A 110792-nucleotide genomic window follows, 5' to 3' on the forward strand; every position below is an offset into this window, starting at 1 on the left:
TTAGCGATTGCAGCGTCGCCGTGGTGCGGTCCAGCAACTCCTGGAACCCACTCATGTCCTGCTGCTTTGGCGGCAGCGCTATGGCGTATTGCAACGGCTTCACGTTGGTCCAGGTCGTAAAAATCTCTTTTCGGGTTTGTTGGGCGGAGCACTTGATCACGTGAGCTTGAGGCACCCCCGTGGAGGTGAAGGACGCCACCGCGAGCACGGTGAGCTCGTCAGGCTGCGGCAACTTGGATACAACGTCCCAGACGCGGTCGATCAGCGGCACCGCACTGTCCCGCTCGATGTCCTTCAGCACCTCTTCGAAATAGTCGTCGACCACGTTTGGCTGCCCCGCCAGCGCGAGGGCGCCCAGCGTCCCGAAATCACGGACCTTGGTCACATCGGTCGCGACCCTGGTGCGCCGGTTGAATGACTTGCGCTCGACCGCCATGAACACCGACGGGCCATCGCGGCGCAGCAGAATGTAGGTCATTTCTCTCCTCGACCGGCGACATCAACACGGCCGCGACCGTAAACGTAGCCGTTGGCGGCGTCATCCCTTCTTGCCTGATGCGGGTCAAGAATCCATCCAGGGACGCGGCTCCTCGGGACGGGCCACCCGGGTTCTGAAAAGCGCCGTGGACACCGTCCGGCGCGAACCGCCGCAGCAGGCGGTCGACTATGACATCTCCTGCCTCCCAACCCCTGAGGCCCGCAGCGCGTTCATGGAGCCCATCTTCACCACGGCGCTCGAGCGGCACCTGCCTAAGGGCTTTAAGCTGCACAGCGTCCCGCCCTTCGCACCGGGCCAGATGGGCAACGGCGGCGTGCGCGGCCATGGAGATGGAATCCACCGACAAGGTCTGGGAGTGCTCGATCGACCTCGCTTGGCACTCGCAGAGAGGCCTCAGCCAGTTGCCCGCCCCACCCCGTCCGTCAAGCCGCTCTGGACAACGGCGGAGCCGCTTCCGGGCACCCCGGTCCTCCAGATCCCCGGTGCGGCCGTGCAGGTGGCGCAAAGGCCATGACGCCGCGGTCCGCTGAGATGAAAGCAGTCCCCGACCAGGAATGGTCGATCCCCGTTGGTCGTCGGGATGGCCGCATCGGGACCGGGGTGCGCACGCACGGGCCGTGGCGGGCGGCGCCGGATCCGCGCGCCCGCGGTGGCCATCCGCACACCCGGGGCGTCGCTTGCTTTCGCTCGGCACGCCGGTGGGCGACCATGCTCCGAACCTTCGGCCAATATGCACAATTAGAGTTCATATTCGCCGCGCCATGGGATGGAGGCTGGTCGGTCAGGGGCCCGGCGTGCCCCCGGGCGATGATGCGGCGGCGCCCCGACGGCGCCCACCGTTCCGACAGCGTGTCGGCGTGCCACGTGGCACGCCACGGCAGCGGAGCTGTCCAAAGCCGCCGACGGCGCGGCGTCATGGTGACGGCGCCAGCGTGCGCGGCGGCGGGCGTGGTGGTCTCGGGCCCCGCCGGAGCGGCCGTTTCCATGGTGCCGATGTCCTCGACGCTGCCGACGCTCCCGATCGCGCCGCCACACCTGGTGGCGTCTTCGGCCGCGCCGTCCACGACGGCCGACATCGTGGCTTCGGAGGGCGCGGTCGTCCTGGCGGGCTTCGCCTTTGCGGCGGCGGCTCGTCCGTCAATATCCAGCGAGTACCCGCGAGCCCAGACGGTGGTGATCAGGTTGCCGAGCCCCGCCGCCTTCAGCTTCTTGCGCAGCTTGCAGACAAAGACATCGACGATCTTCAGGTCCTCACCCTCTCGGTCATCGTCCAGGCGCGGATCGCCGTACAGGCACGAGATGGCGTAGGCCTTCATGATCGGAGCCCCCGCGTGGCGGGCCAGGAGCTCCAGCAGTGCGAACTCGCGCGCTGACAGGTCCAGCGACTGGCCGTTGGCGAGGACCCGCTTGGCGTCGTAGTCGACGGTGAGGGGGCCGATCTCGAGCAGATGGTCGGGCGCGCCCGCGACGCGGCGGCACACCGCCAGCACCGTGGCCTCGATCTCGTCGAGCTCGGCCGACGCCGACAGGACCGCCGCCGCGCCATCCTCAAGCAGGCGGGCGGTCTCGCCGACGCTGCCCAGCACAATCAGCGCGCCCGCACCGTCGTGGCGGCTTAGGGCCTTCACGCCCTCGCACGCCTTCTCGGGGGCGAGCAGGACAGTGACGTCGTACCGGTAGGCGCGCACCCGGGCGCGCAGATCGTCTAGGTCGCACTGGCCGTACTCCCCGGTCGCCGTTTCGACGATGTGATCGCGGCCGCGCAAGGCGGAGGCCAGCGCATTAACGGCCCGGTTGGCTCGGAGGGGAGCGGTGCTGGCGACGAGAATCTTCATGGTGGCGCCCTCCCCTATCAGGCGGCCTTAGCCGCCAAGGCGGCCGAGGTGTTGTCCAAGGCGATGCGGTACCCGACGCCACCATCACCGACGCTGTCCGTGATCAGCACGGCTTCGCCGCTGACACCAGCGGCTCCGAGCTTCTGGCGGATCTTGAAGACGTAGACATCGAGGACCTTGCAGCCCTCGGGCGCGCTGTTCGGGCGGCCGACATACACCTCGTTGTGCAGAGCCCGCTTGCGCAGCGCGCGTCCGCCCGCCTTGATGAGTGCGGCGACGACCGCGCATTCCGTGGCGGTCAGCCCGATCTCCTCGCCGTCAACCAGAAAGCCGCGCCCGGGCAGGAACTCGATCCCAAACGCCAAGCGGACGTTGCGGATGCGCGGGCGCATGCGACGGCTCAGCGCCGTCAGCAGCGCGGGCAGGTCGGCCGAGGAACGCGCGATGCCGTCGGCTCCCGCGCGCAATAGCTGCGCCGAGGCGGCGCTGGTGATGACGCCGCCGGTGGGAAGCGCCAGCGCCCCGACTTGGCGGGTGGCCGCGGTCGTGCGCAACACCCGTATGGCTTCCAGGGATTCGGTGGCGGACATGGCGAGCACGACGGCGTAGGCCTCGGCCGCCCGCGCGGTCATCGTCTTCTTCGTCGCGGTCTTGACCGCGTGGCCAGCCCCGCCCAACGCGGCGCGGATAGCCTCTACGGGGGCGGCGGCCGCGCCCGTTATCACCGTGATGTCCATAGCGAACCCCAGAAAAACGACCAGACCCAGAAACCACCGAGCGGTCCCCACCGCTCGAGCGCGATCCCCATCGCACAAGGATAAGTTACCTTGGCAAAGCGTAAAAAGCAAGGAGTTAGAATTAATCTCGTCGTTCTATTTCTTCAGCACCAAGGATTAAGACGTTCATTTGTCAACGTTTTCCATGGCATCAGGGCTCGTTAACTTTATCAATGCGTCTTGCTTGTCAATGTTGATGCGTTTCGTTTGTCAACTTACTTGGATGCCGAAAACGCCGCCTCGTCGCGCGTCTCGGCCGCCCCGCGATCGGCGGGCGCGTCGCCGTCCTCCCAGAGCGCGGCCGCAGACCAGCGCCGCCGCGCCGCCGTGAACGGAACGACGCAGGCCGCGCGATCCGGGCTGTTGTCGCGGGCGGGTGCGGCGGCGCGGCGCGCTTTCTCGTTGGCCACCGCGCTCAGGTCGACGATGGCGGTCGGCGCCGACGGCCGCTGCGCAGTCCGGTGCACGGCCGCCGTGTCGGCGTCGGCGGCCGCGCGGGGCACCAGGGCGATCAGGTCCTCCGCACGGATGACCAGATCCACCACCACGCCTTCAGGCACGACGTCGCCGACGATCCATGCCAGGGACGTGGCCTCGCGGCGCAGCGGGCGCGTGCGGCCGAGCGCCTGGAGCATCTCGTTCTCGCGGTATTGGCGTTGACAAAGCGCCTCCCAGGCGTCGCACCGCACCGAAACCCTGCTGGTCAGTGTCGCCCCGTCGCGCATTTCCAGCGCGCGCGGCTCGGTGGTGTATGGGAAGCTGTTGCCGCCCGGGCGCGGCGCGTCGAGCTCGGAAAGGTCGTGCGTCCACGCGCGGGCGTAGGCGCGGTAGGCGCTCTGCGGCAGCTCCGGGCGGCCGATCAGGACCACGCCAGCGGCGGTGCGGTGCGCGTCGCAGCCCCGCTGGCCACCGTACCAGCGGCAGTCCCACCGTGCGCCGTCGAACGCCTCGGCCAACGTCTCCTGCACGACCGCCTTCGCTCCCACGGCTAGCAGACGCTGTCCCTCCGCCAGGTGCGGCGCCATGAGCGCGTCGATGGACGCCAGCGCGTCGGCAACCAGCGCCTTCATCGCCGCCGCCTTGGCGCGCTCATCGTCGGAGGCGTCCACCTGCGGGATGAGGGAGCTCTTGGTCAGCCCCCCGATGTGAACCCACACGACCGCTTGGTTGCCGATGAGGCGGCGGTCGGGAGTCAGCAGCTGGATGTCGTGGGTGCCGCCGAAATGGCGGTCGTACTCGTCGAGATCGGCGGTCGCGTCCAGCACCAGCGTCGGCGTCTCGGCCCACGTGTACCCCTCGCGCCACGCTAGCTCGACATGCGTGCCGTCCAGGGTGACCGACAGGCATTCATGACGCGCGTCACCCCGCTCCAAGCGGGCAATGCGCCCCTGAAGCAGCGTCCACAGTCGCCGCTCCTCGGCCGCAGCACCCGTCGCCTGCCGCTTGGCCGCGGACAGGATCTGCTCGTCGGTGGCGTTCGGACCGAAGGACGGCTTAGGCGCACAGTGGGCCCGCAGCGCGTGGCACGCTGCCTGGGCACTGCGGGCGTCGCCGAAGGCGCGTACAAGCGCGCGGGCGGGATCGTCGCCGCAGCCGAGCGCGGCGTCCACCGCCGCCGCGGCGCGCCGCCGCAGGGCCTCGGTATCGGCGTGTTCGGGCCTCGACGAGCGCGGCCGCAGGAGCACGGCCCGATCCAGGCGGGCGATGCCGACCAGCTGAGCCAGCGGCCGCTCGTCGAGCACGGTCAGCAGGGGCCGCTTGAGGGCATCGGGCAGCTCCCCGCCGTCGCCGCGCGCGAACCGGTGCACCATAAAGACGACGTCGGGGGCCCGCTCGGCAAGTCGCTCGCGCGACGCCCGCAGAGGGCATTGCGCCGCGTGGCGGCAGGTGACGGGCGCGCCCTCGGCGTCGCGGCCCGTGCACAGTCCGCTGGCCGACTGCCCCAGGGCGGCCACCCGCTCAATCAGGTCGCCGCGCAGGCAGCCACCGCGCGCCAGCCCGGTCCAGCGGCCGGTGGTCAGCGGCGCCACCCCCATGGCGTTGTAAAGGCCATCGGCCTCAATGGCGGCGAACACCGCTTCCAACTCCGACATGCGCGCATAGCTGTCGACGAGGTACACGACCGGGCGACCAGTCGCCCGGATCTCGCCGACGAGACGGGCCAGGGCGCGCGCGGTCATCGTGGTCTTCCCGAGACCTGTGTCGAGCGCGGCCAGCAGCAGCGACGGCAGCTCGGCGGCGGCCTTTTTCCGCGGTGGCCGGGAGCGTCCAGTGGCGCCCACGATCACGTCGCGCAGCCAAGCGTTCAGCGCGCCCTGCGCCGCGGTCACGGCCTGGCGCAGATCGGCATCGGAGGTCGGCGCCAGAACCCGAGCGCGATTACTCCGCCGCGCCGACATCGTCCGCGGGAGCATCCCGCGACTCTCAGACAGGAAATGTAAAATCTGTTCAACGCTGTCCGACGCGCGCCATCCGCGATTGACGGCAGCCGTTTGGGCGCAATACTGTGACCTTACCACGTTGACCTCCCCGAGGTGTCAGCCTCGGTATCGAAGATGCCCTCTGGCGAACTCCCCAGAACACCAAGAGGGCAGTGGACAAAGCGCCAGCAGAAACCCCAGACGCTGGCGCGTGGAACTGAAGACCGAGACTTCCGGTCCTTTCCCCAAGGACCGCCCCCGATGGTAGGCGCCGCGGTCCCTAACGCGGCGCCTACCGTTTTTTCCGGGGAAACCACTTCAAGGTACGGTCACCCCGAGGAAATCGTCAAGAAAGCCGGGCGGATTCTGCTCGAATTTTCCTTGACAACATATTTGATTTTTGGGGTGGTCGGACGATTCGCGGCAAGGCGGCGACCATCCAGTGGGTTGGCCGCGACCACTCCAGGCAGTTGGCGCCTGTGCCAAGGGCGTCCCCCGATCGTCCCCGCACGGTCCGGACCGCGCCGTCCCCTACCCCTCCCCTGCACGCCGAACAGAAGAAGCGCTGGTTTCACCGGACGTCACACCACCCGCAACACAGCGGCAATCAGGACCGCAACGGCGACCGCAGTGGCCGCCCTGCCCTAGGCGCCGCCGGAGGCGGTCTGGCGGCGGACGATGCCCAACATCCCGTCCGCGGGCGAGCCATATCTCAGGTGCGGGGCCAGCACGATGCAGCTGTAGGCTCCACTGCTGGCGGCGGACGGACGCCGACGACGCGCCTGATCGCCGTCTCGTGCACGCTGTCGGCGGCGTAGGCCATTTCGTCGGGGGAGGCGGGGGCGCTTCAATCCGCGAGCGCGGCGACAGGCCCTGGATGGCACCTTCCCTTGCCAAGCGCCCTACCCCCTCGTACACCGTCTCCTCCTGGCCACGAGGCGCCTGCGCAACGCCGACGAGCCGCGGGGGGCCGTCTACAGCGGTGCAGGGAGCCTGATAAAGATTGGGCATCGTGCCCTCCCCTCTTCCTCTCGGCCGCTGCCTCAACGTGGCCAGTGCTGGCTCTGCGCCATGTCCTTGATGCGGCACTCGAGCGGCGTCTCGACGATGCGGCTGTAGATCCCTTTGATGAACCGTCACCTGAAGCGACGTCCATGCCGTAGCGGCCGATCCACTTCTCCGGCACGACGCCTGCGGCTTCGGCGTTGGCGCAGGTCCGCGCTCAGGGCTCCGCTTCCGGTCGCCACACGGCCTCCCGGAGGCTCCCCTAGGTCCTTCTTCGCGGCGTCCGGCACGACTTGGCCGACCACCGAGTTGATGAGACGGCCGTACAACGAAGCGGGCGACACGGCGAACAGCGGGTATGAGCGTTCGAGCGCCATGAGGTGAGAAAGGACCACACCGGACGGCGGCCCACGGGTCGATGCCCGCGCCGCCACGTCCACGGCCGCTTCCGCGCGTTCGGCGTATGCGACCTCGGCGCCGAGGCGCACGGCTTCTTGCGCCAGCAGGACCTCGGCCTCCCGGTCGCTCAGGTCGGCCCGCCAGGTCGGCAGGTGCCCACCATCCTGTTCGAGACCCCCCAATGCGGTGTCCGCGTCTGTGTGCGTGGCATGGCCTCCCTCGTGTGCGCTTTCAGCTGTGTGGCGTCCGCACCGGTCAGGGAAGCGTGACGCCCGGAGGGTCCGGAACGTCGTCAGGGCCATCGCTGTCCGACCAGATCTCCATGACAGCTGTGAGGTGCGGCGTCATGTTGGGTCGGGCCGCAGGACGCCCCGTCGGAGCCGTGCCCGAGCTCGGCCTTGCCCCCGTGGCGAAGGCGGTGCACCCGACCGGAGCGAGCGGCTGCCGTGTGCTGGCTGGGCTGGGCGCCGATGGCTTGGCGGGCACGGGCTTGGGACTGACAGCGCAGTGCTCGCGCAGCTTCGCCAGCACGCTGGACAGGTCTTTCGGAGCCGACACCATGCCCACCCCGCCCCCTGCCCTGTGGGCGCACAGCGCGACACGGCCGTCGGCCGAGCGGCACGCGACCAGACGCAGCGCTGGCCGGTCGCCGTCCGGGCTCGTAAGCGGAAGCGCTTGGAGGCTGACGCGGACTCGCTTGGCCAGGAACTCTTCAAGACGGCTCAGGTCGGACCGCCCTCCCCCCTTGGCGTTGCACGCGGATAAGCCACCGGATCCGGGAACACGGTCAGCCTGTCGCGGTGCTCCAGATCCTGCGTCGCGGTCACGAACGCCGCCGTGATGGTCTGGAGCGTGTTGAACCAAGCGGTATCCACCGGCCGCTGACGCTCGGCCGCGCTCGGTGCGGGCGGCGCGGCGGCACCGGACGCGGGGATCGGTTGGCCTGGTCGGCTTCCAACAGAGGACAGTGCGGGTAGTGCGCGGCGAAGCCGCTCTTGCTCGCCCCCGGAGAGCGCAGGCTGCGGCCGCCACCGAGGTCGTACTCGCAGCCGAGGAGCAGGTGCGGGAGCACCGCAGTGAACCGCTGACGGTCAAAGCCGAAAACCTCGCCGCCAATCGCCAGCGTGCTGCCGTTGAAGCTGAGCATGCGCGGATCCACCGACGTCAGAGTCGCGGCCAGCCTGACGTGCCGCGAGAGATCGTGCTCACCTCGGGCCGCGTGGCGGTCAAAGGAAACCGACGGCGATCAGTCCGCCACGACGAACGCGGTAGACGGGGTGCAGATTGAGATCTGCCGACAGTGTACCGCCGACCTACCATCGGCAAAGAGCGCGAGCCTGCCGTCGCTTACGGTCAACTCCAGGCGCCCCGCCGCGCCGTTGGTCAGGGCCTTCCCGGACGTGGGGCGGCAGGTCGCCTGGCAGCGCCGCGGCAGCGGGCGCCGTCCCGTCCAACGCGGTTGCGGACACCATATTGGGGACGCCACCAAATTGGCAGCCCAGGCGACCAGTCCCTCCAGCAAGCCGCCAGTGGATGCGGCCGGGTCGGACCGTCTGGACGCGCGACCGGAAGATGGCGCCGCCACAGCGGCGGGTCCTGTGGGCGTGGTCCTGTTGCCCGTGAGCTTCTTGGCCGCCTCACTTCCTGTCGCGCCGGTGTTCGGCGAAGGCCTGGATCGAGGCCTTCGCGGCCCACGAACTGCCCATTGCCAGAGCCGTAATGCACTCGATCTCGAGCGCCCCGATGTTGCCCAGCGCGGTGGTGCTGACACGGCGGTCGCGCGGGTCGGTCTTGGTGTTGGCCGCGACCCCCGCCTCGAGCTCATGGTCGGCCCACTGCTGGAGGCTGATGCATCCCCCGTTCTCTACCGCCGCCCCGACGATGTCAAAGCCCTGAGGCGCCCCCTCTGTGTCCTCCCGGTGAGCGCAACGGCGCCGTCGGCGTGCTGATGCAAGCTGGCGTGCTCGCCCGCCCAGGGCGTCTGCAAGAGCTCCTCGACGGTCGCGTCAGGTTGCACCTCTGCCCGGAGGCGGGGTTGCGCGCCAATGGCGTCGCAGATGGCAACCAACGCGAACTTGGGCGCGAGGGCGAAGAACGGCATCGCGCGCTCAAGCGCCACGACTTGGCGCGCGACGTCCTCGACCGAGCGGGTGTCCCCCGTCTGAACGTCCGACACGGCCGCCCAGAAGCCCCGGTCCTTCGCGCTGGCCCACGGTGCGTCACAACGCGCGCAGGACGCGCTTGGCCCGGGCGTGCGCCGCGGGCTTCGCGCCGACGCCCTCCGCGGAGGCTTTGAACAAGGCCGCCGTCTTGTTGTCCCGCTCGGCGGCGACAGCGCCCAGGTACTCGGGACAGCCGCGCAGCATCATGCCCAGGGCGGCAACGTCGGCTTCGTGAGCCTGCCACTCGGGGGCTGCGGCGCGCCGCGCTTCGGCGACGACCATATCGAACGGCGGCCGAACCGCTCTGACGGCTCAGGACCGTGCGCAGCACGATGGTGGCGGCCGCCCCGAGTGGTTCCCCTTGGTGACACGGAGCATCCTGTGGGACGAAGATGCGGTGATCGCGCGTCGGTCCCGATCTCGACGCGGTGGTCGATGCCCAGGCCAAGATCGAGGGCGACCGCCTGCTGGGACGGGGAGGGCGGCGGCATGACGGCGATGCCTGGCCGGTACCGAGCCTGCCGCTTCATTGAACTCAGCACAAAGGCACTACGCACCACGGCTGGCTCGGGAGGAACCATGCTGTAGGAGCAACTGATCCGCTCCGTCACCGCTTGGTACGAGAGTGGCTCGCGGGGTGGAGGACGCACCGCCGACCAACGCGGCCGCCCGGCCGCTGAAGCCCGACACGCCGCCCGCATGGCACGGCGAATCATCTGCCTGGTGTCGGCAGCCTCTACGCTGGTGCAGGGCAGGCTGGATGGGGAGGACACGCGCTGTGATAGACGAGGTTGAAACACTAACGGCTGTGTGGCCCTTGGTGCCCGAGCCCCCGTTGCGTCACGGCGTTCCTGCCTGACGGGCTGGCGGCCGACCGCACGAGCCTGCGGCGCGCAACGTGGCGCATGACCGCCGCGGTTCCCGAAGGGGAGATGGCGGTGGCGCGCCAAACGGCCGCGGACGTGGTCCGGGCGGGCGCCCCGCTTGATTCAGCCTCGCCACGCGCGGCATCATGTAGAGCAAGACTGCGCCCATCGCGGAAGCGCTGCTGAGGGTCTTGGAGCGGGCGGGGCGGGCCAGCATCGCCTGCGACAGCGCCCGGATCCGGACGCGGCCGCGACGGGTTTCGACGACTGGTGGCAGGGCCACGGCGGCGATCTGCGCGCCCAGTATGCCCGCCACTACGTTCGCCCTCGTTGCTTGGCTTCTGGTCACTGGCCAGCGTGGCGCAAAAGTCCTGCATTGCCGGACTTATCCTCCTCGACACGGCCGTTGGAGCGGGTTTCCCCACACCCGAAAACGGTCCCGCGCCCTTCTACGGCACTCTCCGTTTCTCGACGCTGCTGCAAAGGTCCTGCAATGCAGGACTTTTGTGGCGCGGTTGCCACCACCTGTGAATCATGCCGACAAGTCCCGTAGATACCCCGTTCCCCTGGTTTACGATCTCGCGTACACATGCCTTGTTGAGGCGTTCAATGGGGGTATATTGCATGGTCGACGTGTTGGAGGCACCGGTCACCGACGGTGAACCGCGCACTTTCGCCAAGAGGCGAATCTTGATTGCCTCGGGAAAGGGTGGCAGCACCAAAACCACAACTGCTCGCCATTTTTCAGCCGCGGCAGCACACGCGGGGCTTGCGGTTCTTACGCTCGACCTTGATGAAAGCCCGACACTCTCCGAGTGGTGGACGAAACGCCCGGACACTCTGCCGAGCATTGAGCACATCCGGGCCCCCATCCATGAGCTTGTCGCCGTCGAAGGCACCGACGTGGAGGGCGAGGACGAGGGCGCCGTCATTGGTGCCAAGGTCGAGGAGGCCATCCTCGGCATTGACGGCTACGACCTGTTGATCATCGACACGCCTGCCTCGCTGGCAGCTTACCCTCATCACGCCCGTGCCCTCATCAGGGTGTCAGACCTGGTTGTTGTGCCGACTCGCCAATACGACGACGACATCAACTCGGTCACCAAGTGGATGAAGCTGGTCACCGACCTCGGCGGCGACGGCATGTTCCTGTTGAGCGACACCCAGCGCCGAGAGAGCGCCTTCGAGGACGCCAAGCGGAAACTGGTGAAGCACGGACCGTTGTGCGCCATTGACATCCCGCACTTCGCCGACATCCCCAAAACGCTCGCCAAGGGGACGAGTGTCATCGACATGCGGAAGGGACGAGGCGCCGAAGACTATGCGGCTGCCTTCGACGTTGTCCGTCGCAAGCTGGGGGTGTGAGATGGCTGGGCTACAGCGCGCGGTGAAGACCGATCTGGCTCAGGAGGTCACGGACCCGAACGGGCGTTTCGACGACGTCCGCCGATCGGTCGGCAAGCTCTCGAGCAAGGACAAGTACGTCGAGACCATCGGCCGCCTGTGGAAGGAGGCCACCGCCCGGTTCATCGACATCGGCAAGTACCTCGTTTATGCCAAGGACAGCCTGCCGCATGGCGAATACGAGGCGATGATCGAGAGCGAGCTTCCGTTCTCCAAGTCGGTGGCACACGCCCTAAAGACGGTGGCTGACGCCGTAATGCAGCGAAAGGTCACCGAAGCCGATCTGCCGCCCGACTATTCGACGAGCTACCTGCTGGTCAGCTTGAAGGACGACAAGTTTGCCATGGCGCGCGAGCATGGCCTGGTACGGCCCTCGTTGAAGCGCCATGAGATCCTGGAGTTCCGTCGCACCCTGCGGACGACACGCCCGGTGTCTCAGCGTGCGGCCGCGCGCCGTCTGGCCCGCGAGCGCGAGCGCATCCTGGCCGACATGGCGGCGCTCCAGCAGCGTTTGACCGAGGTCGAAGCCCAGATGAAGACGATCGACGCCGAGGCCGCCACGATCATCGACGTGACACCCGAAGCGGTTGACGGCTGACCGGCCGTCAAGCGATCAAGGCTTCAGAGACGGGAAGGGCTCGTCAGCCCTTCCGCAATACGCGATGCACTGAGCCCCGCCAGAACACCCTCGTCTTGGCGGGGCTCTACCGTTTTCGGTCCGCTTCGCCCATAGGGCCGCAGGGCTGCGCGCAAGGCCCGATGCCGCTGCCGGAGGCCCCAACGGCGCCGCCGGTCACGCAGGCTGGAGCGGTTGGGAAGCCGCATCACTTCGGACCAAGCCCGCCTACGGGCGCCACCTCCGCAGCGCACTCGGGTGACGGCCACGGTGCCCTGGCCAAGCGCGTCACCATGAAGTCGGGGACGGGCTCCTGAGCACGGCTAACGGGCGCGGCGGTGAGTCCTTCGGGCTCGAACGCCTTGCCGATGATCAGCGGCATGTTCTGGAAGAGGCGGGGCCCCCCGCAGCGGGCGTCAGCACCCGGTGGAGCATGGCCCCGACGTGCGCTTGGTGCTCCGCAGGCACGGCGGCGCCGACGGCAACGAACGGCGCGCCTTCACGTGGTGATGGGCCGTGGTCGGGGGCATCGTGGTTTGGTCCGGTGTTCGAGCGGGGAGGGGAGGCCGGTCCTTCTGACCGGCGTCCTTGGTGTGTGCAAATCCTCGGTTCAGCCGCGGACCAGCGACAGGCCGCAGCCCAGCTGCGCCCGCGCGGTGGCCGCACTGTCGCTGGCGGTTTGGAAGCTGGTTGGCTCGACCAGGATCTGGAGCATCTGGCCCGCGACGCTGTTGGTGCGCACTGATGCGATGCCGAGGTCGCCCCACACCGCCGCCGGGACGCCGAGCGCTTGGCTGACGATGGCTTGGACCGCAGCCGCCCGGTGACCGCGGATCGCCTGCTGGTGGCGTCCCGCTGGGTCCGCATCGCGCAGACGCCGTCCGGCTACCGATGGCAGTCCTGGAGCGCGCATGGGCTTCTCGAGTTCGGCGCCGAGCGCATTAGCATTGAGCGCCCCCGCTGTCCGGCAGCTTCAGCTCGTCCCGTGTGCGCCCCTCGGCTTCGGCGATGATCGAGCGGGCCAGAGCCACGTCATCGAGGGCTTCGCGACCGCCCGAGAGCGTGCTCGTCGGGGTTGACCTTGATGTCGTCGAGAAGGTCCACCCGGTCGTCCCAATCCTCCCCACCTTTACCGAGGAAGCGCATCACGACGACGTCGAAGCCGCCGAAATGGTCCTCTTCGTAGCCGAGCAGCAAGTGGCGCTCGCTCAATTGGCGGCGTCGTCAAGGTCTGCATCCGGAACGGACCGTCGCGCAGTGTCTGAATGTCCCGCGTCTCCATAACGCTGACCATGACCTTGTCCTGGTCGTTGCAGAGCGCCACCAGCGGCTCCCCCTTCCAGCCCCCTGGTGCAGGCTGCACGCAGGTTCCGCACCGACGGCCGTGAGGCTGACACGGCAAACTGCGACATGGGGGACGGTGCTGACCCGGATGGGGCTCGCCGCCTGACACCGCTTGCGATGGTCGCGCAAAAGACGGAGCCGACGCTCCGAACGCGCGGATGGCCGGTAGCCAGGTTGGGCAAAGGACACCGATTCGCACTCACGGCGACTCGGCGTCTTGATTCTCCAGGCCGAATCGGCGACGGCGCGTCGCTTGGGCGACCAACATCGTCGCTTGCGTGACCTGGCTTTGGCGTTTGCGTGACCTTCGCCCGTCGCTTGCGCGACCTCATGGCACCACGCTGGACGGCCGAGCGTTTCTGATCGAAGCTAACGCGGCTCATGTTGTAGAGGGTGACGGTCGATGGCCCGGAAGGCGGACACGGCGCTTGCGGTGGTTCCAGAAAACAAGGAAGTCGTCCTTGACGAGAGAGGCTCCCAGCTGGAACTCCTGTTCGATAGCCCGCTCATCGGCAAAATCAAAAACGACCGGACCCTGATGGTTTGGTCGTTTTTTGCGCTCGATCGAAAGAAGGTCGATAGCATGACCTACGACGACGGGCGCACGCGCATTGCTGTTACTGGCCTTCAGTACGGCATCGCGAACATGTGGGATAAGGAAATCCTGATTTACTTAATTTCCATTATGCAGGATAAAATCAACCGTGGTGAGGCCGTTGGTCCGACGATGACGTTCACAGCGGCGGATTTGTTCCGTGTCATCGGCCGCGAGGCGGGTGGATCCGCGTACGATCGCCTTGAGGAAAGCCTGAAGCGGTTGAAGAACACCAGCATCGAGACGAACATTGAAACCGGCGGTGAAGGGGAAAGCGGCGGCTTCAGTTGGCTCTCTGAATACAAGTTGCGCTACCGACGTAACAGTGCGGGCGACAAGGTCCTGCGCGGCGTCGAAGTGACGCTCTGCAATTGGCTGTACCGTGCGGTCACCCTCGATAAGAAGATACTGACCTACCACGCCAAATACTTCGAGCTTGGCCCGCTGGAGAAGAGGTTGTACGAGATGGCTCGGGCCCACTGCGGCCAGCAGGCGGGCATTAGAATGAATTTGGAGAAGCTCCGGTTGCGGGTCGGCTTCACCGACGAGCTCAAGCAATTCAAATACAAACTGACGCAGATCGCGAAGAAGAGGATGCCTCTGCCAGAGTTCGGCTTCATGCTCGTGGATCCGCGCGACCCAAAGCGCTTCGGGGTGATGTCCGACCCCGCATTGCCGAAGCCGCGCGGCCGCACGCCGCTCAAGGCTTACCAGGTCTTCTTTTTCCGGACGGACAATCTCGCGCGGATGCCGACGCCCTTCCAAGTTCCGGACGTTGACGGTGAGGGCGGTGAACTGCTCTACGACGAGGCTTCCTGAGAGGACTTCTTTCCAAAGGGCGGGATTTGCCCAACCGACCTGTAAAGCCCTCTGGCCGCCGTTTTCCTCTGAGACGGCGGCCTTGGTGTTTCTGGGCCTCAGAGGATCTGGTTCGCAGGCGGGATTCGAGGGGCTGGATGCCAGTGAAGGAGTTTATAGGTTTTCAGGTTATAGAGTTTTACCGTTACCGTGTCGAATCTCGCAATGGCGCCAACATCTTATGGGGTTTTTGGTTGGGCAAACGGCGAAGAACGGTCGCGCTGCCGTCGAGTCTCGGTCACGCAACCGACGAGACAGGGTCGCGCAAACGACGGGTCTGGGTTGGGCAAACAATCCACATCAATTTTAGTCATCCAAACGACGATGCCGGATTCCTTGGATTGTCGCGCAAACGACGGGCGCGGTTGGGCAAACTCGGCACCAGGTCGCGCAAACGACGCCATCGGGACGCCAATGGCACGATCAGGGGCTCGGCCGTGCTGGTCAAGCGGCTCCGTGATACTGAGATGGCAGGGTAGGGGGGCGAGAAGGTTGCGCAAAAGCCGCGTCTGGACGGTTGTCGGGCGCTCGGGCTGCGGTTTTCCTAGGGCTGGAGCCGTTGCCGTGCGCTGATTCCTTGGAGTCTCGTCGTTTGCCCAACCTTTTCCTTGGCGCCGCCGTCGTCCTTTGGGCAACCAGCACCGGCCCCCAGCTTGGATGACAAGGAGTCGTCCTTTGCGCGACCTTCCGCAGGCCCTCTTCAAAGGAATTCTGTGCGTTCCAGCCACCGTCCACGTGGAACAACGAGATCATCGGCGGACGGGCCTGCGCCGCTTTGGTGCTGGACGCCGTGGGGGCCGGGGTAGGGGAGGGAGATGGCGTCACGGCCAGGATACCGCCCGAGGGGGCTGTGGCGGGCTCCGTCTGGAGGAGGGCAGGGGGGCGGTGAGGCAGGTTAAGTGCCCAGTTTGGGACCGGGGCGTCGAGCGTGACGGTCACCCCGACGGCACCGACGGTCAGCGTCTCCGCGACCTCCGCCGTGGCGATTTCGATGGCGCCGATCGCAGCGGGTTTCTTGACGTTGGTGTAGGCGCCGTAGAGCGACAGCAGCGCCGTCAGCGGTTCTAGGATTACGCGCTCGGCTCGCGCGATGGCCGTCTTGATGGCCACCCGCAACGCTTCGAGTTCTTGCACCTAGAAAGCGGGGTGGCGCGCCGAGATGAGGGGCTTCGGCGCCGTCTCAAAGCTGGCGGGCAGGGCAGGGGAGGGCTCTGCGGTCGACGCCCCGCCCTGCCCTTCCGGGAGTGGCACGGCCGCGGACGATGCATCCTGCGGCGCGTCGCACCGGGCTGCGGAGAGGGCGGGGGGAGGCCGCGCGCATTGCTGGCGGTGATGGCGTGTGCCACGGTCGGGTTTGTCAGGGTTCATGGGCGTCGGGTCTCCGCAACGAAGCGGCCGGGCGGCGGGACCCGGTACTCCGACGGTGCCCTGACGGCGGGCAACGAAGTGAGACGGAGCCGCCCGCCGTTTGACGACGCCCGCGGGTGCGACGGTGGGAGGCTGGAGCTGATGACGACCTTCGACGCGGACCCCGAGGACGCACGGCCAGTGATGGCGATCGATTTCGAAGCCAGCTGCCTGCCTGGGCTTGGCCCAGGTCCGCGCGAGCATCGGGGAGGAGGTCGCCGACCTGCGCCAGCGCGCCCAGCGAGCCGAACGCCTGCTCGAGGAGGTTCCGGCCCGTGCGACCGCGCAGGCGGTTCCGAGCGGTGCTGCGGCCCACGCCAGCTCGGCCGTCCCGACGGGTGAGACGGCACCGGCGGCCGCGCTGGCCGTGGCGCAGCAGGGCCGCAGGCAGGGCAGGCAGTTGCGCGCCAGAACCTAATCGACGGGCGCGCGTCGGTCGGTGCGCGTACTGCGTGCATTCCTGGGTTCAATCCTGTACCGTGCGGCGCCACCGCACCGCTGCGCGGAGCGACACGAGTTCATCCCAGCCGTCGAAGCCCGACATGGACGCCGCCCGTTTGGCTTGGCACCCGACCTACCGCGCCGATGGTCGCCGATCAGGAGGGCTTTGCTTTCTCGACGGCGCCTGGCGGGCCGAGATCGTCGCCCCGTCGGTGTCGTTGTGGCCCGAGCGCGGCGTCGCTTGGCTGGTCGAGCACAAGCATCGGGAGCTGGCGCGTGGGGTCAGTTCCTCTGTGGAAGACGCCAAGGCGGACGCGCTGTCGGCGATCGGCTCACTGCGCTCGGCGCGCGGTCGCCCTCGAACTCGGTCGCGGTGCGTGTCACGCCAGGCGAGGGATGCCGCCGACCGCTTCGCATCCTGCAACCGGATCGGTCCCAATGGCGCCGAGGCCGCTCCGGTCTAGCCGCCGTTTCGGTTCGGTTCCTGGGGAAGTCTGGCTGCAAGTTCACCCTTTGAACCTGTTTGCGCAAGCCTACACGTGGCACACTCTGGCGGTCCGCTTGATGCGAAGACAGGGGACGGTGTTGCTGCACGGACGGAAAGCGCGATGACCAGGCTTTACGACCTCGTCGGACAGACATTTGGGCGTTTGACCGTTCTCGAGCGCTCACGCAACGAGAAGGGGTTGTCGACGTGGCGCTGCCAGTGTTCGTGCGGCCGCATCACCGAAGTGGAAACCGCGCGGCTGCGCAGCCAGCACACGCGCTCGTGCGGCTGCCTGAAGGCCGATCCCACCGAGTTCAAGCGCCCGGTTGGCCGCCCGCCGCTCTACAACATCGACAACTACATCGGCCAGGAGTTCGGCTTCTGGACGGTGATCGGCTTCTCGCACCGGGACGAGCGGTCCCGCAACCAGCATTGGGTGTGCCGCTGTCGGTGCGGCGCCGAGAAGCCCGTCAACTCGACCAACCTGCTGCGCGGCATCAGCACCAAGTGCGCGGACTGCGCTGACATCGAGAGCAGGGGAGCGCAGAACGCTCAATGGAAGGGCAGCACGCACGTGCCCGGGACCTATGTCACCTCGCTCAGGCACAGCGCAAGGGAGCGGGGGATCGAATTCACCATCACCGTTGATGACCTCGAGGCGCAGTGGGTGGCGCAGGAAGGATGCTGCGCGTACACCGGGGAGCTGCTTGGCTTTCCCGAGGTCATGAACGCCAGGGGCATGATCCGAACCGACTTTACGGCCTCGGTCGACCGCAGGGACAGCGCGGTCGGTTATGTCCCCGGCAACATCCAATGGGTCCATAAGATCGTCAACATCATGAAAATGGACCTGCCCGAGACCGTTTTCATCGAATTCTGCGTGAAGGTGGCCAAGGGGGCGAGGGCGGCCAACGCCTAAGCGCTCGCTCTACCCCGCCATCCCCCGGTGGGCGTGGATGACGTTCATGCAGCTTTCCACCTTGCCCTCATCGAACGCGGCGGGGAGCGGGGTCTCGTCGCCGCGCAGCTCCTCCTCGCTGTAGAAGGTGACCCACATGCCCGCTTCCCCGCGCGGTGCCAGCCCGGGATACCGCTTGGGCAGGACGGCCCCGAAATGGGCCTGATACCCGTCGATCAAGAAAATTCCCGCCGCATCGAAGACCCAGTCGGACGTGTCGTCCTCGCAGCAGAAGTGCAGCGGTCGCCCGCGCTGGTCGGCCGCCTCGACGGCTTGGATCGGCCACTGGGTCAGGCGCGACAGCGCGACGGCGAAGTGCAGGCCGCCGTCGGCTTCGCATGCGGCGACGGACGTGGAATCGATGCGCCCGGCACCTCGCGTGGTGATGACGGTCGGGTTCCACTTGCTCGCGCTCCTCTGATGCTCCTGCCCGGTCGCTGGTGCAGACCTCAGGAAACCCTGGCGCGGACAACGAAGGGGGACGGGAACCTGGAAAGCCGGTTTGGGAAACCCTTTTCCACGTATGGGCTGTCGTGTTACGCGATCCGGGTCCATTCCTGCGAGCGTGACCATGGCCATTCCGCTGTCCACCGAGCTGCTCACCGCCGTCGACGCGCGGCTTGCCGCGACCGCGCCGTTCCGGAGCGTCGCGCATGCCGATCTGGCGCGCGCGGTGGCCGCGGGGCTGCTCTGCCTATCGCGTGACCAGCTTGACCTTCGGGCCGCTGAAGGCGTCGTGGTGGATGGTGCCGACGACGGAAACTTCAGCGAACGCCTGATCGTGGATGGCTGGTGGTGCCCGCCCGGGGAAGTGACGGCGCGCCTGCGGCCTCTGTCCGCGGCCATCCAGGGCGTTCTCGGCGCCACGCCCATTCCGGAGCCTTCCGAGGCGGACCTTCGCCTGGACCGGATCAACGCCCTGCTGGCGAGCGCCCGCGTCAAGCTCGCGGGCGTGACGCGGAGCAAGCGGTTTCAGCGCGCGCGCGGTCTGACGCCGCGGGAAACGGTCGCGGTGATGATGTCCGACCTGCTCAGGGTCGCCTTCTGCCAAGGCACGCATCTCTACTGTCTCGACCAGTACGGCGACGATTCAACACATGATTACGGAGATTCGCGCAGCGTAAGCGAGGCGCTGCTGGTTTTGGCCCGCGCGCACCGCTCGCTCGACCCGGACTCCGCGGCATACCTGTGCAGGCTGGCCGCCGTGGTGCACGAGACCCACATCGGCGAACCGGGCGGCGTGTTCGACGAGTTGGATGCGGTCTTCCGCGCGCGCATCAACCACGTCTTCGCGTACATGTCGGCGCTGATCGACACCAGCAGTGCCGACATCGACCCGTTCGAACTGGCCGATGAGTGGCTGGTGCACGAAGCGCTACTGGAGTTCGCCTGACGCTCCGGGCCCGTTGGCGACGGCGTTAAGGTCAGGCGGCGAGGTCAGGCCTCGCCGCCGTCGGACGCCTTGTCTGCTGAAGAGCGCCATCCTTTCGTGCGGTGCTCCGTGGCTGTCGCCTCCATCAACAACACGGCTTTTTGCACCGCGTCGGCTGTCGTCGTATGTTCCAGCGGACCGGGGTCGGGGAGATCATGGCCAAGCACCGTGAGCTCGACCATCTCGCACCAGGCAATGTGGAAACGGCGGCCCCACTGTTGCCACCATGACACCGCCTCGTCAAAGGTCGTCCGCCGTTCAGCGATGTCATTCAGAAGCCAGTTCGGGACGCCCGTCGCGACGTTGATGACCTCGGTGCCGTTGACACCGGGGGCTTCATAACGGTCCTGGAAGTACGGCATGTCGTACTTTGGGTCGAAGGTCTTGTCGCCGAACGCGAGGCGCATGGCCTGCCAGCGGCTGGGCCAATCGCTGGCACGGGTGTCCTCAAGGAATTCCAACACGGCAACCAGGCAGACGGCGTCTCCTGAAACCTCTGTTTCCAGAGCATACGCGAGCTTCTCGCGCCACTTCGGTCCGAGCACCTTCTCAAAGCGTTCGGGCAGGTCGATGTCGTCGTTGATGGTCATGATGGGCCGCAGAAGGATTGGAAGGCGTCGCTGGTCGCGCCGATGCCGAACCTTACAGGGATAAAGCGCAATGTCCAGCCTATGGACGATCGGCTGATGCGCCGCCGGATGTCGACGCTGTGCGCGTGCTCAGATGTCCACCACGAGCGGCCTGAAGAGCGCGGCCGCGGGCTCGTCGGGATAGCCGCGCTGGTTGCTGAGGACCCGCGTTGCACCGACCATGTAGTCGCAGCTGGTATGAGTATGCCCATGCACCCACAACACTGGCTCGTGTTCGCGGACCAGATCCTCCAGGTCACTCACGAACGCTGGCGACAGGCCGCTGGCTTGGTGGGGCGGCAGGTCCGAACCGCGCGCGGGGGCGTGGTGCGTGGCGATGATCACGGCGTCATCGGACCCGGAGCGCCGCAGCTCGTCATCGAGCCAGTCGACCGTCGTCTGGTGCAACGCCAGCGCATCGCGCCCGCGGAAGGGCCTTCTCACCAAGGATTCGCGAATCTCAATCAGGCGGTGGTCGTTGAGCTTTTCCTCCGCCGTCATCATCGCCTCATCCACCGCGCGCAAGCGCTGCACGGCGTTGAAGTCGGGGGGCGCGTTGAGTTCGTAGTCGGTCCACAACGTCGCGCCCAGCACCCGGACGGGTCGGCCGTCCAACTGGAACGTCCTTGCCGAGCGTTCAAGGAAGGCAACGTTGCTGGTCTTCGCGGCGGCCGCGCGCAGATCCTCGAGACCGCTGTGGAGTTCGCCGCCATAGAACTCGTGATTCCCCGCGACGTACACCGTGGGGATGCCTTCAAATTCCTGGGCGGCCCAGGCGATCCCCTCGGCGCCCCGGTGGATGTCGCCCGCCAACACGACCAAATCCACACCGGCGCGTCCCACCTCGAAGCCCCAGCCTGGGGTGGGTGGCGGCAGCCATTCCGCGGGTCCGACGAGGCGGCGCATCGTCCCCTGGACCTTGATCGCCGACCGGCCGCAGTGGCACCGGGCGCCTTCTCGGGCATGGCGGCTGGACAGCGTGGAGCCACAGGCCGTGCAGTGGGCCCATCGAAATGTTTCGTGTTCCAGGTGTGTGTCGCTCATGACGGCGATGCGCGCCATGTCGCCCTCTACCAACGCCGATAGGCACCCAAAAAAAGGTCTCCGACCGCGCGCCGCAGCATGATCGTTATCCAATACTGCTTACGGTGATACTCGCGGTCATGGAACAAATGGCAGCGCTGGCACAGCGCTTTCAAGTTGTTTGGATGATTGTCGGTGGGGTCGTGGTTGAGGTGGCATGCCGCCAGGATCACCCGCGACCTCTTGACCGCGCACGCCTCCACGATGTCAGGCCATGCCGCGGGCTGGCCGCGGTGGTCTCGCCAGGTTCCGCCGTCGGTGTCGTACCAGCGGCCATCGGGCAAGCACCTCACCTCACGGCCGTGCGGCCGCCCGCAGCCTTCACACCGGCCTTGCGCCCGCGCAAAGCGAACTTGCTGGCTGATGAGTGGCCAGTCGATGGGGTAGTGATACCGAGATTCACGGCGGATTGGCATGGCTCCGCAGTATGCCGATCGCGGAATCCGACCACCACATTATTTTGATTTTGAGGAGTATGCTTAGAGAACTAGCCCGGTTGGACTTATTCAGCCGGTCGACGTGCAGCGGCCACTCGCCAGCCCTTTCACCACATGCGCCCCCAGCGATCAACCGGTGCAGGACCCTGCCCTGCGCAAGGGTGTCTGGGTCACAGTCGTCGGCGGCGTCAACTCGACGTATCGCAGTAGCTGTCCTGAACCGCCTCGGCTGCGGCTATGGCTGCCACCGTGTGCGTGGCGCACGCCGCGCGGATCCGGGCAGCCGTCACCGGGTCGATGCGTCCCCTGCCCTGCTCCCAGCTGACGACCGTCCGCAACCCCTTCCCCACCGCTGCGGCCAGCTGCGCTTGCGTCAGGCCAGCCTTTTTGCGCAGGCCGCGCAACTCGTCCGGCGCCAGCGCTCCCCAGACGCCGCGCTGCGTCCAGCCAGCCACCGCCTGAGCCAGTCCGAGCGCCAGAGGCGTCCGCCTGCCCTTGTACAGCGCGGCGACGACGTGACGAGCCGCGTGCGCGGCGTCCTGGTCGTCGACAAAAACGACCGTTGCGACCACGTCCTCGACGCCGATCCCGCTCGTGTCGAAGCCCAACTTAGTCAGCTTGTCCAGCACACCGTCGGCGGCCGCGCCGACCTCCGTCGCCAGGGATTCCATGCGAGCCCGTTCCGCGTCCTCGCCTGCGAGCAGCGCGAAGTCCTGGTCAAGGTCATCGGTCAGCGCGTGCCATGTGATCTCCGACGCGAGGATGCTCACCACGTCGTCGCGGTCGGCGTGGCCACGCGGCAGCGGCGCCCCGTTCAGCGCGGCGGCGCCCAGGGAGTCGGGGTCGGCCTCGATGAGTGCGATCGCGAGCGCCTGGACCAGCGGCGTTGCCCCGTTCCACAGTTCGCGGCAGGCTTCGATGGCGCGGGCGACCGATGGCGGCGGAGCGGGATGTGTCACAGCGCCACGCACTGGGACGCGGGCGTACGCCTGCACAAGTCCCTTCGCTTGCACGACATCATCCGCCATCACATTCGTCAGCACCGCACATGCTCCCTGCCCACATAGACTTACTATGGCGCATAAAACGCCTCAACTGCATGTGAGCACGATAAGGCACGAGCCGACAAGATGCTATGTGCAGGGAGCAGCGCACAAGACGTTCAATGCGCATGTGTGTTGAACGACACACATGTCTCGGAAAATGCCGGTGGAGCCCCCTGCCCCGTTGACGCTTGTCAGCGTCTGGGCAAACCATCCATAAAACGCACCAGCGCCTACGTCCGTAGGCTCTCAAGCGTTTTTGTTGACAAGTCGCCTTATGGGAGTGCCTCGAGTGACGTTCGCTACCGAAACGGGCAAGGCTCCGAAGTTCGTGGCGTATTACCGCGTCTCGACGGACAAACAGGGAAAGTCCGGGCTCGGTCTCGAGGCGCAGCAGGCGACCGCCGAGCGCTACGTCGCGTCCGTCGGCGGCAGGCTGGTCGACAGCTACACCGAGGTGGAATCGGGCAAGAGGGCCGACCGCCCGCAGCTCGCGGCCGCGCTGCGGGCCTGCCGCATCCACCGCGCGACGCTGGTCATCGCGAAGCTCGATCGCCTGAGCCGCAACGTGGCGTTCATCTCGGCCCTGATGGACTCCGGTGCCGAGTTCTTCGCCTGCGACGTGCCCGCTGCCAACAAGATGGTCATTCACATCATGGCGGCGCTGGCCGAGCACGAGCGCGACATCATCTCGCAGCGGACGAAGGCGGCGCTCGGCGCCCTGAAGGAGCGCGGCAAGCGGCTGGGGTTCGCCAACACGGCCGTGCGCGGTGCTGAGGCGGCGATCGTCGCGGGCAATAAGGGCAGGCCGACCGCCGTCAAGCGGTCGGCCGAGGCGCGTCGCGAGCGGTTCGCCGCGCAGGTGGCCGACCTGCGGGACCTCATCGAGCACCTACGCACCGACAAGGGCATCACCACGCAAAAGGCGCTGGCTGACGAGCTCAACAGCCGCGACATCCCGACTCCGCGCGGCAAGCGCTGGCACCAAGGCAGCGTGCGGCGGCTGCTCATCGCCATGGCTGCCGAAACTCGGGCCAAGGAAAGGGCCGCCGCATGAACGAGCCCCGGAAGCATATGGTGGTGACTGTCAGCGGCCATCCGTTGCAACGTGGCGTGGGCGAACCCGTCGTGACGGCTTCGAAGCTCCCGGCCGCCATCGCCGCGAGCGGGAAGGGTAGGGGGCCGAAGACCGTCCAGGCCATGAAGTTCCGGGAGTTCGGCGACCTCGCCAATCCGGGCGTCGACCTCGTCGACGCCGCCGACGAAGCCGCCGCCAAACGCCATCACAGCCGCCTCAAGGCCGCTGACACGCGCCGCCGAAACACGCTCGAGCGCGTGCGCGCGCTCAAGCCCGTTGTTGCTCAGATGTGCGCCGACGGCATCGACGGGCCCGCCGCGCTGGCCGCCGAGTTCAACGTGCGGGGCATCCCGAGCGAGCGTGGCGGCTCCTGGTCCGGGGCGGACATTCGCCGTCTCCTCGATTGGATCGCCGAAGCCGACGGGGTCAAAACGGTGAGTGTGCCTTGGAACCGGAGGGGCTGGGTCGAGGGGTTGAAGCCGATCCTCACTGAGCTGCGCGCCACGGGGCTGGCGACACCCGAAGAGATCGCCGCCGTGCTCAACGCCCGCCTCATCCCGAACGGCAGCGGCCGCGCGTGGTGGCCCGAAGACGTCGCCCGCGTCCTCGTCTGGGCGGACGCGCTCTGAGGCAATAAATATGGCTCTGTTGGCGCTAGGTATTGAAGGGTGCTTGGATGCCAGTTGATCGCTACACTTACAGTGTCGCTTGGACTTCCGAGGCCAACGAGCACGTCGCCACCTGCTTGGAGTTCCCCAGCCTCTCTTGGCTCGGCGAGGACGAGATCGAGGCGCTGCGTGGCATTCGCTCGCTCGTCGCAGAGACGGTCGAAGACATGCGCGCGAACGGTGAGGCTGTCCCGGCCCCTTCTTCGGCACGGGACAGCGGTCAGCGCCCCACCGAGTAAGCGCGGGCGTTCAACGACGAACCCCAACAGAGCCATAAATAAATAGAACGCGCGCTCACGCGCGTACCCTCACACCCCGGAAGGGTGGCGCGGGCAGGGGCGCGCCGCCCTGGTTGGCGAGTATGCACAATATCAGTTCATAGCCGCCAGCCGCCAGCCGCGAGCGGCAGGCGCCGCTGGCGGCACCATTCCGTGCCTGCGCCGTATCGACCATCTGCACAAAAGTGAACTCGCACAATCAGTGGGAACTGAACTGCGAGATGATATGAACAAATAATGTGCATCGAACGGCATATACACATGGGGTAGCATTGCCAATGAACTGCTGTTGTGCATAATGGCTTGGCGAGCTTGATGGAGGGGAACATGGACACGTCGCGCTGCCCGACCCGTTCGGAAGTCCAGTCGGCCACGAAGCTGGTCGAGGCCTACCGGAGGCTGCCGCGGCGCGGCGCTGCGGCGAGCCGGTCGGCCGACAAGGCGGCCATCGACAGAAAGGTCTACGCGGCCGAGCTCGACGTGTGGCGCCGTGCGTCCGAGGCGCAGCGCTCCATTGCCCGGACCGTCATCGAGCTGGAGAAGTTCCCTGGGGACCTGCCGTTCGCATTGCCCGCGGCGGTCGAAATCAAGCGCTCGGAGGTGCCGCGGCTCGAGCGCGACGCCGCGCTCGCCGTGGCCAGCGGTCTGCGCGACTGGCTGTCGTACGGCGGCAGGCCTGAAGAGGCGGAACTCGAAGCGGACCGGGTGCTGGATCAGCTGCGCCAAGCGGGCTACGAACTCGACAGCCTCACCGAAGAGGACGCCATCGCCGCGTCGCTGCCCGATGGCAAGGAGCACGCGGCCTACGCGATGCGTGCGGCCATCCTGCTGATGGACGGTGGCCAGCCGACTACCTGGTCGAAGGGTGTCGCCAGGGCACTGTACCGGGCTGCGTACCGCGAAGCTCACGGGGCCATGGACGCCGCCGAAGTGCGCCGTCTGCGCGCGGCTGCTGGCCTGACGCAGGGCAAGCTCGCCGCCAAAGTCGGTCTCAGTCTGCGCCAGATCGCCTACCTGGAAGCGGGTGAGCGCCGTGTAGAGGATGACGTCGCCGAACGCATCCGGACCGTCTGCACCGAGGCGGCGGCCCGGAAAGCCATGAGCTCGGCGGCCTGACCATGCCCATCAACCGCCACAGCCATTCCGCTATCGAATGGCCATCGGCAGCGGGGATCTGACGCACCCGCTCTACGAGCCTCGGGCTGACGCCGTGACGAATCTCGGCTGCCTGCGCCCTGCGCTCAATGGATCTCAAGCGGGACGATGCGCTTGGCTTCGACCACGCGCTGAGCGTCTCCGTACGCATGCACGCGCATGGCTGTACTCAGCTTCCGGTACGTGGCGGTGTCGATATTAATGACCTTGCGGATCACGTTGTTGTTGCGGTCGATGATGGTGTAGCGGACGGCCCGCGGCCAAACCTCGACGCCGACACCGTTGTAATAGACGCCGCTGTCGTAGCTCGGGTCGCCTTGGATATTCTGCTGCTCTGGCGACACGTAGTTGGCAATCCAATCCGTGTCGAAGTTGTCCACCACGTGGTTCAGCTCAGCCAAGTCTCCGTTCAGGAAAGCCAGCGCCTCCTCGGCATTGTTCTCGATCCAGATGGTACGGTTATAGTCCGCGAATTCGGAAACGGTGCAGTCGAAGTCATGGCCGCCAAGATGCTCGAGGTCGAGCGCGATGCCGTGCACCTCGCCGTTGTCGTACGCCCACTTGCGGCCACGAAGGCGGTCGACCTCCAGGGCCACAGCGACCAGGATCCCTTCGTCCTCGGTCTCGGCCACAAGCACCTCGGGTGCCGCGACGATGATGGCTTGCAGCAGAGTCCAATCCGGCAGCTTGACCCCCGTGATCGCTGCGATGTGATGGGCAAATGCCTTCCCTTTGAACGGGCGCTCGATCTCGATGTCATCCCGCAAAGCCACGTGCATGTCCTCAGCGGTTGCCCAGCCAAGGCTCATGGCCATAGCCATCTCCAGATGAAACTTCTTCAGCGTCTGAGTGGTCGCGCAACAGACGTCAGTCGGCTGCTCCAGAATGCTCATGATGACGTCGACGGCGTCGCAGGCGGCGAGGATGCGCATGGGGGTTCTCCCTAACTGGATGGTTGGAACCGGAAACCCGCCTGCTCGGCGTCGCCTGAATGACCACGGGCCGTGGCATACGCTCAAGATATACGGCGGCGAGAATACAACCGCAAGCGATTTATTTAATAAAAAATCATTGCCACTGACCGCTGGCAGATCAATCTTGGATTCAGGCCATCTATTGCAGGAGGAACGCCATGAGCAGCACGCCAGACAAGCCGAAGCGCCCCCGTGGTCGCCCTCGCAAACTCCCAAAGGACAACCAAGGGGTGGTGAGCTTCAACCTGACCGCCGAAGCGTTGGCGAGTATCGACGCTCGCAACCGGAGCGGCCGTTCGGACGCCCTGCGCGATGTGCTGGCGCGCTACGAGGTGCTGGTCGAGGAGGCTCTTCCGAGCATGACCCGCTGGCAATGGATGCTGGCGCTGACCGCCCTCCAAGGCGAGATGCCCGACTTCGACGATTGGGACGGCGAGACGATGCCGATCTGTTACTCGCCAGACCCGCAGGCGATGCGGACGACGATCTGGTACACGGCCGAAGGGACGGTCAGCCCGACCGACATGGGCAAGGTGAAGACGTGGCTGTCGAGCCTGACCGCGGAGCAGATGCTGGCGATCGCCGATGTCGCCCAGCGGTACTGGGCCAAGGAGGATAAAGACCCGTCCGATCCGCTGCGCGGCATTCTGCGTCCCGAGCACATCCTGAACTGAACCGAACGGTATCCCTTCGTAACCGAGCGTGCCATTACCCGCTTGCTCGCCGACCTGCCCAACGCCGATCAGGCCCCAACACACCGTAGGCCACCATGCACCTGCTCAACGCCATCGCCGACACCGTGCAGCGCCACGCCGCCCTCATGCGTGAACGCCGCCGCCGGGGCCCCATGTTGCCGCTGAACAGCGCGGTGGGTTTCATGACGGGGCGAGCGCGATCCGTTCCAGCTGGGCAACGGCATCCATAGCGGCGGGTCCTCGGGTGGCGGGTCTTCTCCGCGGGCAGGCCATTCCCGGAAAACGGACGGTGACGTCCGCGCAGCGGCGCTCCCCCTTGTGCGCAGCAGAAGGCCCGAGGGGTGCGTGCCGTGTCTCGGCCGACCTCCCCGCCAAGCCGGAACGCCCATCAAGGCTCGGCAAATTGACAACCGTAACGCATTGAAAAAGATCGCACTTTCGCGCAAATCGCCCTTGTGTGTGTTGTTTTCAACGTGCATATTTGAGGCAACACTGCTCTTCGAACAGAGACCCACGCCATGCACAGTCTGACCGATGCTCCCCGTCCAACCCATCGCATCACCTTCAGCCAGGAAGGGGTGCTGATCGGCGCTATCGAGCTCGGCGCCGACGTCGAGACACGCCTGGAGGATGCGGTTGTTGCCGAATCCGTGCGGGCTGGTGTCGGTATCGCCGAGTGGGGGCAGATTGCCTGCTACGATGTCTGGTTCGTGGCTGAGAGCGACGGTGAGGCGCTGCCCGAAGGCCTGCGCGAGGTCGCCACCAACCGGGATGGATCCCTGCCAAACGGTGCCGTAGCGGCCATCGGCACCGGTAAGAAAGTCCTGGCCATCGACGGTCCAGATCTGGCCGTCCGCACCCGGGTCGCCGCCATCAAGGGTTGGGACGGGCAAGACGCGGGACGTCTGCTCAGCCTGCTGAAGGACCTAAAGGCCGAGGTCGAGCACACGGATGAGCACATCGATCTGGGCAACATGCTGTTCAGCCATCAGGTCCCGGACGACATCGCTGGCTTTCCGGTGTGGGCTGTGGATGCCAAAGGCCGCTGCATCGCGGGCGATGCAATCGACGACTTCCATGTGACGACCGTCGAGGAGGTCCGTGACGCCATCGCCGAAATCCGGGCGCACCAAGTTGCCACCCACCGCGCCGCCGGGTGATTTTCGCCAGCGGACCGATGAGAGCCGGTCAGCCCGCTTCCACCTGATGCAGAACCCGCCAATGCCGAAGTCGACCATCAACCCTTGGGCCGCTTGGGAGCTCTGGAAGGGCAAGGCGCTCCCGCAGGACAACGCCGTCATGCTCGCCGCCGCCTTCGTCTACGCGGCCGAGCGCGGCTGGATCCTGGACGGGCCTTTGATCCAGGGGGAAGGCATCCCGATCGACACCAAGGACGGCGTCGAGAAGCTCAGAGCCCGTTCAGCCTTCCTGTTCCTGACCGCGGCGATGCCACCCGAAGCCGATGATGCGCCTGGCCGCGCCGTCGTCCTGCGCGCTATCACCCTGGCGCCGCGGGAATGGCGTTACCGGGCAGCCAACCTGCTGCGCAACATGAGCGAGGTGCCACCGGTGCGGATGCGGATCGGGACCCGCATGCTCGACACCGAGACGGCCGAGCCCGTCGCAGAGCATCGGAGCTCGTGGGGCATGCGGCGGCTGTACCGGGCGCCGCGTGGCGGCTTCTTCGAGGCGGTCTCCGACCGCATGGTGCTGACGCCCTGGGACACGCTGGCGGCTTGGCGTGCCAGCCTGCCCTATGACGGCGAGGTGACGTGCTTCGAGCAGGCCGACGGCACGCTGGGGGTCCGTTTGCATCCCGACTTGGCCGAGCAGGCCAAGCAGGCCGCCAAAGCTGCGGGGAAGCCGTTGAACCGCTGGCTGGCCGACATCGTCGCCGACGGCGACGTCGAGGCCGCCGAGGCTCCTGTGGCTCCGCGGACCGCACCGGTCATCCGGGTTCCAATCGCCGCCGCCCGCAAGCAGGCGCTGGCCGATCGCGCGGCCGCCGCCGGTGTCGCCGTGACCCCCTTCGTCGCTGGACTTGTCGCTGCGACCCTCGACAAGGCCTGACGAACGCGCACGGGCTCAGCGGAGCACGGGGGTCAGCCCCAGTCCGTCGTAGTGCTCAAGATATCGGTGGGCCTCGATGTGCTCCCCGACTGTTGGGCAGGTCGCGTTCCGGCCGCTGCCCTGTGGACGCTTGTCCAGTGAAAGATGGTAGGACGGGGAATTCGGGAACTTCCCCGAAAAGAAGTAGCGCATTCCCTGCGCAACGACGGTGCATGGGAAAATGTACACGTCGGGCTCACGTTGCCCGGTGACCAAATCAACGCAGCAGATGAACCGCCTGGACGTGTCGATGGCGTCACGTTCCGGAGTAGCGTACTTGCTCTGGAGAATCCACGCGCGTTTGTAGCTGGCCGAGGACTTCACCTCGATGAAGGCGACGTTGCCGCTCTTGTCGAAGGCCAGAATGTCGTACCCGATGGTCGTCCCCCATTGCAGGCTGACCATGTAACCACGCTGCGTCAGACGCGAGGCGACGAGGAACTCGCCTGCCAGCCGATTCAGGTTCTTCCGCTCGTTCGACACCTTGTCGTTGGTGCCGCTGTCCGCGATCAGCTCGTCACTCATCCTGGCGCCTCGCCCCCGAAAGCCACGGTGCGAGAACAACGTAGACGGGTCAGCGCAGAGTGGAAAGTTGGAGGCGCGCATGCCGCGGCCTTAGGTGACAGGAGGGTCGCGTCGGTTGAGAACACGCTCCACGATGGCCGACACGGCGCGCCGACGCAGGCATACTCCTTGGTCGGGGCAGACCCTGAGGAGAAGGAGGGCACATGACCGGGTTCAACGCATTGCTGCTGGAGTGCAACCGCGACCTGGACCTGTCCACCGTCCGCCTGGTCAGGCACCAGGACACCCGATTCAAGACGGCCCTCAGCCCGTACGATGCTTGGATACTGGACGACGGCCGCCTGGAGAGCTACCAGAGCGTCCAGAAGCGCCCCGTCTTCGCCGACGTGGCTCTGATCGCCGCCTTCGTGGCGACCCCGGTGGGCGAAACGGTTTTCATCGGGATGTACGAGAATCACGGGTGCAGCACGGTCCCCCAGGGCACCCCTGATCGCCTGACCGGGGAAGACGTGTCCGGGCAGTACCAGTACGACCTGCGCCGCAGCCCCATGCTCCAAGATCTGCACGGCCGCGTCGTCATCGACTGGGGCCCCGCCGCCCGGACCTGGGTGCAGCGCCCGGACAACCAGAACAAGCTCATCCTGGAAATCAGCCGCGCCCGGTACGAGCCGCCCTTCCCCGGGTTCATGGACTTCACCGCCCAGCTCAGTGGCCTGCGTGCGCTTCCGGCCGCCTGGAAGGGCGCGCTGGCCGCGGTGAACGGCGTCTACCTGCTTGTGTGCCCGAACACGGGCGAGCGCTACGTCGGCTCCGCGTCCGGAGAGAGCGGATTTTGGGGGAGGTGGGAAGCGTACGTGAGCACGGGGCATGGCGGGAACATCGGGATGCGTGAGGTGCCGCCATCCGATTACCATGTGAGCATTCTCGAGGTGGCCGCGTCCTCAGCGTCCATTGTCGACATCCTCGCGATGGAGGCCCGCTGGAAGCGCAAGCTGTTCACCCGAGACTTCGGGCTGAACCGGAACTGAGGACCGCGGCCGCCCCGCCCCACCGTTTCACAGGCTGACCGAATGGGACAGCTCGCGCATGGCGCGCAGCCAGTGGCGCGCCGCGGCCAACTTCTCGTTCGCGGGCGGCACCAGCGGCGGCTCGGGCTCCGCATCAGCCTGGACGGCGGGGGCGACGGCGCAAGGGGGGACCGCGGTCGGCGCCAGGTTCAGCGCCGCGGCGACCCGGACGCCGAGCAGGGGCTGGACACGGTGGTGCCCGGGTTGATGTCGCCTTCGGGATTGCCGTCCAGCCAATAGACCTTGGGCTCGAACTTCTCCCGGCGCGCCGACGAAGCGGACGATCTCGCAGGGGGCGATGCAGACCAGGCTGTTGGCCCAGGACAAGCAGTTGGTCAGCGCCACCGAGGTGGTCTTGCCGCCCCAGCTGACCGAACCGTCGCCCAGGACCGGAGCGCCGCCGGACGGCACCGCGGTGAGCAGGTGCCCCGAAGGTCTCCCCCATCAGGAATGGCGACGACCCGCTCTTCAGGCTGCGCTCGGTGACCTCCCTGCCATTGGCGCTTCGCCTCTCCTCCGAGGGGCGTGTTCCGAAGCAACGAAGGTTGAAAGCGCCTTCCCACCTTTGAGCCTCTGATCGCCAACTCCTTGAAGGTCAGACAGAAGTCCTGGTGCCTGCATTTGCTTGCGTGCAGATCACGCCCGATATGACTTCCGTCCCAGGTGACAGCCGTTGCGAGTTCGCGTTATGTTCGTGCGACACTCGCAACAGGAGGCTGGCATGTCTGACATGACCGACGGGCAGCGGGTCGCTGGGTTCATCCTTCTCAAGGACGTCGACGGCAAGCGCCACGCGGTGCGTCCGGGCGCTTTTCAGGCGCTCTCCGACGCCGACGAGGACGGGGATGAGACCATCGCCCAGATTGGGTTCAGCCGTCAGGTCCGGATTCTGCGCCCCCTCGACGAGGTCTTGACTTGGTTCTAAGCGGTTCGGTTGGCGGTCGCCGACGGGCACGGCGGTCGGCGCGCCACTTGGTCTTGTGCCCAACCCGGAGGGGGACACATGAACGCAAAGTCCTGGCTCGAGCCCGAGATTGAGGCCTCTTGGGAGGCCGTTCGCCGCCAAGCCGTCGGGGCGTACGCGGACCTGCGCGCGAACTTCATCGGCCGTCGCCTGTCCGACGCCAAGGTCAAGGCGGAGGTCGACCGCTTGGTCGAGCGCCTCCCCGCCCGGGCGCTCGGCAAGCCCCTGGCGGTCAGCTGGGGCTGGTCGCCAAGCGACCGACCGACGAGCGACCACCACCTGGAGGCGGCGGCGAAACGGATCCGGGCCTGCTTCCTGGAGGCCCTGCATGGCGTCTTGTGGCGCGATCTCGCCTTCGTCATCGAGCACGTCGGCTACGGCCGCGGCTGGCTGTTCCGGTTCCTGGTCGAAGGCGGAGGATTCGCGCGGCCGCGCAGCCTGCTGGACATCGCCGATGTCGACCTGTGGGAGATCCTGGCGTGCCATCACGACGAACGCCGGGCGCTGAAGGGGAGCAGGGACTACGGCGCCATGGAGCGGATCTTCGCCGAGCATGAGCGTCCGCTGGCGCACCTCCGGGCCATACGCACGCTGATCGTGATGATCCTCGACCGCTGCCCCAACACCTGGAACTTCCAGACGGAGAAGGAATGGACGGCCAAGGTCGATGACCTGATCAGCGCCTGCTCCAGCTCGGGCTGGCGGGACCTGACACTGCCCCGCTTCGTCGACCTGCTCTGGCAGGAGGTCCTGGAGGCCAACCGCAGCTTCGATCGCTCGCGCTCTGCTCACAACGCGGTCGAGCACGCGATGCGGCACGGCCACATCCTCTGGGCGGCCAAGAGCGAGATGGCGGCGCGCCTTGGGCTGGCGGTCACGCCCGCGACGGACCGCACGCTGCTGACGGCCGCAGGCGTGCAGTACCTATGCGCCGCGGTGCTCAAGCTGCCGTCGGGATACCTGGCCGATCCGCGTGGCAGCCGCCGAGGTCTGGAGGGCGTCTCCTTCGGCAGCCCGCTGAACGTGCTCGAGCGCCGCGACATCCGCACCATGCTCCGGTTCGAGGACCACGACGAGGCGGTCCGGTTCGCGCAGATGATGGACGCCGCCGACATGCCGCGCCTCAGCAGCCGCGTCGAGCAGCGCCGCGTGTCCATGTAGGCGTCATGGAATTCCTAGCCGGGGTGATGGGAGCGTGGTGGCAGACCATCGGAAGGACCGGCCATGACCGCCACCATCGCGCTCATCGAGCGCCGCTACGCCGATGTCCTGCGGCGCCTCGGGTGACCCCTTGATATTCGCGGCATGGATTTCTATAATATTTCTATAAGAAAAACACGCACCGTCACCGGCACCTGCTCCAGTCCCCCTCGAGGGCTTCCCGCAACCGACATCCGAAGGAGATGACCGATGTCGAACTCTGCGACGCTCCTTGAGGCGCTCATCCGTGAACAGGTCCGCGACCTGCTGATGGCCGCTCTTGACCGTCCCTGCGTTTTGGGGCCCAATCAGGGCGTGAACTGGGTGGCCGAGCTGGTGGACGGCTACCCTGCGCCGCGCGTCATCGCGCGCCTGGTCCAGGACGGCGCAATCCCGATGGACGACGGTCCGATCGCTGCCGTCGGGGTGACGCTGCTTTCGGACGCCTACGACCCTGAGCGCAAGCTCGCCACCGAACCCCACCTCGAAGACCAAGAGGTTTGGCTAGACACCTACGGCGCGCCGATCGCCGATCTTGCCGCCTACGACGGCGAAGTCGCCGCGTGCGCCTGGTCGGTTCACGTCGATGCCCGTCTCGGCGGCTGGGTCGACACCCTGATGGAGCAGCTGGCCGATCACCTCGGCCGAGGCCAACATCGGCGGGTGACGTAATGGCCCGGGGACGTCCCAAGGCGGTGGACGGCGGCAAGACCGTCGCCCTCTACCTCGACGCCAAGGTTGATGGCTGGATTGACCGCATGACCGCCGTCACCGGTGGCAACCGGTCGCTCGCCGCGGCGCTGGCTATGAACACTCACCGCGCCGTTACCGAGGCCTACGAGCCGCTTTTGGACCGCGAAGAGCGGCGGCGGGTGCTCAACGCATTGAACGGCGTCGCCATGCACCAGACGCCCCCGGAAGCCTGGCGTGGGGCTCTGCTGGGGAATCTGCTGGCCGACGACGAGGATGCCGCAACGGGGGATTTGGTTGCCAAGCTCCGCGCGCTGCCGCGCTGGGAAATGGTCCTGCTGGTGCAGTGGGCGCTGCTGGCCTGGATCGCCATCGGCGCTGGCGTGGACATTGGGCGCTTCCTGGATGGGGAGGCTCCCTGATGCCTGTGCAGACCACTCACCCCGCCGACATTCAGGCATGGCTCGATGGCTTTGACCTGCCCTTGGACGCCGTAGCCGTCATGCTCGGTGTCACCGACCGCACCTTGAAGACCTATGCGCGCCGCGGCGAAGCTACCAGGACCGTCCTGCTGGCGCTGGACCGCCTCGCCTGGAGCGAGGCGCGGCTATGCGGGCTGCCTCGCGTGACGCCGCCCTTGGCACCGCGCCCTGAGCTCGCCGAAGTCGTACGGCTGATGAATCTGGCGGCGGCGATCGATGACCCCTCTGACATTTATGACGTGCCCGATATCCTGCGTCCGGTGCCCGCCCTGCTGGTCGATGCCCGGAAGGTGCTGCGTGGTCCCGCCCGGAGGGCCTCCGTGGCCGCGCTCGACCTGCTCAAGCAAGAGCATCGGCGAGGTCAAGACGCCTGGATGGATGGAGGCCTGGAGCGCCTGCGGCGCATTGCGACGGCGCTTGCCGCCGCCTGAATGCACATTGACAAGTCTGTCACCGGGTGCTGCTCACGGGTCGTCGGTGCGATCCCAGCCAAGTACGGCGTCGCGCGGAACCACGCCGCGCAGCCGTCCAGGGGCGCCCTCACCCGCCGCGTGGTAGCGCATGACCGCGTCGAGCACGGCGTGCATGTCGGTCTGTCGCAGGCCGTCGAGGATCCCATAGACGATCGCCACGTCGTGGTCGCCGAAGCCGTCGGCGTGGTAGGAAGTCGTCCGGATCTCGTCGAGCGCTTCGGGAGCTGACCACGCCGCCGACAGGTCGCCGGTGTCCGGGTCGGGCCGCGGCCGCAGCGCGTAGAACACGAAATCCCACTGCGGGAGGCTCAACAGCGGCAGGCTTTCCTGCACCATCGCCTCATACCGCTGGAGAAGGGAGCCCAGGGCCTGGGAGAGGTCGCCGGAGCCGCCCAGCGCGCGGGCGGTGAGAATGCGCTCGCTCTCCGGGTCGAGGTGCAACGTGACCGCGCGCGCCCGGCGTCGGCCCAGTCGCGCCAAGCCAGCGTCGAGACCGACGATGTTGTCGTGACCACGCCCGCGCTTGTCCCTGTCCTCGGCCATCCCGCCCCCGCCTGCAATCCCTGGAGGCTAAAGCGCGCGTTGTCCTTGTCAACACCTGCATGGAGCGAGGAGGCGCCGTGGTCGCGGCAGTCCCGCCTAGTGAGGATTCTCGGCGGGGCTGCCGCAGCGATGAGGATTTGTAACGTGGCGACGATGAGGATTTGTACCGTCCCGCGGTCACGATGGCGCCGGTCCCCGGTCGGTGGGCGTTTCGGCCTCTCCGACCACCGCTGGCAGGTACTTGCCGAAGCCGACTCTCACGATCAGCCCTGCTCGCTCCAGGCAACGGATCATCGAGCGACCGAAGCCTGCCCGCTCCAGGTCCTGCCCGGTCGCAGGACCGCCGACGGCTCGCACGACCGGCACGGCCTTGGCGCGACGCTCGGCCCGCGACGGCAGACGGTCCCGGGGCGGCCGCGGCAATGATCTGGCCGCCGTGTACCGACCGTCGGCGTCCACCTCCAGCAATCTCTCGGCCGCCAGCTTCCCGAGGCGCCGCCGTGGAACGCCACGGCGCGCCAGATCGGCCGACGCTGAGCGGCCGCCCGGCGCCCCGCAGCAGCGCCAGGACATCCGCCTCGGTGCGGGCAGCCGTCGGCGTGCGGGACGGCTTCCCCGAGGCGGCTTCGTACAGGCGTCGCGGACCGGTGCGTCAGCCGCCTCGGCCAACACGACGACGGTCGCCGTCGCGGAGCGTACGACGTCGGTGCGCGTACCGCGTCAGGCCTCGGCATGCTGATGCCCGCCTCCGGGCGGCCGTGCGTAGCGACCGCGGCCGACTTGGCACAACGCCCCGGAGGACACGAGACGGTACACGGTGGACGCGGGAATGCCCGACCGCATGAAGTCGCGCAGGCGCAGCGGCCCGGGGGCGCCGTCGGCCAGTGCCAGGGCGGCCGTCCGTCGGTCGGGAGGCGCACCGCTCTCCGGTACGGGCGGGACGCGGGTGGACTCAAGCAGGCGCGGTGACGCCGCGTACCCATCACCGGCGCGCTCGAGCATGCCCTCGCGGGTCAAATGCAACAGCGTGGACCGGGTGATACCCGCCTGCGTGAACCTTTCCGCGCCGACCGCCGCGCCGTTCGCGCACACCGCCATCCACAGCGCCGTCTCCAGCGGCAGTGGGGCGCCCTCGATGAACTGGTAGCGGCCATCCGCACCACGCTGCACGCGACCGCGGCGGATCAGGTAGTGCAGGGTCTTCGGCGGCACGTCCAGGGCCTCGAACTCGGTCAGGCGGAGCGCCCGCTGCGCCCGCCGCGCGATGACCAGCGCCAGCGCCGTCCTCATGGTGCGCCCTCCCCCTCATCCTGCCCGGCAGGCATCAGCATCCGGGCGCGCAGCGAACGGCGCAGTGCCGCCTCGCGGACATTTGCGGGCACCGCGCCGCGCAGGTCACGCCCCGCCGACTGGGCGGCGACGGCGGCCGCCCCAGGCTTCGGCAGGGCCACCTGTCCGCGCCCCGTGCGCTCCAGGCGGCCGTCGTCGACGAGATCCTGAACGGTTTGCGCGGTGATGCCCGCGGCCACGACGTCGGCAAGCCGCAGCGGCTCGCCACGCTGCGCGGCCGCGTGCGCCATCGCCAGCACCTTGCCGACCTTGCTCGCGCGCTTGGGCAGCGGCGGTACCGTCAGCTGGACGCGGCCGTCGTTCAGGCGCGTCAAGCGGCCCGCGCGCACCATGCCGCGCACCCGGTTGGCGGAGATGCCCAACTCGGCAAGCTCCGACGTCATGAGCGGGGCAGCCGCGGCGGCGATGAGGGTCAGAGCCTCGTCGCTGGACGACACAGGCTGGACGACGGTGGGCTCCGCCTTGGACACCGACTCGAACACACCCGCAGACAGCCGCCGCAGCCGCCCCTCGCGCGCCAGGTAGTAGACGATCGCGGCCGACACCCCCGCCGCACGGAACGCCTCGAGGTCGATCGGGCGACCGGACGCCTCAGCGAGGTCGAGGGCTTTGGTGGTGGCGCAGTCCTTGCGGCGCAGGAGGACGCGACGGCGGCGCTGGCGCTGGCCGTCTTTCGGCTGAGCAGCCTGGTACGAGTAGACACCGCGCCCGACCCGCCGCAGCTGGCCGCTGTCGGCCAGCGCGTAGATCACCGAGGTCGGTATGCCACGGCTGACGAACTCCTTCAAGCGCACCGGGCGCTCGGCCAGGCGCGCAAAGTCCAAGGCCCTGACGCCATGGTTGACCCGCTCGGCCCCCTCCGGTTCGTTCGCCGCCGCGTCCGCATCGCCGCCCATCTTGCTGGCCGCCAGGGCCATGCGCGCGCCCGCCGCCTGAACCTTCTCGCGCGCCGCCAGGGCCTCGCCTGCGAGGACCAGCTTGGTTCCGCGGCGCTCGAGTAGGCCGAGGTGCTCGAGGTACTCAATGGCGGGTGGCCTGATGCCCGCCCGCGCGAGTTCGGCGTCCCCCAGGGTGCCGCCCGCCGCGTCGACCAGGTCGAGCGCATGGTCGGACGACCCGGGGGTCGAGCTCGCGCCGGGAACCGTCCGGTGCCATTTCGGCGCCACCCGCTCGATGCGGCCGATGGACACCAGGTAGCCCAGCGTGTTGGACGTCACCACCGCGCTGCCGTCGGCCAGCGTGTCCAATGCGAAGAATTCGCTCAAGTGCACCGGACGTGCCGCCGCCCGGGCCAACGCCATCGCCATCCGCGTTGCCTGCGTTGACATCTCATTCCCCTTCACAGCATGTCGTTGTCGCCGTGCCCAGAGCGCGTCCACGCTCGCACGGTCGCGCCGATGCAGATCCCGGTGATCGCCGTCGCGGTCAAAAGGTAGCCGTCGAGCTCGCGAAGGACCCCTTCCACGCCGCCTCCGGACGCCCAGAGCGGATACAGGCGTTCGCCGACCTCGTAGGGCAGCGCGGACCACAGCGGCATGAGCATCCAGCCGAGGCACAGCGTCATCGGCAGCCGCGCGGCCGCCCGGCCGCCCCGCTCCAGCCACGACAGCCCCGACCACACCACCGCGGGCGCCAGGGTTTTGGCCAGCCAAGCCCACCGGAGCGCGTCCCCTCCGCGCGGAGCGGGGTTGTTGATCAGCAGCCACTCGACGGATGGCACCGCCCACAGCGGCGCCGACCAGATGGCAAGGCGGACCGCGTGCGGCGCCGCCCACCGGGCGACCCGACCAACACGGGCACCAAGCCAGCGCGCGCCCGCCACGGCCGACCGGAGGATCGGGTCGTCGCGGGTTTGCGCATCGACCCAGGTGGCGGCGCTCTGCGCGCCGAGGACGACGGCCTTGCCGATCCCCTCGGCGTTCTGGCGGCGAATCTGCCGCTCAGCCGCCCGGTAGCCGTCGGTAAAGCCACCCTCGGCCAGGCTTTCCAGAAAGCGGCGACGATGCGACCGGGCAAGCGACGCGAGAACGGCATCGGGCACCTGCCGACGTTGCGCGATCGGCATCGCCAGGAGCCGATCGAGCTCGGCCTCGCTGCTTCGGAGCAGCGCCCGCTCTGCGCGCTTCACGTGCCCTATGGTCGCGATTCCCATGGCGCTCTCGTTCACAGAGAGGCGGGAGCCGGGTGTGAACCCGCTCCCGCCTTACCGTCGGCGTGGTGCGGCTCAGTCGGCGGCGTACAGGTCCGCATCCTCGTCCAAGCGCGCCTTGATGGCCTGCGCCACATCCGGGCGCAGCAGCGGCAGCAACGCCTTCTGGGACTCGTGGAGCCACAGCATGAAATCGAAGACGCCGTGATTCACCTTGCCCGTGTTCAGGCCCGTCTCCGTCGCCAAGGCTTCGCGGCGCATCTTGTCTTCGTCGGCGCCGTCGAGCGCAGCAAACATGTCGACGATGCTGCGCTCACCTTTGTTGCGCCACATGTCCCAGAAGATGGACTTGTTGCGCGGCAGATCGACGATTTTGAGCCAGGGCAACTCGAGCATCAGACGATACTTCTCGCAGCTCGCCTCCAACCCCTTGAACGAGCCCTTGTGCGCATTGCGGACGAGAAAGAAGTCGGCGTTGCCGAGTTTGCTCCACATCCGGTACGCGGCCGCCATCATGTCGGCCGCGCCGTTCGCCGCTTCGGCGTCGTTGTCGATGACGACGACGAAGCGCATGTGCACGCCCTCCTCCTTCGTCATACGCGCATAGGCGCCGCGCGCGCCTCTGAACCACGAGAAAATGCGCTTGGACGAGTTGCTGCCCGTGTCGATCAGGCAGTCGCGCCCCTTTTGGAACTCGAAGACCTGCTCGTAGTAGGTCCGCAGATCCTCGCTCTCGTCGTCATCCGACACGTTGTCGGGCGGCGTCAGCGGCAGCGCGAGGGCGACGCGATCGCCGAGCACGTGCCGCAGACGCGGCTGGTCATCGACCGTCACCACGTTCATTTCGGTCCCGCCTGCCTGCGCGACGTACTGGTCGCTGAGCAGGGCGACGAGCTCGGACACCACGGTTTTGCCCGAGCTCCCCTTCTCGCCGAGCAAAAAGTAGGTCAGGTGGTCGGTCGCGGGCGCGGTGCCCCGGTGCGTGCCCGTCAGCAGCTGAGCCTGGGGCTTCTTCGCGGTGCTCATCACATCGTCTCCTGAGCCTGGAATCTGGTGGGCTCGAACGAACCCTCAGCTCCAAGATTGCACGCGCCCCGGTTAGTAATCTATGTTGCCGAGGCTGCGCGGAAGACGATTTTTGTCAACAAAATCAATTAAGTAGCGGCCGAGCGGTTGCAGAGATCAGTCGCTGTTTGGCGCCAGCCACACCAGCTTGGCCAAACGTTCGGCGCCCCCGTAAGGCCTGGGGTCGCCGAACAGTGAGTCGAAATCCGGAGGATCCACGGCCAGCGTCGCAAGAGCCTCTTGGGAGTGGTCGACCGGGTAAATGCCCTCGCACAAGTGCCACCATGACCGGTTGCAGTCGACGCCAACGCGCTGCACGGCGTCTTGATACTCCCGCAGCTGCGACAGCAGAGGTCGCCCCGAGCACAGGTCGCTGCCGTACCAGTGGCGGGCGATCGCTTTGAACGCGGCGCGGGCTTCGGGACGCGGCGTCAGGCGGACGCCGATGAGGCGCACGACGCCGCACATCGTACCCGCGACCTTGTGCTCGAGGGCCATCCATGTCGTCCCTGGGTGGGAGGACAGCACGGGGATGTGCTCCAGGAAAGCCAGCATCAGAACGACGTCGAACGCGGCGTTGAAGCGTTCGGCGTTCTCCCGAAGCCAAGCCATGGCGCCGTCGTGATCGTCCTGCTCGAGGTCGGGCGGCAGCGGCAGCGGCTCCGGTAGCCGATCACGGTGAGCGGGCCACCCGTCAACGGGCAGGTCATCAGTGTGTGTGAACAGGGTCCTTGGAAGGTCGCGGACGTGGGCCATGCGGCGGTCGTAGCGGTGCGCGTCCCGCAAGGGCGACAGCCGCTCTTCAAGGTCTTCCGTCACCATGCCACCGCCTCCGCCACCGCCACCGCCGCCCCGGTGTTCAGATGGGAGGCTTCGAGGCTACGCAACAGCCTCCCCGGTTTGGACCGTATCACCATGCTCCAGCACCCAGGCCCTGTAGCGCGGGGCCAGACGGTCCAGAGCCTCCTCGGCGTCGTGCCAAGCCTTATCCAGACACGGTGACCAGCCACTGTCCCAACAGTCAGTTGCCGCCGTTCCCGGGGCACCCACGGGGCCACGCACATACCAGCTGTAAGCTGGTCCCCAGCCTTCCGCATCCCAGCGGACCTCCAGCTCGAAACCGTAAGGGCCGCTGGCGTTCCAGTCGTCGGTGTCAGGGTCGTCCGGGTCCAGATCGACCCATTCGACATCGTAAAGCTCGCTGTACATCGCCGTCCCTCACCGGATTCAGAAATGGTACCGGGAAGGTAGGTTTGGCGTGCGGCTCGGCGCCAGGTCGTTCTCCGCTTGGTGAACAACATCGAGGCCGCCGATATGATGGTCGGCGGCCTCGATGACGCGGTGCTGATGGAGGACGGCGATCAGGACATCGCCATGGCGCGGCCACGAGAGCGCGGGCGCGCCATGGCGGCGATGCGGCTGTCGACTCGAGCGTTGGGATTGACGATCGGTTCGAATGGCTGGCCGCGGTCGGTGTAGGTCTGCTCCGTGGCGCGCAGCAGGAGGGCCGTCGCATCGCCGCCCTCGGGCTCGTCCTCTTCGACGCCCGGACCGCCGAGATCCGCGGTCACCGGAGCGGCGTCGCGGGCATGAGCCTGCGCGAGCAATTCCTCGAAGTCCTCCGGCGTCATGTCCGGGCTCGACGGCGGCGTCAGGTCGGGCTCGACGGACTTGGCCGCGCCGCCTTCCACCACGGTGGACACCGCGGCCGCAGCCGTCTTCTCCGCCTTGCCCGGGCGAGCGCGCTTATCCGCCTTCGGCTCGATCGCCACCAAGGCCTCGTGCTTCGGCGTTGGCGCCTGCTCCGGGACGGCGTCCACGGCGGCGATGTCGCGGCGCTCTTTTTGGATGGCGAAGAAGTATTGGCGCAGCGTTCCCACTGACGTGTCCGGTGGCAGGAGTTCGGCCGCTACCAAAACCTTCTTGACCTTGTCCCACTCGCGGTGACGACCCTTCAGGCCCTCGATGTCACCAAAGAGGGTGCGGACGATCTCGATGGTCTTGGGGTACGCAACCCCCAGCACCTCGCGCTCGGCTTCAAGAATCCGCTGGCGGGCCTGCTCGATGTTGATGGTCATGGTCATCCATTCCCCCGTCCCCACGTCTGCGCCACGCGGCCGACGCTTGGCCCTTTGTGCCGTTCGCGTTGCTCCTTGCGTACACCCAGGAAGAAACCGCGCAGGGCTCCCGCCGACGCGCCCGGGGCCAGCATGTTGGCCTCGGTCAGCATGTCGCGGATCCTTCGCCAGTCGTGTTGGTACGGCTCACACAGCCGCTCGATCTCGTTGAAATACGTCCTGACGCACGCCAACAGGGACCTCGGCGGCTCCCCGCGGACGGGCGTCGGCACGGGACGCAACCGCCGTCGTTCCGCTTGGAAATCCAATACCTTGGCCATGGCCCTCTCCATCCGCGACAACCCCTGATTAAGGGTATGGGCGGGCTACGCAACACTCAATGCTATTGACGCAAGTTCCCCGGAAACGAAGTGTGAAGACCCCGTCTAAGCTCCGTTAAGGGTCAGCAAACACCCCGAGATGGCGCCGTGAGGGTGGCCATCCATCAGGCGGACACCGGGCGGCGCCCAAGCGCAAACCCGCCGTCTAGGGCACCCTTAACGTCCCGAACAGCTCCCGTGAACACGACGCCGATCGGACATCCGTTAGGCGCTGTGGTCGGTGGGGTGCTGGACTGCAAGCGGCGCCCGGCGGACGACCACCGGTCGGTTGATCCCGTGGGTCGGCATCTTTACGGCCCATGGATGGGGCGGGTTCGCCGTCTTCTCATACTGATGCACCAGCACCTCTGGCAGGTTGCGCTGGTCGTAGCGCTGCCCCAATCGGAAGACGACGCTGTTTTGAGCCACCAGGAACAGATGGATGGTCCGGACCCCGCGGTTGCCGAGGTCGCTCACCACCTTCAGAAACTGGGCGGCCAGTGCCCGTTGCTTCGCGTCGGACCAGTGATTGTCCTTGTCGATGGTCGGCAGCGAGAGTCGAACGACGGGCACCGCGCCGAGCGACCGGCCGACGGCGTCTGCATCCACAGCATAGGAGACCTCGACGGCCACCGCGACCTCTGCCGCGCCACGGGGAACGCGGTCAAAGCCATCCACGATGAACCGCTCCCCGTCGTCGGCGCCGTCCAGGCTTCGCCAGCGCGCCTCCCCGCGGTCCCAGTCCACGATGCGGACGGCGCCGTCGTCATCGAGCAAAAACCCGGCGAGGAAGGTCAGGGGCACCGGAGACACGCCGCCGTACACCACGGTGACGTCCTCGCGAGCCACGTCGGAAACCGAGCGCTCCAGGTCGTGGCGCACCGTTGCGACCTCGCCGACGACCCGCTCCGGGTCCGTCACCGAGTTGTTCTCAACATATGGCGTGTGGTCCAGCAGGATACTCTGCGGGACACCAACGACGTCCTTCGGCAGAGCGTCCTTCAGAGGAGATCCGGAACTCTTGGCGAGGCCGCGCTGCTCGATGACGACAACACGCCTGCGAGCGCGCCGCTCCTCTTCCTTTCTCTCCTCCTCTGCGAAGCGGATCGCTTCCCAGACGCCGCCGACGGCGGTGAGGACAAGCCCGATCATGAAGGCGAGCCACGTGATGAGTTCCGGTGTTCCGCCGGAGATCTCGATGTGGAGGGAAAGGGCCCTCACATCGTCGGCGTAAAAAAGCGACGACACCCAGGACCCGGCGGCGGTCGCACCGATAAGGATCAGGCCCGCCCTGAAGATTCTCAAGGGGAATGACCTGCGGCGCAAGGCGAAGTCCACAACCTTCGACACGGCGGTGAGCAGGGTGTCGAAGACCTTATGCAGCAGGGACATCGGCTCAATCCTCAGGCAGGCTGGACGGGGCGGCGCCGTGCGCCCGGCGGACTAGGAAGCCCATCTCTGACATTACATGCGGGTTCAGGGCGAGAGCGAGGCGGCGTGTTGCTGCATGGCCAGGGACGGAGCGACCGTCACGGTCGCCGATGCGCTCGGGGTCGCCGTCGGGATGACGACCGCCGCCGGTCCACTCCCCGGTGGCCTGCCAGAGTTCGTAGTGAACGAACCAATGGAGGAGCCAGGGGACCACGGTCTCCGCAAGTGGCATGAATACGTTCCACTCCCCTGGGTAGTAAAGACAGGGAACGACAGGCCAGCCCCTACACAAAGGTGTTGCAGGCCATGCGGCCTGCAACACTACTCTGGGCATCATCTCTTCTACTTAAAATCCGAACACGAGGGGCGTGCTCCGTCGGAAGCCGACACGGTCCGCTGGGTTCGAAGGCGCTACTGAACCGCCTCTCGTATCTGCTGCTCCATATCGGGCGTGACCTGAGCCGGTCGCGCAGGAAGGGGCTGACTCCCGCGCTTGCCATTGTTCCCAATGTCGTCAATGAGCAGCTTCATCTCAGCGATCTCGCGAACCTGTGATTCGATGATTTTATCCGCGAGCTTGCGCACGCGGGGGTCGCTGATGCTTGCGTTGCTTGCGTTATTGATGGCGATGGAGTGGTGCGGGATCATCGACTTCATGAAGCTGACATCGCCGATCAGGCCCTGACTGCGGTTCACGTAGAGGAGTACAACTCCGACCAGCACGGCTCCGACCAGTACGGCGATCTTAATGGCCATACCCCTGTACATTGACCACATGAAGCCGAGCATCACGATAGTCATGACGCACCCCATTACGAGCGAGGAGACCAGCCGGTTTACGCTGAACAGGGCGTGATCGAACGAATAAACAAGCTGGTACATCAAAAAGAACATGATGAACGTTGAGGTTGCGATCATTGCCGCAAACCGACCCCAACCCATTTTCATCATGTTCCTATGGTGATTTTGCTCGTGTGACATTGCGGCTTCCTCTACTCCATCCTGCGCAATGAGGGGGAACAAAACCCCCATCATTTTTGTTCCCGCGCAGCCTTTCATTGTCGTGGCACACCGTTCTACGAACTCTGCCAGAGCGAGCATGAGAGTGGCTGGGTAAGACGGGCTGCGGATCAGGCGTAGGGATCGAAGTAGACGATGTCTTCCATTCGGACCTTACCCTTGGCGACGCCCAAGCGCTCCGCCGGGGTCAGGCCGTCCTCACCCGTGAAGCACCAGTTGTACCAGACCCGGAAGATGTCGAGGCACTTGCCGACCATCGCCGGGTTGTAGGGCGCGTAGCCGTGCCAAACGCGCCGCGCCCGGCGCGTCGGCGAGATCGGGCGTCATCTCTCCATAAACCCGCCGCCAAACTCCCGATCGCCATCCTGCCAAATGCTCACGAAACTCACCGCCGCCTTCACGCATCGCCGCTAACCATCAATCCTGCGCCGCCCCATTCCTGCCCGCGCCGCCGCGGTCGCAGGCCGTAACCCATGAACTGCCCGTGAATCCCCCGTCTATGCAGCCGTCTATGAGCCGTCATTTTTGGGACGTGGATCACTCCTTGGGTGCCGTGAATCACCTTTTCCTGATCGGGTGGGTGGGGTGCAAGGCACCCGGTGGTCGTCGGTCGCTGCGCGCCCTCCGAATGAGCCGTCCCGACGCCAGCGTCGGGCCTGGCCACGGTCGATGGAGGCCATCCTCGCCCCCTTCGGGGGCTCGGACGGCGGTTCCGGTGTCCGAACGGCTTCCAGCCGCCCGGACACCGCTTCGGACGACGGGGGCCAACCTCCGGAGGACCTAGAAGTCCTTCGACGGCCGAAAACCACCCCCAGTCAACGGGGGAGCGCCCCGCTGCGCGACGGCAGCGATCGCCCCCGGCCGACCGACCCCTGGCCAGACGGCCCCAGCCAGGGCCTCCGCCATCCCAACGGCCTTCAGCCGCCCCAACCCCGCCGCCGCCGCAGGGCGCGCCCAGAGCCGCCTGGAACGGCCCGGGGCGACGGCACCGTCAAGCGCGCTGACCGCCGCCCCGCCCCAAGTACCGCCGAGCGGTCCTCGGACGGCGAACGGCCTATGGGGCCGGACGAACGAGCCTCGGGCGTCCGCGGCCGCCGCCCGCCCGATCCCCGCCGCGTCGCCATCGCGTCCCTTTCCCCCGGTGACGCTTTGCACCCCACTCACCCTGCCCTGACTTCCCGGTTTCCTTGGGTTTCGCTGCCCGCCTCGCTGTCGGTCATCCCCGCCAGTCACGCCGAGCCGCCCGCCCCGAGGCGCCGCCTGCCCCCGCCGCCCCAGGCGACACACGGCGCGCGCGCCGCCCAGCCGTCCGGGAACACGGGCCCGCCGCCCCGGTGCGCCCGCAGCCGCCCGAACACCGGGATGCCGCCCGTGCCGACCGACGGCCGCCCGGGATCGGCGGCTTGCGCCGCGGACGCCAACGGCATCCTCCTCCCCGTGGTCTGTGTTGACACAGTTGATATGGAGTTTCCCGCCGCCGCGTCCTCGCCCAGCCGCCGGTGGACATCGGGGCGCCGGGAGGCGTCGGGCAACACGGGCGCCCACGGAGTTGCCCGTCATCCTTCGTTTGCTGAGGCCGCCCTGAAATGGCTGTGGCTGAGAGCGCGGACACGGAGAACGAAGGATGGCGCAAGACCGGTTCAGAGCGAAGTCGGCCACGGTGACCGTCACCCGCGAGGGTCAGGCGGTCGGCGCCGCCAGCGGTCCGGACGGCGGCTGGTGCATCGTGGCAACCCGCCGCCCTCTGCTCGAGCGCCTGCACACCGTCCAGAAAGAAATCCTGGAAGAGGCCGCAGCGAAACCAGTGAGAACGGCGCCCCGCCCCGCGGCACCCCGCATAAGCGCGCGCCCGCGCTTCGGCAAACGCTCCTTCTGGTTCTGACTTCACCCTCTAGTGGCTCGGTGTGGACCGGTGTCCGCAGACAGCTCACCCACTGCTGCCGTCTTGGCCTGCGGCCAGTTCGTACGGCTGGATCAGCCAGTCAGCGGGTAGGCCCCACTCGCTGGACAGCCGCGCTGCCATGTCGATGGTGAGCCGCCGTCGACGGCCGAGGATCTCCGCCGCGTCGTCCTCCGAGCCGACCAGCTCCGCAAGGTCTCCCAGGCCCAGGCCGGTCGTCGCGAGATGGGCTTCGATGGCGGCGACCGCGTCGACGCGCTCGATGGGCCAGCGGGTTCTCTCGTAGTCGTCGATGAGGACGGCCAGCACTTCGAGGGCGTCGGCCTCGGGAGAACCGGGCTCGGCGCCCCACAAGCGGCGGACTTCGGCGAGGGCGCGTTCGTGGTCCGCGTCGCTTCGGATGGGCCTGATCGTTGTAGCCATCCCAACTCCCCCCGTTCCGTTGACATAAACACCAAGCGATCGCACTGTGCTCGGCCGCATGCTGTTGTCGAGGGTGCGCCGATGCATCGTGAGTTGTCCATGCGGCTGTACGAGCGGTATCCGGGCGTTTTCGGCCAGCGCGACCTGCCCCCTTCCGACAGCCTGATGAGCTTCGGCATCGAGTGCGAGGACGGATGGTTCAGCATCCTCGACGCGCTCTGCGAAGTGCTGACCGTGCACGCCGTCGAGGCAGGGACACCGCTGGTGGAGGCCGTCCAGATCAAAGAGAAATACGGCGGCCTGAGCTTCTGCACGCGCGGGCACGACAGGTTCGAAGACGGCGCGATCGACCTGGCGGAGGCGTTCTCGAACCGGGTCTGCGAAGAAACCGGGGCTCCAGGACGGCCATGCCGCTGCGGCGGCTGGCTGCGGACGTTGTCACCCGCCGAAGCCGCGCGTCAGGGCTGTGAGCCAAGGGACCTGTCCCGCTGGCGCGCACCGCGCATCCCGGAGCTGGACACGACACTCGCTCAAACGCTGGCGCAGCGGCACCCGCTGGTCATGGTCGGCCAGCTCGACGTGCCACCCGGATGGAGCGATCTCGCCGACACGTACCTGGACCTGCTGACCCGCCCGTCCGAGCGGCACGGGGCGCCCTACCGGGTCGAGTTCCTGGGGCGGGAAGACGGGCGGCTGCTCGCGGTTGCCAGCCCTCCGATGGGACGCAGCCTCGACGACCTGTGCGGCCTGGGTGCATTCCTCGAAGCGATGTCGCGGCGCCTTGACCCGGACACCGGAATGCCCGTCGCCGTCGGCACAGACCGGTGCGGGTAAAGGACCGCCACACAGTGCGGACCGATGTCCGCACTCCCAGGCTGGCAGTGCGCCTGCAACCTATAAGGCATCTTTCGTATGACGAAAGCCACCATTGATCGCGGACCGCTTTGTGCGGTAAAATGGTGCACCAATCTGGAGAAGTGCGACCGCGATGCTGGTCTTCGGCGTGCAGATACCGACCCCCGCGAACGGCCCGACGACGTTGGGCTCTGCGATCACGCGCACGTAACCCGCCCCACCGCCTCTTGAACGGCCGCGACGGGGCGCTTCCCGGTCAGGAGTTCCAGATGGCGGTCTTCTTCACCAGCGACACGCATTTCGGCCATGCCCGGATCCTCGAGCATTGCCAGCGCCCCTTCCACAACATTGACGAGCATGACGACGAACTCGTCCGCCGCTGGAACGCCGTGGTGGGCCAGGACGACGACGTCCATCACCTCGGGGATTTCGCGTACAAGTGTGATCCCAAGCGCCTGGCGGGCATCTTCAAGAAGTTGAATGGCCGCAAGCACCTCACGCTGGGGAATCACGAGAAGGGGCCGACGCTTCAGCAGCGCTGGGCGTCCGACCCCGCGCCGTACCGCGAGATCACGGTGGACGGCCAGCGCATCGTGCTCCTGCATTACGGGATGCGGGTGTGGAACTCCATGCGGCGCGGCGTCATCCACCTCTACGGCCACAGCCATGGCAGCCTCCCGGGCAACCGCCAGAGCCTTGATGTGGGCGTGGACTGCTGGGACTTCGCTCCGGTCAGCCTCGATCAGATCCGCGCGCGTCTGGCCGAGCTGCCGGAAATCCGCTACGACGGCGCCGACGAGGACTGAAGGACAGGACGCGGGCCGTCAGCCCGTCGCGTGCACGGCTGCGCTCAGAGCCCGGTGGAGCCGTCTGCGGGAACGCTCCTCAGCGCCGTAGCCCTGAAGTGCGCCGATGATCTCGCTCATCATCAGGTCGCGCAGCCCCCTGTCGGCGCCGCTGTTCTCGACCCACAGGTGGGCGACCTCTTCGGCACTCAGGATGGCCTGGGCGAGCCTGTCCTTGCTGGCCTTGGGGGTGGCGTTGTCGGTCAACTGCGCGAGGATAGCCGCACGCTGGTCGGCGTCGTAGTGCCGTTCGATCTGGTCGGTGAGGACCGTGCCGACGATCGCCATGGCGGCCACGCGGTGGTCGTCACCCCGACCGTGGTGGTCGAGGACGGCGTTCTCGATACCCGGGTAGTGCCTGAGCAGGGCTTTCGCCGACGTCAGGCCGAGGCCGTCGAGCATCGGCATCAGCGCGTTCAGGACACGGGTTCGGTAACGGCGGCGCTCCAACCAGGCTCCGAACATTGTGGATCTCCAGAGGGCTGCGGCGCCGTCACAGGTTCAAGTTCATGTACCGATCTTCGAGGTACTTGAGCAGGTCGAACACATCGACGGCATCACCCTTCTGCTGGTTGCAACGGGGGTGGAGGACTTGCAGGTTGCCGCGCTCGTTGCCGCCGCCGAACGTGAAGGGAACGCGGTGGTCGACATGCCAATGTCCAAAGTCGAGAGGCTCGCTGCACCACGGGCAAACGCCGCCCTGCTCGTCGTAGATCTGGGCAATGACGTGAGCCATCCAGGGACGACGGCGACCAGGAGCGATCTCCTTGAGGATGGACGAGCACTCCTCGACCGCTTCCCACAATCGGTCGAAGGTGGCCATCTGATGCGCGACGGCCTGCTCGGCGATTTGCTCGAGCAGGCGGCTCACGCCGACCTCCGGTTCAACGTGTTCTGGGCGCGGGTGCGGGCTCCCTTCAGCCTCGTGCGCAGTCGCTTGGCGTCGTCGGCCGCGTTGACGTTTTCCAGGGCGCTGACTAGGGCATCAACGATGTCCAGCACCGTGTTCAGATCGGCGACAATCTCGCTCAGCTCGGTCTCGGAGCGTTGGCTGTAGCCGCGCGTTCGGTCGGCGAGGCGGCGAATCCGCTCTTCAAGCGTGAGCTCGATCTGCGGGGTCGCCTGCTGGATGACCTCCAGCTGCTTTGCCGGAGGGTCTTGCCTGCTCGAGCACAGAATCCGGGATAACCAGTCCAGCATCGCCATTCCCCCAACCGCCACGTTACAGCTTTGCCGCGCATTGAAGCAGAGCAACTCGGCGTGTGCAACCCAAGCCCTTGCCGAGAACCCGTTCCTTGCCAGCGGTCACCGCATTCTGTGCGGACCGGTGTCCGCAGGAGGCGCGCATGTGGTTCGACGATCCGTTCGGCGATGGGCGTCCGCCCATTCTCTTCCCCAAGGTCCGCTGCGGCGGCCGCCGCGTTGCCTGGGTCCGCCAGTTCTGGTCGAAGGAGCTCCGCTGCACGGCGCAACGCTCGCTCGGCAGCCAGCCCATCGACCTGGGCACCGTCGCGCCGCTGATCCGGGAGCGCATGGAACCCCAGGAGCGCGCACAGGCCGAGGCGTGGTTCTCGCAGCAGAAGGTCGAGACCAACACCGTCTCGGCTGTCCGCGAGATCGAGGAAGCCGTCACGCGCCTGCGCGGCGCCGCGGAGAACCTGAAGGCGATGGCCACCTCGTCCAACGCCAACCTGGTGCTCGCCGCGGGCCGTGTCGGCGCCGCCCAGAAAGCGGTGTTCGACAGCGCCGCACGGGCGTTCCAGGAGGCTCTGGATGCGGCCGCGCGGAACGGCGCGAAGATGACCGCGCCCAAGCCCGCGACACCAGCCAGCGCGCGCCCTGAGGCCTTGAAGGGGCCCGACGCCCCGCTGCCCGCTGCCGCACCGCCCGACGCCCTCGTGGAGGCGCCGGTGGCCCTCCAGACGGAGCCGAGCCCGGACCCTGCCAAGCCCGCGAAGAAGGGCAAGAAGAGCACCTGGTCGAGGACCGAGCGCAGGGCCCAGCAGACCGTGGACGCGGCGCCGCAGGCGCGGGAAACAGCGGGCCGCAGCGACCGCAAGAAGAAGGCTGTGGCCCAGTCCGCCGCCCAGCCCGAAATGCCGATCGCCGCACCGACAGCGGAATCGGTCTCCGTGGCCGACGATGTGCCGACCATGACGTTCGACGACGCCGCACCGGAAGCCGCCGTCGTCGTGTTCATGCCGATGCCCGCGCCGCCGTCGGCCGCACTGGTGGACGCGGGCGAGCAGCTGGACCTCGAGACCTTCCTGGCGAGCCTGGATGGCGGCCAGCTCGAGCCGATGCCCGAACCCACCGTCCCGTCGCGGTGACCGCCAGGTCGGAAGGGCTCAGCCGCCGAACGCGGCGTGCACGATGTGGCGCGCCTCGTCGGCCGAGACGTGGTGGTCATGCCAAGGGGCAACCGAGTGCCCGCCGATCGTCCCATACGCCTTGATGCGCAGGGTCCCGTGGTCCTTCGACGCTTTGCCGTCCTGGCACGGTCGCTGGAACTTGCGCCGTCCGGTCAGCCGCTCGGCGTCGGCGTAGGAGAGCAGGAACAGCGCGTAGCGGCTGCCTGCACCGTCGTCCTTGCAGACGGCTTCCGGGTGCCGCTCGCCGACCAGCAGGATGAAGTCGTAGCGCTTGCTCCGGTTCTCGCCGAAGATTTGCGAGAAGTACCAGGACCCGTTGGCGGCCGAGACCGTCCTGCCCTTGGCCTCGACCAGCACATGGCGGCCGTCGGGACCGTCCACGCGGACGTCGTGCCCGCCGTTGCCTGGAACGGGCCTGCCGCCAAGGATCCACGCCGCCAGGGCTTCCGTGCGGTCTTTCAGGGACGGCTCGCTGGCCTTCGCCGCCGCCTGGGTGATGCTCTCGGTGCTTGCGTCCTCGGGCAGCCCCAGCGCCACGCGGATTTGCTCCAGAGCGGCGGATCGGCGCTTGCGGCGGGGCGCGGGCGCGGTGTCCAACGAAGGCCGCCAGCCACAGCTGTAGGCGTAGCACGCCGCCGCAACCTCGGGCGGTGCGAGCTCCCGGCCCGATGACCAATCGGCCACGCGGGCCATGGGCACGCCGAGCGTCCTGGCCGCACGGGCGTTGTCGAAGCCGTTCTCCCGCTTCCAGGTCCGGAATGCGGCCGTCCCCATGGCCAGAACGGCGACCGGCTTCCAGCCGTTTTGGCGAGCGTGCCGAACCCCCTCGAGCAGACGGGGTGACGGCGGTCCGCCGAGCAGGACCTGATGGCAGAGTTCATCAACGACGGGTGGGCGGCGGGCGAGCGCATGTTGACCTCCGAAACGGACGGTCGCTGACCGGTCAGGGCGCGGCGTCCACCGTCAGGATGGGCGGCCGCCGCTTTCTGAAGGGTGTCGTGCGCGGATGGCGCCGCTCCCGCGTCGATGGCGCGGAATCGCTTGAGCCCCAGGGCTTTCCGGGTCATCTTGGAAATCAGGAGGCGAGATGCGCCCACCTCTACAACCAAACGAGGCTAGAGCCATGAACAAGGCCGAATTCATCGAACTCATCGCGGGCAAGCTCGGCTCCAGCAAAGCGGATGCGGGTCGGGCGCTCGACGCGGTCACCGAGGGCATCGCCGAGGTGCTGGCCAAAGGCGGCGACGTGAAGCTGACCGGGTTCGGCATCTTCGAGGTGCGCGAGGTCGCGGCGCGCCAAGGGCGCAACCTGCACACGGGTGCGACCATCGAGATCCCCGCGGGCAAGGCGCCCAAGTTCAAGCCGTCGAGCACCCTGAAGCAGGCCGTGGGCGGCCAGACGGCCGACGCCGAGTGATCGGCTCGCTCGCACGAAGGGGCGACTGAACCGCTCTACCCCCTACACCAGGGCGTTGCTGCTCAACGCCAGAAACGAGTCGGCAGCCACCTCCGCCACAGTGGCTGTCGACGGTGTGCAGCGGAGAACGCCGCCGCCTCGGCCTGCTGCATCTGTCGGTCAGGCTCATCCACAGAGCCGCGCTGAACGGTGCCGCGCGGCAGCCCTGGCAGTCCCCGCAGAACACGCGAGCGCCACGTTTCGCGCGGGCATTGCCCGACATCGCCCGGAACGCGGCTGTACGGAAGATGTGGCGACAGCCAATGCCGGACGCGATCCATCGGATCGCGACCCGGGTTCAGCATCGGCGACCCTGCGGCTCTGTTTCCCCGGTGCGATCCTGCACGCCCACCCCTCCATGTCCGTGGTATCGCCCCGCCTTAGATGGGGGTGAACGACGTCGCGTTGATGGCCGTCTCAACCCGCTCGCGGAGGCGCTCACGGATGTTTTCCGAGGCCTGGGCGTACACCGTCCATTCGCCGCTCGGCGTGACCAGCAGGCCAGGGGTGTTTCCCAATATCGTCCGCTTTGCCTCGGCGTCGCTCATGCCGTCCGCGGACTGAGTCCCAATGTTCGGAACCCTGTTCAGAATCGACTGGTGGCCGCCGAAGCAATGGATCTCACCGCCCAGGATGACGTGTTCATCCAGTACGACTTCCTTCTGTGAGGCCCCGTACTTGTCGATGCCCTTGTCAAAGACGTGGCCCATCGTCGTCTGCCAGTAGGCGACCGCGGCGGGCAGCGTTGTGCCGTCACCGTGCCCGTACACGTCGTTCAAGTTGATGATGACCTCGGTGGACAAGGGAACACGGCGGTAGATGAGCGCGGTCTTTGGGTATTTTGGAATGCCGCCTTTGAAGCCAAAGGCAACGTCGATGTCCGTCGTCCATGCCGACACGTCCTCGATGACGGCATCGGCCACGCCGACGCTATCCGCGATCTTTTTATTGATTTGAACGCGCCGGAAGACCTCGGGTGGACAGGACGCGAACATGGATTGGACATGCTTCAGCGACGCACAGACAGACTTCAAGGTGTCCGCCTTGGCGACCTTGTTGTGGCTGCCCGACTGCCAGTCGTCGATGGCCTTCAGAAGGTCGAACGGAAGAAGGTCCCACGGGTACTGCACAGCTTTCGCTCCCTGCTGATCGGGTGCGGAGAGTAAGGCGTTGGCGACCCGGTTCCAAGACGCCGTTGTCAGTCCTGCGGGCGGCCTACTCGCACCTGCGGTCGGCGTCCAGGCGGTCCAACCGGTGCAGCAGGTGCTGGCGCTCCCTGCGGGTGCTGGCCATCATCGCCCAAGCCTTCACAGCGCGCGGTGCGTACCACGCGACCCCGAGGCCGCCGAGAGCAAGCAGCACTCCCGCCACGATCCGCACCCAGTCCATCCCGCCTCCGCCTCCGCTGCGAATCCTGTGGCCAACCGGTGCGACGTCCGCCCACGGCACGTTAGCATGTTCGCTTTTTGTGCTCAATTCGACCGGACGGCATCTCTCGAAGAGAGCAATCGACATCGCGTTCCAGGTGATCAACAAAACCCGGTGCGGGAAGTCCGGGGAGGGGGCGTCGGTGCTGCGTGTCACGGTCGAAGAGCTCCGCCCCCAGGCGTCGCCCCGGAAGCGGATGGAGATCTTGATGGAGGAGGTTGACGCGGCGGATTACGTCGCCGGAAACGGGCGCTACGTCGCCATCCTGGCGCGCCGCTTCGACCCCGACCACGGCCGCGTGGAAACCTGCGGTCTCATCCGCGGCGCCCTCGGACCGGTGGACGCGCTGGTCGGCGCCGCTCTCGGCGCCGTGGCGGATGGCGAGCTGGAGGAGGCGTCCGAGTGTCTGCGGGACTGCATGACGGCGGCGTGGGGGATGAGCGATGCCTGAAGGCTCCATCTCGTACCCTTGGCACCCGATGGATGACCACCCCCACGACCACGCCGCCTGCGCCTGCGGCGAGTTCTGGAACCTGGGGCGACAGCTGGAGTGCCCGGTGTGTGGCGCGCCGTCGACGACACGGCTGCGTGCCTGGGAGGTCCCGGTGCACGGCACCGAGGACTTGCTGATCTGCGGCTGTTTGGCGGTGCAGTCGGCGATGGCGGCGGTGGCGCGCGCAGGGCAGCCGATCGCCGCGGTGCTATCACTTCAATCCCCTGGGGCCGTCGACGGAGGCGGCGGCGCGCCGCGTGTAGGCACGGTGCCGCAGCTGGTCATCGAGTGCGAAGACACGGCGGATGCCGCCCATCCCCGCGCACCCCGTCAGCACCACGTCGAGGCCGCGCTGGGCTTCGCTCGTCAGCACGGTGGCAGGCTGCTGATCCACTGCCATCTTGGCATCGCGCGTTCGACCGCCATGGCGCTGGCTGTCGTCGCCGACGGCCTCGGACCGGGTCGGGAAGCCGAGGCGCTGGACCGGGTGCTGGCGGCACGCCCCTGCGCCACGCCGAATCCGCTCATCGTCGCGCTGTCCGACCGCCTGCTCGACCGCGGTGGCGCGCTGACGGCGGTGGTCGAAGGCCACCCCGACATCGTCCGTCGGCGCGGCGGCCAGAGCTTCCCGTAAGCCCGGCGGCAGCCAGCGGCACCTGTGACCGGATACCGGTGCGGCACATGCTCCTGACGCTCTGATCGATTTGCCTGCCAAAGCCTTGGTCGAGGCGTGGGCGTCATCGCTTCATGTCCTCGTGAATGCGTGCCGCGACATCCACAATCAGAGGGTGAGGGCCGGGAGTTGTCGGGTTGGCGTTCGCATACACACTGATCCCGTAGTAATCCAGCACCCGTGTTCCTCCCACAGACATCCCTCCAAGCACAGCAACCGCAAACATGCGAGTTTTGCTGAACGCCTGCTTGTAGCTGCCACCGCGGCTGCGCTTCGGCGACAAATCAAAAGCGTTGCCGACGCTGCCTCGGGCGATCCCGACGCCCGCCCCTTTCGGGATGTCCTTGCATTCGACTGCGACCTTCAGATCCTTGCCGGATGGACGGCCGCCACCCGGCAGATTGCGCAGGTCGTCGCCGGTTTTCTGGGCAACAACAGACACGTCTTGTTCGTGGTTGCTTCCGGAGCGTCCCTCGAACTGAACGCTGTTGTGGATCTCATAAACGCGCTTGACCCGACGCCCATGGAAGGTCAGGCGGATGAAACCTGGGCGCGGGGCGTTTGCGGTCGCCGGGTGGATCTTACCAGGGCTTTGCCTGATGACGAAGTGACTGGCGGGGGTTCCAGTATGGTCGCACACCTCCACCGTGGTCCGGTAGTAAGGCGACTTGAATTGGTAGGCGACTGACAGAGCGACAAGCGCCTCGTAGGCCGTCCCCGCTTTGTTGAAGGCGAAGCCGGGCGGCAACGCGGCGCCAAGCTGGGTCAGCAGGTCGATGATCTGGGTACGCATTACGAGCTCTTCGACGGAAGGCTACCGAGGGTCCGCATATTCCGTGCAAGGCCGAGAAGATGCTCGAGCCTGTCTGCAATCCGGACGGCATCGTCGGGCACGGCTGGAACGGCGCCGACCTCAGGATCGACCCACGCCATCAGGCGCGCCTTAGGGTTGTCGGTCACATCCTTCAGCCGGTCCTCAGCCGCTTTCAGCAGGCGCACCCGGCCAATCGTCGCGCTCACCAGCATGTCGAGTGCGATATCGAACTGCTCGTCGGCGTCATACGGCTGGGGATCGCTGATGTGGACACGCGGTGCATCATGACCGTCGGCCGGAGACTCCAGCTCTTCGGAGATCCGTCCGGTGAACAGGACAGAGCGGATCTCGTCGGCCAAGCCTGGGAACCCGCCCTGCTCGACCACCCGCACCACATCTTCCGCTCGCGGATCAATCTTGAAATGCATTCAACCGGCTCCAGCCATCCTCACACCCAACCCATCGCAACTACCTGTTTCGATAACGGTTTCGCAACTTTTTTTGTTGAATTTGGTGGTGTCGGCAACCCTCAAGAATACCCCGGTATGCAGGTTGCTCGGCAACCATGCAGAAGTGTCTGGGGTGGAAATGCAGCTGATTGCTCGAAACGGATCGGAGTACATTAGAGCGTACTTAGAGACGGCCGAATCCTGGACACGGGTGCAGGGGCTGAGCAAGTCCGGGAAGCTGCTCATGTGCTGCTGCGATCACCCCGCAAAGGCAACGCGGTCGCCTCGAGGTCTCAGGCACTTTGCGCATATGCCCGGCAGCGCCTGCTCGGTCGGCTCCCAGGAGAGCGAAGCCCACCTCCGCCTCAAAATCGAGGCGTTGACCGTCGCCCACGAACTCGGCTTCGATGCCATTGCGGAGTATGATCGCGGCACAATACGACCGGATGTCGAGGTGGTTCAGCGGGGAACCAAAAAGAATGTGGCCATCGAGATCCAGCTGTCCAGGCAAACCGGCTACACCACCAATGAAAGAACCTCAGCTCGGGCGGCGCAAAACCTGGACACAGTATGGTTCTTTGGCAATAAGCGTGATTTTGATGATGCTCCCAAGGACCAACGGCATGTTTATCCAGTCCGGCTTCCGAGTGGCGACATCGAGTTCCAGATTGACGTTCTAAGAAAAAAACTGTCTGCGTTTCTACGGGGCGTGATCGTTTTTGATGATCTGTCCAACTTGGCGAAAGTCCCCTTCACCGTCATTGGGTACGACTTTCCCTGCGGTGGGTGTGGCCGGGATTGGTACAGAACGTCCTACGCGGGGCTCTATCCGAACCGCATCCGGGGCGATCTTCATCCAGTAGCTGTTCCGCTGGCTTCTCTTGGTGACCCAGCAGAAGCCCTCAAGACGCTCGCTGAGCGCACCGGCAAAGCCACCGGCCGCGTTGCGCCCGGTGGCATGGGGTTACTGTGCCCCCATTGCGGCACCGCCCCAGAAGCGGAGTTCATCACGCCGGAGGTGGCACTGAGGGCTCCGGCTCGGAATATCTCGGGCCACCGCGACATGCGGCGCTTTTCTGGGCTCAAACCTGGATGGTGGTGGCGGCGGAACCCGGTGGCTGACGAGCATTGGTCGGACGCTGAGTGGGCCGCGGTCATTGAACAGGGTATCAACGCCATCAAAACCGAACGGCAGAGAATCGCGAGGGAGAAGCGTTTGGCCGAGGAGCGGCGGCGCATGGAGGCCGAAAGAGCTGAGGCGATCAGATCCGCCACGGCCGCTGAGCTGTCTCTTCTGACGGAGATGTTGGACCCGCATTTGGGAGCGCCCGGCACCCAGGCTTGGCTGGATCGTGCCAACGACATTCTTGGTGAAAAGACTCCCAGAGCTGTGGTCCAGCAACATGTATGGGCAAGCCATAGCCTGCCGCCTGTGGCACACAGTGCCGCCACGGCGCTTGCCATTCGCATGCTCGATGGCAGCGAGCGGCTCACCGAAGAGCAGTGCGGGTTGCCGAAAAAGAACTTGAAGCAGTTGAGGAAGTCCCGCCGCCAGACAACGGCATCACCGGCGTCCTCCAGCAGCTTGAAACGAGCCTGGGAAGGACTTTGCCGACTGATGTTCGGATAGTTGGCGGGGGTGAATACAGGCGAAAGAAACCGTGAGCGGTTGCCTTTCGCCAATGGACAGGATGATACTCATGAGCCATGTGGCGGGGAGCCAATCCTGTCGTCATTTCGTGGTGCCGAAAGGTCAGGGCCAGCTCGCGTAGACAACCACGAAGGTCCTCCATAGACGGTCCAGGGGCAAGGGGATCACAGCCCTTACTGCTCGGGGTCAGCCGCCTTTTGGCGGGAACCGGTTGGCAGACCCGGCAGCACCGTGACGCTTGCGTCGAAGCGCGCCATGCTAAGACTCGTTTCAGAACGACGGGGATGCCGATGGCGCTCGAAATCAGATTCATCGGGGACGAGCGCGACGTGAAGGCGGCGATGGCCCTGCTGGAGGCGCGCTTGGGCAAGAGCGTGGTGAGGTTCGACACCGTGCGGCCGTGCCGCCAGGGCGACGCGAAACGGGTCTACGGCACGCTCGCGTCCGCGGCGCTGCGCGCCGACCAGACGCCCGGCGCATGACAAGCCCCGGCCACCTCCCTTTGGCCGGGGCACGGGTTGCCACGGCCTCCGCTCAACGTGGAGCGGGTCCGTCGTCCCCATCCAGGTACGGCCGGTCGTCGCCGCGCCGCGCCCTGGACTTTTCGATGCGCTTAGCAGCACGGTAGATGCGACGGCGCAGGACCAGGTCAGTCGTGTCCAGCGGGATCCCGCGCGCGGCGGCACGGGCCACCAGGCGGCGGAGCATCGTCTTGAACCGCTCCAGCACATCGTGTGTGTTGACCGGACGTTCGCCGAGCAGATCCATGGTCGCCAACGCCACCGCGCGTTCCTCACGCGGAAGCAGATCCTTCCGGAGTGGAATGTTGCATTGCCTTGCGGCCTCGTAGAGCCCGAACAGGCTTCCAATGCCGCTGCGCCCCATGGCGTCCCGGTAGCCGATCTCTCCCGCTTGCCACGACGCCAGGATGGCCGTCAGTTCCTGCCGCTCCATCGCCACCTCCGACGCGCGCATCAAGACCCGCTGCGGAACCACCTGAGCTCCGTTACAGCACCGCCAGGGCAAACGCCAGACGCTTCAGTCGGGCGGCCGCGGCCATGCTCATCATGGCGTCACCGCTTCTGGCGCCCAGTTCGCTCAGGATGACGAGGATCTCAGCTACGATACGGCTGGCATCCCCGGTCAGCGCTGGGCCCGCTTGGCCGAGCAGTCCGGGTACTGGACCCAGGATGTCCGGGATGTCGTGAGCGTCCACCGGGTCGGCGACGGACGCCGCCAACAGGAGCAGGCGCACGGGCTCGGCAAGCTCCGGGCGCGGCGTCGGCAATGGCGCCAACCGCGGGGGCGGCGCCCGTGGCGCCATCCTGAGCTCGAGCAACTCCAGAGCCATCAGCACGGTCAGGGGCGCCCTGCCCGCTTCGGCGCAGGACCGCAGAACCGTCACGGGCACGCCGATCAGCACGGCGACGGCCTCCATGGGCATTCCCATCCGCGCGACCCACCCAGCGACATCGGCGGGGACAGACGCCGCGTCCTGGGTGTTCCGCTGCGCCGCTGCTTCCTGCCCGCCGCTGCCCGACACGGCCACAGCGCAGGCCTCGGCATCCGGTTCACCCCTCCACATCGGCGCCTCCATCGGCGAACAGGCCACCTCCATGTTCACTTTTTAGTCCAGGACGCGCCGTCCATCAATTCGCGCTTCCTGGCTACGCTTGAGGGCCACGGCGACCTGGGGCGTTCACCCTACCCACCCTGCTGCAACATCCATCGTTTACCGCGATCGCCCGAGCATTGGCGGAAGGCAGGCCATGCCTGCGTCACCACCCGCTTGGGAGAACACCGCCATGCCGACGAAGCCTGAAGGCCTGCCGAACCCCGCTGCCTTCCTCGACGAGATGTACGCGAACTCGGCGCCGCTGCCGGAGCCGAGCGACTATGACGGCGGCCACTTCTACGGCAACGACGTTCCGGACGCCGAAGGCGACGGCTCCGGGGACGTGGTGGCGCTGCGCAGCGAGGTGGCCGCGCTCCGCGCGTCGGCGGACCGCTTGGCCGAGAGCGTGGGCATCCGGCGCCTGCGCCAGGAGTTCCTCCGGTTCGTCGAGGGCATGGAGAAGGGCTTGGCGGGCAACGCCGCCAAGGGCGGCCGCCGCTGACACTGGCCCCTCCTCCCTCGCCAGCCTCCACCGCAGCCTGAACCGAACACATCACCGTCCGGAGACACCCATCATGTTGAACATCGCGAAGAAGACCGGGGGCGCTGGCGCCATGGAATATTACCTGACCTCGGTAAAGGGCCAGGGCTGGTACGAGGCGTCGCCTGACGGCGGCCCGCGCGGCCGCTGGAACGATCCGCACGGCCTGCTGGCGCCGTGGGGCATCCGCCACGGCGACCTGATCGACGACGACGGTGGCCGCAACCTGGTGCGCCGCCTGGCGCGGGGCTACGCCCCGACCTTCGAGCGCGGCATCCCCCTAGCCCGCAACGCAGGCAGCCCGCGGCGCGTCGTCGGCATCGACCGAACCTTTTCGTCGCCCAAGACCCCGACCCTGGTCTGGGCAGGCGTGACGGATGACAGCCCGACGAAGGCGGCGATCGAGCTCGGCCTGCGCGAGGCGGCCCACGAGGCCCGGGCTCTCCTCGAGCGGCTCGGCGGCGTCGTCAGACGCGGCAAGGGCGGCTTGATCGAGCGCCCGGGACTGTTCTGCGGCGCCTCATTCCTGCACGCCGACACGCGCTTTGGCGACCCGTCCATCCACCTCCACGACAATGCCTTCACCCCAGGCCTTGACCCCGCAGGACTGCACGAGGAAATCGCCAAATACTTGGCGACGTGGGGGGAGGACCCGGACCACGACACCGTGGCGGCAATGGCGTGGCATTCCTGCGAGTCTCGCCGCCAGCTCCAGCTGCAAAAATTGGGCGGTGCTGCGTTCCGGGTCGCGCTGGCCGACCGCCTGGAGACGATCGGCTTCCAGGTGGTGCCGCGGTCGGCCGCGGACTGGGCGGCGCCGTCGCCGCACGGCCTGGTCGGCGGCGGGATGGGCGAGAAGGATCCAGGAGCACTGTTCGACGTCGCCGGTGTCAGCCGCGAGCTGGTGGAACAGTTCAGCCGCCGCTGCATGGAACTCCGAGCACACATCGACGCCGCCCGCCGCGCCGACCCGGACGCCATCATCAACGAAGGGGCTTGGACGAACGCGCGCAACAAAGCCACGCGCAAACCTAAAAGCGCGCTGGCGCCGGAGGGTTTCGACTGGCGGGGCGCGTGGCACGAGCGCTTGGCCCGGTCCGGGTTCGGGCACGACGAAGCGGAGGCCTGCGCGCGCCTCGGCGGCGGCAACGGCCGCCAGCGCCTGACCACCGCGCAGGTCGCCGAGGCGGCCGAGGCCGACCTCCTGACGCACGAGCACATCCACGCCGAGTCCGCAGTCTGGACCACCGTGATGGCGCAGGCGCTCGGGCGGGCCGACCTGAGGACCGCGGTGGCCGCCGGGGAGGCCCTGATCGAGGATGGCGTGCTGAAGCGTCTGCCGACACCCGAGCATGACGGGTCAAAAAGTTACTACATGCCACGCCAGCTGGATCAGGAGCGCGAAGTCGCGGCGCTCGCCGTCACCGCCCAGGACACCCTCGACCCGATGCCCGAGCCCATCGTCAAGCTGGCCGCCCAGCGCCTGCGCCAGATCGGCAGCATGCCCGACGCGGTCGCGCAGACGGTCGCCAAGCGGGCGCTGGGCGCGGACGGCGTCGTGTGCGTGGAGGGCGGATCCGGGGTGGCCGATGCGCTGCGCGCCGCCTTCAAGCTCGAGGGCGGCGGAGCGGAGGTTACGGTCGTCGAACAGGCCCATGCGCTGCCCTTCGGCGTAATCGCCGAGGCAGTGATGGCGCGCGAAGAGGCTGGATCCCGCTTGATCCTGGTCGGCGCGAACACCCCGGTCGACCCGGGGCGGCCGAGTGGCTTCAACACGCTCTCGGAAGCACTGGGGCTGTCGCTCGGTGAGCCGACGGCACGGCTTCTGCACGCACAAGGCCAACTTGTGGCCAGCGGCGACGCCGTCGAGGAGGCGGCCGAGCGCGTGCTCCAGGCGGCGCTGAACAAAGGCAAACGCCGCGACGTGGCGGTGGTGGTCCCCAGCCGCACCACGGCCGACGCGGTCAACGCACGGGTCCGTGAAAAACTGCGGGCGTACGGCGTGCTCAAAGCGGACATCGGCGTGGCGCAAGGCGAGCGCGGTCCGATGCCGCTGGCCCGCGGCGACCTTGTCCGTCTTCCCGACGGCGCAGTCGGCAAGATCACGTACGCCGAGGCCGACCCGAACGGCGCCATCGTCAAGGACGTCGCGGCCAAAATCGTGTGGCCGGGGAGCCGAAACGGCACGGGTGATACCGTCATCGAGAAGACCAAGCTGCTGCGCCATGCCTGGGCCGACATGCCTGGGGGCATCACGCCGTCGCGGCGCGCCGACATGGTGGTGGCCATCGCCGACCACCGCGCCACCGCGAACGCGCTGCGGACCGCCTGGCGTCTCGGCTCCGACGTCACGGTGCTGGCCGACCCGCGTCTGCTCGGCGACGACGTGGAGCGCCGCAAGCGCGACCGCGAGCGGGCGCGGCGGCGTGAGCAGGCCGAAATCGCGGCGCGCGCGGCCGTGCAGGCGGTGCTGCGCGGCGGCCTCGCCGACCGGGACGAGGCCGCCCTGGCACGCGAGATCGAGACGGACGAACCGGATCAGGTCTTGCGGGCAGTCGCGGAGCTCGCCCGCCGCCGCGACGTGACGGAAGCCGTCCTCCTGGAGCGCACCCTCGACGCCGCGCAGGTGGTGTCCGCGGCCCGCGCCCGGCCCGCCGGAGCTCTCGCCGAGGAGGTGGAGACCGCGGCCGTGGCCGCGCTGTCCCGATTGCACCCGCAGTCGCTGCTCGCCCGTCTCGGCGAGCTCCGTTTCCACAGCCTGTCTGGTCAGGGCCTCACATACGTTGCCATCGAAGACCCGGAGCTGGATCCCGACCCCGAGACGCCCGACTCCGAGACCGCCGAGCTCGAGACCACCGACCCGGACGCGGAGGCGACCGAGCGCGGTGGCGAGGCACTGGGCCTGCGTCTGCGCAAGCCGTCCACCGCCCGGGAGCGCGACGCATGACGATGGCCAGCGTGGTCACCACCCAAGAAGAATTCCCAGGGCGCGCCTCCTGCTCACCACCGTCCGCGGGGAGAACGCCGCCTCCTCCGTTGTGTTGCCCGACACCTGCGTGGATGACATTGATTTCCCGCCGCCGAGCGGCCTTCAGTGTGATGTAATCTTGTACGCAAATCACGCACGGCGGAGAGCATCATGGCGGTCAGCGGGGATGGCATGGTGGACGGGGAGCACGACGCCCTCGGCGTCGTGTCCGTCGCCGCGCCGTCCGGTGCCGCCGTCGAGGACGCCGCCGTGCAGCGCGCACTGGCCCTGGCGCTCGAGGACGACGACCTCGCGCGGGACGCGCCTGCGCCGCCGCGCCGCCGCCCCTCCATGTTGCCGACGGCGCGAGCCAACGAACCCAGGGCCTGCATCGCGCGCCGGGTCCGGTTGGACGTCGGCCTGGGGCTGCTGCCGCTCGGCGGCACGGCGCCCGCGCGCCTTCAAGGGGCCCGCCGCTTCTGGGACCTCGCCGCGGGCTGGGGCGTGCTGTCGGTGGCGGCCGAGGAGCGCCCAACCGTCGTGGACGAAGACGTGCTGCTGGCCATCCTGCACCTCGCCGTGACTGACCGGGACGCCTTCTCGGTCCGCGTTGTCGGTCCCGCTGACGGCCGGTGGCCGCAGCTGGCCACCCGCCTCGGACACGTCGGCCGCCCCTTGCCGCTGGCCGAAATCCGCCTGCCGCTGGCGGCCACGGGAGCCGGGCTGGCCGATGCGTGCGAGGCAGCCAGGGCTCTGCTGGCGTCCCTGCGGGCCACGGGTGTCGCGCTGCCGCGCACAGGGGCGGCGGAAGCCGTGCAGGCTTCGCTGACGCGCCTGGCGGACGTCCGCGTGAGCTTCGTCACCGACCGGCCCACAGACGGCGAGGAGCCGCATCAGGCGGCCGACGCCCACGCCGTCCGGTACGTGGACGAGGACGGCGTGGTGCACGAGACAACCGCCCGCGCGACGGCGCAGCGGCTGCTCGACGCCCGCCCCGCCGACGGCGGAACATCGCTGGCTCTGTGCTGGCGGCTGGCGCGCAGCCTCACCGACGGGCAGCCGAGCGGGGCGGCCATCATCGACCTTGATGACCGCGCCCTGCTGCCGCCGTCCGCGCGCGGCCTGCACCGCTATCTCTGCTGCGCCGTTCGGCGGCCACAGAGAATGGCGGCGGCCGCGGCCAAGGCGCAGGCGGCCGCGAAAGACCGCCGCGGGCCGCGGGTCCGCCGAGACCCGGGCCAGCCCGCCGTCATCGAGCTCGACCAGCTCGCCGCCGTCGCCCTGGGACCGCCGCCCACTGCGGTCGCTGCGGCGGCCCGCGCCCAGCGCCAGCAGGATCTCCGCAAACGCTCTCCGCAGGCGATCGCCGCCGCCCAGGCCCAGGCCGCCCGCCGCCGCGGCGACCAGCAGGCGGCCGAGGCTTTCGCACAAGCCGCTCAAGCCGCCGCTGACGCCGCCGCCGAGCTCGCCGCCCGCCGTCGGCGGGTCCTTGAGCTCGTCGACCAGATCGACGCCGTCCTCGGCCAAGCGTGGCGGATCACGCGCCCCGCATCCACGGCCGCCGTGCCGAAGGCGGTGATGCCTGGGAAGGGCGCCGCTGCCCGCAAGGCGGGGGCCCGCCAGCCGCTGCTGGCTCCCGCCGTCACCGTCAGCCGCCTCGGCTGACCGAAGCCTTTCCGCAGCCAGCGGGCGACCGGGGCCGCCCCGCCGCCCCGGTCGCCCGCTCCGGGCTCCCCAGCATCCGCTTTCGCCGCGGACTTCGCCCGCCCACTGCGGCCAGCCGGTCCTTCGGCCCGCCGCCCGCGCGGGCCGCATCCGCCGCCCATATGGCGCCCGCCGCCCGGGAGCGTGCTTCGCCGCCACGGCGCGCCCGTGGCCGCCTGAGAGACCAGGGCCGCCGCCCAGGTGGTTCTCTGGGCCGCCGAGCGCCCGTCGCCGCCGACCGCGGCCCTGACGGACGCTGTCGGCCGTCACGCCGCCGAGGCGGACGCGGCCGCCCAGGCGCTCCCAGCCGCCGAAGGACCGCCCCCGCACCGTCTCCGCCGCCGGGCTGGCCGACCTGGCCTCCGCCGTCCGCCGCGTGCGCGGCACCGTCGAGGCCGAGGGTGCGGTCACTATGGCCGTCGTCGACGCCCTGGAGCGGATCACGGCTGGCGGAGACGTGCTTCGGCGTCTGAGTGCAGACAGTAGGTGGGTGGGGTACAAGGAATCCTACGTCAACCAGACGCGCACCCTGATGGACCGTGACAACGCGCGCCGCCGAGCAGGGCCAGTCGCCCCGCTGGGACCTCGACGACGCCGTGGCCGTGCTGGCCAGCACGCGGGCCCGCGCCAGCGCTTGGCCGCCCGACCTCACCGAGGACCAGCCCCATGCCGCTGTCGACCGCTGGCTGGCCGACCACGGCATCACCGCCGCCGAGGACAGCACGCTGCGCCGCATTGAGCCTGCCAACAGCCAGCCCGGCATGCTGCTCGACGGCGGCATCAGAAATCTGACGCGGTGCCGCCCGCATAGCGAGGGCCGCCCGAGGGTCCGCCCGCAGAGCCGCCAGACGCTCCAGGGCCGCCTTGCCAGCCGCGTCCACCACCTTGACGAAGAGGGCTGCCAGCGCGCCGTCCGGCAGCCGCTGAGGGCGCGTCCTGCGTACTACCACAACCGGTTTAGGGTTCCCGGATCATTGGGGGGCGGCCGCCATGGTCACGCCTCCTGGTAGCCGTATCGGGCGTCCCTGGCGGCGCGGCGGGCGGCAGCCGCCATCGCCTGCTCGTCCTCAGACGTCTGCACCCCGAAAATGTAAACGTTGGCGTAGCGGGACGCTGGAGCCTTGAAGTAGGCCTCGCCGACCGGACAACCGGTCACGCGATGGCCGCGCCGCTTGGCCTCGGTCGCGGTGACGAGCTGGATGCCGAACTGGTGCAGGATGGCGATGTAGTTGCTGCGCTCGCCGTCCGACCACACGAACCGATCTCCATCGAGCCCCTCGTCCAGAGTGTCCAGGATCTGCCGCCGGACGTTGAACCGGGCCGTCAGGGCGGACGGCGAGATGCTCACCGCATCACCCCCTTTGGTCTGCACGGGGACCAAGTACAAATCATCAAGCCTGCCGATCGGCTCGCCCACCTGCACCCCGCCGACGGGCTGCACACCGCGCTTCAGCGTCAGCCCCCGCTCGGCGACACCGCGCGCCGTGTGCATGCTCAGCTTCAGCATCGCCAAGGCCCTCGTGTTGACCCGCCGCTCGGCTTCGGTCCAGAAGAACGGCTCGCCCGCAAGACCCATCTCAATCGTCGTCATCAGCGCCCGCACGTGGCCGACCAGGTTCCTGTACTCGACCAGCGTCATGGGGTCCTCCTGCGTTCCAGCGTGACGTCACGCTCCAGCTTAACCGATGTGCGTCACGGGTCGGCCGAGCGCAAGGGCGACTCCTGCATCACCGGGAAATCACGTTCCTGAAAAGCGTTTTGGAACAGGAGCTTCTTCGATGTCTGTCTTCCAAAGTATAATTAATGGGGGCCGAGACCCACTGGACTCCGTGATCCGATGGACTGCTCATGTCCCTGAGGCATTGCCGACAGCCTGCCGATGACACCGGCCCCCGCACGACACCGAAGCCCTTTAAGCGGTGCCGCACTCTGCACCAGCGTCGAATCTCATCCTGGATTAGCGTGGAAAATCCAAGGCTTACGCGATGCATCCTCGACAAGGTATAATATAAGGGGGACCGGGGTTCCGGACGACGTGATCCGATGGACTGCATGTGCCCCTTGGGGATTTATGTCACTCCCCTGGATTGGCCGTTTCCCCCGTTGAGGACGGACCACCGTGGTGCCTCCGCCCTCACGCCGAAGACGACCGTGTCCGCCGTGCCGCTCGCATGCCCTTTGAGCGCGAATACGCGGCCGCTGAGCACGGGTCTGTCCCTGAATGATGTCGGGGCCGTCTTGGAGAGGAATCCCGCTCCTGGATGGCTCCAGCGCCCTCTGCACGGGGTTCTGTTCGCCGAAGGTGGCTCACCGCCTCGGCGCGGAACGCGCCGGTCCCGAAGCGCACGGCCCCACCGACCGAAGCGCCGCTTCGCCCTTGCCGTCGACAAGCACCTGGTCCCGGATGAATCCATCCCTGAAAGTGGGCCGTGTGCCGAGCGCCATGTGGACGGCCGACCATGCGCACCGATGGTCGCGGGACGCGACCCTGCGGCTGGAGGACGGAACTCCCGCGATGGGGCAGGTACACCCATTGGAGGCCGTGAAGCGGCGCGCTCCGCGTGGGGGGCTTCGCCCGGTCCGAGACGGGCGCGCGTCGCGCGCTGCTGTGACCATGCCGCGGGTAACCGGTGCTCTGAGGGTAACGGCCGCGCGACGAGAACAGAATCCCGCCGTCTGAGGGCTGTTGGTGGAGAGCCAGCCTTGTCCAGTCGGCTTTCCACCGGTCGGCTGCGGGGTGGGTAGGATGAGAACGCGGGCGGATCCGATGGTTGGTAGTCACCGGACAGCACCCGGTCGCCGCGACGGCGCCCGTGCACCGACGGCCGCCCCGACGACGGCGACGACCGCGGCAACGCGCTTTTCGTCGGCCTCGCGGAAGGCGGCGCGGCAGCCATCCCGTCCACCTCGTGCTCGAGCGTCTCGTCCCGGAGACCGCGGATGCTCCGGCCGCGGCGGGTCCGGTCGGCGGCGCCGTCGGCGTTGGTGTCGGGGTTAAGCTCGGGCACGGTGCGGACCAGCGCCAGGACCCACCGCCAGTCGTCCGGCGCCACCGCAGCTCCTGTCTCCGCCACGGGAAAGGTCGCGGTGGAGCCGCGCCACAGGACCATGCCGACGTCGGCGAACGCCTGCTCGACGCTGGGGGTCGGTGTCGGCGCGCACGAAGTGCGGGTCCTTCAGCTCGTCAGCACCGTTCAGGATGGCGTCCAGGCCAGGACGTAGGACGCTGCCCCAGGACCGCCTCCGGCGCCGAAGGCAGCGCGCGGTGGCACCCTGGTGAGGGCGCCCAGCGCACGCTCAGGTCCGTGCGCAACCGACATGCCAAGCGCCTCCAAGATCTCGCAAGCTGGAGGGCTACGAAGCGTAAACGGTTGCACCACAGGCCACCCCTGGAGCCTGCGCCGTTCATCGGCTCAGACCGCGGCTTCTGGGCGGCATAGTGGCCCGTTCCAGTGCCGCCAGCAGGTGGGTCAGCGGGTGCAGGCGAGCGTCCTCTGCCGCCAGCGGCTTGATGAGATCAAGGATCTCTTTGGCGTCGGCGGCGGGCAGGTCACGCGCGAGTTCGGTGCCCCGCCCCTTGAGGGCTTCGCCCAGCCCCTCGGCAGCACCGCGGCGCGCGGCGGCCGCGGCCTCGCCGCCCAGGCGGTCGGTCTCGCGCAGGCGCGCCATCAGGATGGCGCTGGTGTCGACCAGCCCGTGCAGGCCGTCCTCGCTGACCAAGCCGCACCGCAAGGATTGGATGGCCTCAGCGACCCGCTGGAGCCCGTGCTCGACCTCGGGCGGAAGCAGGCGTGGCCGCGTCGGCGGCAGGGTCGCGAGCGCTTGGCGCAGCACCGGTGCCGCCGCTTGGTCGATGGCCAGCGGCAGGCGTGTCGGGCGGCCCCGCGTGGCCATGAACAGGCGCAGGGCGCTTGTCGCGCGCTGGGCAGGGCCCGGTGGGCCGTCGGCGCGGCGGTGCCACAGGATCGCCGCAGCGCGCTCCGCCACGGCGATGAGGTGCGGCTCGTTCTGCACGATGCGCAGCGCTTCGGCGATTTCGCCAGCGGCTGCGGGCACGGCGCCTCTGCCCGCGGCCACGGCGCGCTCGACCTGCACGCAGGCCAGCCACAGCGTCTCGGCCGCGTCCTGCCCGACCGCGTGCGCCAGCTGCTCGGCGACGTCGACGGTTACCCGGAGTTCGACCGCCGCCGCGTGCGCGCGCGCACCAACCGCGAACCCTTCCGACTCTTTCCGCCAAGCGCCCCGGTCCACCGCGGCCGCCACGGCATCGGCCTCGTCGAGCCGCGCCAGCGTGTCCGCCGCTCCAGATGGCGAACGCAAGGCCTGCGCCGCCTGGCGCAGGGCCTGGGCGCCCGACGCGGCGATGTTGGCGGCGCGCGCGGCGGCCGCGTCGAAGATGTCCCGGGCCAGGACGCCGTCGCTGCGCCACGAGCTCAGCACGGCACTGGCCAGCGCCTCGGTTTCCAGCTCGGCGCGCGCCGCCGCCGCCTTGGACGTGCGGTCGGCCACGGCGGTGTCGATGCCCAGGCGTTGGAGGATGGCGTCACGGAACGAGCGCGGCAGCAGGCCGTCCGCGATGCGGCCCGCCGCCTGGACGATGGCGCACCGGGCGGCGCTGAGGTCAACCGCGCATCCGACCGTCAGCGTCGAGGCTGCCCAGGGTCGGCGCGGGTCGGTGGACTCCCAACGCGGCAGCGCGGCTCCGGGGACAAGGCGCAGCGGAATGGCGATCGCGTCCAGAAAACGGTGGGCGGGTGCCAGCGACGGATCGCCGAACACCAGCTTGAAACGTTCCCGCGCCTCACCGTCCCTTGCTCCCAGACCAATGCTCATTCCGTCGGCCTCGCCCCGCTTGTTTTCCACCCCCAGAAGAATCGTAGCCCCCGCGCTTGCTGGCTGCAACGCATACGGTCGAAGGCTTTGATGTCCCATCCCCGCTTGGCGGTTCAGGAAGTCGCTGCAAGGAATTCTGCTGCATTGAAGGATTTGTTGCGCGAACTTATCCTCGACAAGGAGAACGGATCCATCGGCCGACGGGAGCGACCCATGACCGACGACACCACGCGCGCCGCCGCGGACGCCCCGAAGAAGCGCTCGCGCCCGCAGAGCCGCCTCGAGAAAGCCAGGGCCGAGGCCCGCCAGAACGCCCCTGCGGCTCCGGTCATGAAGTATCCGGTGCAGTACCTGCGCATTGCGTTCGGCCGCAAGCTCAAGGCGCTCCTGGAGGAGCGCGGTTGGAAGCAGGCCGACCTCGCGAAAGCGTCCGGGCTGCGCCGTGACAGCGTGCACAACTACGTCAACGGCAAGAACGTCGCGGGCGACGACCATTTGAAGAAGATCGCCGACGCCTTCGGCGTGACGACGGACGAGCTCCTGCCAAACCAGGCGATGGTCGAAAGCCGTGGCGCCAAGCAATCCGACCCACGCCAGTTCGAGACTTCGTTCCTGAAGGACGGCAGGCTGTTCCTGCGCTTCGCTCAGCCCGTCACCATGGTGCAGGCGGCCCGCATCCTGGAGGCGCTTGTCGGCGACCAAGCCGAGGCAACCATGTCCGAAATCGCCGCTGAGCGGGACAGACAGCGCTCGGTTCTGGCCGACAACGGTTAGAACACCGCTCAAGGCGAATACTCGGGCGGTTGACAAACAGGACGCATAAGTAAATTGCGCCACTTCCCGTTACACTTTGTTGTGCGGGGCCGCCGTACCCTGGGACATCCGTCAGTTCCAGGAGGGCGCGGTGTCTACGCTGCTGTGGGTTTTGTCGGTTCTGAGCGCCGCGGTCAGCGCCCGGTTGGCCGTAAGCGAGGCGAAGGCTGGCCGTTATCGGCAGCGGGCGTCGAGGACGCCAATTTCCGCCTATCCGAGCAAGGCGGACACTGCGGGGCAGAAGGCCCTGGCCCGCCGCCACGGCTCCCCCGTGCCCAGCACGTACGGCTCGGGCGGGGCGGTGCGGAACTGGCTCGCGCTCGCCGCGATCCTCGCGTGCGTCGGGGCTACCGTTTCCTTGTGAGAGCGACGGCCGCGCTGTCCACCGTGCGGCCACACGGGGGAGATCTGCAATGCTGCTCAACGACACAAGGGAACGCGCGGTCCTGGCGTTGTTCGCCGACGGCCTGACTCTGCCGGACGTCGCCCGCCAGTTGGACGTCGACCACAAGGATCTGCGTGGTGCCCTGCTCGCCCGCGGCCATTCAGTCGCCCTGTGGGCCCCTGGAACCAACGGCCCCGACGCGGTCTTGGTCGCCCACGCCGAGGCGCTCTTCGACCGCGGCGACGTCGTGTGGAGCGAGGCCTCGCTGCACCTGGGCGTGGGCCGCCCCCGCCTGGCCGCGGCTCTGGAACGCGCGGGCAGAAGCGATCTGCTCGAAGCGTGGCGACGCCGTCGGCGCGGCACGCCGCCGTACGACGTGCAAGCCGCCTCCCTGCGCCTCGCAGCCGGTGAGCGCCGCGAAGACGTCGCCGCCGACTTCGGCGTCTCGGTCCGGGTTCTGACCTACCACGTCGCGCAGGCGGGCTATGACCTCGCGCGCCTGCGTTCTCGCGGCTACACGCCCAAGACCGAGCTCATCAGCAAGGCTGAAGCGGGTTGGTCGTTCGAGGCCATCGCCGATCACTACGGCATCCGCGCGACGCGCGTTCGTCAGGCGTTGCGTGAGATGGGCCTGCTCAGGCATTGTCCGTCCCACCGGTCGGCGGGCGCCGACGACCGTTGTCGGAGTCTCCAGTCAGCTGCCGCTTGAGCACCCCCATCGGGTCGGCACCGTCCTCGACGCGGCCAACACCCACGGCAGTGGACAGCGCGGGCACCCGGACGCCGCCTTGGCATGCCGCCTTGGCATGCCGCCATGGTCTGGCGCCAACCCAAAACGCGCGCGTCGACATCGGCTGCGGCGGCGCCGCACTCCCCGTCGGCGCGGCGGATCCGGCACGCGGCCTGTTCGCGTGCGCGGTCAGCCTGATGGTGATGTCCTCGAACAAGACGTCGCCTCGTCAAGTTCGAACCGCTGTCCTCTCACCGCCGTCCGCGGCGTGAGCGTCGAGACAGTTGAATGCTGGACGGTGCCATCGGGAACAGCATCGCCCCCGGGCTGGCCCCGCGCGTTTCCGGAGCGGCCGGTTTCGGCAACCGGCGCTTGTCGGCGACGAGGTCCTCAGGGGCGATGTCAAAGTCATCCGGATAAGCGCGCATAAGAGCATTGGCAATCATGGCCATGATCGTCATGCGATTTTTGTGGGTGAATTCTCGAATCTGCTCGTACAGATACATTGGGCAATCGCAACGGAGATGGCCGACCTCTTCTCTGTCCTTCATCATTCCGCATTTCCTATGCTCAAAGATCAACATCGGACGTGATGTTGATGCGATCATAGGTTGGAGTCAACATGTTTTGTGCGATCTATGATCGTGCTTGACCCCATCGCCGCGGCGGCCCAAGACCATGTGGAACGACACTGTCGACGGGCGCAGCGGGTTCCCTACTCGCTGCCAAACAGGGAACGCTGGGCGGATAGGTCCAGGAAGCGCGCCACGACGCTGGGTTCGCGCTCGATCTCCAGCAAGAGGTTGTACTTAGCATTGCGCTCGAGCATTGCGCTCGCTACGCAACGCCAATCTGGAATAGATCTGGCCGACGCCCAGGCAAAGTCGGCCATGAAGGCACCCTCGACCCGCCGGAGCGGTGTGAAATCACGTAGGCCCAGCCCGCCTGGCGGCACATGCCGATGGCGTCGATCGTCTCAGTGACGGTGCCGATCGGCTTCAGCGTGATGAGCTGGCGGTGGCGCTGCCCTCGGCGATGCCGTGCCGGATGAACGCCGTGTCGGTGTCGAACATGTCGTCACCGACGATCTGCGTCCGGTCTCTCCTGCGCCGTTCTCTGCTCGCGGCAGCCCACCAAGGGGTCCTCGGCCAGCCCGTCCTTGAACGACACGATGGGGTATTTGGCGATCCAGTCCCGGAACAGCGCGGTCATCTCGGCGCTGGGTCGACGTGGTCGCCCTTGACGCGGGCTCCGTTACGATCGCCGCTGGGACACGACCCACGCCGCTCGCCCCGGCGGGCCAATCAACTACCTATAAAGGAATTTCTTGTGAACTCAGCTCTCCTGCTGCATACCCGAAAGTTGCGGCATGCCCTAAAGGCAGAATGAGCCAACGGGCGCAACGGCAAGGGGTGGTACGTGACGACGGCGTCGCTGGATCCAGGTGCTGTGCTCGACAAGACGGACCCTGGCGCTGACACCCAAGCGCGGTTCTCGTACCAGCACTGCTTCGCGGCCCTTCAATGCCTTCGGCTGCTGTCCGGCCAGCTGGAAGCCGTCTACTGCGAGAATCACGAAGACATCCTGCTCCGAAAGCCGGGCGGGACCTACGATGCCCTCCAGGTCAAGACACGCCGCTTCGATCTGGAGCCCTTCAAGGCCACCGACGATGCCGTCAAGAACAGCATCGGCCGCTTTGCCAAACTCGAGAGCGCCTATCCAGCGCGGTTTGACAATTTCCACTTCATCACCAACCACGGGTTTTGGGGTGAGAAGGAGAACGGCAACAACCTCGCCTACATTCGCGCCCAAATCTGCGAGCGTGGCAACCTCGACGGCTTGACCAAGGCGCATCTGCTCAAGAAGTTCGTGTCCGGCCTGTGCGGTGAGCACGGCTGCGACGAGGCACACGTCGTTGCCGCCATGCTCAAGCTGTTTCTTCTCGGTCAGCAAACGGATCTGGAGCGGCCGTATAAGGATCTGCGCGAAAACGTCGGAGATGTCCGGGATTACCGGCGAACGCAGACGTTCCACACCCTCACCAGGGTTGCCGATAACCTCATCTACCTTTGCCAACAAGCCTCCAGCTGCGTTCTCGGTGGCAGCGTCGCGGACCTGTACAGTTTGGTGATGGATTTCGATGCTCAGCGGGACGCCCTGCTGCTGGCGGGCAAGACGATCACCGCGGACCGGGTGGAAGAGGTTATCCGGCAGTCCCTGGTCGAAGGGGCCGACAACCTTCTGGTCTCGTCAGGCGGCGTCTCGGCAGACGCACTTCCGCCAGGGTTCGACGTCATGGTCGAGAAGCTCGAGCACGGTGGCCTCCAGATGGCGCGTGTCGACTCGTTGAAGGACTTCAAGAAGTCCATGGAGACACTGTATGTCAAATGGGTTCACCGCTACGGCCTCGACGAGGCCAACCGGCGTTTGCAGCATCTGAAAACCTTGGTCAGGGACGATTGCGTCGAAGCTCAGCTGTCCGTTGAGCAGCCGGGCCAGAAGTATGCGAGCGCGATGTACACAGCCCTTCGGCAGATGCTGGAAGATCGGCTGCGTACGAGTACCTTGCCGGTGTTCGATTGCGCACGGGAGCACCTGCTTGGTACGGCCGGGATTCTGACCGAGGAGTGTACGGTCTGGTGGAGTGACCGGTTCGATCTGAAGGCTGTCCGATGAGGCTCACGCTCGCCGACATCGTGACCAGCCTCGATCGCGACGAGCCGGTTCACCTGGCCCGCATGCTCGTCCTCCTGCTGGCGTTCAGCAGGCCGGATGACGCGGCGATCCACGGCATCACCAAACTCGCCAAGCTGGATTTCCTGCTCAGGTACCCGTCGTACTTCGAGCGCGCGATGGTCGCCCGCGGGGTGGCGCCCGAGCGCGTGCCGGTGGAGCCTTACGAACGCCGCAGCGTCGAAGCGATGATGGTGCGGTACCGCTTCGGGCCGTGGGACCATCGCTATCGGCGCTTCATCAACATCCTGTCCGCCAAGGGCTTGGCACGGGTCGACACCGACGGCCGCACCGTCCGGCTGTCCTTGACGGCGCGCGGGATGGAGGTTGCGGCCGCGTTGGCGGACGAAGACGCCACCAAGCCGTTGGCGGCCCGTGCCCGCATGCTCCGCCAGAAGATCGACATCGGGGCGACGGACATCATGAAGTTCATCTACGCAACCTTCCCCGAGATCGCGACGCTCGCCTACGACGAGGCCATCACTCCATGAAGCTGCGCTTCGAGTACCTCCAGCTGCGCTGTCGGGCGAGCGTCGAGACGGTTCGCTTCGCCGAGCGGGTCTCGTTCTTCCACGGCGAGATGTCGGCCGGTAAGTCCAGCATACCGGCCCTCATCGACTTCTGTCTGGGCGGCAGGTTCCCGGGCACCCCGGCGCTCAAGCAGGAGCTCGTCTCCGTCGCGTTGCAGGCGCGGATGGACACGAACACCGTGGTCATCGAGCGGGTCGCCCATGACGCCGGTTCGGCGCAGGTTACCTGGCAGAGCGCCGCGGGCGAAACCTACATGGTGTCGGCGCCCATAAAGCCGAGGGCGGAGCCGATCTTCGGCGAGGACGTCTTCAGTTTCAGCGACCTGATCCTCCGGCTCCTGGGGATCCCGGTCGTGAAGGTCCGGCGGCGCACCTACGACAGCGACTCGCCGCTGGTGCGCCTCAGCATCCGTGACATCTTCAAGTTCGTCTATCTCGACCAGGACAACCTCGACTCGGACTTCTTCCTGCTCGACGTGCCGATCCGGAAGGAGAAGAGCCAAGACACCCTGCGGTTCTTCGTCGGTCACCTGAGCGAGCGGCTGAACGAACTCCAGATCACGCTTCAACGCCTGAAGCAGGAGCAGCGCGCCCAACGCGACTCCATCACGAAGGTTCGCGCGTTCCTGGCCCCCTTCGGGTTCGACTCTGAGGAGCGCATTGCCGCGGAGCTGGAGGAGCTGAACGCCGAAGCAAGGCGGATCGAAGAGGAGCTTGCTGCGTTGCGCGCGGGGTATCGGCCGGACACGCGGATCTCCGATGAAAACCGCAGGAGGCTGAAGGAGCTGGCCGCCCAGGTGGCGACCCTTGAGGACGCGATCGACGAGGTCAGCGCCCGCATCGGCGAACAGGAGGCGTTGGCGGCCGAGCTCATGCAGCTCAAGATGAAAGCGGCGCGGGTGGACATTTCCCACCGCGTCCTCGACGGCGTGGAGTTCGAGTGCTGCCCGCGCTGCGGGTCCGGGCTCCCGGCAAAAGCCGAACACACGGACGACGCCTGCTACCTGTGCCACACACCGTCCGGCCAGCAGCCGCGCGGGGAGGCGCTCACCGCGGATGTCGTGCGCCAGGACCTGGATGCGCGTATCGCCGACCTTCAGGACTCGGTGTCGCGGCACCGCAAGTCACTCGGCCCGCTGCAAGCCAAACTGGCGGAGGCACGGCAAGCCCGGCGAGAGGTGGACGTTCGGGTATCGGAATCACTTCAAGGGTATGAATCGGACTTCCTGGCACGGAGCCGTGTTGGCGAGCAGCGGCTTGCCGTCATTCGCGAACGCTCATCGTTCCTGGAGCGTATTCGGGCTCTGCCCGCCGAGATCGCTCGACTCAATGGCCAAGCGGACCTGCTGTCGGCCGACATCGAGGCGGTGCAGCGCAAGCTCGAGGAGGAGGAAGCCAGGCTCGTCGGCGCCGAACAGAACCTGATGAGGCTTGAGGCGAACTACGCGGACGTGCTCGGTGAGATCAAGTTCCCGGCGTTTTCGGCCGACGACCAGGTTGTGCTCGGACGCCGCAACCTGATCCCCGCAGTATGGCCGAAGGGCGACGAAAGCCGGGCCTTCTCCTTCTTCACCGTAGGCAGCGGCGGCAAGAAGATCCTGATGAAGATCGCCTTCGCGCTGGCGCTCCACAAGACGGCCGCGGAGCAGCGCCTGCCGGTTCCACGGGTGCTCATCATCGACTCTCCGATGAAAAACATCACGCCGGACGTGAACCCCGACATCTTCAAGAACTTCTACGCCCACCTGTACGCCCTGCTCGGAAGCGTGCTGGCCGACTGGCAGGTGATCATCGTGGACCAGACCTTCGCGCCGCCACCAGCCGATGTCGCGCCATCCCTGGACCGGATGATGCGTCGGGGCGATCCGGAGAACCCCCCGCTGATCGGCTACTACGACGGTCCCTGACCGCAGGGTATCACCGGAACACTCTGTGCTCTCCGCAGGGGCACTGGGATTCTGTTCGCACCAAGCCCGCCTTGATGCGCTCGGCCACCACCAAGAGCCAAGCGCGTCGCTGGTTTTGCCCACGCCTTTGGAACGGCGACGAGACGATCAACTCGCTGCACCCTGGAGCCTCATGGCTGGTCGCACCAAACACCGCCTCCAGCATATCGGCAACGCGGCACCGCCTGCCCCGCCTTCTGCTGTGTGGCCAGCCTCAGCCCCCGCCTCCCTCGGCTCGGCCGCCCGCTGCCTGAGCCCACTCGGCCAGCGGTAAGAGCAACCCCTGCATCCTGCTCTCCGGGTGGGCTCGCATGGCCTTGAGGAACGGGCCGTCGGCAACGACGACCCGGTTGGCGCCCATCGCGATGGCGAACGCGGCGTAAAGGCAGTCGTACGGCGAGTGGTTCACCGCCAGCCCGATCTCCAGCGCGGCCGTGTGGAGGTTGAGATCCGCCGTGGGCGTCGGGGCCAGGGCGATCATCAGCGCCTTCAACCGGGTCCTCACCTGGTCCGGGGTCATGAGGCCCTTCCGGACTTGCAGCCAGAGGACGTTGGTGGCCTCGTTCAGCCAGAAGTCGGGGACCAACAGATCCTCGTCACTGTCCAGCAGCGCGAGCGCCTGGGGGCTGTCCGGTTCGGGCAGGACCCACTTCAACCCGACCGACGCATCGACGACCAGCGACACGGATCACATACCCTCGTCGGAGCCAGTCAGCTGCTGCATGCGCGACCGCCGGGATTCCCGCAGATCCGCGGCCGCGTCGAAGCTCTGCCCCCGCAGCTCATCCTGGAGCGCGGCAAGCCGCTTGGCGGCCTCAGCCCGGCTCGGCGCCTTCCTGTCGCCCTCGAGAGCCTGCCGGAGGATCTCGCGGTGCTCGGCTTCGGCGGATCGGCCGTTCTCCGCCGCTCGGATCCGCAGCAGCCGGACAAGCCCCTCGTCGAGGCTGCGGACGGTCAAGCTGGCCATGGCGCTCTCCTTGCTTGCATGCGATGCATTGCAATCATTTCGGCTCTGCCCGTCAACCGGGCAAGTGGGTGCGCCACGCGGTTTCGCTAGGTCCGTTCCTGACAGTGTGCACCGCCCGGCGACCCGGGCGGAAGGGGCGCTTCAGGCGGCTACCGGCTCCGTCCGAACCAGAGCGGCCTCGGGCACCCCATGCGTTGGCATCCGGACCGACCATGGGAATGGCGGCATCGCCGAGCGCTCGTACTGGTAGACGAGGAGCTCGGGCAGGTTCCGGTTGTCGTAGGCCCGGCCGAGCCGGAACACGACGCTGTTCGGCGCCGCAACCGTCATGTGGATGCGCCGGACCCCTCGTCCCTCGAGCGCGACCATGGCGGCCAGGAAGTCGGAGACGAGCGCCTGCTGCTTCTCCTCCGACCAGTGGCAATCCGGCCTTCCCTGGGGGAGGTAGATCCGCACCAAGGGCATGTTGCCCGTCGAGAGGCGGAAGCCGGGCTCGTCGAGCTTGTAGGAAACCTCGACCGCGACCGCGACGTCCGCCGTTCCGCGGGGCACGTCATCAAGGCCGTCCAGCTTGAAGCGATCGCCGTCGTCGATACCGTCAAGCGGGCGCCACCGGCCCGGCTCGCGCATCCAGTCCATGATGGTGATCGCGCCCTCGTCGCCGATCAGGAAGCCCGCCAGGAAGGTCATGGGCACCGGGGCGACGCCGCCGTACACGATGGAGACGTCCGCACGGTCGGCGTCGTCAGCGGCTGTTTCAAGGTCGTGCCGGATCAACTTGGTCTTGGCCAGCGCACGTTCCGGGTCCGTCACCCGGCCGTCGTGGACGAACGGGGTCAGGTCAACCGGAATGGCCCGCCGGTGGCCGATCAGGGCTTCGGGCACCGCGTCCCTGAGCGGGCTGTCGGTGCCGCGCAGCAGCCCGCGCTGCTCGATGACCAGCACCCGCTTGCGCGCGTTCGCCCGCCCTTCCCGGACGTCGCGCCAGATCTCCCACACGAGCCCGACCACGAAGGCGAAGACGCCCAGCCAGAACGCGGCGAAGACGAGGAACTCCGGAACCCCGCCAATGGCCTCGAACTTGATGGCCAGGAAGACGTTCGCGTCGGCATACACCAGGTTCAGGCACAGCGCGCCGCCAAGCGCCGCCAGAACGAAATAGGCTCCTGTCCGCATGGTGGTGATCGCGGGCGAGCGGCGGCGTGTCCAATACTCGATGAAACGCCGCACCCCGAAGTCGAGCCATCCAAAGATGGTCCTCAGATAGTAGTTCATGGCCCGCTCGCCCGGTTAAGTCGGACCTGAACAAACCATGGGCGTCCTTACGATTTTCTTAACCACAATCCCTCAATGTGAAGGACCGGCTGGATGGTCGCTCACTGGCCGGGCACAGCGACCCGGAACCGCTTCATGCGCCACACCCAAGCCTTCACGACGTTCCTCACCGCGGTGGTCAACCTGAACGAGGCCCGCATCACGCGGCTCGAGGGCCACGTCGCGGCCATCGAGGATTTCCTGTCGCGCAGCGACTACGGGGCGAGCATCCACGGCTTCAGCCCGCAGGGGTCCTGGGCCCATAAGACCATCATCCGACCGGTCACGAGCGAGGACAGGTTCGATGCCGATCTCGTGATGTTCGTGGAGCCCAGGGCGGACTGGACGCCCAAGCAGCACGTCGAGGATCTGTACCGGGTCTTCCGCGCGTCCGGGTTGTACAAGGACAAGGTCAGCCGGAACACGCGCTGCGTGATGCTGGAATACGCCAAGGACTTCGACCTCGATGTCGTGCCGGTCGTCCGGCGCGAGCCGACGGATTGGGAGAAGCTGCTCGGCAAGGAGACCACCTTCGCCGTCTGCAACCGGCTGACCGACGAGGAGGAGGCGACCGATCCCGAGGCATACACGGCCTGGGTCGGCGAGCTTGACGACGCGACCAGCGGTATGCTGCGCCAGTCGACGCGCCTGCTGAAGTATCTTCGCGACATCAAGGGCACGTTCTCCGTGAAGTCGATCCTGCTCACCACGCTGGTCTGCCAGCGGGCCGAGGAGCGTCTGGCGATCGACAGTTGGAACGACCCTTGGGCGGACCTGCCGACGGCGTTCCGCACGATCCTCAGTGACCTGGACGACTGGCTCCAGGCCCGCCCGATCATGCCCGCGGTCGAGAATCCCAAGGTTCCGGGCGAGACGTTCACCCGGCACTGGGACCAGGAGAAGTACGAGAACTTCCGCAACTGCATTCATCGGTACCGGGAGTGGGTGGACGACGCCTACAATGAGGCTGACGAGCAGAAGAGCCTGAAGAAGTGGCGCGACGTCTTCGGCGATGAGTTCGCGCCCGGCGCCGTCACCGAGTCGGCGACCGTGGCGAAATCCGCGGGCTTCGCCGACGACCGCTCGTTGGTGCTCGCCGCGGCCCAGCATGGCATCGACTTCCTGAAGAGGTTCATGTCCAGGGCTACACACGTCGTGCCCGTTCCCTGGCGGGACGCGCCGAGGCGCATCCCGGTAACGGTGACGGCGACTCTGCACCACGAGGAGGGCGGCGCCGAAGCCGGGCGGCTGCTCAACGGCCAAGTCATCGGCCGCGGCTGGCACATCCGGTTCAGCGCGGCCGTCGGCATGGGCGGCGTGCCGAAGGGCTGGAGGGTCCGCTGGCGCGTGACCAACACCGGTGCGGAGGCGGCGGCGAAGAAGCAGCTGCGCGGTGACCTTGCCAAGTGGAACAAGGGCAGCACCACGCACTGGGAGCACACTGCGTACGTCGGCGTCCATTGGGTGGAGGCCTTCGTCGTCGACACCAAGGGCTGGTGCATTGGACGATCCGAGCCGTTCTTCGTAGTCATCGAGGACCGGCAGGCGTCGGCGGCCTGACCTGGGGTGCTGGCGGCCTGGGAGGATCGACGAAAAGAATGTCGATCCCATTCAAGGGCTTAGCCGACGGTTTCCGGGAGAATCATTGACTCTAAAGGGGACCTCCGCGGACACCGCCACCGTCAGCCGCGCCGACCACGAGCGCCCTGCGGCTTCAGCAGGGCAAAGCACTCGGCCAAGCTGCTTTCGTCGACGCAAGCCTCGATGGGGCGGCGGTTCCGCAGCTGCGGGTTCGTCGAGCGCATCCACAGGTCGGCCTTGGCCCCCAGCACCCGTTCAGCCTCGCGTCGCAGGCGCTCGCGGTGCTGCTCGGCGCGGGCTTGGCGCTCACCCTCGGCAACAAGGCGTGCCAGCTCAATGCGCAGCGCCTTGTAGGCAACGTTGAGCTGGTCGGCCGTCATCATTTCCAGGCTGATGGCGGCCGCGCCGTCCAGCAGACGCAAGGGCGTGTTCAACCACCGCCGTGCCTCCTCCGGGCCCAGAAGCGCAATGGCGCGCTCAGAGAGCTCCTGGAGGCGCTGCGCACCGGCCTGACGGGCGGCCGCCTCCGCCTTCTTGGCCTTCTCCTCATCAGCCAGCCGCCGCTCCTCGCGGCGAAGCTCCCGTTCCTGTTCAAACGGCAGCCCGAGCAGGTTCTCTTCGACGGAGGCACCGGGATCACGCATCCGACGCAACCGCGTCAGGTGACGCCACATCTCCGTGTGCCCCCAGTCTCCCAACGCGGCCATCTCCGCGGGGGAGCGGTCCAACCCCGGGTGCCGAGTGCGCATCCACCGATCCGGGTCGACGCAGTGCCCCTCCGGCAGTTCGGCCAGCAGCGCGACCAGCGTCTTCCGCAGGCTGGCCACCCGCCCCCGCTCGGCGGCAAGCTCCTTGAGGCGTTTACGGGCGTGCTCGAGCGTGTGCTGGTAGTCAGCGATCGACCACCGCCACCGGATGTGATGGAGCAGGTTGGACGTCTTCAGCGTCTCCAGATAGGACTCAATGGCTTCATAGGGCGACCGGAACCCGGGGAGTTGCTCCCGCACCGCCTGCGCCAAGTCCTCGCTGAGGAAGCCGGTGAACTCCCGCCGGACCAGACCAGCATCACGCAGCACCTTCAGGACCTCTTTGGTCTGGAAGCCCAGCTGGACGCAGATGTTCTCGGTGAGCAGGAAGGCGCTCACCACAACCGACTGCCACGCGGCGTCGCCGACGGCGAAACAGGCGCCGCCGTTCACCGGCACACCGACGAAGCGTTCGAGCCCGGCATCGCGGATCCGGGCGGTGTACGGCGCGGTCGCCAGGGTGCTGGCGGGCCTGTCACCGGCCTGCCGGTACGCCGAGGCGAGCCGCTGCACGTCGGCGTTCCGCCTAGCCTCCCGGCGCTGCCGGGCGCGCTCCTGGCGCGCCCTCTCGTCCGCTTCTCGGCGTTGGGCGGCGGCCCTCAGTTCGGCGGTAGCCTCGTCCCCGTACCGGTTGAACAGCCACTTGCGCGGGGCCGAGTAGAGGATAGCGTCCTCCACCTCTTCCTTCGGCGCGTCGTGCGCTACCCGCCCCAAGTCGATCTCGATGGCGGCCAGCTGGCGCTCGCGGATGAGCGCGATCTTCTTCGCCCCGCAGAAGTGCGTGACGGCGACCTCAACGAGGAGTTCATGATCGCCCCTGCGCGCGATCAGGTCCGGCCGCATGCCGTCCATTCCCTTCTCGAGCACCACGCTGTCGGGGCGGAACAGCGCCTCGCGGCGGACGAGGCGTTCCTGGTCGGCGTGCTGGACCTTCACCGCGGGGGTGGCGACTATGCGGTGCTCGGCGATCACCTGCTTCGCCAGCTTGTGCAGGGCGCTTTCGGTGCCGCCGGAGCAGTTGGTCACCGTGTAGTGGGCGAAGTGGTGCGCAAGGCCCTCGCCCTTGTGGGCGACCAGCTTGCTGTCGCACTCCGGGCAGGCGCAGCCACACGCCAGCCCGGATGGCACTTCTGAGATGTGCAGGATGCGTCCGTCCGCCGCCTGACCGTAGGCCAGCAGCACCTCGCCGCGGCGGCGTCCCGGGGTGCTGGGGTCAGCGCGGGCAGGACAGGTGAGCATCGTTTGCGTTCAGTCGAAAATCCTGAGTTCTAGGTCATGAACATCCAGCCGGGGGAACCAGAGCAGCCGAGGTGAAATCTGCCCGCACCAGATGCCTGGAACCCACCCTCGGCTAGGCTCCCCAGCAATTATGATCATCATAGGGCGGTCGATCCGGGCATCCCTATGTCCTGCAATATTCGCCAGCACACGCCGGTCATCCGAACTCATGCGCGGCGTTACATCATTCGGATGCGAGTGCCAATCGCCGAGGTAAATGTCGCGCCGCCCGCTATGCTGGTAAATGTCGGCAATCCGCTGTTCCTGGTAAGCATAATCGGGTTGAAAATGGGTGCGGCTATGAATGGCATTGGGCCCAGGGCCGATGTAGCTTGTGACAACATAGCTTTTGTCATTCAGGTAGCCCATCAGCGCGCCGCCGGTTTCCAGCGGATACTGGCGGTTGGCTTCGGTCGTCATGGCGTCTAGGACCGTAGATGGGGTCCAGGCTATCCCGTGCACGAGCATTCATCATTCCGCGGAATGCTGCCGGTTCGCCAACTTGGCACGCCGAAGCCCTCGTCGAACGACAGGATCGCATAGCCCGATTCCGGCCGAGGCTGCCGGTCATCAAGAGCCCGAACAATCACGCGAACGGCTTGCAGGCTCACCTCGACCAAGTCAAACGACGCCCCAGTGAAGGTGGGATGGTTGCACCCCGGCGGGAGGATCTCCCCGTTGTCCGCGAACGGCGGTTCGGCAATGGTTTTGTCGGTGTAGAGGGCGTGCTGCAAGCATCGCCAGCAGCCCTGTCCGTCTCCGGGCATGAAGCGCGCAACGATGCCGCCACAGGCGCCAGGGGTAGCCGAAGCGTAGATGAAAGGGATGCCCCGCGCGCGCGCCCAGTCCGACAGGAAATGCTGAACGCCGACCTCCGCGGTCGCGTCGAAGATCACGTCGACGCCGTCCAGCAGTTTTTCAAAGAGCTGGATTTCCCCTTCCTTCGGATACTTGTCGTCTGCATCGGGAGTGGCACCAATCACCATGCGATGGCCAACAACATTGGCGTGCATCCAGTTGGCGGCGATGTGGCGCACCAGGGCGCCGGTCTTGTTCTGACCGTACACCGACCGGCCGAGCGGCCACCGCACCGTTGGTCCGGGGTCGACGATGTCAGGGTCGAACAGCCGAAGTTCACCGATTCCGGCCTTCGCCAGTTCCAGGGCAATGGGCCCCCCAACGGCGCCGCAGCCGAACAGCGCAACGGTCCGGCCGCGCAGAATGGACGTGGCGGGCACCCGTGCGCCGAGATCTGACTGGCCCACCCGGACAGCTCGGATCCGATGGATGGAGGGCTTCGTCTTGGCGTTGGGACGCTTCAGCATGAAGAATTGCCAGCCTTGTCCGGCTACGCCGGGACGGATCTCCTCATCAAAGGCAATGGCCGTGAAGGCCACCTCGACGACCTCGCCGTCACGGCCAAACCTGCGCCATTTGGCCTTACCCAGGACTGGATGATCGACGACCAAGCGACGGTACTGTTCTTGAGGACTGGCTTCAAAGGCTGGGCGGGCAACTCTGGCAAACGGAACCTCGACGGTAGCAGACAGGTCCCGCGGTTTTGGAAGGCGCCAACGCGCAATTTCTCCCCTTGCCCCCGAAACCTTCGTCACCAACCCCTGCAAGGCAAAATTCTCTTCATCGGGGACCTTCAGGGAGATCGCGACGGTCAAGGTCCCGCCCACGATCTCGGCGCCCACGCGCCAGTCGCCGTCGACCATTACGTACGACGGGTCGGCATACTCGAAGTAGTTGGAAAGGACCTCGGCGTCCTCCTCCTCCTTGACCGGCCGGGGCCCAGACGGGGGCTCTGCTCCTTCCACCGGCGGTTGGTCGGCCAGGAGATCCGGCAGCCAGCGGGTCAGATGGGCCGCCAGCGTCGTTTCCGGCTCCCAGAGCTGCGTCCTTGGACCGAGCAAACACAGACTTTTACCGAACGGGTCTTGGTGTCGTTCAAACGAGACATTCGGCGCTTCAACGCGCGGACGGAAGTAGGGGTAAAGACCAGGGAAAACGGCCCTCAGCCGCAGTTCCCCGGTCTCCAGCGGGTAGTCGAGGTCGAGCGCGAGCACGCCCTTCCTTTCCGCGTCCTCATCAACGCGGTAGGCGATGCCAGCCCGATCGAGCGCCGCAAGCTCTGCCTCACGGCGCCCTGGGTAAAGGTGCCACCAAGCCTTCATCCGACCTGCCGCGGCTTCGGGGGCACAGGCGGGTTCGCCGGGCCAGGAGGGCGGTTGTCAGGGGGGCCAGGCGGAACGTTCGGGTGGTCTGGTTTGGTAGGATGATCCGGCTTGTTCGGGTGATCCTTCCCAGGGTTCTGGCTCATAATGAGTACCTCATAATCGGTAGACTGCGGACATGTGGCATCCGGAAAGCTGAATTTCAACAGGCTGCGCTAAACTGCTGATCGCGCCTTCTGCCGGAAGACGCACCGACGGGCGATTCATAGAGTTACCCGTGTGCTGGTCATCTATGTGTCCGACCAAGACAGCTTCAGAATGAGGGCGTCCGTTTTGCCGGACGCATGGAAAAGCGCTTGGTAGCACGAGCTACCGGCGTAGAAGGGCTGTGATGCAGTGCCAAATTCACCGCGCTGAACGACGTGCTTCGCTGTTAGAGCCGCGCAGAGGTTGCTGGCGTTCGAACGCCTGATCGAAGGCCGGTGCCGCCTGTATGGCAGCCTGGCCCCTTCACCCGATGTGGGTCGGAACGAGCACGAACTCCCGCTTGGCCGCGCCGGGGTCGGTGAGCTTGGGGAAGAAGCCGATGACCGCGACCTTCACCGGGCCGAAGCGGGAGTCGGCGTCGTAGGTGGTGTGCAGCGCCGTGTAGCCCCGGCGCTCGACCGCCTGCACGTCGGCCAGCAGCGAGGTGTAGATCTCGCGCTTCTTCACCGGCTCGCCCGGCCCAGCCAGATCGCTGAGCATGAACGAGTAGACGTCCAGGTTCTCGCGCAGGATGGCAACCGCCTCGGCCGCGTCCGGCGTGCACCGGCCGTCATCGACCAGGTAGGCCTGGCAGCCCAGCAGGGCGGCGGCCTGTGGCTGCGTCTTCAGCGGTGCGCAGGGCACGGCCAGTCTGCCCTCGAAGAACCGCATCGTCTCCATAAGCGACTCATCGAAGCCGCGGCGCGACCGCGGGCGGTGGAAGTCGCCTTCCTTGAACTCGAGCGCCACCGCCACGCGGTCCAGCGACTCGGTGCTCACCGCCTCGCCGCGCTCGATCCGCTCGACCGTCGACAGGGAGACGGCCGCGAACTGCGCCAGCGTCTCCTGCTTCCAGCCGCGCAGGCGGCGCCACGCCGTGACCAGCGCGGCGATCTCCTGCGGCGACGCGATGAACAGCGCGTCGGGGTCGTCCATGAGGTTGGCGTCGTCGGTGTGGCCAGTGAAGTTCGGATCGTGGAAGCCCATCGTGCTGTCTCCTTGGTCATCGGGTGCCGCGGATGATGGCGCGATGGGCCGAACCAAAGGAGGCCGGAAAACCCTTCAGCGAACGGAATGCCCCGTCGCGGATTGAACACTTATGGTCGGCGTGGGACCGTTATGGTCCTCCCGGTGAGACGTGTGCACGCTGATTGCTCTGCGGGTCCGCGCCTTCCAACGCAGCAGCAGGGTCGTGGTGAGAAGCCTTAGCAGCATGATGAGGCGTCCTGTGATGCGGTGAGTGAGCCCGCTCAGTGGCCATGCGCTTGGTGGCAGGCCACTGTCGCTTCAGGGTTCGCCAAGTCGTGCAGGATCGGGCAGTCCGGCCGGTGGTCGCCGTGGCAGGCGTCGGCAAGCTCGCGCAGCGTGTCGGCCATCGCCTGCATCTCGGCGATCTTCGCCTCGAGCTCGGCGACGTGGTCCAGCGCCACCCGCTTCACCTCGGTGCTGGCGCGGTCCTTGTCCCGCCACAGCCCGACCAGGTGCTGGATGCGCTCGATGCTGAAGCCCAGCGTCCGCGCCCGCTTCACGAACCGTAGGATGTTCACCTCCTGCTTTGTGTAGACCCGGTACCCTGAGGCGGTGCGCCCCGCCTCGGGGATGAGCCCGATGCTCTCGTAGTAGCGGATGAGCTTGGCATTCACGCTGGACGCCTTGGCCGCTTGCCCGATGTTCATGTCCGCCTCCCTGTTCCATGTGCCCCGATCCCGCCGGTCACGCCGGGCACCGGCCCGGGCGCGACCGGCGTTCTCAACGCGCCATCGCCTTGTGGTTCATCTGTCCGTGACCCATGGCATCGTGGTTCATCGCGCCGTGGTCCATCTGGCCGTGTCCGCCGTGCATGGACATGCCGTGCACCATGGACGGGTCGAGCTGGATGGTGCTGGCGTCGCCGGGGAAGCGGTCGATGACGCTCTCCAGGAACCCGATCTCGTAGGTCTGGTCCTGGACGATGTCGAGGTTCATCCGCCGCAGGAGCCCGTTCTCGCCCTTCGGGTCGGCGTTGTAGGCGCGTGCCATGTCGAGCGCGCCTTGATGGTGCACGATCATCGCCTTGGCCCAGCGCACGTCGTACTCATCGACCGCGCCCGGCGTCATGAGGTGGTCGAGGGCCGTCGGCGGCGGTGCCTTCACGTAAGCCAGCTGGTGCTCCAGCCCTTCGGTGGCCACCGGCCGCCGAACGAGCTTCGTCGCGCCGAAGTCGGCCAGCACCTTGGGCGGCTGCTCGACCTGCCGCTTCACCTCCTCGAGTACGGCGATCTCATAGCGCTGGTTGGTGATGATGGCGCCCGCCATGTTCCTCAGAACCGGGTTCTTGCCCTTGGCCAGGTACTCCTCGGACATCGTCAGCGCGCCCGCATGGTGCTCGCGCATGCCGGTCACGTAATCCAGGTCGGCCTTCACAACGGCGGGGTCCACCGTGCCGCCCGAGACCAAGTCGATCTCATAGACGGCGGTGTCGTGCCGGTCCCCGGCGCCACCGCCGTCCGCCATGGCGGACGAGGTCGCAGAGAGCGTCAGGACGAGGGCCAAAACGCTGCCCAGCAGCGTGTTCGCCTTCATGGACATGATGCGTGTTCCTCAAGCGGCGGGCGCGGCGTCGTAGCCCGCGTCGGCCAGGGTGCGGATGATCAGGTCGGCGCCGACGTCGCCCTTGACGGCGAGGCGGCGGTTGGGCGGGTCGGCCTGGATGTCCTTAATGCCGGGGACAGCGACCAGGGCCTTGCGGATGGCGTTGGCGCAACCGCCGCACGTCATGCCGGGAACGGTGAACTGCAACATGGGTATCCTCCTCGACGGGGTCCTTCCGGACTGGTCCGGTTCGTCTCTGGAGGAGAGCGTCCACCTTCCAGTCATTGGAAGGTCAACGGTCTTGTGGAAGCCTCCCCAAGGCGTTGCACGCATGCCTCATCCGCTTTGCCTGCATGCGCAGCCCTCGTACATGAAGCCCAGGAGCTTGATGCCGGGGAGGTAGCCCACCTTCAGGTCCGTGATGCGGAACCCGGCCGCGTGAATGAGGTCGTCGATCTTCCGATCCAAATGGCAGCCTCCCGCGCACTTCCTCCACAGCGGCGTCAGGCGATGTTGCCAGCGGCGGACGCCGGGGTCAGGCGCGAGGCCGTGTTCGGCGAAGCGCAACTGCCCACCCGGCCTGAGCACCCGGCGAGCCTCCCGCAGTGCCGCGACCGGATCGGGTATGCTGCACAGCGACCAAGTCACCACCACTGTGTCAAAGCTGCTGTCGGGAAAAGGCAGCTGCTCCGCAGTCTGCTCAATCAGGGTCACAGGGCGGGGTGACACGGCCGCCGCTCGCCGCACCAGGGCCAGCAACTCCGGAGACGTGTCCACGCCAACGATCTCCTCGGCCGCTCCGCCGTAGAACGGGAGGTTGCGCCCGGACCCGATCCCGATTTCGAGAACACGCCCCCGCGCACCGCCGACGACGCGGGAGCGGAAATCCCTGAGCATCGCCTGCCCCATCGCCCAGTCGGTGAGCCGCGGCAGTATGTGATGCTGATACAGGCTCATGCCCTCGTGTCCCTGGAGGTTTCCCGCCCGCAGGCCCTTCACGCTTCAAGGCGGCTCAATACGACAGCAGCGCAAACCCCCGGAGTTGGCAATCCGCCACGGCAGTCATGGCAGACAGGGCAACGCCGACACAGGGGTGTGTCGCCTCCGGCTCCAGGCCACGCTCGGCGAGGGCCTGTCCGCAAACAAAGAGTCGGACGCCCTGCTCGTCAAGCCGCTCGAGCAAGAGGGCATTCGGGTTGCCACCGGAATGCAAGCGACGGTGGGCGTCGTCGGCCAGCATCGCCCGCGTTGCGGCCCCAGCCCCCACCACCACGACGTCCAGCCGCTTTGCACTGCCGACATCGGCCGCGTACAGGTTCAGGAACCGGGCCACCCGCTCCAGACCGGGGTTCACCCGGTCCTCCTCTGGAGGGGCCTGCGTCACGCTGAACACGACCTTGTAGTCGAGCGCCGGGTCGAATCGCAGTGCCGCGTTCGGAAAGAACCAGGCGCCGCCGAACCCGTCGATCACGGGCTTCTGCACGCGCTGCATCGGCTTGTCCATGCTCATTCCTGAACCTTCCATGCGTTATTGCCCGGAGGCAGCCTTGACGAGGCGCACGTCGCCCAGAGCTGGGGACGCCACCTTTTCCATGGCCCTCAGGGCCGTCTCGACGATCTCCGTCACCTTGCGGTCGAGCTTGTGTACATCCTGGCCCCCTTGAAAGGTCGTGTAGCCGTGCGTGCCCTTGAGCATGCCGGTGTGCGTGACGACCGAGTAGAGGCGTGCATCATCAAGAGGCTTTCCGTCGACCTCGAGCGTGCCCACGCGCTGGCCACGGGGGCGGTTCAGGTCGACCGACCACCGCAGCCCCGTGGTCTGCACCAGCCCGCCAACGCGCTCCTGCGGGCGCTCCGGCTTCTGGTTGGCCGCGCTCCGCTCGAGCACCTCCCGCAGTTGCGCGCCCGTCAGCTTCAGGGTGACGACCCGAGAGGGATGGGGCAGCAGGGCGTAGAGATCCTCGCGCGTGACCGGGCCGGGACCGATGGACACGCCGTAGCCCACGCCGGGAAGCAGTGCGACCTCGGCGCCCGTCTCCGTGCGCAGGATGTCGCCAACCAAACGGTCGAAGGGGCTCTCCGAGCGATAGCGCCGACCGATGCGGTCCCGCGCCGTCGCCATGACCTCGGTTAGCCGCTCACGGAATGGGGCGCGGAGGTCCTCGATGATCTGGGTGACCTGCGGGTCGGCCGGGACGTCCGCCGACCAGAGCGTGTGGTTGGTTGCGCGCACCCCCGCGAGCTTCCCGTCGGCGACCCGGATCTCCACCTCGCCCAGCACCGTGCCGTCGGAGGCGGCCTGGACGATCCGGGTTTCGCCCACTTTGTCCGGATTCTGTAGGTCATCATGCGAGTGCGCGGCGACGATAACGTCGATCCCGGGGACCTGCCGTGCAAGCTCACGGTCGACCTTCGTGCCCTGATGCGAGACGACGACCACCACGTCCGCCCTCGCCCGGATCTCCGGTACGTGACGGCGGGCTGCCTCGATGCCGTCGGTGAAGGACAGGCTGGCCACGTTGTCGGGATCGGTCGTGAGCGGGGTGTTGTGGTAGCCGAGCGCGAGCAGCCCCACCCGGATGCCGCCCGTATCCACCACCATGGTCGGGTCACCCAGGAATGGCTGGCCCGTCGTGCGGTCCAGGACGTTGGCCCCGCGCATCGGGAACCGGACCATCTCCTGCAACTCGCGGGTCCGCTCGGCGCCGTAGTCGAAGTCGTGGTTGCCGAAGGCCATGAACCGCACCCCGACGGCGTCCATCATCCGTACCATGGCCTCACCGCGGGTCAGGTTTCCGAGCAGGTCGTCGCTGAAGGCATCGCCGCCGTGTACCAGAATGACGCGATCCGCCCCACGCTCTTGGCGGATGCGCTGCACGGCCGTTGCCAGATGCGCGATGCCGCCGACCGTTCCGGCGCGCTCGAATTCCTGCGGCTCCCGACCCGGGTCGCCAGTCTGCGCGGTTGCATTGCCGGGGGCGACCCGGACTGGCATGTGCCGCCCATGAAAGTCGTTGACGTGAAGCAGCGTGACGGTGCCGTTCTTGGGCCCGGTGGCAGAACCGCCTTCCATTGGCGCGGCGAACAGCGGCAGCGCCATGGCCGCTGCGATCAGATGGCGCATAAACTTGCCTCTCATGTCTTGACCGTGGCAGGAGCCTTGGGCGTGCGCTTCAGCCCCGCTTCGGGCTCTCCACGGGCAGGTTGGCCGCCTTCCACGCCGTCCAGGAGCCAGGGACGTTGATCACCTCGCGGAAACCTCTCCTCTTGAGCAGGCTGGCCGCGATGGAGGCCCGGTAACCGGTGCCGCAATAAGTCGCGACTTCCTTGTCGCGGTCGAGTTCGTTCAGGTGCTCCGCGAGGTGTGGCACATAGATGTGTCGAGCACCCGGCACGTGACCCTCCGCCCATTCCTCGTCGGTGCGCACATCGAGGACGATCAGGTCACCGTCCTGCCGATGCCGGTCAAGATCCTGCACGGTCCACTGGCCGACATGCGCCAACTCGAACCCGGCGTTCTGCCAACTGCTCATGCCGTCGAGCAGATGGCCGCCGATGGTGTCGTAGCCGAGCCGGTACAGGTGCTCGACGACGAGGGCGAGGTCGCGCTCGCTCTCGACGATCAGCAGGAGCTCGCGGTCTGGGTCGACCATCCAGCCGACCCAGGTGGGAAATTCGGGCCGCAGTACGATGTTCAGGGCGCCCGGCACATGCCCGCCGCCGAAGGCCAGGATGGAGCGCGTGTCCAGCACCAGGGTGTCGGGCTTCGAGGCACGCTCCCGGAATTCCTCTGGCGGCAGCGGCGGCACCACGGGCAGTCCCCCGCGCAACGGAGGCCCCGCCGCGTTGACGTTCTTCAGGCGGGCGTAATGGCGCGGCGGCTCCGGCATGCCGCTGAGCATCCAGCGCACGAATTCGTCTTCCGAACGCGGGCGCAGGGCCTCGCTGTAGGTCCGCTCGTTGCCAATGGTGCTTTGGTTGCGGTCACCAATTGCGCGACCGCATGATGACCCGGCACCGTGGCCGGGATAGACCTCGACCCGGTCGCCCAACGGCACCAAGGCCTCGAACAGGGAGCGGTACAGCTGCTTGGCCAGCCTCTGCTCCGTACCATCGCCCAGCAGGTCGGGACGGCCGACGTCGAGGTTGAACAGCGTGTCGCCGGTGAAGACGGCGAATGGATCCTCACCTTGCTTGGCGTCGAAGGCCAGCAGCGACATGTGCTCGGGGGTGTGTCCCGGTGTGTGCAAAGCACGCAGGCGCACGCTGCCAAGGCCGATCTCGGCGCCTTCCGAAAGTTGGTGCAGGTCGAAGCGGTAATCCTCCGACCGTCCGCCATGGATCGTAGCGCCGGTGCGGGCTGCCAGCTCGCATGCCCCTGACACGAAGTCGGCGTGAATGTGCGTCTCGACAATGTGAACGATCCGCACGCCACGGCGTCGAGCGGTCTCGAGGTACACGTCCACGTCGCGGCGCGGGTCGATGACCGCCGCCACGCCTGCGGCATCGTCGCCGATGAGATACGACAACTGGGCGAGACCCTCGGCCTCGATCCGATCCAGGATCAGTCCCATGATGTCTTCCTTTGTTGTTGCCGAAACGCGGGGTCACGCCGGTCGGCCAACGTCGTCCACAACCTGCCGGAGCATGTCCCGGACCTGTCCGGCGATGCTGGCGAGCTTGGGGTTGTCGATGGCTTGCATGGAGGACACCGGGTCCACCGCCGAGACCTCGACCTTCCCGTCCTCGCGCTGCTGGACGATGACGTTGCAGGGCAGCATGGTGCCGATCTTGTCCTCAGCCTGGAGCGCTTGGTAGGCCATCTGGGGGTTGCAGGCGCCAAGAATGCGGTAGGGCCGGTAATCCACGTCCAGCTTCTTCTTCAGCGTGGCTTGGACGTCGATTTCGGTCAGCACACCGAAGCCGTGCTTCTTCAGGACCTCGATGACGGTCGAGACGGCCTCGTCGAACCGCATGTCGCCGGTCTTCGAAAAGTGATAGCTCATTGCGCTCCTCCGTGCGATGTCGGCTGAGGATTCATGGGCTCATGCAAACGCCTGCCAATTCGCTGGCGACATTCCATTAGATTGTAGCAAAGTCTAATGCGCATGGGATGGCAGGGGAACAGGCGACGGCGATTGGAGTTCCGAACCACCCCTCACGAGTCTGTGAGCGGAATGCGGGTTGCGCCAAGCCCCCGCCGAACGTAGCTTCGATGCGGGATGACGAGAGGATGCGCGTGCCACACACGGCGAACATGATCCGGTCACTGGGGACGGCACTGCTCGTGCTGGCCACGCTGGTCGCGTTCGCCGGTCCCGGATGGGCCCGGGCGTTTGCCCCCGTGGACACACTCCGGTCGTTCCCGGCTGCTCTCGTCGACACCGTCTCCGCGGAGGAACTGGAGGCGGTTGTTCCGACGTTCCTGACCGCCGCTGACGGCACCGACCGGCCCTGCAACAGACGCGACGCATCGACCGGGACGGCACGGTGCCCGACCGCCGTTCCATGCCTCACGGTGTGTGGCGGGCTTCCGAACGCCGCGTTCGCCGTTCCGCCACCTTCCGTGGGTGCCGACAGCTATGCGCGCGTCGTCAGCGACCCGTCACGGGGCATCACCACGCTCCCCGACCTGCCACCCCCGCGCCTGTCCGCCTGAGCCACCACGAATCCGCCGTTTCGCCGGGCGTTGCCCGCCGCCGACGCCGTTCGTGTCCAATCCCCAGCAGACTTGCCGCTCCACTCCGGAGCGCATGGCCCTGTTCCCTCAGCGGACGGACAACGCGATGTCGAACACCATCACCCGGCGCCCCTCGTCGGCGCCGTTCGCCGCCGTGCTCGGCGGCGTCCTCAAGGCCGCGACCGGCCGATTTCCGGACGCCCTACTGGCAGCCGCCATACTCGCCCTGCTGCCCCCCGCCGCCGCCGCCTCGGTCGGCACCCCGTCAGCGGCCGAGACCTCGACGGTGCAGATCCTGGCCTCAGTCGACGCTGCTGGTCAGGCACAGACCATTCCGGCGGGGCTTCGCATCGCCCTGAACGACGGCTGGAAAACCTACTGGCGCTCGCCCGGAGACGCGGGCATGCCGCCCCGAATGGACTGGACAGGCTCCACCAACGTCGCGTCCATCGCGGTCCGCTGGCCCGCGCCACACCGCTTCTCGACCTTCGGTATCGAGACCCAAGGCTACACCGGCGAGGTCGTCCTCCCCCTCGAGGTGACCGTCGAGCGCCCGGGCGAGCCGGTTTCACTCCGCGGCAAGGTTGACCTGCTGATGTGCAGCGAGGTCTGTGTCCCGGCCACGCACCAGGTCGGCCTCGACCTGCCCGCAGGCCCCGCCACACCCGACCTGGCCGCAGGCAACCTGATCGCGCGGTTCGACGCCCGAGTCCCTGGCGACGGAGGAGGGTCGGGTGTCACCGTCGAGGGAGCCTGGACCGATCCCGCGCGCGAGGCGCTCGTCGTCCGCGTGGCGTCGACCACGGCACCGCTGGCGGCGCCCGATGCCTTCGTCGAGGGTGGCGACTGGGCGTTCGGCAAGCCCGAGATCGCGTTCGAGGACGGCGGGCGCGCCGCCCTGCTTTCGCTGCCTGTAGTCGCCGGACCGGACGTCGTCGGCATGGCCGACAAACCCCTCACCGTGACGGTCGTCGACGGCGAACGCGCCGCCGAGGCCAAGATCACCGTGTCGTCGGAGGCGCCCTTGCCGGGCGACCGGCTCACCGACCTGCTGCCTGTGCTCGCCCTGGCTTTGTTGGGCGGGATGGTCCTCAATCTGATGCCCTGCGTGCTGCCGGTGCTCTCCCTCAAGCTGATGTCGGTGGTCGGCCAGCAAGGCCAGGAGCGCCGCCGCGTGCGGTTGGGCTTCCTGGCGACCGCCTCCGGCGCCATCGCCGCCATGCTCGTCCTGGCGGGCACCCTGGCGGCCCTGAAGGGGGCGGGCGGTATGGTCGGCTGGGGCATGCAGTTCCAGCAGCCCGTTTTCCTCGCCGTCATGGTGGGCGTCCTGATGGCCTTCGCGGCCAGCATGGCGGGCGCCTTCGAAATCCGGCTGCCGTCCTCGCTGTCCACCGCCCTCGGCACCGTCGGCGGCGACGGACCGGTCGGGCATTTCGCCATGGGCGCTTTCGCCACCCTGCTGGCCACACCCTGCTCGGCGCCGTTCCTCGGCACTGCGGTCGGCTTCGCGTTGGCCCGCGGCCCGCTGGAGATCCTCGCCGTGTTCGGCGCGCTCGGCGTCGGCTTGGCCGCCCCGTACCTGCTCGTCGCCCTGTTTCCGGGCGCGGTCGCTCTGCTGCCCCGGCCGGGGCGCTGGATGGGCACGCTCCGGCGTCTGCTCGCCCTGGCCCTGGCGGGGACGGCGCTCTGGCTGGTGACGGTCCTCGCCGCGCAGACGTCGGTCGGCACGGCCGCCAGCGTCGTCGCGGCCACCCTGCTGGCCGTCGGTGCTCTCGCTCTGGCCACCCGGGGCTTCGGGACCGTGAGCCTCGCGGCCGGGCCGGTGGCCCTAGTCGCGCTCGCCACGGCGGTCGCCATCCCCATCGTCCTCGACCGCGCAGCCTCGGCCGCCGCTTCCGCGGCATCGGCGCGGTGGCAGCGGTTCGAGCAGGCGGAAATCGCCAAGCTGGTCGCGCAGGGCCAGACCGTCTTCGTTGACGTGACGGCGGACTGGTGCGTCACCTGCATCGTCAACAAGAAGCTGGTGATCGACCGCGAGCCGGTGGCCAGCACCCTGTCGAGCGACGGCGTCGTCGCCATGCGGGCGGACTGGACCAGCCCCGACCCGGCCATCGCTACCTACCTCGGACAGCACGACCGCTACGGCATCCCGTTCAACGCGGTCTACGGGCCGGGCGCGCCGCACGGCATCGTCCTGCCCGAGGTGCTGTCCGAAGGCGCCGTGCTAGACGCCATCCGGAAGGCCCGGGCGGCGGGGTAACCTCGGCGTCTCTCACGCCTTCCGAAACATCTCACCCGGCGGGCGAGCAACGGTCTTCCCGCTACCATGCCCCGCGCCGAGCCTAGCCAACCGAAACACCCGAGTGCGGCGCAGCGCTCACCAGAATCCCGATCGCCGCCTCCGGGGATCCCCGAGCGGCGGTCCCCCCAGTCGCAACACGGAGCCAAGAGTCCCATTATGACCTCCCGCCTCGTCACGACCCTTCTCACCGTCGCCGTCTCCGCTGTCGCGCTCGGCGCCGGGGCCGTCGCCGTCCAGTCCTTCGTCGTCTCCACCTCCGCCGCGGCGACGGCGGCCCCGTCCCTGGTGGCGGAGCTCGGCCCGGATGCCCTGACCCGCGGCCCCAGCGCGGTGGTCGTGGGCAACCCGCAGGGCGACGTGACGGTGATCGAATTCTTCGACTACCAGTGCCCGGTGTGCCGCAAGGTCCACCCCTTCCTCGAGCAGTTGGTCGCCGAGGACAAGAACGTCCGGGTGATCCACAAACACTGGCCGGTGTTCGGCGCGCCGTCGATCTACGCCGCCAAGATCGCGCTCGCCGCGCGCTGGCAGGATCGCTACGAACAGGTCCATCACGCCTTCATGAACATTCCCGGTCGCTTCGACGAAGAAAAGATCCAGAAGGCGGCCATCGCTGCCGGTCTCGATGTGGCGCAGGCCGAGCGTGACCTGAAGGAGCGCGACGCGCAGGTCGATGCCGCTTTCAAGGAGGCCTCGGCGCAGGCGGCGATGCTGCAACTCCAGGGCACGCCCGGCTTCGTCATCGGCAGCTATCTGGTTCCCGGTGGTCTTGACCTGAAAACCATGAAGGAAATTGTCGCCGACGTCCGTGCCAAGAAGCGTGGCGGCAAGCAAGGCTGACCCGGCATGACGCTCACCGACACCCTGCGGCCACCGCTTCGCGCTCTGCGAGGCGCCGCCGCAGCCGCTGCCACCTTCCTGGTGCTGGGGACCGTCACCGCCGTGTGGCCGAACCCCGTGTTCATCCGCATGACGCCGACCCAAGGGTTCGAGATCTGGCTGCTCGCCGTCCAGGCGGTGCTGGTCGGGGTCTACGTGACCATCCGGCGGCCGATGTGTTCGCCCCGCGGTGCCGGACTGGGCAGCGTTCTCTGGTTCCTCGGGATCGCCTGCCCGACCTGCAACAAGCTCCTGCTGCTGGTCTTCGGGGCAGACCTACTGCTCGCCCACTTCGAGCCGTACCGCCTTCATTTGGCCGTGGTCGGCGTCGCCGTCACCGCGGCGACGGTCGCGTGGGAGTGGAGACAGCGCCGCCACGCGGTGGTCTGTACGGTTGACATCTCGGACCACATCCTCCGGGAACGCATCAGTCCGCCCAAATGTTTGCGGGGCAGACGGCGCCGCCCTCGGTCGCGGCGCCGTCCACCGGAACCGACACAGGAGGAATCATGCTGCCTGCCACCGCGTCGCGCGTGGAGAACGCCACGTCGGCGGACCTCAACCGCCGCTTCGCCGCCGAGATCGAGGAGAGCCTCCGCCATCACGCCGAGCACCCAGAGGCGATCGACCAGCGCCTGGACGAGCTCGACCACGAGTGGGACATCGAGCGCACGCTCGAGGCCAACGCGGCGACGCTGGCGCTGACCGGCACGGTGCTGGGCGCCTTCGTGGTCCGCCGTTTCCTCATCTTGCCCGCGGTCGTGACCGGGTTCCTGCTCCAGCACGCCCTCCAAGGCTGGTGCCCGCCGGTCCCGGTGTTCCGCCGCCTGGGCGTCCGCACCACCGCCGAGATCGACCGCGAGCGGTACGCGCTCAAGGCTCTGCGCGGCGACTTCCGGCGGCTTGACACGACGTCCCCGAACACGACCCCGCGCCAGCGCGCCGAGGCGGCGTTGGACGCCGCCGTGGCATGACCCACCCGAGGTGCCCGCGGCCGGTATCGGTCCGGGCTCCACGGCGACCCGCACACAAACGGAGCATGGCATGACGGACCGCTTGAGGGTGGACGACCGCTTCACCATCGAAATGACACCGCCGACCGCCGACCGCGTCGGGGAACTGGCCCGCGAGGGCTTCCGCTCCATCGTGAACCTGCGCACCCCCGGCGAAAAGGACGAGGTGCTGTCGCCGACCAAGGAGGGCGAGATCGCCCGGAGCCACGGCCTCGCCTACCTGAGCATCCCCGTCTCCCCCCAGGATATGAACGAAGCCACCGCCGAACGCTTCGACCGCGAGGTCGCGGGCCTGCCGGGTCCGGTCGCCATCCATTGCGCGTCGGGGCGCCGCGCCGCCCTCTTCACCTTCATGCACGTCGCCCGCATCGAGGGCCTGTCCGGCGACGCGGCGGCGGCCAAGGCCGAGGCGATGGGCTTCCAGTTCGGGACGCCGGAGATGAGGGCGTTGTTCACGCGCTACGTGGACGGCGGAAAGACGCGAGGAGGGGCGCCGTGATCTTCCGTCAGCTGTTCGAGCCGGAATCCTCGACCTACACCTACCTGTTCGGCTGCCGCGACACCAGCCAGGCGATCCTGCTCGACCCGGTGCTGGAGACGGTCGAGCGTGATCTGGCGCTGATCCAGCAACTCGGCTTGCGGCTCGCCGTGACGCTCGACACGCACATCCACGCCGACCACATCAGTTCGGCCTGTCGGCTGCGCAGCCTGACCGGCTGCAAGGTGGCCTATCCGGCGATGGACGGGCTGCCGTGCGCCGATATCGAGGTCGCCGAGGACCAGCCGCTCACCATGGGCAGCCTGACCTTCAAGCCGCTCCACACCCCGGGCCACACCGACACGCACCATTGCTTCCTCGTCGAACGCGGGGACACGCCGCGGGTGTTCACCGGCGACGCCCTGCTGATCGACGGCTGCGGCCGTACGGACTTCCAGAACGGCAGCACCGAGGCGCTCTACCGGTCGGTGCGCGAGAAGATCTTCACGTTGCCGGACGACACGCTCGTCTACCCCAGCCACGACTACCAGCACCGGCATGTCTCGACCGTGCTCCAGGAGCGGGAACGCAACCCCCGCCTGGGCGACGACAAGAGCCTGGAGGAGTTCGCCGCGATCATGGCGAACCTGAGCCTGCCGTACCCGAAGAAGATCGACGTGGCGGTCCCTGCGAACCGCCTCTGCGGCGACTGCCCCGACGACGCACCGGAGGCACTGCGCCGTATCGGGGACAAGTCCTTCCAGGGCGTGCCCGCATAGCCCGTCGCAAGCGCCCGCGACGTCGTCCTGCGCGGGGCGGTACTCCCGACCGGCCGCCTGACTCGGTGGCGGGCTGGGCAATTCCATCCTGTCTTCTCCGGGGCGTGCGGAGGGTCCGTTCCATGCAGCCCCGGAGCCTCGACTCTCCACGTTTTAAGGACGGGACCATGGCCATACCGCATCACCGAACCGCTCTGTCCCTCGCGCTCGTGGTGGCGCTTGCCGCCTGCACCGGCACAGGAAGCGTGGCGCCGTCCGTCAGCCCGCAGGGCGACGCCGAGAGCACCAAGACCAACGTGCTCGAGGCCGGGGCGGCGGTGCTTCAAAGCAACGCGCCGCTCGGCGGGATGGATGTCTACCTCGTCGGCTTTCATCCCATGAAGGACGAGCCCAAGCACCAGATGGAGGCGCACCACTTCTGCCGCCAAGTGAATGAAGACTTCGCCCAGTGCGCGCTGTTCGACGGCAACACGGCGAGCGCCAACCTGACGGGTGTCGAGTACATCATCTCCGAGCGACTGTTCGAGCGGTTGCCGCGGCAGGAGCGCCGGTATTGGCACCCCCACAATGGTGAGATCCTGTCCGGACAGTTGGTGGCGCCGAACCTGCCCGACGTCGCCGAGCACGAGTTGATGAAGAGCAAGATGAACAGCTATGGCAAGACCTGGCACACATGGCAGTCCGAGAAGGGCACGCAACCGGGTGACCGGATGCCCTACGGCCCTCCCATGCTGGCCTGGTCGTTCAACCGTGACGGCGAGGCTCAGCCTGGGCTGGTCGAGACCCGCGATCGCGCGATGAACATGTCGACCGCGGAACGCCGTCGTGCCCGACAAGATCTCGTGCCCACTGCCCGCCCGCAGGAAGGCGTGGACGCCCTCAAGGGCAGGTTCCCGCGACCTGCTCAGGACATTCCCGGGGTGGTGGACAAGCATGCAGCGCGGTGATCGCGCTGCACAGGGAGAGTAGCGTGGTGTCCAGGAGCCACCCGGTGGCCACCGCCGTCGTGCGGTGAAAGACGGCGGTATCTGGCGCGGGCCGCCGTGATTTACGTAGGGAGGGGGTACTATCCGATGAGGAAACGTGCCATGCTGCCCGCGGTCGGTTGATTCCTTGCTTCTCGAAGAGACGCGGCATGAGAACCGTCTTTGCGCTGCCGTTCCTGGTTCCGTTGCTCCTTGCGACATCGCCGGGCAAGGCGACCGACCTGCACCAGTTCTGGGAGCAGACCTGCGGGGACTGCCACCCCCACGCCGGGGCCTTCGCCCAACGGTTCCTCACCGTGAAGGACGGCAAGCTCCAGGGCCGCCATCACACGGACGACCTGATCGTCTTCCTGCAACACCATCACCTGCCGCAGAACCTCGTGCGGCCGATGTACGAGATGCTGCTCGCCCAGGCCAGCACGGGACCGCGCTTCAAGGAACGGTGCGGCCGCTGCCACGAGTCCGCCGCCGATCTGGCCCGGGAATCGCTGGTGGTCCGCGACGGCGTGCTGCACGGACGGGAGAGCGGCCGCCCTGTGGCCGAGTTCCTGCCCCGCCACGCCAAGCTGGGTCTGACGCCGGAGGACGTGACCTTCTTCACCGACCTGCTGACGCGCGTCGAACGCGAGGTTCACTCTGGCGGCTGACAGGAGTGGCGGAGAAGCCCGCAGGCTCCTCCGCCGAGAGGGCACCTGACCGTTTACTGCGTCGCCCGCTGCAACTCCTTCAGCTTGGCGCGGATCGGATCGTAGGGGCCGTACTTGTGCTGCTCGGCCGGGAAGCCGTCCGCGAACGGCGGGAAAGGCATGTCGACCGGCTTGCGCAGGCGGTTCGGGAAGTCCTTGTCGAGGTTGGCCTTGTGGGGACGCGGCTGGCTGTTCACGAAGGCGATGACGTCGTAGGCGTCCTCGTCCGAGACGGTCGGGGCCTCGTGGGTCGTGCCCAGCGGCATGTTGCTGTGGACGAAGGCCGACGCGGTCAGTTGGCGGTACATGCCCGCGCCGTCGTTGTAGCTGTCCGGCCCCCACAGCGGTGGGAACTGATAGCCCTCGCCGTCGCCGACCTGGCCCTTGCGCACGCCCTGGCCGTCCTCGCCGTGGCAGGCGGCGCAAACCTCGGCGTAGACCTGCTTGCCGCGTTCCGGGTTGGCGGCGCGGGCCGGTTCCTTGATCGGCCGGGTGCCCGCCCCCTCGATCTTCGCGCCGACCGGGATGCCGGTGGACAGCCACTTCATGTAGGCGACGAACGCCTTCATCTCGGTACTCTCCAGCGGCAGCGCCTTACCGTTCATGCTGCGCTCCATGCAGCCGTTGACGCGCTCCTCGATGGTGCTGATGGCATCCTCGCGGGCGCGGTACTGCGGGAAGACCGCATGCACGCCGGTCCACGGCATCGAGTAGGGCTGTGTTCCGGCGTTCAGGTGGCAGCTTTGGCAGGCCAGGTTGTTCCCGGCGTACCGCTTGGCCGGGTCGGCGGCCTCCGGGCCGAGATGCTTGTGGGTCTCGGTCGTCAGCGCGTGGCCGTACTTGACGAGCTTGCCGAGGTCGTCGTCCTTCACCGTCGCAATGTCCGGCGGCGTCCATTGGGTCAGGTCGATCCTTTGCGGGTCCGCCGCGTGCGACACGGCGAGGGTGATCGTGCCGACGGCCAAGGCCGCGAGCGCGCAGGCCAGCGTGTTGATGGTCTTCATGGGGCGTCTCTTCCCTTCCTGTAAGTCTCTTTTGTCGTTTTTGCCGGATCGAGGCCGCTCGACGACACGACGAGGCGGCTGGTGAAGTTGGCCTTGGCAATCGGCGCCCGCTCGGAGGGTGCTGTCGATTCCCATGTCCGCCGCGCGCTCGCCGAAGGCGTCGACCCTGAAGCGATCCGGCAGGTGGCGCTCCTGGAGATCCCGACCCTCGGCCTGCCTCAGGCCGTCGCCGCGACGACGTGGATCGAGGATCTGGTCTCCGGGACCCGCCAGGAGATGCCGGACACCGGGGAGCCCTGACGGGCGCTCACAGAGAGTCGATGGGGATCTTGAGGTAGCGTTTGCCGTTCCCCTCGGCGGGCGGCAACCGCCCGGCGCGCACATTCACCTGCACCGAGGGCAGGATCAACTTCGGCATGTCCAGTGTCCGGTCACGGGCCGTGCGGAGCGCCACGAACTCGTCCTCGCCCACACCGTCCCGAACGTGGACGTTGCGCGCCCGCTGCTCGGCGACCGTGCTCTCCCAGGCGTACTCGTCCCGGCCCGGCGCCTTGTAGTCATGGCCGGTGAAGAGCCGCGTTTCAGGCGGTAGGATCAGGATGCGCCGGATCGAGCGGTACAGGGCGTGGGCGTCGCCGCCTGGGAAGTCACAACGCGCCGTGCCGTAGTCGGGCTGGAACAGGGTGTCGCCGACGAAGGCCGCGTCGCCGATAAGGTAGGTCATGTCCGCCGGGGTGTGGCCGGGCGTGTGGATGGCCTGAGCCTCCAGGCCGCCGATCCGGAACCGCTCGCCGTCGGCGAACAGATGGTCGAATTGGCGCCCGTCGGCCACGAAACCGGGTTCCATGTTGAACAGAGCGCGGAAGACCTTCTGGACCTCGCGGATGTGCTCGCCGATGCCGATGCGGCCGCCGACCCGTTCCTTCAGGTAGGGCGCCGCCGACAGGTGGTCGGCGTGGACGTGTGTCTCCAGGATCCACTCCACGGTGAGGCCGCGCTCACGCACCAGCGCGATCATGCGGTCGGCCGAGGCGGTCGCGGTGCGGCCCGACTTCGGGTCGAAGTCGAGCACGCTGTCGACCAGAGCCGCGGCCCGGGTGGCGGGATCGACGACGACATAGCTGACGGTGTTGGTCGCCTCGTCGAAGAGCGGCATCACGTCGGGTTTCATGGAGACCTCCTGGCTGGCCTGGCGGGACCGTTCCCAATACCGCTTGAACAGGTGGCTCGGCCTCATATATTAGTCAAGACTAAATTAATGATTTGGAAACTATGCCGGACACCCCCAACGATCCGCCGATGGACCCCGCCGAGTTGGAAGCCCGCGCCGCCGATGCCGAGGCATTCCTGCGCTCGCTCGCGAGCCGCCATCGCTTGATGATCCTGTGCTCGCTGCTTGAGGGCGAGGTGCCAGTTGGCGAGCTCGTCCGGCGCCTCGGTCTCTCCCAGTCCAACCTTTCCCAGCACCTCGCCAAGCTGCGCGAGGAAGGACTCGTCGCGACCCGCCGGGACGGCACGGTCATTTTCTACCGCATCGGCTCAGACCGGGTCCGCCCCATCCTCACCGAGCTCTACCGCCTGTTCTGTGCCGCTCCTCGCCCCGAATGACGGCCCAATCCCGACCTTCGAGACCCATGGAAAACTTCACGCCTGCTTCGGCCGCCCTCGGCGGCCTCCTGATCGGTTTGTCCGCGGCCCTCCTGTGGGTTGCCAAAGGCCGGATCGCCGGGATCAGCGGCATCCTCGGCGGCCTTGGCGCGCGGCGCCCCGGCGACGTCGCTTGGCGCGCCGCCTTTCTGGTCGGCCTGATGGCGGCGCCGCTGCTCTACGGCGCGGCGGGCGGTGCGCTGCCGCATTCCGCGTCGTCCGCCAGCCCCGCCACTCTGATCGTCGCCGGTCTGCTGGTCGGCTTCGGCACCCGACTGGGCAGCGGCTGCACGAGCGGTCATGGTGTCTGCGGCCTGGCCCGACTGTCGCCGCGTTCCCTGACGGCCACCGGCCTGTTTATGTCCAGCGCCGCCGCCACCGTCTTGGTCGCCCGCCACCTGATCGGAGTCTGACCGCCATGCCCGCCCTGCTCGTCGCCCTCGCGTCAGGCCTGCTGTTCGGCCTCGGCCTGACGGTGTCCTCCATGATCGACCCGGCCAAGGTGCTGAACTTCCTCGACGTGGCGGGCTCCTGGGACCCGAGCCTCGCCTTCGTGATGGCCGCCGCCATCCCGGTCGCGGCGGTCGGCTTCGCCCTTGCGCGCCGACGCGGGACGCCCTTGATCGACACGGCGTTCCGTGGCCCGACCGCAACGGCCGTCGACCGCCGACTCGCGACCGGCGCTGTCCTGTTCGGCGTCGGCTGGGGGCTGGTCGGCTACTGCCCCGGCCCAGCGCTCGCCGCGTTCGGCCTTAGTGTTCCTGGGGCGGGGCTGTTCGTCGCCGCCATGCTCGCCGGGATCGGCGCCCATGACCTGATGCGGTCCATCCGCGTGCGTCGCGCTGCGACAGTGTGACCTTCTCCAACCTGGAACGCTCAGATGCCCGAACTCCTCACGATCCTGTCCGGCTCGCTGGTCGGCTTCTCCCTCGGGCTGATCGGAGGCGGAGGGTCGATCCTGGCCGTGCCGCTGCTGCTTTACGTCGTGGGCGTGCCGGACCCCCACGTCGCCATCGGCACCAGCGCCCTGGCAGTCGCGGCGAACGCCTTCGCCAACCTGGCCCAGCACGCCCGGGCCGGGACGGTGAAGTGGCCCTGCGCGGCGACCTTTGCCGCCTCCGGGGTGGTCGGGGCGCTGGTCGGCTCGACGCTCGGCAAGGCGGTCAACGGCGAGAGCCTGCTGTTCCTGTTCGCGCTGGTGATGGTCGCGGTTGGCGCCTCCATGCTGAGGAAGCGCGGGAGCGAGGGCGACCCCGGGGTGCGCATCAACAAGTCCATTGCGGTGCGCCTGGTCGGCATCGGCTTCGTGACCGGCGCGATTTCGGGCTTCTTCGGGATCGGCGGCGGCTTCCTGATCGTCCCGGGCCTTCTGCTCGGCAGCGGCATGGCCGTGCTCAACGCCATCGGCTCGTCGCTGTTCTCGGTGGGCGCCTTCGGCCTGACCACGGCGGCCAACTACGCGCTCTCGGGACTTGTCGACTGGACGGTCGCGGCGCTGTTCATCGCCGGTGGCGTGGTCGGCGGGTTCGCGGGCATGAAGGCCGCGGTGGGGCTGTCCACGCGCAAGGGCGCGCTGACCAAGGTCTTCGCGGGCGTGCTGTTCGCCGTCGCCGCCTACATGCTGTACCGCAACGCCGGTGTCCTCGGCCTATTCTGATCCGATCCAACATGGGCCTAAGAAGGCTTTTGAGTGTGGCCTTCCCTACACCCCAAGCCCCTGGACGTGGCGAACTCGAAAGCCACAACGAGTTCCTGGCCATGCGCCAGGACATCCTGGCGCTCATGGCCGAGCATCGCGACCTGCTCTCCAACGATCTCGGCGCCGTCGGCGGCCTGCTGTTCGACGTCGGTTCGAGCCGGTATGCCGCGCCGCCGCGCGTGGACGACGCGGCCGCCCGGGCCGCCTGGGAGGCCGACTTGGCCAAGGTCCGCGAGGAAAGCGACAAGGCGACGAAGGCGGCCGCCGCCCAGCGCGAGGGCGACCGCACGCACACCGAAATCCAGGGCTGGCTGCGCGACCTCGGCAGGGCGTTGGACTACGACGTCTGGATCGCGTCGAACGACCGTGGGCGGCCTTACAACGGCGGCAAGCTCGGCGCGGGCTGCCTTGAGCGCCTGCCGGAGGCGATCGAGAAGGCGCCGGGCGCCGACGCCGTCCGATTGATCGACGTGCTGTGGCTCAACCACGGCAAGGCGCACGTCGCCGCCGCCTTCGAAGTCGAGCACTCCACCTCGATCTACTTGGGCATCGTCCGCATGCTCGACCTCGCGCTCGGCGGCGACGCGCACGCACTGGAGGGCCTGTTCCTGGTGGCGCCGAACGGCCCCGAGGAGGAGGTCCGCACGCAGCTGGCCCGACCGGCTTTCTCGCGCGTGGCCGATCTCAAGGTCCGCTACCTGCCATACGGGGAACTGGAGCCGCACCGGGAGTCCATCGCCCGGTTCGGAAGCGGCATGAAGGCCATCCACGCCATCTCGCGCACGCTCGTCTGAGCGGTGCTGGCGGGACACGCGCCACGGCGGCTTGTTGAAGAGGCAGGGCCCCCGAGGGTGCCCCTGCCGGACCATTTCGTCCCCGAGAACGATGGCTTCCGCAGTAGGCGGATATGGCTTACCAGTTCCACGAATCCGCGACCGTCGAGGTGGCCATGGCGCCAGAGCAGCTTTTCGAACGCCTGGACGATCACACGCGGCTCGCCGCGCACATGGAGAAGCCTTCCATGATGACGCTGGGCGGGCGCATGACCTACGCCTTCGACGAGGACAAGGGGCGTGCTGTCGGATCGGTCATCCGCATGAGCGGCCGTTTCCTCGACATCTCCCTGGGCGTCGACGAGGTTGTCACCGAACGCGATCCGCCGCGGCGCAAGGTGTGGGAGACCATGGGGCTCCCCCGGCTTCTGGTCATCGGTCCGTACCGCATGGGCTTCGAGATTGAACCCAAGGGGGACGGTTCGGCGCTGCGCGTGTTCATCGACTTCTCTCGCCCCGCATCGCCTGACGGACGCATCCTTGGCATCCTGTTCACCAGGACCTACGCCCGCTGGTGCGTGAGGCGCATGGCGGCCGATGCGGCGGACCTTGGTCGGATCAACCGGCCAACCAATCTGTGAGAGGTCGAGGAACAGCGGTTGGACGGTCGACGCGACTGGTCCGGACCCGACCCTACGCCGCGCGCACTTCGGGCGCCGGTTTGGCTGCTTTCCCCTTGTGCGCGGCCCAAATCGCGTCGATCCCGTGGTCCTCGACCGCTTTCTTCATCTTTGTCAGGGCGTGGTCCGAGTAGGACGGGAACTTCATGCTGCCGTGCTGGAAAACGTGGCAGCACTGGGCATCGCCGTCGATCCCGCACCATTGCCGGACCGCGTTGGCCTTCGGCGGCGTCAGCCCGCTCTTCGCCGCCAAGTCCGTGGCGCTCATGTGGAATCGCTTGCGAAGGTCGACCTCGCGGACGGCCCCGGCCTCTGCCGGATCGTCGCTGGCGATCACCCTGACCGAAGGAGTTGAACCCCGTCATGGCAGTTCGAAGCGAGGCGATCGCCTTCAGCTTCAATGTCCTCCCGTCGCGAACCAACTTCAAGGCACCCTCCTGGGAGTGGACGACGGCGGAATGCCATCCTGCATGCCTTTATACTGTTGCCCAGTCGTTATCCGCGGTCGCCGGTGCTGTAATACCCGGCGCTGTTCCGACGTCCATGAAAAGGCCCGCGCTCTCGCGTGCCGCAAAACGGGAGGAGAAGCATGTTGAGGAACATCGCCTTGGCCACCATCTTCGCCGTCGCCCTCACCGGCCCGGCGCTCGCCAACAGTTGCCCCAGGCACATGGCCGCCATCGACCAGGCGCTCGCTGCCAATCCGAAGCTGGACGCCGCGAAGTTGGCCGAGGTCAAAAAGCTCCGCGCCGACGGCGAGGCGCTCCACAAGCAGGGGAAGCATGCCGAGTCGGAGGCAACGCTCGCCCAGGCCGAGAACCTCCTCGGCATCAAGAAGTGACATCGGGCGCCACGGGGGCTGAGCAATGCCCTCACCCCCGCGGCGTCGTGCGCAGCGGCTCAGCCCCTACGCGCCTTGCGGCCGACAGCGAACAGCATCCCGGCGAGCACCAGAAACACGATGGCGCCGCCGCCCCAGACCCGGACGTAGCCGGGCATCCCAAGGCTGGGGACGAAGGCGTAGACGGCGGCCAACCCCGCCCACACCGTGACGATGGCCAGGGTCAGCCAGAGTTCGTCGTTCTTCATGGCTTTTCTCCTGCGCTCAGTGCCCATGCCCGCCGCCGATCGCGATGATCGGCAGGGATTGGATCAGCTGGAACGCGACGATGGTGAAGACGTACATGGCGGCGACCAGCGCGGCGACCGACACCGGCCCCGTCCACGCGGGCGCGGCGCCGACGCCGCGCGCCCCGGCCTGCCAATCGACCACGGGAGCCTGTTCAGCCGTCGCGCGCCGCGACAGCAGCGTGCGCACGACGCCATAGACGGTGACCGAGATGGCCACGGCGAAGACCGTGGCGCCGACGCCGACCAGGGCCATCAGCACCGGCCATGCCGCGGGGGCCATGCCGCCGTAGCTCACGTCGAACACCCGGCGCGGCACGCCCATGAACCCGGCCGTGATGCCCGCGGCGCCGAAGATGACCAGACCGATCGTCACCAGCAGGGGCATGCGCCTCAGCACCGCCGGGCGCCACAGCGTGCCGCCGCCGAGTGCCGGGAGCATGACCATCATGGCGGCCAGGAACGTCTGGGTCAGCACACCGACCGCGAAGAAGTGGAAGTAGCCGGGCACGAAGAAGGTGTCCGACAGCATCGGTGCCAGTTCGCCCTGGATCAGGACGAAAGCGAAGGTGATGCCGATCATCATGTTCACCACCGCCCAACCCATGTTCGTCATGGCCGGGTTGTCCCACGGCAGCCCGCGCATCCAGCCGAAGAATCCGGTTGCGCCACGCGCCCGGGCGCTGGCCTCCAGCGAGGAGACGATGATGGCGAAGGCCGCCAGCGTCGGGACCGAGACGAACAGCGACAGCAGCGAGCCGACCACCCGCACGCCTTCGGACAGGTTCGGCTCCAGGAACATGTGGTAGAGGCTGGTCGGCGGCACGAACACCAGATACGCCGCGAAGACGATCTTCGACATCCTGGCGCCGTGGATGGACTTCACGCCGGTCAGGTGCTCGGTGAGCACGTACCACACCAGCACGGTCGCCATCAGCGGCAGGTAGTGCAGGTTGTGGAACAGGATGTGCCACTCGGTGCCGTGGTCGGCCGGGAACGGCCCGGCGCCCAGCGACCACAGCACGCCCGGCAGGAAGGCGTTCGTCGCCGCGATGGCGCTGACCACCAGGAACCCGGCCCAGGCGAACAGCGCGAAGCCGATGGAGGTGAATGCGTCCGCCTCGCCACGCAGCCGGGGCTGGAGCACCGTCGCGATGCCGCTGACCGCCGAGGCGACCAAGCCGCCTGAGAGCAGCAGGTAGCCCAGCGCGAAGAACCCGACCGAGCGCGGATCGTCCGCGGCGAGTTCCGGGCTGCCGTCGTAGAGCAGCGGCGTGCCGGTGTAGGAGATCCATTCGCTGACACCGAAGCCCGCCAGCATCAGCGCGGCACCCAACCAGGCGAACGGGCGCAACGCCAGCCCGCGTCCGTTCTCGGCAGCGGCGAGCACGAGCAGGAGGGCCGCTTGGATCAGATACAGCCAGTAGAAGAACACCGACACGCCGTGCAGGGTGAGCAGGCGGTAGGCGTCGTCCGGGAAGAAGGTCAGCGCACCGGCACGGGCCAGGGCGGTCACAAAGCCTCCGATCAAGCCCAGCACCAGCGCCAGCAGGGCGGCACCGAACAGCAGCTTGAGGAGCGCCTTGTCGGGCGTCGGCAGGGCTTTGATGCGCGCCGCCAGGGTGGGCTTGGAGCCGACCGGGGCAACGTTCGTTGAGATGGTATCCATGGTGGGTCCTCCCCGGGTCATGCGACGACGATGCGGCCCTGCATGGCGTCGTGCGCCTGGCCGCAATAGACGGTGCAGTACACGAGGTACTCGCCCGGCTTGGTGAAGGTGATGACCTGCTCGGTGACCGTGTTCGGCCGCAGGCGGGTGATCCGGCTGGCGGAACCCAGTTGGATCGACGCGCCGTGCGTGATGTCGTCCGCCATCATGCGGAACCGGTACGCCTGCCCGGCCTTCAGCCGCAACATGTCCGGGCTGTAGGAGAACTTCTGGGCCATCAGGTAGACGTCCACCGGCTCGCCTCCGGCGTCATGGCCGTGATCGTGCCCCTCGGCAACGTGGCTGTGCGTGGCCTCGCTGACGTGCGGGTTCACGCTGCCGTCCTCCTGCGTGTACCGCTGGATGAAGTAGTCGTGCTCGAAGCGGAACTCCTCGGGCGCCATGCCCGCCGAAGCCCCGCGACCACCGTGGCCACCGGCCTCGGCGGGTGCTTCGGCGGCACCATGGCCGCCATGACCACCACCGTGAGCGTCGGGTTCGGGGGCAGCGGCCGTTTTGCCGCCGAAGGGGAGCGGTGCGGCCCCGTAGGCCGCCCAGGTGCCGTACAGGGAGACGGCGCCGAAGCCCAGTCCGGCGATGAAGCCGCGACGGGTCGTGAAATGCCTCTCAGACATTGTGAGAGTCCTCTGGTCGCGTGGTCGGAATCGCTCGCGAACGCCGCCGGTCAGGCGGCGCGTGGCCGGGCGTCCGACGCAGACGGCGTCAGGGCGCTCGGCCGGTCAGAGGACGGTCTTCGGAGGGGGCGTGTCCGGCGCGATGTTCCGGGCGTTCGGGGCGTAGTCGGGCCGCGGGTGCCAGGACGTCTCCACCGTCGTCACCGCGACGGCGGCGACATGGTCCGCCGGGGCTTCGGCCGCCGGGCAACACGGAGCCACGACCACGAGGGCGGCCTTGTGGGAGTCGCCGTGCGACGGGGCCGAAGGCGATGGCGTGTGATGGGAACGGTGGTCGATCGGCCCGCCATGGGCCTCCACATGCGCCATGGCTCCGCCCGCCGCGCCCACCAGGAGCGCGAAGGCGAACGCCAGAACGGCGAAGATGTGGCCCAAACGCGTCATGTCTGCCATCGTCACCAATGACCCGGGACCTCCCAGGCCATGCCAAGCGTAGCCCCTATCATAGGTCCGGGAATTGATCGGCATCAACCCGGCGCCCGTGTCACGGTCCGGTAGTGGAAACG

General features: G+C 67.5%; 124 protein-coding genes and 1 pseudogene (1 of these 125 only partly in view). 55 read left to right on the top strand and 70 right to left on the bottom strand.

The annotated features are described in order from the left end of the window. The 7 genes from DS837_RS10795 to DS837_RS10825 all read right to left on the bottom strand — a co-directional run. Positions 1-478: the 5' portion of a hypothetical protein gene (locus DS837_RS10795; protein WP_149164732.1), read on the bottom strand. The gene continues 161 nt to the left of window position 1, outside the view; only the first 478 of its 639 coding nucleotides appear in the window; the start codon lies at positions 476-478; the stop codon falls past the left edge of the window. A 443-nt stretch (positions 479-921) separates the two neighbouring features. Beyond that, positions 922-2334, bottom strand: coding sequence for a winged helix-turn-helix transcriptional regulator (locus DS837_RS10800; RefSeq protein ID WP_149164733.1), 1413 nt, complete (start codon positions 2332-2334; stop codon positions 922-924). A gap of 17 nt (positions 2335-2351) precedes the next feature. Further along, positions 2352-3071, bottom strand: a complete 720-nt coding sequence (locus tag DS837_RS10805; RefSeq protein ID WP_149164734.1) for a winged helix-turn-helix domain-containing protein — start codon at positions 3069-3071, stop codon at positions 2352-2354. A 254-nt stretch (positions 3072-3325) separates the two neighbouring features. After that, the gene (locus DS837_RS10810) at positions 3326-5524 is read right to left on the bottom strand and encodes a hypothetical protein (protein WP_149164735.1); all 2199 of its coding nucleotides are present in this window, start codon (positions 5522-5524) and stop codon (positions 3326-3328) included. 1142 nt (positions 5525-6666) lie between these two features. Continuing rightward, positions 6667-7116: a hypothetical protein gene (locus DS837_RS10815; RefSeq protein ID WP_149164736.1), complete on the bottom strand. Its 450-nt coding sequence runs from the start codon at positions 7114-7116 to the stop codon at positions 6667-6669. Positions 7117-7757: 641 nt separating this feature from the next. Continuing rightward, a complete protein-coding gene (locus tag DS837_RS10820; protein ID WP_149164737.1) occupies positions 7758-8081 on the bottom strand; it encodes a hypothetical protein in 324 nt (107 codons plus the stop codon). Between the two features lie 1072 nt (positions 8082-9153). Beyond that, positions 9154-9378, bottom strand: a complete 225-nt coding sequence (locus DS837_RS10825; RefSeq protein WP_149164738.1) for a hypothetical protein — start codon at positions 9376-9378, stop codon at positions 9154-9156. A gap of 1208 nt (positions 9379-10586) precedes the next feature. Between DS837_RS10825 and DS837_RS10830 the strand changes: the two genes are divergently transcribed. Next, entirely contained in the window at positions 10587-11327 is a 741-nt protein-coding gene (locus DS837_RS10830) for a ParA family protein (RefSeq protein ID WP_167525331.1), read from the top strand. Positions 11328-11349: 22 nt separating this feature from the next. Next, a complete protein-coding gene (locus DS837_RS10835) occupies positions 11350-11964 on the top strand; it encodes a DUF3102 domain-containing protein (RefSeq protein WP_170295812.1) in 615 nt (204 codons plus the stop codon). A 628-nt stretch (positions 11965-12592) separates the two neighbouring features. On the opposite strand, the gene DS837_RS10840 is transcribed toward DS837_RS10835, so the two are convergent. Both DS837_RS10840 and DS837_RS10845 read right to left on the bottom strand, forming a co-directional pair. Continuing rightward, the gene (locus tag DS837_RS10840) at positions 12593-12895 is read right to left on the bottom strand and encodes a hypothetical protein (RefSeq protein WP_149164741.1); all 303 of its coding nucleotides are present in this window, start codon (positions 12893-12895) and stop codon (positions 12593-12595) included. A 119-nt stretch (positions 12896-13014) separates the two neighbouring features. After that, on the bottom strand, positions 13015-13194 hold the full coding sequence (locus DS837_RS10845) for a hypothetical protein (RefSeq protein ID WP_149164742.1): 180 nt from the start codon (positions 13192-13194) through the stop codon (positions 13015-13017). 535 nt (positions 13195-13729) lie between these two features. On the opposite strand from DS837_RS10845, the gene DS837_RS10850 reads away from it, so the two are divergent. Next, positions 13730-14740: a replication initiator protein A gene (locus tag DS837_RS10850; RefSeq protein WP_149164743.1), complete on the top strand. Its 1011-nt coding sequence runs from the start codon at positions 13730-13732 to the stop codon at positions 14738-14740. A gap of 483 nt (positions 14741-15223) precedes the next feature. On the opposite strand, the gene DS837_RS32025 is transcribed toward DS837_RS10850, so the two are convergent. Continuing rightward, entirely contained in the window at positions 15224-15889 is a 666-nt protein-coding gene (locus DS837_RS32025; protein WP_170295813.1) for a hypothetical protein, read from the bottom strand. Between the two features lie 839 nt (positions 15890-16728). Between DS837_RS32025 and DS837_RS10855 the strand changes: the two genes are divergently transcribed. After that, positions 16729-17091: a hypothetical protein gene (locus tag DS837_RS10855; RefSeq protein ID WP_149164744.1), complete on the top strand. Its 363-nt coding sequence runs from the start codon at positions 16729-16731 to the stop codon at positions 17089-17091. 144 nt (positions 17092-17235) lie between these two features. Beyond that, positions 17236-18033, top strand: a complete 798-nt coding sequence (locus tag DS837_RS10860) for a hypothetical protein (protein ID WP_149164745.1) — start codon at positions 17236-17238, stop codon at positions 18031-18033. Between the two features lie 9 nt (positions 18034-18042). Here DS837_RS10860 and DS837_RS10865 read toward each other — a convergent pair whose 3' ends face one another. Then, on the bottom strand, positions 18043-18651 hold the full coding sequence (locus DS837_RS10865) for a hypothetical protein (protein WP_149164746.1): 609 nt from the start codon (positions 18649-18651) through the stop codon (positions 18043-18045). On the opposite strand from DS837_RS10865, the gene DS837_RS10870 reads away from it, so the two are divergent. Further along, positions 18644-19465 (top strand): hypothetical protein, encoded by an 822-nt coding sequence (locus tag DS837_RS10870; RefSeq protein ID WP_149164747.1) that lies wholly within the window; start codon positions 18644-18646, stop codon positions 19463-19465. The two genes, DS837_RS10865 and DS837_RS10870, sit on opposite strands and share 8 nt — an antisense overlap. A gap of 44 nt (positions 19466-19509) precedes the next feature. On the opposite strand, the gene DS837_RS10875 is transcribed toward DS837_RS10870, so the two are convergent. The 4 genes from DS837_RS10875 to DS837_RS32360 form a co-directional block, all read right to left on the bottom strand. Beyond that, on the bottom strand, positions 19510-20094 hold the full coding sequence (locus tag DS837_RS10875) for a hypothetical protein (RefSeq protein WP_149164748.1): 585 nt from the start codon (positions 20092-20094) through the stop codon (positions 19510-19512). Positions 20095-20223: 129 nt separating this feature from the next. Then, a complete protein-coding gene (locus tag DS837_RS10880; RefSeq protein ID WP_149164749.1) occupies positions 20224-21195 on the bottom strand; it encodes a metallophosphoesterase in 972 nt (323 codons plus the stop codon). An 8-nt stretch (positions 21196-21203) separates the two neighbouring features. Then, the gene (locus tag DS837_RS10885) at positions 21204-21500 is read right to left on the bottom strand and encodes a hypothetical protein (RefSeq protein WP_247889868.1); all 297 of its coding nucleotides are present in this window, start codon (positions 21498-21500) and stop codon (positions 21204-21206) included. A 341-nt stretch (positions 21501-21841) separates the two neighbouring features. Continuing rightward, the gene (locus DS837_RS32360) at positions 21842-22696 is read right to left on the bottom strand and encodes a helix-turn-helix domain-containing protein (RefSeq protein WP_211102182.1); all 855 of its coding nucleotides are present in this window, start codon (positions 22694-22696) and stop codon (positions 21842-21844) included. A 292-nt stretch (positions 22697-22988) separates the two neighbouring features. Between DS837_RS32360 and DS837_RS10895 the strand changes: the two genes are divergently transcribed. The 4 genes from DS837_RS10895 (at position 22989) to DS837_RS32365 (ending at position 25836) form a co-directional block, all read left to right on the top strand. After that, positions 22989-23753: a recombinase family protein gene (locus DS837_RS10895; RefSeq protein WP_247889869.1), complete on the top strand. Its 765-nt coding sequence runs from the start codon at positions 22989-22991 to the stop codon at positions 23751-23753. Further along, positions 23750-24403 carry a hypothetical protein gene (locus DS837_RS10900; RefSeq protein ID WP_149164752.1) on the top strand — a complete coding sequence of 218 codons (654 nt, stop codon included), beginning with the start codon at positions 23750-23752 and terminating at the stop codon, positions 24401-24403. The genes DS837_RS10895 and DS837_RS10900 overlap by 4 nt, the downstream gene beginning before the upstream one ends. A 47-nt stretch (positions 24404-24450) precedes the next feature. Then, a complete protein-coding gene (locus tag DS837_RS10905; RefSeq protein WP_149164753.1) occupies positions 24451-24681 on the top strand; it encodes a type II toxin-antitoxin system HicB family antitoxin in 231 nt (76 codons plus the stop codon). Positions 24682-25047: 366 nt separating this feature from the next. Continuing rightward, positions 25048-25836 carry a helix-turn-helix domain-containing protein gene (locus DS837_RS32365; protein ID WP_208852253.1) on the top strand — a complete coding sequence of 263 codons (789 nt, stop codon included), beginning with the start codon at positions 25048-25050 and terminating at the stop codon, positions 25834-25836. A gap of 125 nt (positions 25837-25961) precedes the next feature. Here the strand turns inward: DS837_RS32365 and DS837_RS10915 are convergent, their stop codons facing one another. Then, on the bottom strand, positions 25962-26807 hold the full coding sequence (locus tag DS837_RS10915; protein ID WP_149164754.1) for a hypothetical protein: 846 nt from the start codon (positions 26805-26807) through the stop codon (positions 25962-25964). A gap of 200 nt (positions 26808-27007) precedes the next feature. On the opposite strand from DS837_RS10915, the gene DS837_RS10920 reads away from it, so the two are divergent. The 3 genes from DS837_RS10920 to DS837_RS10930 all read left to right on the top strand — a co-directional run bounded on the left by DS837_RS10920 (position 27008) and on the right by DS837_RS10930 (position 29614). Beyond that, the gene (locus DS837_RS10920; RefSeq protein ID WP_149164755.1) at positions 27008-27523 is read left to right on the top strand and encodes a hypothetical protein; all 516 of its coding nucleotides are present in this window, start codon (positions 27008-27010) and stop codon (positions 27521-27523) included. Positions 27524-28062: 539 nt separating this feature from the next. Continuing rightward, a complete protein-coding gene (locus tag DS837_RS10925) occupies positions 28063-28704 on the top strand; it encodes a hypothetical protein (protein WP_149164756.1) in 642 nt (213 codons plus the stop codon). A 61-nt stretch (positions 28705-28765) separates the two neighbouring features. Next, entirely contained in the window at positions 28766-29614 is an 849-nt protein-coding gene (locus DS837_RS10930) for a toxin-antitoxin system HicB family antitoxin (protein WP_170295814.1), read from the top strand. Between the two features lie 15 nt (positions 29615-29629). On the opposite strand, the gene DS837_RS10935 is transcribed toward DS837_RS10930, so the two are convergent. After that, complete coding sequence (locus tag DS837_RS10935) at positions 29630-30178, bottom strand: protein NO VEIN domain-containing protein (RefSeq protein ID WP_149164758.1); 549 nt, start codon at positions 30176-30178, stop codon at positions 29630-29632. A 203-nt stretch (positions 30179-30381) separates the two neighbouring features. Here DS837_RS10935 and DS837_RS10940 point away from each other — a divergent pair, with 203 nt between their 5' ends. Next, on the top strand, positions 30382-31206 hold the full coding sequence (locus DS837_RS10940) for a GIY-YIG nuclease family protein (protein ID WP_149164759.1): 825 nt from the start codon (positions 30382-30384) through the stop codon (positions 31204-31206). Positions 31207-31233: 27 nt separating this feature from the next. Here DS837_RS10940 and DS837_RS10945 read toward each other — a convergent pair whose 3' ends face one another. Beyond that, the gene (locus DS837_RS10945; protein WP_149164760.1) at positions 31234-31590 is read right to left on the bottom strand and encodes a hypothetical protein; all 357 of its coding nucleotides are present in this window, start codon (positions 31588-31590) and stop codon (positions 31234-31236) included. Positions 31591-31966: 376 nt separating this feature from the next. On the opposite strand from DS837_RS10945, the gene DS837_RS10950 reads away from it, so the two are divergent. From DS837_RS10950 to DS837_RS10970, 5 genes are all read left to right on the top strand, one after another. Then, complete coding sequence (locus DS837_RS10950) at positions 31967-32170, top strand: hypothetical protein (RefSeq protein WP_149164761.1); 204 nt, start codon at positions 31967-31969, stop codon at positions 32168-32170. A gap of 78 nt (positions 32171-32248) precedes the next feature. Beyond that, on the top strand, positions 32249-33370 hold the full coding sequence (locus tag DS837_RS10955; protein WP_149164762.1) for a hypothetical protein: 1122 nt from the start codon (positions 32249-32251) through the stop codon (positions 33368-33370). Positions 33371-33619: 249 nt separating this feature from the next. After that, positions 33620-34081 carry a hypothetical protein gene (locus DS837_RS10960; protein ID WP_149164763.1) on the top strand — a complete coding sequence of 154 codons (462 nt, stop codon included), beginning with the start codon at positions 33620-33622 and terminating at the stop codon, positions 34079-34081. Continuing rightward, the gene (locus tag DS837_RS10965) at positions 34081-34521 is read left to right on the top strand and encodes a hypothetical protein (RefSeq protein WP_149164764.1); all 441 of its coding nucleotides are present in this window, start codon (positions 34081-34083) and stop codon (positions 34519-34521) included. The genes DS837_RS10960 and DS837_RS10965 overlap by 1 nt, the downstream gene beginning before the upstream one ends. Further along, the gene (locus DS837_RS10970) at positions 34521-35012 is read left to right on the top strand and encodes a hypothetical protein (RefSeq protein ID WP_149164765.1); all 492 of its coding nucleotides are present in this window, start codon (positions 34521-34523) and stop codon (positions 35010-35012) included. The genes DS837_RS10965 and DS837_RS10970 overlap by 1 nt, the downstream gene beginning before the upstream one ends. 33 nt (positions 35013-35045) lie before the next feature. On the opposite strand, the gene DS837_RS10975 is transcribed toward DS837_RS10970, so the two are convergent. The 13 genes from DS837_RS10975 to DS837_RS32030 all read right to left on the bottom strand — a co-directional run bounded on the left by DS837_RS10975 (position 35046) and on the right by DS837_RS32030 (position 45306). Next, a complete protein-coding gene (locus DS837_RS10975) occupies positions 35046-35534 on the bottom strand; it encodes a hypothetical protein (RefSeq protein WP_211102184.1) in 489 nt (162 codons plus the stop codon). A 783-nt stretch (positions 35535-36317) separates the two neighbouring features. Further along, on the bottom strand, positions 36318-36887 hold the full coding sequence (locus tag DS837_RS10980; RefSeq protein ID WP_149164767.1) for a type IV toxin-antitoxin system AbiEi family antitoxin domain-containing protein: 570 nt from the start codon (positions 36885-36887) through the stop codon (positions 36318-36320). Further along, entirely contained in the window at positions 36884-38254 is a 1371-nt protein-coding gene (locus DS837_RS10985; RefSeq protein ID WP_170295815.1) for a type IV toxin-antitoxin system AbiEi family antitoxin domain-containing protein, read from the bottom strand. Before DS837_RS10985 ends, DS837_RS10980 begins: the two co-directional genes overlap by 4 nt. 32 nt (positions 38255-38286) lie before the next feature. Then, entirely contained in the window at positions 38287-39099 is an 813-nt protein-coding gene (locus DS837_RS10990; RefSeq protein WP_149164769.1) for a hypothetical protein, read from the bottom strand. 72 nt (positions 39100-39171) lie between these two features. Continuing rightward, positions 39172-40122: a P-loop NTPase family protein gene (locus DS837_RS10995; RefSeq protein ID WP_149164770.1), complete on the bottom strand. Its 951-nt coding sequence runs from the start codon at positions 40120-40122 to the stop codon at positions 39172-39174. A gap of 156 nt (positions 40123-40278) precedes the next feature. Further along, positions 40279-40983, bottom strand: coding sequence for a hypothetical protein (locus tag DS837_RS11000; RefSeq protein WP_149164771.1), 705 nt, complete (start codon positions 40981-40983; stop codon positions 40279-40281). A 57-nt stretch (positions 40984-41040) separates the two neighbouring features. Continuing rightward, positions 41041-41370: a hypothetical protein gene (locus DS837_RS11005; protein WP_149164772.1), complete on the bottom strand. Its 330-nt coding sequence runs from the start codon at positions 41368-41370 to the stop codon at positions 41041-41043. Positions 41371-41522: 152 nt separating this feature from the next. Next, complete coding sequence (locus DS837_RS11010; protein ID WP_149164773.1) at positions 41523-42239, bottom strand: hypothetical protein; 717 nt, start codon at positions 42237-42239, stop codon at positions 41523-41525. A 2-nt stretch (positions 42240-42241) separates the two neighbouring features. Continuing rightward, complete coding sequence (locus DS837_RS11015; protein ID WP_149164774.1) at positions 42242-42559, bottom strand: hypothetical protein; 318 nt, start codon at positions 42557-42559, stop codon at positions 42242-42244. 264 nt (positions 42560-42823) lie between these two features. After that, entirely contained in the window at positions 42824-43990 is a 1167-nt protein-coding gene (locus tag DS837_RS11020; protein ID WP_149164775.1) for an SAVED domain-containing protein, read from the bottom strand. A gap of 4 nt (positions 43991-43994) precedes the next feature. Continuing rightward, positions 43995-44366 carry a type II CBASS E2 protein gene (locus DS837_RS11025; protein WP_486599236.1) on the bottom strand — a complete coding sequence of 124 codons (372 nt, stop codon included), beginning with the start codon at positions 44364-44366 and terminating at the stop codon, positions 43995-43997. Positions 44367-44440: 74 nt separating this feature from the next. Further along, complete coding sequence (locus DS837_RS11030; RefSeq protein WP_247889870.1) at positions 44441-45064, bottom strand: DUF305 domain-containing protein; 624 nt, start codon at positions 45062-45064, stop codon at positions 44441-44443. Positions 45065-45159: 95 nt separating this feature from the next. Then, the gene (locus tag DS837_RS32030) at positions 45160-45306 is read right to left on the bottom strand and encodes a hypothetical protein (protein WP_170295816.1); all 147 of its coding nucleotides are present in this window, start codon (positions 45304-45306) and stop codon (positions 45160-45162) included. 1367 nt (positions 45307-46673) lie between these two features. On the opposite strand from DS837_RS32030, the gene DS837_RS11035 reads away from it, so the two are divergent. Then, entirely contained in the window at positions 46674-46931 is a 258-nt protein-coding gene (locus DS837_RS11035) for a hypothetical protein (protein WP_149164777.1), read from the top strand. 45 nt (positions 46932-46976) lie between these two features. On the opposite strand, the gene DS837_RS11040 is transcribed toward DS837_RS11035, so the two are convergent. Then, complete coding sequence (locus DS837_RS11040) at positions 46977-47372, bottom strand: helix-turn-helix domain-containing protein (RefSeq protein ID WP_149164778.1); 396 nt, start codon at positions 47370-47372, stop codon at positions 46977-46979. A 99-nt stretch (positions 47373-47471) separates the two neighbouring features. On the opposite strand from DS837_RS11040, the gene DS837_RS11045 reads away from it, so the two are divergent. Continuing rightward, entirely contained in the window at positions 47472-48206 is a 735-nt protein-coding gene (locus DS837_RS11045) for a hypothetical protein (protein WP_149164779.1), read from the top strand. 290 nt (positions 48207-48496) lie between these two features. Then, on the top strand, positions 48497-49033 hold the full coding sequence (locus DS837_RS11050) for a metallophosphoesterase (RefSeq protein ID WP_149164780.1): 537 nt from the start codon (positions 48497-48499) through the stop codon (positions 49031-49033). Positions 49034-49051: 18 nt separating this feature from the next. Here DS837_RS11050 and DS837_RS11055 read toward each other — a convergent pair whose 3' ends face one another. The 3 genes from DS837_RS11055 to DS837_RS11065 form a co-directional block, all read right to left on the bottom strand. After that, positions 49052-49480, bottom strand: coding sequence for a hypothetical protein (locus tag DS837_RS11055; protein ID WP_149164781.1), 429 nt, complete (start codon positions 49478-49480; stop codon positions 49052-49054). An 85-nt stretch (positions 49481-49565) separates the two neighbouring features. Continuing rightward, positions 49566-49943: an HNH endonuclease gene (locus DS837_RS11060; RefSeq protein ID WP_149164782.1), complete on the bottom strand. Its 378-nt coding sequence runs from the start codon at positions 49941-49943 to the stop codon at positions 49566-49568. Further along, positions 49940-50278, bottom strand: a complete 339-nt coding sequence (locus DS837_RS11065) for a hypothetical protein (RefSeq protein ID WP_149164783.1) — start codon at positions 50276-50278, stop codon at positions 49940-49942. The genes DS837_RS11060 and DS837_RS11065 overlap by 4 nt, the downstream gene beginning before the upstream one ends. 140 nt (positions 50279-50418) lie before the next feature. On the opposite strand from DS837_RS11065, the gene DS837_RS11070 reads away from it, so the two are divergent. Further along, positions 50419-51402: a hypothetical protein gene (locus DS837_RS11070; RefSeq protein WP_149164784.1), complete on the top strand. Its 984-nt coding sequence runs from the start codon at positions 50419-50421 to the stop codon at positions 51400-51402. Positions 51403-51420: 18 nt separating this feature from the next. Here the strand turns inward: DS837_RS11070 and DS837_RS11075 are convergent, their stop codons facing one another. Further along, positions 51421-52218 carry a hypothetical protein gene (locus DS837_RS11075; RefSeq protein ID WP_149164785.1) on the bottom strand — a complete coding sequence of 266 codons (798 nt, stop codon included), beginning with the start codon at positions 52216-52218 and terminating at the stop codon, positions 51421-51423. A gap of 349 nt (positions 52219-52567) precedes the next feature. Here DS837_RS11075 and DS837_RS11080 point away from each other — a divergent pair, with 349 nt between their 5' ends. After that, positions 52568-52861: an HU family DNA-binding protein gene (locus tag DS837_RS11080; RefSeq protein ID WP_149164786.1), complete on the top strand. Its 294-nt coding sequence runs from the start codon at positions 52568-52570 to the stop codon at positions 52859-52861. A 419-nt stretch (positions 52862-53280) separates the two neighbouring features. Here DS837_RS11080 and DS837_RS11085 read toward each other — a convergent pair whose 3' ends face one another. Together DS837_RS11085 and DS837_RS11090 are read right to left on the bottom strand one after the other, a co-directional pair. Beyond that, entirely contained in the window at positions 53281-54030 is a 750-nt protein-coding gene (locus tag DS837_RS11085; protein WP_149164787.1) for a hypothetical protein, read from the bottom strand. A gap of 85 nt (positions 54031-54115) precedes the next feature. Beyond that, positions 54116-54484 carry a hypothetical protein gene (locus tag DS837_RS11090; protein ID WP_149164788.1) on the bottom strand — a complete coding sequence of 123 codons (369 nt, stop codon included), beginning with the start codon at positions 54482-54484 and terminating at the stop codon, positions 54116-54118. 52 nt (positions 54485-54536) lie between these two features. Here DS837_RS11090 and DS837_RS11095 point away from each other — a divergent pair, with 52 nt between their 5' ends. Together DS837_RS11095 and DS837_RS11100 are read left to right on the top strand one after the other, a co-directional pair. Then, positions 54537-54779, top strand: coding sequence for a hypothetical protein (locus DS837_RS11095; protein WP_149164789.1), 243 nt, complete (start codon positions 54537-54539; stop codon positions 54777-54779). Beyond that, entirely contained in the window at positions 54772-55455 is a 684-nt protein-coding gene (locus tag DS837_RS11100) for a hypothetical protein (protein WP_149164790.1), read from the top strand. Before DS837_RS11095 ends, DS837_RS11100 begins: the two co-directional genes overlap by 8 nt. Before the next feature lie 103 nt (positions 55456-55558). Here DS837_RS11100 and DS837_RS11105 read toward each other — a convergent pair whose 3' ends face one another. Together DS837_RS11105 and DS837_RS11110 are read right to left on the bottom strand one after the other, a co-directional pair. Beyond that, entirely contained in the window at positions 55559-56287 is a 729-nt protein-coding gene (locus DS837_RS11105; RefSeq protein WP_149164791.1) for a hypothetical protein, read from the bottom strand. Further along, positions 56287-56736 (bottom strand): hypothetical protein, encoded by a 450-nt coding sequence (locus tag DS837_RS11110; RefSeq protein WP_149164792.1) that lies wholly within the window; start codon positions 56734-56736, stop codon positions 56287-56289. Before DS837_RS11110 ends, DS837_RS11105 begins: the two co-directional genes overlap by 1 nt. Before the next feature lie 331 nt (positions 56737-57067). Between DS837_RS11110 and DS837_RS11115 the strand changes: the two genes are divergently transcribed. Next, complete coding sequence (locus tag DS837_RS11115; RefSeq protein ID WP_170295817.1) at positions 57068-58387, top strand: competence protein CoiA family protein; 1320 nt, start codon at positions 57068-57070, stop codon at positions 58385-58387. Between the two features lie 311 nt (positions 58388-58698). Next, positions 58699-58890 carry a hypothetical protein gene (locus DS837_RS11120; RefSeq protein ID WP_149164794.1) on the top strand — a complete coding sequence of 64 codons (192 nt, stop codon included), beginning with the start codon at positions 58699-58701 and terminating at the stop codon, positions 58888-58890. Positions 58891-58942: 52 nt separating this feature from the next. Here the strand turns inward: DS837_RS11120 and DS837_RS11125 are convergent, their stop codons facing one another. Further along, complete coding sequence (locus DS837_RS11125; RefSeq protein WP_149469998.1) at positions 58943-59362, bottom strand: hypothetical protein; 420 nt, start codon at positions 59360-59362, stop codon at positions 58943-58945. A 52-nt stretch (positions 59363-59414) separates the two neighbouring features. After that, on the bottom strand, positions 59415-60032 hold the full coding sequence (locus tag DS837_RS11130) for a hypothetical protein (protein ID WP_149164796.1): 618 nt from the start codon (positions 60030-60032) through the stop codon (positions 59415-59417). Between the two features lie 181 nt (positions 60033-60213). Here DS837_RS11130 and DS837_RS32035 point away from each other — a divergent pair, with 181 nt between their 5' ends. From DS837_RS32035 to DS837_RS11145, 4 genes are all read left to right on the top strand, one after another. Next, on the top strand, positions 60214-60525 hold the full coding sequence (locus DS837_RS32035) for a hypothetical protein (RefSeq protein WP_170295818.1): 312 nt from the start codon (positions 60214-60216) through the stop codon (positions 60523-60525). Positions 60526-60598: 73 nt separating this feature from the next. After that, positions 60599-63511, top strand: a complete 2913-nt coding sequence (locus DS837_RS11135; RefSeq protein WP_170295819.1) for a relaxase domain-containing protein — start codon at positions 60599-60601, stop codon at positions 63509-63511. 192 nt (positions 63512-63703) lie between these two features. Beyond that, positions 63704-65197 carry a hypothetical protein gene (locus DS837_RS11140; protein ID WP_149164798.1) on the top strand — a complete coding sequence of 498 codons (1494 nt, stop codon included), beginning with the start codon at positions 63704-63706 and terminating at the stop codon, positions 65195-65197. A 578-nt stretch (positions 65198-65775) separates the two neighbouring features. Further along, a complete protein-coding gene (locus DS837_RS11145) occupies positions 65776-66246 on the top strand; it encodes a hypothetical protein (RefSeq protein ID WP_149164799.1) in 471 nt (156 codons plus the stop codon). Here DS837_RS11145 and DS837_RS11150 read toward each other — a convergent pair. Both DS837_RS11150 and DS837_RS11155 read right to left on the bottom strand, forming a co-directional pair. Further along, positions 66231-66875 carry a hypothetical protein gene (locus DS837_RS11150; protein WP_149164800.1) on the bottom strand — a complete coding sequence of 215 codons (645 nt, stop codon included), beginning with the start codon at positions 66873-66875 and terminating at the stop codon, positions 66231-66233. The two genes, DS837_RS11145 and DS837_RS11150, sit on opposite strands and share 16 nt — an antisense overlap. A gap of 1766 nt (positions 66876-68641) precedes the next feature. Further along, positions 68642-70069 carry a hypothetical protein gene (locus tag DS837_RS11155; RefSeq protein ID WP_149164801.1) on the bottom strand — a complete coding sequence of 476 codons (1428 nt, stop codon included), beginning with the start codon at positions 70067-70069 and terminating at the stop codon, positions 68642-68644. Between the two features lie 213 nt (positions 70070-70282). Here DS837_RS11155 and DS837_RS11160 point away from each other — a divergent pair, with 213 nt between their 5' ends. The 3 genes from DS837_RS11160 (at position 70283) to DS837_RS11170 (ending at position 71976) form a co-directional block, all read left to right on the top strand. Continuing rightward, positions 70283-70843 carry a helix-turn-helix domain-containing protein gene (locus DS837_RS11160; protein ID WP_170295820.1) on the top strand — a complete coding sequence of 187 codons (561 nt, stop codon included), beginning with the start codon at positions 70283-70285 and terminating at the stop codon, positions 70841-70843. A gap of 130 nt (positions 70844-70973) precedes the next feature. After that, positions 70974-71246, top strand: coding sequence for a hypothetical protein (locus tag DS837_RS11165; protein ID WP_149164803.1), 273 nt, complete (start codon positions 70974-70976; stop codon positions 71244-71246). A gap of 49 nt (positions 71247-71295) precedes the next feature. After that, a complete protein-coding gene (locus DS837_RS11170) occupies positions 71296-71976 on the top strand; it encodes a hypothetical protein (RefSeq protein WP_149164804.1) in 681 nt (226 codons plus the stop codon). Positions 71977-72248: 272 nt separating this feature from the next. Here DS837_RS11170 and DS837_RS11175 read toward each other — a convergent pair whose 3' ends face one another. From DS837_RS11175 to DS837_RS33065, 4 genes are all read right to left on the bottom strand, one after another. Beyond that, the gene (locus DS837_RS11175; RefSeq protein WP_149164805.1) at positions 72249-72551 is read right to left on the bottom strand and encodes a hypothetical protein; all 303 of its coding nucleotides are present in this window, start codon (positions 72549-72551) and stop codon (positions 72249-72251) included. A 161-nt stretch (positions 72552-72712) separates the two neighbouring features. After that, the gene (locus DS837_RS32040; RefSeq protein ID WP_170295821.1) at positions 72713-72889 is read right to left on the bottom strand and encodes a hypothetical protein; all 177 of its coding nucleotides are present in this window, start codon (positions 72887-72889) and stop codon (positions 72713-72715) included. Next, positions 72835-73005, bottom strand: a complete 171-nt coding sequence (locus tag DS837_RS33315) for a hypothetical protein (protein ID WP_149164908.1) — start codon at positions 73003-73005, stop codon at positions 72835-72837. Before DS837_RS33315 ends, DS837_RS32040 begins: the two co-directional genes overlap by 55 nt. A gap of 69 nt (positions 73006-73074) precedes the next feature. Next, a complete protein-coding gene (locus DS837_RS33065) occupies positions 73075-73209 on the bottom strand; it encodes a hypothetical protein (protein WP_282187565.1) in 135 nt (44 codons plus the stop codon). Positions 73210-73416: 207 nt separating this feature from the next. Between DS837_RS33065 and DS837_RS11185 the strand changes: the two genes are divergently transcribed. The 3 genes from DS837_RS11185 to DS837_RS11195 are packed head-to-tail and all read left to right on the top strand — an operon-like array spanning position 73417 to position 77167. Beyond that, positions 73417-74673, top strand: coding sequence for a dsDNA nuclease domain-containing protein (locus DS837_RS11185; protein ID WP_149164806.1), 1257 nt, complete (start codon positions 73417-73419; stop codon positions 74671-74673). Then, positions 74670-75221 carry a hypothetical protein gene (locus DS837_RS11190; protein ID WP_149164807.1) on the top strand — a complete coding sequence of 184 codons (552 nt, stop codon included), beginning with the start codon at positions 74670-74672 and terminating at the stop codon, positions 75219-75221. Before DS837_RS11185 ends, DS837_RS11190 begins: the two co-directional genes overlap by 4 nt. Next, a complete protein-coding gene (locus tag DS837_RS11195; protein ID WP_149164808.1) occupies positions 75218-77167 on the top strand; it encodes an AAA family ATPase in 1950 nt (649 codons plus the stop codon). The genes DS837_RS11190 and DS837_RS11195 overlap by 4 nt, the downstream gene beginning before the upstream one ends. Positions 77168-77420: 253 nt before the next feature. Here the strand turns inward: DS837_RS11195 and DS837_RS11200 are convergent, their stop codons facing one another. The 3 genes from DS837_RS11200 to DS837_RS11210 form a co-directional block, all read right to left on the bottom strand. Next, on the bottom strand, positions 77421-77891 hold the full coding sequence (locus DS837_RS11200; protein ID WP_149164809.1) for a type II toxin-antitoxin system VapC family toxin: 471 nt from the start codon (positions 77889-77891) through the stop codon (positions 77421-77423). 3 nt (positions 77892-77894) lie between these two features. Beyond that, complete coding sequence (locus DS837_RS32370) at positions 77895-78173, bottom strand: FitA-like ribbon-helix-helix domain-containing protein (protein ID WP_208852260.1); 279 nt, start codon at positions 78171-78173, stop codon at positions 77895-77897. A gap of 141 nt (positions 78174-78314) precedes the next feature. After that, positions 78315-79448: an SAVED domain-containing protein gene (locus DS837_RS11210; RefSeq protein ID WP_149164810.1), complete on the bottom strand. Its 1134-nt coding sequence runs from the start codon at positions 79446-79448 to the stop codon at positions 78315-78317. A 135-nt stretch (positions 79449-79583) separates the two neighbouring features. Between DS837_RS11210 and DS837_RS11215 the strand changes: the two genes are divergently transcribed. Next, on the top strand, positions 79584-81047 hold the full coding sequence (locus DS837_RS11215; protein WP_149164811.1) for an SMODS domain-containing nucleotidyltransferase: 1464 nt from the start codon (positions 79584-79586) through the stop codon (positions 81045-81047). Between the two features lie 122 nt (positions 81048-81169). Here the strand turns inward: DS837_RS11215 and DS837_RS11220 are convergent, their stop codons facing one another. The 12 genes from DS837_RS11220 to DS837_RS11275 all read right to left on the bottom strand — a co-directional run bounded on the left by DS837_RS11220 (position 81170) and on the right by DS837_RS11275 (position 93155). Then, on the bottom strand, positions 81170-83056 hold the full coding sequence (locus tag DS837_RS11220; protein WP_149164812.1) for a DUF2384 domain-containing protein: 1887 nt from the start codon (positions 83054-83056) through the stop codon (positions 81170-81172). Positions 83057-83122: 66 nt separating this feature from the next. Beyond that, positions 83123-83620 (bottom strand): M67 family metallopeptidase, encoded by a 498-nt coding sequence (locus tag DS837_RS11225; protein WP_149164813.1) that lies wholly within the window; start codon positions 83618-83620, stop codon positions 83123-83125. Beyond that, the gene (locus tag DS837_RS11230; protein WP_247889871.1) at positions 83602-85224 is read right to left on the bottom strand and encodes a ThiF family adenylyltransferase; all 1623 of its coding nucleotides are present in this window, start codon (positions 85222-85224) and stop codon (positions 83602-83604) included. The genes DS837_RS11225 and DS837_RS11230 overlap by 19 nt, the downstream gene beginning before the upstream one ends. A 618-nt stretch (positions 85225-85842) precedes the next feature. Next, on the bottom strand, positions 85843-86565 hold the full coding sequence (locus DS837_RS11235) for a helix-turn-helix domain-containing protein (protein ID WP_149164815.1): 723 nt from the start codon (positions 86563-86565) through the stop codon (positions 85843-85845). Between the two features lie 263 nt (positions 86566-86828). Continuing rightward, positions 86829-87254: a Cu(I)-responsive transcriptional regulator gene (gene cueR, locus DS837_RS11240; protein ID WP_149164816.1), complete on the bottom strand. Its 426-nt coding sequence runs from the start codon at positions 87252-87254 to the stop codon at positions 86829-86831. Positions 87255-87327: 73 nt separating this feature from the next. Continuing rightward, positions 87328-88146, bottom strand: a complete 819-nt coding sequence (locus DS837_RS11245; protein ID WP_149164817.1) for a DUF305 domain-containing protein — start codon at positions 88144-88146, stop codon at positions 87328-87330. A 12-nt stretch (positions 88147-88158) separates the two neighbouring features. Beyond that, positions 88159-88359 carry a heavy-metal-associated domain-containing protein gene (locus tag DS837_RS32045; RefSeq protein WP_170295823.1) on the bottom strand — a complete coding sequence of 67 codons (201 nt, stop codon included), beginning with the start codon at positions 88357-88359 and terminating at the stop codon, positions 88159-88161. Positions 88360-88485: 126 nt separating this feature from the next. Then, positions 88486-89106, bottom strand: coding sequence for a class I SAM-dependent methyltransferase (locus DS837_RS11255; protein ID WP_149164819.1), 621 nt, complete (start codon positions 89104-89106; stop codon positions 88486-88488). Positions 89107-89161: 55 nt separating this feature from the next. After that, the gene (locus DS837_RS11260) at positions 89162-89659 is read right to left on the bottom strand and encodes a DsrE family protein (RefSeq protein WP_170295824.1); all 498 of its coding nucleotides are present in this window, start codon (positions 89657-89659) and stop codon (positions 89162-89164) included. Positions 89660-89677: 18 nt separating this feature from the next. Beyond that, the gene (locus DS837_RS11265) at positions 89678-91273 is read right to left on the bottom strand and encodes a bifunctional metallophosphatase/5'-nucleotidase (RefSeq protein ID WP_170295825.1); all 1596 of its coding nucleotides are present in this window, start codon (positions 91271-91273) and stop codon (positions 89678-89680) included. 49 nt (positions 91274-91322) lie between these two features. After that, positions 91323-92723 (bottom strand): MBL fold metallo-hydrolase, encoded by a 1401-nt coding sequence (locus tag DS837_RS11270; protein WP_149164822.1) that lies wholly within the window; start codon positions 92721-92723, stop codon positions 91323-91325. Between the two features lie 33 nt (positions 92724-92756). Continuing rightward, positions 92757-93155, bottom strand: a complete 399-nt coding sequence (locus DS837_RS11275; RefSeq protein ID WP_149164823.1) for a DUF302 domain-containing protein — start codon at positions 93153-93155, stop codon at positions 92757-92759. 227 nt (positions 93156-93382) lie between these two features. Here DS837_RS11275 and DS837_RS11280 point away from each other — a divergent pair, with 227 nt between their 5' ends. The 8 genes from DS837_RS11280 (at position 93383) to DS837_RS11315 (ending at position 100913) form a co-directional block, all read left to right on the top strand. Then, positions 93383-93808 (top strand): hypothetical protein, encoded by a 426-nt coding sequence (locus tag DS837_RS11280; protein WP_149164824.1) that lies wholly within the window; start codon positions 93383-93385, stop codon positions 93806-93808. Positions 93809-93983: 175 nt separating this feature from the next. After that, a complete protein-coding gene (locus DS837_RS11285; protein ID WP_247889879.1) occupies positions 93984-96089 on the top strand; it encodes a protein-disulfide reductase DsbD family protein in 2106 nt (701 codons plus the stop codon). A 198-nt stretch (positions 96090-96287) separates the two neighbouring features. Continuing rightward, positions 96288-96971 (top strand): DsbA family protein, encoded by a 684-nt coding sequence (locus DS837_RS11290; RefSeq protein WP_170295826.1) that lies wholly within the window; start codon positions 96288-96290, stop codon positions 96969-96971. A gap of 548 nt (positions 96972-97519) precedes the next feature. After that, on the top strand, positions 97520-97984 hold the full coding sequence (locus tag DS837_RS11295) for a DUF2892 domain-containing protein (protein ID WP_211102186.1): 465 nt from the start codon (positions 97520-97522) through the stop codon (positions 97982-97984). A gap of 70 nt (positions 97985-98054) precedes the next feature. Beyond that, positions 98055-98522 (top strand): protein tyrosine phosphatase family protein, encoded by a 468-nt coding sequence (locus DS837_RS11300; RefSeq protein WP_149164827.1) that lies wholly within the window; start codon positions 98055-98057, stop codon positions 98520-98522. Further along, positions 98519-99280 carry an MBL fold metallo-hydrolase gene (locus DS837_RS11305; RefSeq protein ID WP_149164828.1) on the top strand — a complete coding sequence of 254 codons (762 nt, stop codon included), beginning with the start codon at positions 98519-98521 and terminating at the stop codon, positions 99278-99280. The genes DS837_RS11300 and DS837_RS11305 overlap by 4 nt, the downstream gene beginning before the upstream one ends. A 167-nt stretch (positions 99281-99447) precedes the next feature. After that, complete coding sequence (locus DS837_RS11310; RefSeq protein ID WP_149164829.1) at positions 99448-100227, top strand: OBAP family protein; 780 nt, start codon at positions 99448-99450, stop codon at positions 100225-100227. Positions 100228-100415: 188 nt separating this feature from the next. Beyond that, positions 100416-100913 carry a hypothetical protein gene (locus DS837_RS11315; RefSeq protein WP_145623658.1) on the top strand — a complete coding sequence of 166 codons (498 nt, stop codon included), beginning with the start codon at positions 100416-100418 and terminating at the stop codon, positions 100911-100913. A gap of 53 nt (positions 100914-100966) precedes the next feature. Here the strand turns inward: DS837_RS11315 and DS837_RS11320 are convergent, their stop codons facing one another. Next, positions 100967-101956, bottom strand: a complete 990-nt coding sequence (locus DS837_RS11320; RefSeq protein WP_149164830.1) for a c-type cytochrome — start codon at positions 101954-101956, stop codon at positions 100967-100969. Positions 101957-102004: 48 nt separating this feature from the next. Here DS837_RS11320 and DS837_RS11325 point away from each other — a divergent pair. After that, a pseudogene (locus tag DS837_RS11325) lies at positions 102005-102256 on the top strand (carboxymuconolactone decarboxylase family protein); the annotation flags it as partial. Positions 102257-102263: 7 nt separating this feature from the next. Here DS837_RS11325 and DS837_RS11330 read toward each other — a convergent pair. Further along, positions 102264-103127: an MBL fold metallo-hydrolase gene (locus tag DS837_RS11330; protein WP_149164832.1), complete on the bottom strand. Its 864-nt coding sequence runs from the start codon at positions 103125-103127 to the stop codon at positions 102264-102266. A gap of 101 nt (positions 103128-103228) precedes the next feature. Between DS837_RS11330 and DS837_RS11335 the strand changes: the two genes are divergently transcribed. The 6 genes from DS837_RS11335 to DS837_RS11360 all read left to right on the top strand — a co-directional run bounded on the left by DS837_RS11335 (position 103229) and on the right by DS837_RS11360 (position 106716). Continuing rightward, entirely contained in the window at positions 103229-103564 is a 336-nt protein-coding gene (locus DS837_RS11335; RefSeq protein WP_247889307.1) for an ArsR/SmtB family transcription factor, read from the top strand. A gap of 26 nt (positions 103565-103590) precedes the next feature. Continuing rightward, positions 103591-104016 (top strand): YeeE/YedE family protein, encoded by a 426-nt coding sequence (locus tag DS837_RS11340; RefSeq protein WP_149164833.1) that lies wholly within the window; start codon positions 103591-103593, stop codon positions 104014-104016. 5 nt (positions 104017-104021) lie between these two features. Beyond that, complete coding sequence (locus DS837_RS11345; protein WP_149164834.1) at positions 104022-104459, top strand: DUF6691 family protein; 438 nt, start codon at positions 104022-104024, stop codon at positions 104457-104459. A gap of 24 nt (positions 104460-104483) precedes the next feature. Beyond that, positions 104484-105260, top strand: a complete 777-nt coding sequence (locus tag DS837_RS11350; RefSeq protein WP_149164835.1) for a sulfite exporter TauE/SafE family protein — start codon at positions 104484-104486, stop codon at positions 105258-105260. A 35-nt stretch (positions 105261-105295) separates the two neighbouring features. After that, positions 105296-106096: a hypothetical protein gene (locus tag DS837_RS11355; RefSeq protein ID WP_170295827.1), complete on the top strand. Its 801-nt coding sequence runs from the start codon at positions 105296-105298 to the stop codon at positions 106094-106096. 113 nt (positions 106097-106209) lie between these two features. Further along, a complete protein-coding gene (locus DS837_RS11360; protein WP_149164837.1) occupies positions 106210-106716 on the top strand; it encodes an SRPBCC family protein in 507 nt (168 codons plus the stop codon). Between the two features lie 52 nt (positions 106717-106768). Here the strand turns inward: DS837_RS11360 and DS837_RS32050 are convergent, their stop codons facing one another. Beyond that, on the bottom strand, positions 106769-107092 hold the full coding sequence (locus DS837_RS32050; RefSeq protein WP_170295828.1) for a hypothetical protein: 324 nt from the start codon (positions 107090-107092) through the stop codon (positions 106769-106771). 270 nt (positions 107093-107362) lie between these two features. On the opposite strand from DS837_RS32050, the gene DS837_RS11370 reads away from it, so the two are divergent. Then, positions 107363-107596 carry a hypothetical protein gene (locus tag DS837_RS11370; RefSeq protein ID WP_211100372.1) on the top strand — a complete coding sequence of 78 codons (234 nt, stop codon included), beginning with the start codon at positions 107363-107365 and terminating at the stop codon, positions 107594-107596. Positions 107597-107655: 59 nt separating this feature from the next. Here DS837_RS11370 and DS837_RS11375 read toward each other — a convergent pair whose 3' ends face one another. The 4 genes from DS837_RS11375 to DS837_RS11390 form a co-directional block, all read right to left on the bottom strand. Then, positions 107656-107844, bottom strand: coding sequence for a hypothetical protein (locus tag DS837_RS11375; protein WP_109070249.1), 189 nt, complete (start codon positions 107842-107844; stop codon positions 107656-107658). Between the two features lie 16 nt (positions 107845-107860). After that, entirely contained in the window at positions 107861-109552 is a 1692-nt protein-coding gene (locus DS837_RS11380; RefSeq protein ID WP_170295829.1) for a cbb3-type cytochrome c oxidase subunit I, read from the bottom strand. 17 nt (positions 109553-109569) lie between these two features. Continuing rightward, positions 109570-110226 (bottom strand): cupredoxin domain-containing protein, encoded by a 657-nt coding sequence (locus tag DS837_RS11385; RefSeq protein ID WP_149164840.1) that lies wholly within the window; start codon positions 110224-110226, stop codon positions 109570-109572. A 105-nt stretch (positions 110227-110331) separates the two neighbouring features. Further along, the gene (locus DS837_RS11390; protein ID WP_149164841.1) at positions 110332-110670 is read right to left on the bottom strand and encodes a hypothetical protein; all 339 of its coding nucleotides are present in this window, start codon (positions 110668-110670) and stop codon (positions 110332-110334) included. Positions 110671-110792 lie beyond the last annotated feature (122 nt).

This window comes from Azospirillum brasilense (genome assembly GCF_008365405.1).
Lineage (GTDB): Bacteria > Pseudomonadota > Alphaproteobacteria > Azospirillales > Azospirillaceae > Azospirillum > Azospirillum brasilense_D.

Coding starts and splice junctions, on each gene's coding strand:
- DS837_RS11000 (WP_149164771.1), bottom strand. CDS start 40,983: ATGGTGACGGAAGACCTTGAAGAGCGGCTGTCGCCCTTGCGGGACGCG.
- DS837_RS11255 (WP_149164819.1), bottom strand. CDS start 89,106: ATGAGCCTGTATCAGCATCACATACTGCCGCGGCTCACCGACTGGGCG.
- DS837_RS10960 (WP_149164763.1), top strand. CDS start 33,620: ATGTCGAACTCTGCGACGCTCCTTGAGGCGCTCATCCGTGAACAGGTC.
- DS837_RS10870 (WP_149164747.1), top strand. CDS start 18,644: ATGGCCATTCCGCTGTCCACCGAGCTGCTCACCGCCGTCGACGCGCGG.
- DS837_RS11135 (WP_170295819.1), top strand. CDS start 60,599: ATGTTGAACATCGCGAAGAAGACCGGGGGCGCTGGCGCCATGGAATAT.
- DS837_RS11040 (WP_149164778.1), bottom strand. CDS start 47,372: ATGGCTACAACGATCAGGCCCATCCGAAGCGACGCGGACCACGAACGC.
- DS837_RS10985 (WP_170295815.1), bottom strand. CDS start 38,254: ATGGCGATGGCGTTGGCCCGGGCGGCGGCACGTCCGGTGCACTTGAGC.
- DS837_RS11175 (WP_149164805.1), bottom strand. CDS start 72,551: ATGATGAAGGACAGAGAAGAGGTCGGCCATCTCCGTTGCGATTGCCCA.
- DS837_RS11335 (WP_247889307.1), top strand. CDS start 103,229: ATGCCGGACACCCCCAACGATCCGCCGATGGACCCCGCCGAGTTGGAA.
- DS837_RS10810 (WP_149164735.1), bottom strand. CDS start 5,524: ATGCTCCCGCGGACGATGTCGGCGCGGCGGAGTAATCGCGCTCGGGTT.
- DS837_RS11105 (WP_149164791.1), bottom strand. CDS start 56,287: ATGCGTACCCAGATCATCGACCTGCTGACCCAGCTTGGCGCCGCGTTG.
- DS837_RS11225 (WP_149164813.1), bottom strand. CDS start 83,620: ATGCTCGTGCACGGGATAGCCTGGACCCCATCTACGGTCCTAGACGCC.
- DS837_RS11340 (WP_149164833.1), top strand. CDS start 103,591: ATGGAAAACTTCACGCCTGCTTCGGCCGCCCTCGGCGGCCTCCTGATC.
- DS837_RS11050 (WP_149164780.1), top strand. CDS start 48,497: ATGGCGGTCTTCTTCACCAGCGACACGCATTTCGGCCATGCCCGGATC.
- DS837_RS11190 (WP_149164807.1), top strand. CDS start 74,670: ATGAGGCTCACGCTCGCCGACATCGTGACCAGCCTCGATCGCGACGAG.
- DS837_RS10825 (WP_149164738.1), bottom strand. CDS start 9,378: ATGGTCGTCGCCGAAGCGCGGCGCGCCGCAGCCCCCGAGTGGCAGGCT.
- cueR (WP_149164816.1), bottom strand. CDS start 87,254: ATGAACATCGGGCAAGCGGCCAAGGCGTCCAGCGTGAATGCCAAGCTC.
- DS837_RS11270 (WP_149164822.1), bottom strand. CDS start 92,723: ATGGGACTGATCCTGGATCGGATCGAGGCCGAGGGTCTCGCCCAGTTG.
- DS837_RS11140 (WP_149164798.1), top strand. CDS start 63,704: ATGGCGGTCAGCGGGGATGGCATGGTGGACGGGGAGCACGACGCCCTC.
- DS837_RS10805 (WP_149164734.1), bottom strand. CDS start 3,071: ATGGACATCACGGTGATAACGGGCGCGGCCGCCGCCCCCGTAGAGGCT.
- DS837_RS11280 (WP_149164824.1), top strand. CDS start 93,383: ATGCGCGTGCCACACACGGCGAACATGATCCGGTCACTGGGGACGGCA.
- DS837_RS11110 (WP_149164792.1), bottom strand. CDS start 56,736: ATGCATTTCAAGATTGATCCGCGAGCGGAAGATGTGGTGCGGGTGGTC.
- DS837_RS11245 (WP_149164817.1), bottom strand. CDS start 88,146: ATGTCCATGAAGGCGAACACGCTGCTGGGCAGCGTTTTGGCCCTCGTC.
- DS837_RS10800 (WP_149164733.1), bottom strand. CDS start 2,334: ATGAAGATTCTCGTCGCCAGCACCGCTCCCCTCCGAGCCAACCGGGCC.
- DS837_RS11075 (WP_149164785.1), bottom strand. CDS start 52,218: ATGGGGACGGCCGCATTCCGGACCTGGAAGCGGGAGAACGGCTTCGAC.
- DS837_RS11025 (WP_486599236.1), bottom strand. CDS start 44,366: ATGATGCCCAGAGTAGTGTTGCAGGCCGCATGGCCTGCAACACCTTTG.
- DS837_RS11315 (WP_145623658.1), top strand. CDS start 100,416: ATGAGAACCGTCTTTGCGCTGCCGTTCCTGGTTCCGTTGCTCCTTGCG.
- DS837_RS11235 (WP_149164815.1), bottom strand. CDS start 86,565: ATGGGCTTCCACGATCCGAACTTCACTGGCCACACCGACGACGCCAAC.
- DS837_RS11065 (WP_149164783.1), bottom strand. CDS start 50,278: ATGGCGATGCTGGACTGGTTATCCCGGATTCTGTGCTCGAGCAGGCAA.
- DS837_RS11150 (WP_149164800.1), bottom strand. CDS start 66,875: ATGACGCTGGTCGAGTACAGGAACCTGGTCGGCCACGTGCGGGCGCTG.
- DS837_RS11265 (WP_170295825.1), bottom strand. CDS start 91,273: ATGCGCCATCTGATCGCAGCGGCCATGGCGCTGCCGCTGTTCGCCGCG.
- DS837_RS10850 (WP_149164743.1), top strand. CDS start 13,730: ATGGCCCGGAAGGCGGACACGGCGCTTGCGGTGGTTCCAGAAAACAAG.
- DS837_RS33065 (WP_282187565.1), bottom strand. CDS start 73,209: ATGACCGCGCTGTTCCGGGACTGGATCGCCAAATACCCCATCGTGTCG.
- DS837_RS10930 (WP_170295814.1), top strand. CDS start 28,766: ATGCCGAAGTCGACCATCAACCCTTGGGCCGCTTGGGAGCTCTGGAAG.
- DS837_RS11030 (WP_247889870.1), bottom strand. CDS start 45,064: ATGATGGGGGTTTTGTTCCCCCTCATTGCGCAGGATGGAGTAGAGGAA.
- DS837_RS11320 (WP_149164830.1), bottom strand. CDS start 101,956: ATGAAGACCATCAACACGCTGGCCTGCGCGCTCGCGGCCTTGGCCGTC.
- DS837_RS10955 (WP_149164762.1), top strand. CDS start 32,249: ATGAACGCAAAGTCCTGGCTCGAGCCCGAGATTGAGGCCTCTTGGGAG.
- DS837_RS11330 (WP_149164832.1), bottom strand. CDS start 103,127: ATGAAACCCGACGTGATGCCGCTCTTCGACGAGGCGACCAACACCGTC.
- DS837_RS11310 (WP_149164829.1), top strand. CDS start 99,448: ATGGCCATACCGCATCACCGAACCGCTCTGTCCCTCGCGCTCGTGGTG.
- DS837_RS10965 (WP_149164764.1), top strand. CDS start 34,081: ATGGCCCGGGGACGTCCCAAGGCGGTGGACGGCGGCAAGACCGTCGCC.
- DS837_RS11080 (WP_149164786.1), top strand. CDS start 52,568: ATGAACAAGGCCGAATTCATCGAACTCATCGCGGGCAAGCTCGGCTCC.
- DS837_RS11260 (WP_170295824.1), bottom strand. CDS start 89,659: ATGAGCATGGACAAGCCGATGCAGCGCGTGCAGAAGCCCGTGATCGAC.
- DS837_RS11070 (WP_149164784.1), top strand. CDS start 50,419: ATGTGGTTCGACGATCCGTTCGGCGATGGGCGTCCGCCCATTCTCTTC.
- DS837_RS11015 (WP_149164774.1), bottom strand. CDS start 42,559: ATGGCCAAGGTATTGGATTTCCAAGCGGAACGACGGCGGTTGCGTCCC.
- DS837_RS11045 (WP_149164779.1), top strand. CDS start 47,472: ATGCGGCTGTACGAGCGGTATCCGGGCGTTTTCGGCCAGCGCGACCTG.
- DS837_RS11120 (WP_149164794.1), top strand. CDS start 58,699: ATGGCGCTCGAAATCAGATTCATCGGGGACGAGCGCGACGTGAAGGCG.
- DS837_RS10840 (WP_149164741.1), bottom strand. CDS start 12,895: ATGCGCGCTCCAGGACTGCCATCGGTAGCCGGACGGCGTCTGCGCGAT.
- DS837_RS11290 (WP_170295826.1), top strand. CDS start 96,288: ATGACCTCCCGCCTCGTCACGACCCTTCTCACCGTCGCCGTCTCCGCT.
- DS837_RS10980 (WP_149164767.1), bottom strand. CDS start 36,887: ATGAGGACGGCGCTGGCGCTGGTCATCGCGCGGCGGGCGCAGCGGGCG.
- DS837_RS32370 (WP_208852260.1), bottom strand. CDS start 78,173: ATGGCCAGCTTGACCGTCCGCAGCCTCGACGAGGGGCTTGTCCGGCTG.
- DS837_RS11020 (WP_149164775.1), bottom strand. CDS start 43,990: ATGTCCCTGCTGCATAAGGTCTTCGACACCCTGCTCACCGCCGTGTCG.
- DS837_RS10915 (WP_149164754.1), bottom strand. CDS start 26,807: ATGCGCATCCTCGCCGCCTGCGACGCCGTCGACGTCATCATGAGCATT.
- DS837_RS11055 (WP_149164781.1), bottom strand. CDS start 49,480: ATGCCGATGCTCGACGGCCTCGGCCTGACGTCGGCGAAAGCCCTGCTC.
- DS837_RS10935 (WP_149164758.1), bottom strand. CDS start 30,178: ATGAGTGACGAGCTGATCGCGGACAGCGGCACCAACGACAAGGTGTCG.
- DS837_RS10875 (WP_149164748.1), bottom strand. CDS start 20,094: ATGACCATCAACGACGACATCGACCTGCCCGAACGCTTTGAGAAGGTG.
- DS837_RS11210 (WP_149164810.1), bottom strand. CDS start 79,448: ATGAACTACTATCTGAGGACCATCTTTGGATGGCTCGACTTCGGGGTG.
- DS837_RS10900 (WP_149164752.1), top strand. CDS start 23,750: ATGAACGAGCCCCGGAAGCATATGGTGGTGACTGTCAGCGGCCATCCG.
- DS837_RS11195 (WP_149164808.1), top strand. CDS start 75,218: ATGAAGCTGCGCTTCGAGTACCTCCAGCTGCGCTGTCGGGCGAGCGTC.
- DS837_RS11160 (WP_170295820.1), top strand. CDS start 70,283: ATGACCGACGACACCACGCGCGCCGCCGCGGACGCCCCGAAGAAGCGC.
- DS837_RS10820 (WP_149164737.1), bottom strand. CDS start 8,081: ATGCTCAGCTTCAACGGCAGCACGCTGGCGATTGGCGGCGAGGTTTTC.
- DS837_RS11010 (WP_149164773.1), bottom strand. CDS start 42,239: ATGACCATCAACATCGAGCAGGCCCGCCAGCGGATTCTTGAAGCCGAG.
- DS837_RS11035 (WP_149164777.1), top strand. CDS start 46,674: ATGGCGCAAGACCGGTTCAGAGCGAAGTCGGCCACGGTGACCGTCACC.
- DS837_RS10865 (WP_149164746.1), bottom strand. CDS start 18,651: ATGGCCATGGTCACGCTCGCAGGAATGGACCCGGATCGCGTAACACGA.
- DS837_RS10970 (WP_149164765.1), top strand. CDS start 34,521: ATGCCTGTGCAGACCACTCACCCCGCCGACATTCAGGCATGGCTCGAT.
- DS837_RS11345 (WP_149164834.1), top strand. CDS start 104,022: ATGCCCGCCCTGCTCGTCGCCCTCGCGTCAGGCCTGCTGTTCGGCCTC.
- DS837_RS10860 (WP_149164745.1), top strand. CDS start 17,236: ATGACCAGGCTTTACGACCTCGTCGGACAGACATTTGGGCGTTTGACC.
- DS837_RS10880 (WP_149164749.1), bottom strand. CDS start 21,195: ATGGCGCGCATCGCCGTCATGAGCGACACACACCTGGAACACGAAACA.
- DS837_RS11005 (WP_149164772.1), bottom strand. CDS start 41,370: ATGTACAGCGAGCTTTACGATGTCGAATGGGTCGATCTGGACCCGGAC.
- DS837_RS10990 (WP_149164769.1), bottom strand. CDS start 39,099: ATGGGAATCGCGACCATAGGGCACGTGAAGCGCGCAGAGCGGGCGCTG.
- DS837_RS32045 (WP_170295823.1), bottom strand. CDS start 88,359: ATGTTGCAGTTCACCGTTCCCGGCATGACGTGCGGCGGTTGCGCCAAC.
- DS837_RS11390 (WP_149164841.1), bottom strand. CDS start 110,670: ATGACGCGTTTGGGCCACATCTTCGCCGTTCTGGCGTTCGCCTTCGCG.
- DS837_RS11125 (WP_149469998.1), bottom strand. CDS start 59,362: ATGGAGCGGCAGGAACTGACGGCCATCCTGGCGTCGTGGCAAGCGGGA.
- DS837_RS32040 (WP_170295821.1), bottom strand. CDS start 72,889: ATGGCCGACTTTGCCTGGGCGTCGGCCAGATCTATTCCAGATTGGCGT.
- DS837_RS11100 (WP_149164790.1), top strand. CDS start 54,772: ATGCCTGAAGGCTCCATCTCGTACCCTTGGCACCCGATGGATGACCAC.
- DS837_RS32030 (WP_170295816.1), bottom strand. CDS start 45,306: ATGGTCGGCAAGTGCCTCGACATCTTCCGGGTCTGGTACAACTGGTGC.
- DS837_RS11375 (WP_109070249.1), bottom strand. CDS start 107,844: ATGAAGAACGACGAACTCTGGCTGACCCTGGCCATCGTCACGGTGTGG.
- DS837_RS11380 (WP_170295829.1), bottom strand. CDS start 109,552: ATGGATACCATCTCAACGAACGTTGCCCCGGTCGGCTCCAAGCCCACC.
- DS837_RS11300 (WP_149164827.1), top strand. CDS start 98,055: ATGACGGACCGCTTGAGGGTGGACGACCGCTTCACCATCGAAATGACA.
- DS837_RS10855 (WP_149164744.1), top strand. CDS start 16,729: ATGGACGCCGCCCGTTTGGCTTGGCACCCGACCTACCGCGCCGATGGT.
- DS837_RS10830 (WP_167525331.1), top strand. CDS start 10,587: ATGGTCGACGTGTTGGAGGCACCGGTCACCGACGGTGAACCGCGCACT.
- DS837_RS11350 (WP_149164835.1), top strand. CDS start 104,484: ATGCCCGAACTCCTCACGATCCTGTCCGGCTCGCTGGTCGGCTTCTCC.
- DS837_RS32365 (WP_208852253.1), top strand. CDS start 25,048: ATGGACACGTCGCGCTGCCCGACCCGTTCGGAAGTCCAGTCGGCCACG.
- DS837_RS11155 (WP_149164801.1), bottom strand. CDS start 70,069: ATGAGCATTGGTCTGGGAGCAAGGGACGGTGAGGCGCGGGAACGTTTC.
- DS837_RS11170 (WP_149164804.1), top strand. CDS start 71,296: ATGCTGCTCAACGACACAAGGGAACGCGCGGTCCTGGCGTTGTTCGCC.
- DS837_RS10950 (WP_149164761.1), top strand. CDS start 31,967: ATGTCTGACATGACCGACGGGCAGCGGGTCGCTGGGTTCATCCTTCTC.
- DS837_RS32035 (WP_170295818.1), top strand. CDS start 60,214: ATGCCGACGAAGCCTGAAGGCCTGCCGAACCCCGCTGCCTTCCTCGAC.
- DS837_RS11275 (WP_149164823.1), bottom strand. CDS start 93,155: ATGAGCTATCACTTTTCGAAGACCGGCGACATGCGGTTCGACGAGGCC.
- DS837_RS10940 (WP_149164759.1), top strand. CDS start 30,382: ATGACCGGGTTCAACGCATTGCTGCTGGAGTGCAACCGCGACCTGGAC.
- DS837_RS10920 (WP_149164755.1), top strand. CDS start 27,008: ATGAGCAGCACGCCAGACAAGCCGAAGCGCCCCCGTGGTCGCCCTCGC.
- DS837_RS10995 (WP_149164770.1), bottom strand. CDS start 40,122: ATGAGCACCGCGAAGAAGCCCCAGGCTCAGCTGCTGACGGGCACGCAC.
- DS837_RS11360 (WP_149164837.1), top strand. CDS start 106,210: ATGGCTTACCAGTTCCACGAATCCGCGACCGTCGAGGTGGCCATGGCG.
- DS837_RS11095 (WP_149164789.1), top strand. CDS start 54,537: ATGGAGGAGGTTGACGCGGCGGATTACGTCGCCGGAAACGGGCGCTAC.
- DS837_RS11115 (WP_170295817.1), top strand. CDS start 57,068: ATGCCCGGCAGCGCCTGCTCGGTCGGCTCCCAGGAGAGCGAAGCCCAC.
- DS837_RS11295 (WP_211102186.1), top strand. CDS start 97,520: ATGCTGCCTGCCACCGCGTCGCGCGTGGAGAACGCCACGTCGGCGGAC.
- DS837_RS11215 (WP_149164811.1), top strand. CDS start 79,584: ATGCGCCACACCCAAGCCTTCACGACGTTCCTCACCGCGGTGGTCAAC.
- DS837_RS11385 (WP_149164840.1), bottom strand. CDS start 110,226: ATGTCTGAGAGGCATTTCACGACCCGTCGCGGCTTCATCGCCGGACTG.
- DS837_RS10905 (WP_149164753.1), top strand. CDS start 24,451: ATGCCAGTTGATCGCTACACTTACAGTGTCGCTTGGACTTCCGAGGCC.
- DS837_RS10925 (WP_149164756.1), top strand. CDS start 28,063: ATGCACAGTCTGACCGATGCTCCCCGTCCAACCCATCGCATCACCTTC.